This is a genomic window from Escherichia sp. KTE96 (assembly GCF_000408525.1).
Classification (GTDB): Bacteria; Pseudomonadota; Gammaproteobacteria; order Enterobacterales; family Enterobacteriaceae; genus Escherichia; species Escherichia marmotae.
Genome location: NZ_KE137149.1, coordinates 1 through 111279, shown reverse-complemented (window position 1 = coordinate 111279; position 111279 = coordinate 1). Strand labels below are relative to the sequence as shown.

The 111279-nt window shown below is 49.8% G+C and carries 127 protein-coding genes, 2 tRNA genes and 4 pseudogenes (1 of these 133 only partly in view); 56 read left to right on the top strand and 77 right to left on the bottom strand.

The genetic code is table 11. The annotated features are described in order from the left end of the window. The 3 genes from kbl to waaH all read left to right on the top strand — a co-directional run. On the top strand, positions 1-76 hold the end of the coding sequence (gene kbl / locus A1WG_RS13705; protein WP_001213851.1) for a glycine C-acetyltransferase. Its footprint begins 1121 nt before the window's first position; the window shows 76 of its 1197 coding nt (coding positions 1122-1197); its start codon lies off the left edge, out of view; its stop codon occupies positions 74-76. A gap of 9 nt (positions 77-85) precedes the next feature. Beyond that, positions 86-1111 (top strand): L-threonine 3-dehydrogenase, encoded by a 1026-nt coding sequence (gene tdh / locus A1WG_RS13710; RefSeq protein WP_001517463.1) that lies wholly within the window; start codon positions 86-88, stop codon positions 1109-1111. Positions 1112-1349: 238 nt separating this feature from the next. Then, positions 1350-2384, top strand: coding sequence for a UDP-glucuronate:LPS(HepIII) glycosyltransferase (gene waaH, locus A1WG_RS13715; RefSeq protein WP_000982071.1), 1035 nt, complete (start codon positions 1350-1352; stop codon positions 2382-2384). On the opposite strand, the gene A1WG_RS13720 is transcribed toward waaH, so the two are convergent. Genes A1WG_RS13720 through gpmM form a run of 3 tightly spaced genes read right to left on the bottom strand, consistent with a single transcriptional unit; the run spans position 2371 to position 6171 of the window. Beyond that, a complete protein-coding gene (locus tag A1WG_RS13720) occupies positions 2371-3330 on the bottom strand; it encodes a divergent polysaccharide deacetylase family protein (RefSeq protein WP_000483843.1) in 960 nt (319 codons plus the stop codon). The two genes, waaH and A1WG_RS13720, sit on opposite strands and share 14 nt — an antisense overlap. Positions 3331-3333: 3 nt before the next feature. Further along, a complete protein-coding gene (gene envC, locus A1WG_RS13725; protein WP_001517464.1) occupies positions 3334-4593 on the bottom strand; it encodes a murein hydrolase activator EnvC in 1260 nt (419 codons plus the stop codon). 33 nt (positions 4594-4626) lie between these two features. Beyond that, a complete protein-coding gene (gene gpmM, locus A1WG_RS13730) occupies positions 4627-6171 on the bottom strand; it encodes a 2,3-bisphosphoglycerate-independent phosphoglycerate mutase (RefSeq protein ID WP_001517465.1) in 1545 nt (514 codons plus the stop codon). Between the two features lie 244 nt (positions 6172-6415). Here gpmM and A1WG_RS13735 point away from each other — a divergent pair, with 244 nt between their 5' ends. The 5 genes from A1WG_RS13735 (at position 6416) to cysE (ending at position 9688) form a co-directional block, all read left to right on the top strand. Beyond that, positions 6416-6847 (top strand): rhodanese-like domain-containing protein, encoded by a 432-nt coding sequence (locus A1WG_RS13735; RefSeq protein ID WP_001517466.1) that lies wholly within the window; start codon positions 6416-6418, stop codon positions 6845-6847. A gap of 139 nt (positions 6848-6986) precedes the next feature. Then, the gene (gene grxC / locus A1WG_RS13740) at positions 6987-7238 is read left to right on the top strand and encodes a glutaredoxin 3 (RefSeq protein ID WP_000024387.1); all 252 of its coding nucleotides are present in this window, start codon (positions 6987-6989) and stop codon (positions 7236-7238) included. A gap of 62 nt (positions 7239-7300) precedes the next feature. After that, positions 7301-7768: a protein-export chaperone SecB gene (gene secB, locus A1WG_RS13745; protein WP_000003377.1), complete on the top strand. Its 468-nt coding sequence runs from the start codon at positions 7301-7303 to the stop codon at positions 7766-7768. Then, positions 7768-8787, top strand: coding sequence for an NAD(P)H-dependent glycerol-3-phosphate dehydrogenase (gene gpsA / locus A1WG_RS13750; RefSeq protein WP_001517467.1), 1020 nt, complete (start codon positions 7768-7770; stop codon positions 8785-8787). Before secB ends, gpsA begins: the two co-directional genes overlap by 1 nt. 79 nt (positions 8788-8866) lie before the next feature. After that, positions 8867-9688, top strand: a complete 822-nt coding sequence (gene cysE / locus A1WG_RS13755) for a serine O-acetyltransferase (protein ID WP_001277564.1) — start codon at positions 8867-8869, stop codon at positions 9686-9688. 55 nt (positions 9689-9743) lie between these two features. Here the strand turns inward: cysE and trmL are convergent, their stop codons facing one another. The 7 genes from trmL to A1WG_RS13790 form a co-directional block, all read right to left on the bottom strand. Beyond that, positions 9744-10217 carry a tRNA (uridine(34)/cytosine(34)/5-carboxymethylaminomethyluridine(34)-2'-O)-methyltransferase TrmL gene (gene trmL, locus A1WG_RS13760; protein WP_000932355.1) on the bottom strand — a complete coding sequence of 158 codons (474 nt, stop codon included), beginning with the start codon at positions 10215-10217 and terminating at the stop codon, positions 9744-9746. A 47-nt stretch (positions 10218-10264) separates the two neighbouring features. Next, positions 10265-11455, bottom strand: a complete 1191-nt coding sequence (lldD, locus tag A1WG_RS13765; protein WP_000586943.1) for a quinone-dependent L-lactate dehydrogenase — start codon at positions 11453-11455, stop codon at positions 10265-10267. Next, positions 11452-12228: a transcriptional regulator LldR gene (gene lldR, locus A1WG_RS13770; RefSeq protein WP_001517469.1), complete on the bottom strand. Its 777-nt coding sequence runs from the start codon at positions 12226-12228 to the stop codon at positions 11452-11454. The genes lldD and lldR overlap by 4 nt, the downstream gene beginning before the upstream one ends. Beyond that, positions 12228-13883, bottom strand: coding sequence for an L-lactate permease (gene lldP, locus A1WG_RS13775; protein WP_001055313.1), 1656 nt, complete (start codon positions 13881-13883; stop codon positions 12228-12230). The genes lldR and lldP overlap by 1 nt, the downstream gene beginning before the upstream one ends. 408 nt (positions 13884-14291) lie before the next feature. After that, positions 14292-18617, bottom strand: a complete 4326-nt coding sequence (locus A1WG_RS13780) for a YadA-like family protein (RefSeq protein WP_016242552.1) — start codon at positions 18615-18617, stop codon at positions 14292-14294. A 43-nt stretch (positions 18618-18660) separates the two neighbouring features. Further along, positions 18661-19353, bottom strand: coding sequence for a SadB/YajI family lipoprotein (locus A1WG_RS13785; protein ID WP_050558866.1), 693 nt, complete (start codon positions 19351-19353; stop codon positions 18661-18663). A gap of 534 nt (positions 19354-19887) precedes the next feature. Beyond that, complete coding sequence (locus tag A1WG_RS13790) at positions 19888-20250, bottom strand: YibL family ribosome-associated protein (protein ID WP_000665670.1); 363 nt, start codon at positions 20248-20250, stop codon at positions 19888-19890. Between the two features lie 267 nt (positions 20251-20517). On the opposite strand from A1WG_RS13790, the gene yibT reads away from it, so the two are divergent. After that, complete coding sequence (gene yibT / locus A1WG_RS13795) at positions 20518-20730, top strand: protein YibT (protein ID WP_010376448.1); 213 nt, start codon at positions 20518-20520, stop codon at positions 20728-20730. 11 nt (positions 20731-20741) lie between these two features. On the opposite strand, the gene mtlR is transcribed toward yibT, so the two are convergent. The 3 genes from mtlR to mtlA all read right to left on the bottom strand — a co-directional run bounded on the left by mtlR (position 20742) and on the right by mtlA (position 24626). Continuing rightward, a complete protein-coding gene (mtlR, locus tag A1WG_RS13800) occupies positions 20742-21329 on the bottom strand; it encodes a mannitol operon repressor MtlR (RefSeq protein WP_000228285.1) in 588 nt (195 codons plus the stop codon). Continuing rightward, positions 21329-22477, bottom strand: a complete 1149-nt coding sequence (gene mtlD, locus A1WG_RS13805; RefSeq protein WP_001517473.1) for a mannitol-1-phosphate 5-dehydrogenase — start codon at positions 22475-22477, stop codon at positions 21329-21331. Before mtlD ends, mtlR begins: the two co-directional genes overlap by 1 nt. 235 nt (positions 22478-22712) lie before the next feature. Further along, on the bottom strand, positions 22713-24626 hold the full coding sequence (mtlA, locus tag A1WG_RS13810; protein WP_001517474.1) for a PTS mannitol transporter subunit IICBA: 1914 nt from the start codon (positions 24624-24626) through the stop codon (positions 22713-22715). 535 nt (positions 24627-25161) lie between these two features. Here mtlA and A1WG_RS13815 point away from each other — a divergent pair. After that, a complete protein-coding gene (locus A1WG_RS13815) occupies positions 25162-25524 on the top strand; it encodes a DUF3302 domain-containing protein (RefSeq protein ID WP_001517475.1) in 363 nt (120 codons plus the stop codon). A gap of 2 nt (positions 25525-25526) precedes the next feature. Continuing rightward, positions 25527-26663 (top strand): HlyD family secretion protein, encoded by a 1137-nt coding sequence (locus A1WG_RS13820; protein WP_001517476.1) that lies wholly within the window; start codon positions 25527-25529, stop codon positions 26661-26663. A 153-nt stretch (positions 26664-26816) separates the two neighbouring features. Here the strand turns inward: A1WG_RS13820 and A1WG_RS24510 are convergent. Further along, a pseudogene (locus tag A1WG_RS24510) lies at positions 26817-26909 on the bottom strand (AraC family transcriptional regulator); the annotation flags it as partial. Between the two features lie 26 nt (positions 26910-26935). Here A1WG_RS24510 and A1WG_RS13825 point away from each other — a divergent pair. The 8 genes and pseudogenes from A1WG_RS13825 to A1WG_RS25085 all read left to right on the top strand — a co-directional run. Next, positions 26936-28111: an autotransporter outer membrane beta-barrel domain-containing protein gene (locus A1WG_RS13825; RefSeq protein WP_001517477.1), complete on the top strand. Its 1176-nt coding sequence runs from the start codon at positions 26936-26938 to the stop codon at positions 28109-28111. Between the two features lie 147 nt (positions 28112-28258). Further along, positions 28259-28867, top strand: a complete 609-nt coding sequence (locus tag A1WG_RS13830; protein WP_001517478.1) for a glutathione S-transferase — start codon at positions 28259-28261, stop codon at positions 28865-28867. A 97-nt stretch (positions 28868-28964) separates the two neighbouring features. Beyond that, entirely contained in the window at positions 28965-30356 is a 1392-nt protein-coding gene (gene selA, locus A1WG_RS13835; protein WP_001517479.1) for an L-seryl-tRNA(Sec) selenium transferase, read from the top strand. Next, complete coding sequence (gene selB / locus A1WG_RS13840) at positions 30353-32197, top strand: selenocysteine-specific translation elongation factor (protein ID WP_001517480.1); 1845 nt, start codon at positions 30353-30355, stop codon at positions 32195-32197. The genes selA and selB overlap by 4 nt, the downstream gene beginning before the upstream one ends. 188 nt (positions 32198-32385) lie before the next feature. Further along, a complete protein-coding gene (gene yiaY / locus A1WG_RS13845; protein WP_000741511.1) occupies positions 32386-33537 on the top strand; it encodes an L-threonine dehydrogenase in 1152 nt (383 codons plus the stop codon). A 165-nt stretch (positions 33538-33702) separates the two neighbouring features. Further along, a complete protein-coding gene (gene aldB, locus A1WG_RS13850; protein WP_001517481.1) occupies positions 33703-35241 on the top strand; it encodes an aldehyde dehydrogenase AldB in 1539 nt (512 codons plus the stop codon). 361 nt (positions 35242-35602) lie between these two features. Next, positions 35603-35800: pseudogene (locus A1WG_RS0121665) on the top strand (type II toxin-antitoxin system HicB family antitoxin); the annotation flags it as partial. Beyond that, a pseudogene (locus A1WG_RS25085) lies at positions 35781-35873 on the top strand (MipA/OmpV family protein); the annotation flags it as partial. The pseudogenes A1WG_RS0121665 and A1WG_RS25085, both read left to right, overlap by 20 nt. Positions 35874-35967: 94 nt before the next feature. On the opposite strand, the gene rhaM reads toward A1WG_RS25085, so the two are convergent. From rhaM to rhaB, 4 genes are all read right to left on the bottom strand, one after another. After that, positions 35968-36282: an L-rhamnose mutarotase gene (rhaM, locus tag A1WG_RS13855; RefSeq protein WP_000619483.1), complete on the bottom strand. Its 315-nt coding sequence runs from the start codon at positions 36280-36282 to the stop codon at positions 35968-35970. Between the two features lie 9 nt (positions 36283-36291). Further along, entirely contained in the window at positions 36292-37116 is an 825-nt protein-coding gene (rhaD, locus tag A1WG_RS13860) for a rhamnulose-1-phosphate aldolase (RefSeq protein ID WP_001517482.1), read from the bottom strand. A 163-nt stretch (positions 37117-37279) separates the two neighbouring features. Further along, the gene (gene rhaA / locus A1WG_RS13865; RefSeq protein WP_001517483.1) at positions 37280-38539 is read right to left on the bottom strand and encodes an L-rhamnose isomerase; all 1260 of its coding nucleotides are present in this window, start codon (positions 38537-38539) and stop codon (positions 37280-37282) included. Next, positions 38536-40005, bottom strand: coding sequence for a rhamnulokinase (gene rhaB / locus A1WG_RS13870; RefSeq protein ID WP_001517484.1), 1470 nt, complete (start codon positions 40003-40005; stop codon positions 38536-38538). Before rhaB ends, rhaA begins: the two co-directional genes overlap by 4 nt. 287 nt (positions 40006-40292) lie before the next feature. Between rhaB and rhaS the strand changes: the two genes are divergently transcribed. Beyond that, entirely contained in the window at positions 40293-41129 is an 837-nt protein-coding gene (gene rhaS / locus A1WG_RS13875; protein WP_001517485.1) for an HTH-type transcriptional activator RhaS, read from the top strand. A gap of 72 nt (positions 41130-41201) precedes the next feature. Further along, on the top strand, positions 41202-42050 hold the full coding sequence (gene rhaR / locus A1WG_RS13880; protein ID WP_001517486.1) for an HTH-type transcriptional activator RhaR: 849 nt from the start codon (positions 41202-41204) through the stop codon (positions 42048-42050). Here the strand turns inward: rhaR and rhaT are convergent. Further along, complete coding sequence (rhaT, locus tag A1WG_RS13885; RefSeq protein WP_001517487.1) at positions 42047-43081, bottom strand: L-rhamnose/proton symporter RhaT; 1035 nt, start codon at positions 43079-43081, stop codon at positions 42047-42049. The two genes, rhaR and rhaT, sit on opposite strands and share 4 nt — an antisense overlap. Positions 43082-43365: 284 nt before the next feature. Here rhaT and sodA point away from each other — a divergent pair, with 284 nt between their 5' ends. Both sodA and kdgT read left to right on the top strand, forming a co-directional pair. Beyond that, positions 43366-43986: a superoxide dismutase [Mn] gene (sodA, locus tag A1WG_RS13890; protein ID WP_001517488.1), complete on the top strand. Its 621-nt coding sequence runs from the start codon at positions 43366-43368 to the stop codon at positions 43984-43986. 259 nt (positions 43987-44245) lie between these two features. Next, positions 44246-45229, top strand: coding sequence for a 2-keto-3-deoxygluconate transporter (gene kdgT / locus A1WG_RS13895; RefSeq protein WP_001517489.1), 984 nt, complete (start codon positions 44246-44248; stop codon positions 45227-45229). 57 nt (positions 45230-45286) lie between these two features. Here the strand turns inward: kdgT and A1WG_RS13900 are convergent, their stop codons facing one another. After that, entirely contained in the window at positions 45287-46177 is an 891-nt protein-coding gene (locus A1WG_RS13900) for a dihydrodipicolinate synthase family protein (RefSeq protein WP_000139749.1), read from the bottom strand. Between the two features lie 152 nt (positions 46178-46329). On the opposite strand from A1WG_RS13900, the gene yiiM reads away from it, so the two are divergent. After that, a complete protein-coding gene (yiiM, locus tag A1WG_RS13905; protein ID WP_001270231.1) occupies positions 46330-47004 on the top strand; it encodes a 6-hydroxyaminopurine reductase in 675 nt (224 codons plus the stop codon). A gap of 114 nt (positions 47005-47118) precedes the next feature. Here the strand turns inward: yiiM and cpxA are convergent, their stop codons facing one another. Together cpxA and cpxR are read right to left on the bottom strand one after the other, a co-directional pair. Next, positions 47119-48492, bottom strand: coding sequence for an envelope stress sensor histidine kinase CpxA (gene cpxA, locus A1WG_RS13910; protein WP_000580416.1), 1374 nt, complete (start codon positions 48490-48492; stop codon positions 47119-47121). Further along, the gene (cpxR, locus tag A1WG_RS13915) at positions 48489-49187 is read right to left on the bottom strand and encodes an envelope stress response regulator transcription factor CpxR (protein ID WP_001033718.1); all 699 of its coding nucleotides are present in this window, start codon (positions 49185-49187) and stop codon (positions 48489-48491) included. Before cpxR ends, cpxA begins: the two co-directional genes overlap by 4 nt. 149 nt (positions 49188-49336) lie before the next feature. Between cpxR and cpxP the strand changes: the two genes are divergently transcribed. The 5 genes from cpxP to cdh all read left to right on the top strand — a co-directional run bounded on the left by cpxP (position 49337) and on the right by cdh (position 54193). Beyond that, positions 49337-49837 (top strand): cell-envelope stress modulator CpxP, encoded by a 501-nt coding sequence (gene cpxP, locus A1WG_RS13920; RefSeq protein WP_001517491.1) that lies wholly within the window; start codon positions 49337-49339, stop codon positions 49835-49837. A gap of 148 nt (positions 49838-49985) precedes the next feature. After that, positions 49986-50888, top strand: a complete 903-nt coding sequence (fieF, locus tag A1WG_RS13925; RefSeq protein WP_001076732.1) for a CDF family cation-efflux transporter FieF — start codon at positions 49986-49988, stop codon at positions 50886-50888. Positions 50889-51068: 180 nt separating this feature from the next. Next, the gene (pfkA, locus tag A1WG_RS13930; RefSeq protein ID WP_001517511.1) at positions 51069-52031 is read left to right on the top strand and encodes a 6-phosphofructokinase; all 963 of its coding nucleotides are present in this window, start codon (positions 51069-51071) and stop codon (positions 52029-52031) included. Between the two features lie 318 nt (positions 52032-52349). Next, positions 52350-53339, top strand: a complete 990-nt coding sequence (gene sbp, locus A1WG_RS13935; RefSeq protein ID WP_001517512.1) for a sulfate/thiosulfate ABC transporter substrate-binding protein Sbp — start codon at positions 52350-52352, stop codon at positions 53337-53339. 104 nt (positions 53340-53443) lie between these two features. After that, complete coding sequence (gene cdh, locus A1WG_RS13940) at positions 53444-54193, top strand: CDP-diacylglycerol diphosphatase (protein WP_001517513.1); 750 nt, start codon at positions 53444-53446, stop codon at positions 54191-54193. 42 nt (positions 54194-54235) lie between these two features. Here the strand turns inward: cdh and tpiA are convergent, their stop codons facing one another. Both tpiA and A1WG_RS13950 read right to left on the bottom strand, forming a co-directional pair. Beyond that, on the bottom strand, positions 54236-55003 hold the full coding sequence (gene tpiA, locus A1WG_RS13945; RefSeq protein WP_001216325.1) for a triose-phosphate isomerase: 768 nt from the start codon (positions 55001-55003) through the stop codon (positions 54236-54238). A 107-nt stretch (positions 55004-55110) separates the two neighbouring features. Further along, positions 55111-55710 (bottom strand): YiiQ family protein, encoded by a 600-nt coding sequence (locus tag A1WG_RS13950; RefSeq protein WP_000834907.1) that lies wholly within the window; start codon positions 55708-55710, stop codon positions 55111-55113. 100 nt (positions 55711-55810) lie between these two features. On the opposite strand from A1WG_RS13950, the gene A1WG_RS13955 reads away from it, so the two are divergent. The 3 genes from A1WG_RS13955 (at position 55811) to uspD (ending at position 57202) form a co-directional block, all read left to right on the top strand. Next, entirely contained in the window at positions 55811-56251 is a 441-nt protein-coding gene (locus A1WG_RS13955; RefSeq protein ID WP_000155271.1) for a DUF805 domain-containing protein, read from the top strand. Between the two features lie 211 nt (positions 56252-56462). Continuing rightward, complete coding sequence (locus tag A1WG_RS13960; RefSeq protein ID WP_000655993.1) at positions 56463-56762, top strand: DUF406 domain-containing protein; 300 nt, start codon at positions 56463-56465, stop codon at positions 56760-56762. Positions 56763-56773: 11 nt separating this feature from the next. Continuing rightward, a complete protein-coding gene (uspD, locus tag A1WG_RS13965; RefSeq protein WP_000323548.1) occupies positions 56774-57202 on the top strand; it encodes a universal stress protein UspD in 429 nt (142 codons plus the stop codon). 4 nt (positions 57203-57206) lie between these two features. Here uspD and fpr read toward each other — a convergent pair whose 3' ends face one another. The 4 genes from fpr to glpF all read right to left on the bottom strand — a co-directional run bounded on the left by fpr (position 57207) and on the right by glpF (position 61666). After that, positions 57207-57953, bottom strand: a complete 747-nt coding sequence (gene fpr, locus A1WG_RS13970; RefSeq protein WP_000796325.1) for a ferredoxin--NADP(+) reductase — start codon at positions 57951-57953, stop codon at positions 57207-57209. 96 nt (positions 57954-58049) lie between these two features. After that, entirely contained in the window at positions 58050-59060 is a 1011-nt protein-coding gene (gene glpX / locus A1WG_RS13975; RefSeq protein ID WP_001250656.1) for a class II fructose-bisphosphatase, read from the bottom strand. A gap of 229 nt (positions 59061-59289) precedes the next feature. Beyond that, on the bottom strand, positions 59290-60798 hold the full coding sequence (glpK, locus tag A1WG_RS13980) for a glycerol kinase GlpK (protein ID WP_001517514.1): 1509 nt from the start codon (positions 60796-60798) through the stop codon (positions 59290-59292). Between the two features lie 22 nt (positions 60799-60820). Further along, positions 60821-61666, bottom strand: coding sequence for a glycerol uptake facilitator protein GlpF (glpF, locus tag A1WG_RS13985; RefSeq protein WP_000084274.1), 846 nt, complete (start codon positions 61664-61666; stop codon positions 60821-60823). A gap of 425 nt (positions 61667-62091) precedes the next feature. Between glpF and zapB the strand changes: the two genes are divergently transcribed. Continuing rightward, the gene (gene zapB, locus A1WG_RS13990) at positions 62092-62337 is read left to right on the top strand and encodes a septal ring assembly protein ZapB (RefSeq protein ID WP_001296623.1); all 246 of its coding nucleotides are present in this window, start codon (positions 62092-62094) and stop codon (positions 62335-62337) included. 38 nt (positions 62338-62375) lie between these two features. Here the strand turns inward: zapB and A1WG_RS24155 are convergent, their stop codons facing one another. From A1WG_RS24155 to priA, 9 genes are all read right to left on the bottom strand, one after another. Then, positions 62376-63002, bottom strand: a complete 627-nt coding sequence (locus A1WG_RS24155) for a hypothetical protein (RefSeq protein ID WP_000232687.1) — start codon at positions 63000-63002, stop codon at positions 62376-62378. A 122-nt stretch (positions 63003-63124) separates the two neighbouring features. Next, positions 63125-63799: a hypothetical protein gene (locus tag A1WG_RS13995; protein ID WP_001301616.1), complete on the bottom strand. Its 675-nt coding sequence runs from the start codon at positions 63797-63799 to the stop codon at positions 63125-63127. Between the two features lie 59 nt (positions 63800-63858). Then, on the bottom strand, positions 63859-64344 hold the full coding sequence (rraA, locus tag A1WG_RS14000; RefSeq protein WP_000872908.1) for a ribonuclease E activity regulator RraA: 486 nt from the start codon (positions 64342-64344) through the stop codon (positions 63859-63861). Between the two features lie 92 nt (positions 64345-64436). Further along, positions 64437-65363 (bottom strand): 1,4-dihydroxy-2-naphthoate polyprenyltransferase, encoded by a 927-nt coding sequence (gene menA, locus A1WG_RS14005; protein ID WP_001517515.1) that lies wholly within the window; start codon positions 65361-65363, stop codon positions 64437-64439. A 66-nt stretch (positions 65364-65429) separates the two neighbouring features. Next, entirely contained in the window at positions 65430-66761 is a 1332-nt protein-coding gene (hslU, locus tag A1WG_RS14010; RefSeq protein ID WP_001293343.1) for an HslU--HslV peptidase ATPase subunit, read from the bottom strand. A 9-nt stretch (positions 66762-66770) separates the two neighbouring features. Further along, positions 66771-67301: an ATP-dependent protease subunit HslV gene (hslV, locus tag A1WG_RS14015; protein WP_000208242.1), complete on the bottom strand. Its 531-nt coding sequence runs from the start codon at positions 67299-67301 to the stop codon at positions 66771-66773. Positions 67302-67393: 92 nt separating this feature from the next. After that, positions 67394-68353 carry a cell division protein FtsN gene (gene ftsN, locus A1WG_RS14020; RefSeq protein ID WP_000068823.1) on the bottom strand — a complete coding sequence of 320 codons (960 nt, stop codon included), beginning with the start codon at positions 68351-68353 and terminating at the stop codon, positions 67394-67396. 91 nt (positions 68354-68444) lie between these two features. Next, positions 68445-69437: a DNA-binding transcriptional regulator CytR gene (gene cytR / locus A1WG_RS14025; protein ID WP_194245949.1), complete on the bottom strand. Its 993-nt coding sequence runs from the start codon at positions 69435-69437 to the stop codon at positions 68445-68447. Between the two features lie 191 nt (positions 69438-69628). Further along, positions 69629-71827, bottom strand: a complete 2199-nt coding sequence (gene priA, locus A1WG_RS14030; RefSeq protein WP_001517517.1) for a primosomal protein N' — start codon at positions 71825-71827, stop codon at positions 69629-69631. A 203-nt stretch (positions 71828-72030) separates the two neighbouring features. On the opposite strand from priA, the gene rpmE reads away from it, so the two are divergent. Next, positions 72031-72243, top strand: coding sequence for a 50S ribosomal protein L31 (gene rpmE / locus A1WG_RS14035; RefSeq protein WP_000710770.1), 213 nt, complete (start codon positions 72031-72033; stop codon positions 72241-72243). 70 nt (positions 72244-72313) lie between these two features. On the opposite strand, the gene pgtA is transcribed toward rpmE, so the two are convergent. Next, positions 72314-73582 (bottom strand): two-component system response regulator PgtA, encoded by a 1269-nt coding sequence (pgtA, locus tag A1WG_RS14040; RefSeq protein ID WP_016242551.1) that lies wholly within the window; start codon positions 73580-73582, stop codon positions 72314-72316. Between the two features lie 227 nt (positions 73583-73809). Then, positions 73810-74466 carry a DUF1796 family putative cysteine peptidase gene (locus A1WG_RS14045; protein ID WP_016242483.1) on the bottom strand — a complete coding sequence of 219 codons (657 nt, stop codon included), beginning with the start codon at positions 74464-74466 and terminating at the stop codon, positions 73810-73812. On the opposite strand from A1WG_RS14045, the gene A1WG_RS0121645 reads away from it, so the two are divergent. Next, entirely contained in the window at positions 74467-75198 is a 732-nt protein-coding gene (locus tag A1WG_RS0121645) for a GDSL-type esterase/lipase family protein (protein WP_016242484.1), read from the top strand. A 119-nt stretch (positions 75199-75317) separates the two neighbouring features. On the opposite strand, the gene A1WG_RS14050 is transcribed toward A1WG_RS0121645, so the two are convergent. The 37 genes from A1WG_RS14050 to A1WG_RS14215 form a co-directional block, all read right to left on the bottom strand. Continuing rightward, positions 75318-77717 carry a phage head-binding domain-containing protein gene (locus tag A1WG_RS14050; RefSeq protein ID WP_016242485.1) on the bottom strand — a complete coding sequence of 800 codons (2400 nt, stop codon included), beginning with the start codon at positions 77715-77717 and terminating at the stop codon, positions 75318-75320. Positions 77718-77881: 164 nt separating this feature from the next. Next, positions 77882-80275, bottom strand: coding sequence for a transglycosylase SLT domain-containing protein (locus A1WG_RS14055; protein WP_016242486.1), 2394 nt, complete (start codon positions 80273-80275; stop codon positions 77882-77884). Beyond that, positions 80276-81607, bottom strand: coding sequence for a phage DNA ejection protein (locus A1WG_RS14060; protein WP_016242487.1), 1332 nt, complete (start codon positions 81605-81607; stop codon positions 80276-80278). A gap of 9 nt (positions 81608-81616) precedes the next feature. Then, positions 81617-82312: a hypothetical protein gene (locus A1WG_RS14065; protein ID WP_016242488.1), complete on the bottom strand. Its 696-nt coding sequence runs from the start codon at positions 82310-82312 to the stop codon at positions 81617-81619. Between the two features lie 2 nt (positions 82313-82314). Beyond that, positions 82315-82770 (bottom strand): DUF2824 family protein, encoded by a 456-nt coding sequence (locus A1WG_RS14070; RefSeq protein ID WP_016242489.1) that lies wholly within the window; start codon positions 82768-82770, stop codon positions 82315-82317. Beyond that, positions 82770-83723 carry a tail needle knob protein gene (locus tag A1WG_RS14075; RefSeq protein ID WP_016242490.1) on the bottom strand — a complete coding sequence of 318 codons (954 nt, stop codon included), beginning with the start codon at positions 83721-83723 and terminating at the stop codon, positions 82770-82772. Before A1WG_RS14075 ends, A1WG_RS14070 begins: the two co-directional genes overlap by 1 nt. Then, positions 83723-85141, bottom strand: a complete 1419-nt coding sequence (locus tag A1WG_RS14080) for a packaged DNA stabilization protein gp10 (protein WP_016242491.1) — start codon at positions 85139-85141, stop codon at positions 83723-83725. The genes A1WG_RS14075 and A1WG_RS14080 overlap by 1 nt, the downstream gene beginning before the upstream one ends. A gap of 9 nt (positions 85142-85150) precedes the next feature. After that, on the bottom strand, positions 85151-85612 hold the full coding sequence (locus A1WG_RS14085) for a packaged DNA stabilization gp4 family protein (RefSeq protein WP_001140510.1): 462 nt from the start codon (positions 85610-85612) through the stop codon (positions 85151-85153). Further along, on the bottom strand, positions 85593-85781 hold the full coding sequence (locus A1WG_RS14090) for a hypothetical protein (protein ID WP_001389518.1): 189 nt from the start codon (positions 85779-85781) through the stop codon (positions 85593-85595). Before A1WG_RS14090 ends, A1WG_RS14085 begins: the two co-directional genes overlap by 20 nt. A gap of 41 nt (positions 85782-85822) precedes the next feature. Next, positions 85823-87076 (bottom strand): P22 phage major capsid protein family protein, encoded by a 1254-nt coding sequence (locus A1WG_RS14095; RefSeq protein WP_016242492.1) that lies wholly within the window; start codon positions 87074-87076, stop codon positions 85823-85825. An 18-nt stretch (positions 87077-87094) separates the two neighbouring features. Next, on the bottom strand, positions 87095-87988 hold the full coding sequence (locus tag A1WG_RS14100) for a phage scaffold protein (protein ID WP_016242493.1): 894 nt from the start codon (positions 87986-87988) through the stop codon (positions 87095-87097). Positions 87989-88078: 90 nt separating this feature from the next. Next, a complete protein-coding gene (locus A1WG_RS14105; RefSeq protein ID WP_000818366.1) occupies positions 88079-90277 on the bottom strand; it encodes a portal protein in 2199 nt (732 codons plus the stop codon). A gap of 1 nt (position 90278) precedes the next feature. After that, on the bottom strand, positions 90279-91694 hold the full coding sequence (locus tag A1WG_RS14110; RefSeq protein ID WP_000200766.1) for a PBSX family phage terminase large subunit: 1416 nt from the start codon (positions 91692-91694) through the stop codon (positions 90279-90281). Continuing rightward, entirely contained in the window at positions 91691-92116 is a 426-nt protein-coding gene (locus A1WG_RS14115) for a terminase small subunit-like protein (protein ID WP_000179910.1), read from the bottom strand. Before A1WG_RS14115 ends, A1WG_RS14110 begins: the two co-directional genes overlap by 4 nt. A 79-nt stretch (positions 92117-92195) precedes the next feature. Continuing rightward, on the bottom strand, positions 92196-92438 hold the full coding sequence (locus A1WG_RS14120) for a DUF2560 family protein (protein ID WP_016242494.1): 243 nt from the start codon (positions 92436-92438) through the stop codon (positions 92196-92198). A 164-nt stretch (positions 92439-92602) separates the two neighbouring features. After that, positions 92603-92755, bottom strand: coding sequence for a hypothetical protein (locus tag A1WG_RS14125; RefSeq protein ID WP_001139675.1), 153 nt, complete (start codon positions 92753-92755; stop codon positions 92603-92605). Beyond that, positions 92743-93210 (bottom strand): lysis protein, encoded by a 468-nt coding sequence (locus tag A1WG_RS14130; RefSeq protein ID WP_016242495.1) that lies wholly within the window; start codon positions 93208-93210, stop codon positions 92743-92745. Before A1WG_RS14130 ends, A1WG_RS14125 begins: the two co-directional genes overlap by 13 nt. After that, positions 93207-93683, bottom strand: a complete 477-nt coding sequence (locus A1WG_RS14135; protein WP_000229392.1) for a glycoside hydrolase family 24 protein — start codon at positions 93681-93683, stop codon at positions 93207-93209. Before A1WG_RS14135 ends, A1WG_RS14130 begins: the two co-directional genes overlap by 4 nt. After that, positions 93667-93990 (bottom strand): phage holin, lambda family, encoded by a 324-nt coding sequence (locus A1WG_RS14140; protein WP_000783734.1) that lies wholly within the window; start codon positions 93988-93990, stop codon positions 93667-93669. Before A1WG_RS14140 ends, A1WG_RS14135 begins: the two co-directional genes overlap by 17 nt. Before the next feature lie 242 nt (positions 93991-94232). Continuing rightward, positions 94233-94308, bottom strand: a tRNA-Thr gene (locus A1WG_RS14145). A gap of 5 nt (positions 94309-94313) precedes the next feature. Continuing rightward, positions 94314-94388 (bottom strand) — tRNA-Asn (locus A1WG_RS14150). A gap of 63 nt (positions 94389-94451) precedes the next feature. Then, complete coding sequence (locus A1WG_RS14155; protein ID WP_000512805.1) at positions 94452-94970, bottom strand: antiterminator Q family protein; 519 nt, start codon at positions 94968-94970, stop codon at positions 94452-94454. Beyond that, positions 94961-95155: a NinH protein gene (locus A1WG_RS14160; RefSeq protein WP_016063210.1), complete on the bottom strand. Its 195-nt coding sequence runs from the start codon at positions 95153-95155 to the stop codon at positions 94961-94963. Before A1WG_RS14160 ends, A1WG_RS14155 begins: the two co-directional genes overlap by 10 nt. Beyond that, positions 95152-95514, bottom strand: a complete 363-nt coding sequence (locus A1WG_RS14165; protein ID WP_001008200.1) for a RusA family crossover junction endodeoxyribonuclease — start codon at positions 95512-95514, stop codon at positions 95152-95154. Before A1WG_RS14165 ends, A1WG_RS14160 begins: the two co-directional genes overlap by 4 nt. Then, a complete protein-coding gene (locus A1WG_RS14170; protein ID WP_000002243.1) occupies positions 95511-95801 on the bottom strand; it encodes a DUF1364 domain-containing protein in 291 nt (96 codons plus the stop codon). The genes A1WG_RS14165 and A1WG_RS14170 overlap by 4 nt, the downstream gene beginning before the upstream one ends. Next, positions 95801-96070, bottom strand: coding sequence for a hypothetical protein (locus A1WG_RS14175; RefSeq protein ID WP_016242496.1), 270 nt, complete (start codon positions 96068-96070; stop codon positions 95801-95803). The genes A1WG_RS14170 and A1WG_RS14175 overlap by 1 nt, the downstream gene beginning before the upstream one ends. Then, entirely contained in the window at positions 96063-96272 is a 210-nt protein-coding gene (locus tag A1WG_RS0121640) for a protein NinF (RefSeq protein ID WP_077688242.1), read from the bottom strand. Before A1WG_RS0121640 ends, A1WG_RS14175 begins: the two co-directional genes overlap by 8 nt. Next, positions 96232-96633 carry a hypothetical protein gene (locus tag A1WG_RS14180; protein WP_016242497.1) on the bottom strand — a complete coding sequence of 134 codons (402 nt, stop codon included), beginning with the start codon at positions 96631-96633 and terminating at the stop codon, positions 96232-96234. The genes A1WG_RS0121640 and A1WG_RS14180 overlap by 41 nt, the downstream gene beginning before the upstream one ends. 2 nt (positions 96634-96635) lie before the next feature. Continuing rightward, a complete protein-coding gene (locus A1WG_RS0121635) occupies positions 96636-96812 on the bottom strand; it encodes a NinE family protein (protein WP_001254255.1) in 177 nt (58 codons plus the stop codon). Continuing rightward, the gene (locus tag A1WG_RS14185; RefSeq protein WP_000814611.1) at positions 96809-97219 is read right to left on the bottom strand and encodes a recombination protein NinB; all 411 of its coding nucleotides are present in this window, start codon (positions 97217-97219) and stop codon (positions 96809-96811) included. Before A1WG_RS14185 ends, A1WG_RS0121635 begins: the two co-directional genes overlap by 4 nt. Further along, positions 97191-97436, bottom strand: a complete 246-nt coding sequence (locus A1WG_RS14190; protein WP_001341809.1) for a phiTE_015 family protein — start codon at positions 97434-97436, stop codon at positions 97191-97193. The genes A1WG_RS14185 and A1WG_RS14190 overlap by 29 nt, the downstream gene beginning before the upstream one ends. A 128-nt stretch (positions 97437-97564) precedes the next feature. Then, entirely contained in the window at positions 97565-97771 is a 207-nt protein-coding gene (locus A1WG_RS24845; protein ID WP_000229808.1) for a hypothetical protein, read from the bottom strand. 72 nt (positions 97772-97843) lie between these two features. Further along, the gene (locus A1WG_RS14200; RefSeq protein ID WP_016242498.1) at positions 97844-99220 is read right to left on the bottom strand and encodes a replicative DNA helicase; all 1377 of its coding nucleotides are present in this window, start codon (positions 99218-99220) and stop codon (positions 97844-97846) included. Continuing rightward, entirely contained in the window at positions 99217-100038 is an 822-nt protein-coding gene (locus tag A1WG_RS14205) for a replication protein (protein ID WP_016242499.1), read from the bottom strand. The genes A1WG_RS14200 and A1WG_RS14205 overlap by 4 nt, the downstream gene beginning before the upstream one ends. Next, entirely contained in the window at positions 100025-100186 is a 162-nt protein-coding gene (locus A1WG_RS24840) for a hypothetical protein (RefSeq protein ID WP_000166961.1), read from the bottom strand. The genes A1WG_RS14205 and A1WG_RS24840 overlap by 14 nt, the downstream gene beginning before the upstream one ends. A 32-nt stretch (positions 100187-100218) precedes the next feature. Further along, positions 100219-100515: a CII family transcriptional regulator gene (locus A1WG_RS14210; RefSeq protein WP_000442612.1), complete on the bottom strand. Its 297-nt coding sequence runs from the start codon at positions 100513-100515 to the stop codon at positions 100219-100221. Positions 100516-100656: 141 nt separating this feature from the next. Then, positions 100657-100872, bottom strand: a complete 216-nt coding sequence (locus tag A1WG_RS14215) for a helix-turn-helix transcriptional regulator (protein ID WP_000067728.1) — start codon at positions 100870-100872, stop codon at positions 100657-100659. Positions 100873-100948: 76 nt separating this feature from the next. On the opposite strand from A1WG_RS14215, the gene A1WG_RS14220 reads away from it, so the two are divergent. The 3 genes from A1WG_RS14220 (at position 100949) to A1WG_RS14225 (ending at position 102627) form a co-directional block, all read left to right on the top strand. Further along, positions 100949-101644, top strand: coding sequence for a LexA family protein (locus A1WG_RS14220; RefSeq protein ID WP_016242500.1), 696 nt, complete (start codon positions 100949-100951; stop codon positions 101642-101644). A 345-nt stretch (positions 101645-101989) separates the two neighbouring features. Continuing rightward, positions 101990-102262: a transcriptional antitermination N peptide gene (locus A1WG_RS23095; protein ID WP_016242501.1), complete on the top strand. Its 273-nt coding sequence runs from the start codon at positions 101990-101992 to the stop codon at positions 102260-102262. A 2-nt stretch (positions 102263-102264) separates the two neighbouring features. After that, entirely contained in the window at positions 102265-102627 is a 363-nt protein-coding gene (locus A1WG_RS14225) for a hypothetical protein (RefSeq protein WP_016242502.1), read from the top strand. Positions 102628-102657: 30 nt separating this feature from the next. On the opposite strand, the gene A1WG_RS14230 is transcribed toward A1WG_RS14225, so the two are convergent. Continuing rightward, entirely contained in the window at positions 102658-103152 is a 495-nt protein-coding gene (locus A1WG_RS14230; protein WP_016242503.1) for a hypothetical protein, read from the bottom strand. A 209-nt stretch (positions 103153-103361) separates the two neighbouring features. On the opposite strand from A1WG_RS14230, the gene A1WG_RS14235 reads away from it, so the two are divergent. The 18 genes and pseudogenes from A1WG_RS14235 (at position 103362) to A1WG_RS14320 (ending at position 111242) form a co-directional block, all read left to right on the top strand. Continuing rightward, on the top strand, positions 103362-103562 hold the full coding sequence (locus A1WG_RS14235) for an antirestriction Ral family protein (protein ID WP_000213979.1): 201 nt from the start codon (positions 103362-103364) through the stop codon (positions 103560-103562). 182 nt (positions 103563-103744) lie between these two features. Beyond that, the gene (locus tag A1WG_RS14240; protein WP_016242504.1) at positions 103745-104113 is read left to right on the top strand and encodes a DUF2528 family protein; all 369 of its coding nucleotides are present in this window, start codon (positions 103745-103747) and stop codon (positions 104111-104113) included. Between the two features lie 75 nt (positions 104114-104188). Then, on the top strand, positions 104189-104323 hold the full coding sequence (locus A1WG_RS24500) for a hypothetical protein (protein WP_000972063.1): 135 nt from the start codon (positions 104189-104191) through the stop codon (positions 104321-104323). Next, positions 104308-104460 (top strand): host cell division inhibitory peptide Kil, encoded by a 153-nt coding sequence (gene kil / locus A1WG_RS14250; protein ID WP_001243355.1) that lies wholly within the window; start codon positions 104308-104310, stop codon positions 104458-104460. Before A1WG_RS24500 ends, kil begins: the two co-directional genes overlap by 16 nt. A gap of 256 nt (positions 104461-104716) precedes the next feature. Beyond that, on the top strand, positions 104717-105322 hold the full coding sequence (locus A1WG_RS14255) for an ERF family protein (RefSeq protein WP_016242505.1): 606 nt from the start codon (positions 104717-104719) through the stop codon (positions 105320-105322). Further along, entirely contained in the window at positions 105322-105705 is a 384-nt protein-coding gene (locus tag A1WG_RS14260) for a hypothetical protein (RefSeq protein ID WP_016242506.1), read from the top strand. Before A1WG_RS14255 ends, A1WG_RS14260 begins: the two co-directional genes overlap by 1 nt. Positions 105706-105728: 23 nt before the next feature. Next, complete coding sequence (locus A1WG_RS14265; protein WP_016242507.1) at positions 105729-106022, top strand: phage anti-RecBCD protein; 294 nt, start codon at positions 105729-105731, stop codon at positions 106020-106022. 10 nt (positions 106023-106032) lie between these two features. Beyond that, complete coding sequence (locus tag A1WG_RS14270) at positions 106033-106200, top strand: DUF2737 family protein (protein ID WP_016242508.1); 168 nt, start codon at positions 106033-106035, stop codon at positions 106198-106200. Continuing rightward, positions 106197-106547 (top strand): annotated as a pseudogene (locus A1WG_RS14275) (ead/Ea22-like family protein); the annotation flags it as partial. The gene A1WG_RS14270 and the pseudogene A1WG_RS14275, both read left to right, overlap by 4 nt. Then, complete coding sequence (locus A1WG_RS14280; protein ID WP_016242510.1) at positions 106547-107197, top strand: ead/Ea22-like family protein; 651 nt, start codon at positions 106547-106549, stop codon at positions 107195-107197. The pseudogene A1WG_RS14275 and the gene A1WG_RS14280, both read left to right, overlap by 1 nt. Before the next feature lie 159 nt (positions 107198-107356). Continuing rightward, positions 107357-107548: a hypothetical protein gene (locus tag A1WG_RS25275; RefSeq protein WP_016242512.1), complete on the top strand. Its 192-nt coding sequence runs from the start codon at positions 107357-107359 to the stop codon at positions 107546-107548. A gap of 1 nt (position 107549) precedes the next feature. Then, positions 107550-107759, top strand: coding sequence for a hypothetical protein (locus A1WG_RS14290; RefSeq protein ID WP_000951706.1), 210 nt, complete (start codon positions 107550-107552; stop codon positions 107757-107759). Beyond that, entirely contained in the window at positions 107756-108367 is a 612-nt protein-coding gene (locus A1WG_RS14295) for a DUF551 domain-containing protein (protein WP_016242513.1), read from the top strand. Before A1WG_RS14290 ends, A1WG_RS14295 begins: the two co-directional genes overlap by 4 nt. 114 nt (positions 108368-108481) lie before the next feature. After that, a complete protein-coding gene (locus A1WG_RS14300) occupies positions 108482-108763 on the top strand; it encodes a hypothetical protein (protein WP_000022062.1) in 282 nt (93 codons plus the stop codon). A gap of 87 nt (positions 108764-108850) precedes the next feature. After that, positions 108851-109150 carry a hypothetical protein gene (locus A1WG_RS14305; RefSeq protein ID WP_001447403.1) on the top strand — a complete coding sequence of 100 codons (300 nt, stop codon included), beginning with the start codon at positions 108851-108853 and terminating at the stop codon, positions 109148-109150. 76 nt (positions 109151-109226) lie between these two features. Continuing rightward, a complete protein-coding gene (locus A1WG_RS14310) occupies positions 109227-109571 on the top strand; it encodes a hypothetical protein (protein WP_001281193.1) in 345 nt (114 codons plus the stop codon). A gap of 75 nt (positions 109572-109646) precedes the next feature. Then, on the top strand, positions 109647-109892 hold the full coding sequence (locus A1WG_RS14315; RefSeq protein WP_000005726.1) for an excisionase family protein: 246 nt from the start codon (positions 109647-109649) through the stop codon (positions 109890-109892). A 45-nt stretch (positions 109893-109937) separates the two neighbouring features. After that, on the top strand, positions 109938-111242 hold the full coding sequence (locus A1WG_RS14320; RefSeq protein WP_016242514.1) for a tyrosine-type recombinase/integrase: 1305 nt from the start codon (positions 109938-109940) through the stop codon (positions 111240-111242). Positions 111243-111279: the final 37 nt, after the last annotated feature.

The window sequence follows — 111279 nt, the reverse complement described above, 5'->3', positions numbered from 1 at the left end:
GCATACTCCTGAGCAAATTACGCGTGCGGTCGAAGCGTTCACGCGTATTGGTAAACAACTGGGCGTTATCGCCTGAGGATGTGAGATGAAAGCGTTATCCAAACTGAAAGCGGAAGAGGGCATCTGGATGACCGACGTTCCTGAACCTGAACTCGGACATAACGACCTGCTGATTAAAATCCGTAAAACAGCCATCTGCGGGACTGACGTTCACATCTACAACTGGGATGAGTGGTCGCAAAAAACCATTCCGGTGCCAATGGTCGTAGGCCATGAATATGTTGGTGAAGTGGTTGGTATTGGCCAGGAAGTGAAAGGCTTCAAAATTGGCGATCGCGTTTCCGGTGAAGGCCATATTACTTGCGGTCATTGCCGTAATTGCCGTGGTGGTCGTACTCATCTGTGCCGCAACACGATCGGCGTCGGCGTTAATCGTCCGGGTTGCTTCGCTGAATATCTGGTGATCCCGGCATTCAACGCCTTCAAAATTCCCGACAATATCTCCGACGACTTAGCTGCGATTTTCGATCCGTTCGGTAATGCGGTACACACGGCGCTGTCGTTCGATCTGGTTGGCGAGGATGTGCTGGTTTCTGGTGCGGGGCCAATTGGTATTATGGCGGCGGCGGTAGCAAAACACGTCGGCGCACGCAACGTGGTGATCACCGACGTTAACGAATACCGTCTGGAGTTGGCGCGCAAAATGGGCATCACTCGCGCGGTTAACGTTGCCAAAGAAAACCTCAATGATGTAATGGCAGAACTCGGCATGACCGAAGGGTTTGATGTTGGTCTGGAGATGTCCGGTGCGCCAGCGGCGTTCCGCACCATGCTGGACACCATGAATCACGGCGGTCGTATTGCGATGCTGGGTATCCCGCCGTCTGACATGTCTATCGACTGGACAAAAGTGATCTTTAAGGGCTTGTTCATTAAAGGCATTTACGGCCGTGAGATGTTCGAAACCTGGTATAAAATGGCGACGCTGATTCAGTCTGGTCTGGATCTCTCGCCAATCATTACCCATCGTTTCTCCATCGATGATTTCCAGAAAGGCTTTGACGCCATGCGTTCTGGCCAGTCCGGGAAAGTTATCCTGAGCTGGGATTAACACAAAAAAGGGCTGGCATTCCAGCCCTTTTTCCTGAGGATAATCCGTTAAATATGTAAAATCTTGTCAGTACAATAAAGAATAAGTAATTGCGCTGTTCTCTTATATAGCTGTTCTCATTATCTCTCTAACCTGAAGTTACTCTCTCACCCGTAAAAATAATATCTCACCGGCTTAATAGTTTCTTAATGCAAAGCCTGTACAAAGGAACGGTAATTTCAGAGGTCGTCGGTAACTTATGATGAACAGCACCAATAAACTTAGTGTTATTATCCCGTTATATAATGCGGGCGATGATTTTCGCACGTGTATGGAATCTTTAATTGCGCAAACCTGGACTGCTCTGGAAATTATTATTATTAACGATGGTTCAACGGATAATTCTGTTGAAATAGCAAAGCATTACGCGGAAAACTATCCGCACGTTCGCTTGTTGCATCAGGCGAATGCTGGCGCATCGGTAGCGCGTAATCGTGGGATTGAGGCGGCGACGGGCAAATATGTCGCTTTTGTCGATGCAGATGATGAAGTCTATCCCTCTATGTACGAAACGCTGATGACAATGGCGTTAGAGGATGATCTCGACGTGGCGCAGTGCAATGCTGACTGGTGTTTTCGTGATACCGGGGAAACCTGGCAATCTATTCCCACCGATCGCCTTCGCTCAACCGGCGTGTTAACTGGCCCGGACTGGCTGCGGATGGGGCTTTCTTCCCGCCGCTGGACTCACGTTGTCTGGATGGGCGTTTATCGCCGCGATGTTATTGTAAAAAATAACATTAAATTTATTGCCGGATTACATCATCAGGATATTGTCTGGACAACAGAATTTATGTTTAACGCGCTGCGCGCGCGATATACCGAGCAACCATTATATAAATATTATCTGCATAATTCGTCAGTGAGTCGTCTGAATAGACAAGGGAATAAAAACCTTAATTATCAACGCCACTATATTAAAATCACGCGTCTGCTGGAAAAATTAAATCGCCAGTACGCCGACAAAATTACGATTTATCCGGAATTTCATCAGCAAATAACGTATGAAGCATTGCGCGTTTGCCATGCGGTACGTAAAGAGCCGGATATTATTACCCGCCAGCAGATGATTGCCGAGATATTTACTTCCGGCATGTATAAGCGCCTGATTACTAATGTGCGCAGCGTGAAGGTGGGTTATCAGGCGTTGCTGTGGTCTTTCCGCTTATGGCAATGGCGCGACAAAACACGGTCGCACCATCGCATTACGCGTAGCGCCTTTAATTTGCGCTAGCGTTAAGTTTTGCCGCTTCGGGCTGTTTGCCCCAGCCTTGCCACTGATGCTGGAAGTAAACGATCAGTGTGCTCTGGCTGATGCTTTCGCTTAATACTTCAAAGAAGCGATTAGCATAAACCGGTTCCAGCGGTTTCTTCGGTTTACACAGTTTCACACCACGGAACGGATTACGTGGCGCGTTGGGCACGGTGTTTTTCGGCGGAGTCGATGTATCGACCTGCGGTTCATTCAGCAAGCTGCTGGCTTTCACCAGCGTAATGTCTGGCGGCAGGTTATAAACCATCTGCTGCAGCACACGTACCGTTGAAGGGTGAGGATGACCAATGGCGATCGTCGAACCGTTGCGACGCGCCAGTTCAATTGCGCGATTAAACTGCACACGAATATCCGCTTCGTTTTGCGAATCGTCGAGGAATACCTTCCGTTTAATAACTTTCACGCCAGTACCTTGCGCGGCGCGCATCGCCTGGGTATTGCCGATGGTTACGCTGTCGAGGAAGTAAAGATTGTAACGTGCCAGCGCCTGCATCACTTTCTGCATACCAAACAGGTTCGAGGTCATCTTGCTGCCCATGTGGTTGTTGATCCCCACAGCATAGGGCACGTTATTGACGGCACTGCGAATGATGCGCTCAATTTCGTCGCTACTCATTTCCGGGCGCAACGTATTTTTTTCCAGCGGCTGTTTACTCAATGGTGCCATCGGCAGATGAATCAACACTTCGTGACCGCTGTTATGCGCTTTGGTCGCCATCTCTCTGGCGTGCGGCGAGTCGGGTAGCACGGCGACGGAGATAGCGGATGGCATCGCCAGCACCTGGTTTTCGTTGTGCGGGCGATAGCCAAAATCATCAATAACGATGGCAAGTTTGCCAGCAAGTACGGGGGAGGAAAGCGCCAACAGAGCGGCAAATGCAAGAACGTTACGACGAAATGGAAACAAAACTTATCTTCCCAACCACGGCTGTGGATTGACCGCCTGACCCTGGCGGCGAATTTCGAAATAGAGTGAAGGCCGACCCTGACCGCCACTGCTGCCCACTAGTGCAATTGGCTGACCCGCGCGAACCTGCGAGCCAACGCTCACCAGTGCGCTCTGATTATAGCCGTAAAGACTCATATCGCCTTTACCGTGCTCAACCACCACCACCAGACCGTAGCCTTGCAGCCAGTCAGCCAGAATTACTCGACCGTCGGCAATCGCTTTAACTTCAGTGCCTTCAGAAGCACCAATAACCATCCCTTTCCAGCGCAGCTCGCCCTGTAGCTGTTCGCCATAGCGATGCAGTGTTGGCCCACGAACAGGCCAGAATGCCTGACCACGCGGTGCACCTAAACCACCGGTACGGGACATCAGCGATTTTTCGCTTTCGGTTGGTTTGTAGGTGGTGCCTTTGCGCGTCGCTTCTTTCTGCCTGTCGCGCACTGCCTGGGCTTCGCGCGCTTCACGTTCAGCACGTGCTTTCGCTGCCGCTTCTGCACGAGCAATGCTATTGCGCAGACGAGATTCGTTGGCGCGCAGCTCGCTTAACTGTTGCTGACCTTGTTGAATGGAAGACTCCAGCCCTGCCAGTGTCTTCTTACGCTCATTCAGCGCCTGGGTCAGCTTCGCCTGTTGGGCGCGCTGTTCATATAACAGTGTTTGTTGTTCGCTCTGTTTCTCTTCCAGTTCAGCACGCTGCATGGCAACTTCTGCGCGCGTCTGCTTCAGCTCAGCGATGGTTTCTTGTCGCGCCTGGTTGAGGTAACCGAAGTAAGCCTGCAAACGCTGGCCGCGCTGGCTTTCTTCACCGCTAAGAATGAGCTGAATACCGGTATGCTCACCCTGACGAAACGCGGCATCCAGTTGCGCGGCGAGGCTGCGTTCCTGAGCGGCTTTTTGCTGCTCCAGCTTAGCAATTGACGCGTTCATCTCATCAATCTGTTTATTCAGTTGATTGAGCGTGTTTTGCGTTTCGCGCAGCTTACGGGTGGCTTCAGAGATCGCCTCTTCCTGCTTTTTCAATTGTGCGAGCAGGCTTGCGCGTTGTTGCTGTTGTTGGCGTACCGCGCGCTCTTTCGCGGCGATATCGGCCTGAATAGACTTGAGTTGGTCGCGGTCATCCGCCTGGGCGGAAAAAGTGCACAACAATACGCCAGCGCTAAGAACGCTGGCGTAAATGATGGGCCTGACTGCAAACCTGCGCGGTTTCGTGGCCCGTGTCATGGTATTAATCGCCTTTCCCCTCATGGGGAGGGATTATTCCACGATGAACAGCGGCTTACCAGTCATCTCTTGCGGGATTTCCATACCCATTAAAGAGAGCATGGTCGGCGCGATGTCAGAAAGTTTGCCACCTTCAACCGCTTTCACGTTCTTATCGCCAACGTAAATCAGCGGAACAGGCAGGTTGGTGTGCGCCGTGTGCGCCTGACCGGTAGCCGGATCGCGCATCTGTTCAGCGTTACCGTGGTCAGCGGTGATCAGCAGTTGACCGCCAACAGATTCAACGGCTTTCGCCACTTCATCCACGCAGTGATCCAGCGCTTCTACCGCTTTAACTGCCGCTTCCATCACCCCGGTGTGACCTACCATGTCGCCGTTCGGGTAGTTACAGATGATGGTGTCGTATTTGCCGCTCTTGATTGCCGCAACCAGTTTTTCGGTCAGTTCTGCGGAGCTCATTTCCGGTTGCAGGTCGTAGGTAGCGACTTTCGGTGAGTTGATCAGAATGCGATCTTCGCCTTTGAACGACTCTTCTACGCCGCCGTTAAAGAAGAAGGTGACGTGGGCATATTTTTCGGTTTCGGAAATACGCAACTGAGTTTTGTCATTTTTCGCCATCCACTCACCGAAGGTGTTAACCAGAGAGGCTGGTGGGTAAGCCACTGAGGTTTTGATGTCGGCGGCGTATTCGGTCAGCATCACGAAATCAACGTTAACCACTTTCTTACGGGCGAAACCGTCGAAATCAGCGTTAACGAACGCGCGGGTGATTTCACGGGCACGGTCAGCACGGAAGTTCATGAAAATCAGTGCGTCGCCGTCTTCCATTGCTGCATCTGGCTGGCCTTCGGCACGGATGACAGTCGCTTTCACGAATTCATCGTTTTCGTCACGAGCATAAGCGGCCTGCAAACCGGCAACGGCGGTATCAGCCTGGAATTCGCCCTGCGCCAGAGTCAGCAGGTCATAAGCTTTTTCAACGCGATCCCAACGGTTGTCGCGGTCCATCGCGTAGTAACGACCAATAATGGACGCTACGCGGCCTTTACCCAGTGCGGCAAATTTCTCTTCGAATTTTTTCAGAGAAGCTTCAGCGCTGCGCGGTGGGGTGTCGCGACCGTCGAGGAATGCGTGCAGATAGATTTTTTCTGCGCCACGTTCAGCGGCCAGTTCTACCATTGCCATGATGTGATCTTCGTGGCTGTGTACGCCGCCAGCGGAGAGCAGACCCATAATGTGTACAGCTTTGCCCGCGTTTTTCGCTTTATCTACCGCGCCAGTCAGCACCGGGTTAGCGAAGAACGCGCGATCTTTGATTTCAACGTCCAGACGAGTCAGGTCCTGGTACACGATGCGGCCGGCACCCAGGTTAACGTGACCTACTTCGGAGTTACCCATCTGACGGTCAGGCAGACCGACTTCCAGACCGGAAGCGTCGATCAGGGTATGCGGACGATTGGCCCACAGTGCATCCATTACCGGGGTTTTTGCACTAAAAATGGCGTTATCCTGCTGTTCTTCGCGATAGCCATAGCCATCCAGAATCACCAGTACCATAGGTTTTTTAGAAACCGACATTGCGACAACCTCATACTCAAGAGTCAAAATTTGCGTAATTTTACTACAGCTGAATCGATAAAATAGCCTCTGAAGATCAAATTATGACTCCGCACAGTGAAAGCCGGGGGCTGATTTGCGATTTTTTTTCGTAGCGCCCCGCAAAATTGCATTCCAGTGCACGCGCTGGCTGTATTTGCCGCAACGCGCAGGTATACTCCTTTCCTGGTTTTTTTAATCACTACGTCGGGAGTTGTTACCCCCCATGCAAGAAATTATGCAATTTGTCGGCCGCCATCCCATGCTGAGTATCGCCTGGATCGCGTTACTGGTGGCGGTCCTGGTTACTACGTTCAAAAGCCTGACCTCGAAAGTGAAGGTGATTACACGTGGTGAAGCGACGCGTCTGATCAACAAAGAAGACGCTGTGGTTGTGGATTTACGCCAACGTGATGACTTCCGTAAAGGCCATATCGCTGGCTCTATCAATTTGTTGCCGACCGAAATCAAAGCCAACAATGTTGGTGAGCTTGATAAGCACAAAGACAAACCGGTTATCGTGGTTGACGGTTCTGGCATGCAGTGCCAGGAGCCAGCAAACGCGCTGACGAAAGCTGGGTTTGCGCAAGTATTTGTGCTGAAAGAAGGCGTAGCTGGCTGGGCTGGCGAGAACTTGCCTCTGGTGCGCGGCAAATAATTTACCTGTCGTTTTTTATGCCGCTGATAGTTAGCTGCAATTATGCCCCCAGTGACTTATTGATATAAGCTTCTGGGGATATTCTATTTTGTCGCTACCCTGCAACATAAAACAACAGGTAAAAAACAGGAGCTAAATTATGGCCAATGTTGAAATTTATACCAAAGAAACCTGCCCTTATTGCCATCGTGCGAAAGCATTGCTGAGCAGCAAGGGCGTGAATTTCCAGGAACTGCCGATTGATGGCAACGCCGCTAAGCGTGAAGAGATGATCAAACGCAGTGGCCGCACCACGGTTCCGCAGATTTTTATTGACGCACAGCACATTGGCGGCTGTGACGACTTGTATGCATTGGATGCACGTGGTGGACTGGATCCTCTGCTGAAATAACGTGTGAACGTTGGCATTACATTGCGCAGTATTTAAGGACAACACTTAAGGGTTTTCTACACATGTCAGAACAAAACAACACCGAAATGACTTTCCAGATCCAGCGTATTTATACCAAGGATATTTCTTTCGAAGCGCCGAACGCGCCGCACGTTTTCCAGAAAGATTGGCAGCCAGAAGTTAAACTTGATCTGGATACGGCATCTTCCCAACTGGCAGATGACGTTTACGAAGTGGTACTGCGTGTTACCGTAACGGCATCCCTGGGCGAAGAAACCGCGTTTCTGTGCGAAGTTCAGCAGGGCGGTATTTTCTCCATCGCGGGTATCGAAGGCACCCAGATGGCACATTGCCTGGGCGCATACTGCCCGAACATTCTGTTCCCGTATGCTCGTGAATGCATCACCAGCATGGTATCCCGCGGTACATTCCCGCAACTGAACCTTGCGCCGGTTAACTTCGATGCTCTGTTCATGAACTATTTACAGCAGCAGGCTGGCGAAGGTACTGAAGAACATCAGGATGCCTGATGAACCAACGTAATGCTTCAATGACTGTGATCGGTGCCGGCTCGTACGGCACCGCTCTTGCCATCACCCTGGCAAGAAATGGCCACGAGGTTGTCCTCTGGGGCCATGACCCTGAACATATCGCGACGCTTGAACGCGACCGTTGTAACGCCGCGTTTCTCCCCGATGTGCCTTTTCCCGATACGCTCCACCTTGAAAGTGATCTCGCCACTGCGCTGGCAGCCAGCCGTAATATTCTCGTCGTCGTACCCAGCCATGTCTTTGGTGAAGTACTGCGGCAGATTAAACCGTTGATGCGTCCTGACGCGCGCCTGGTATGGGCAACCAAAGGGCTGGAAGCGGAAACCGGGCGTCTGTTACAGGACGTGGCGCGCGAAGCGTTAGGCGATCAAATTCCGCTGGCGGTTATCTCTGGCCCCACTTTCGCGAAAGAGCTGGCAGCAGGTTTACCAACGGCTATTTCGCTGGCCTCTACCGACCAGGATTTTGCTGACGATCTCCAGCAACTGCTGCACTGCGGCAAAAGTTTCCGTGTCTACAGCAACCCGGATTTCATTGGCGTGCAACTTGGCGGCGCGGTGAAAAACGTCATTGCGATTGGTGCGGGGATGTCTGACGGTATCGGTTTTGGGGCGAATGCGCGAACGGCGCTGATTACCCGTGGCCTGGCTGAAATGTCGCGTCTGGGCACGGCGTTGGGTGCCGAGCCTGCCACCTTTATGGGCATGGCAGGCCTGGGTGATCTGGTGCTTACCTGTACCGACAACCAGTCGCGTAACCGCCGCTTTGGCATGATGCTCGGTCAGGGCATGGATGTACAAAGTGCGCAGGAGAAGATTGGTCAGGTGGTGGAAGGTTACCGCAATACGAAAGAGGTTCGCGAACTGGCGCATCGCTTCGGCGTTGAAATGCCAATAACCGAGGAAATTTATCAAGTATTATATTGCGGAAAAAACGCGCGCGAGGCAGCATTGACACTATTAGGTCGTGCACGCAAGGACGAGCGCAGCAGCCACTAAACCCAGGGAACCTTTGTTACCGCTATGACCCGGCTCGCGCAGAACGGGCCGGTCATTACCTCATCGTGTGGAGTAAGCAATGTCGTGTGAAGAACTGGAAATTGTCTGGAACAATATTAAAGCTGAAGCCAGAACGCTGGCGGACTGTGAGCCAATGCTGGCCAGTTTTTACCACGCAACGCTACTCAAGCACGAAAACCTGGGGAGTGCATTGAGCTATATGCTGGCGAACAAGCTGTCATCGCCCATTATGCCTGCCATTGCTATTCGCGAAGTGGTTGAAGAAGCTTATGCCGCCGACCCGGAAATGATCGCTTCTGCGGCCTGCGATATCCAGGCGGTGCGTACTCGCGACCCGGCAGTAGATAAATACTCAACGCCATTGTTATATCTGAAAGGTTTTCATGCCTTGCAGGCGTATCGCATTGGTCACTGGTTGTGGAATCAGGGCCGCCGTGCACTGGCAATTTTCTTGCAAAACCAGGTATCTGTGACGTTCCAGGTCGATATCCATCCGGCGGCAAAAATTGGTCGCGGTATCATGCTCGACCACGCGACGGGCATCGTCGTTGGTGAAACGGCGGTAATTGAAAATGACGTGTCGATTCTGCAATCCGTGACGCTCGGTGGTACAGGTAAAACCAGCGGCGATCGTCACCCGAAAATTCGTGAAGGCGTGATGATTGGCGCTGGTGCGAAAATTCTCGGCAACATTGAAGTTGGTCGTGGCGCGAAGATTGGCGCAGGTTCCGTGGTGCTGCAACCAGTGCCGCCGCATACCACTGCCGCTGGCGTTCCGGCGCGTATCGTCGGTAAACCAGACAGCGATAAACCGTCAATGGATATGGATCAGCATTTCAACGGCATTCACCATACGTTTGAGTATGGCGATGGGATCTGATGTCCTGTGATCGTGCCGGATGCGATGCTAACGCATCTTATCCGGCCTACAGTAACTAATCTCTCAACACCGCCCCCGGATACCCCAACTGCCGCCAGGCTTCATACACCACCACCGACACCGCATTGGACAGGTTCATGCTGCGGCTGTCCGGCACCATTGGAATACGAATTTTTTGTTCAGCGGGCAGGGCGTCAAGGATGGTTGCGGGTAAGCCACGTGTTTCCGGGCCGAACATCAGATAATCGCCATCCTGATAACTTACGGCGCTATGTGCGGGCGTACCTTTAGTGGTAAGGGCAAACAGACGCTGGGGATTTTCCGCCTCAAGAAACGCGCTATAGTCATGATGACGCGTAACGGCGGTAAATTCGTGGTAGTCCAGCCCCGCGCGGCGCAGGCGCTTGTCGTCCCAGGCAAATCCCATCGGTTCGATGATATGCAGACGAAAGCCGGTATTAGCGCAAAGACGAATGATGTTGCCAGTGTTTGGCGGAATTTCTGGTTCGTAAAGTACGATGTTTAGCATACTGCCCCCTTAGTGCGGGGGCAGGATAGCAGATATTAATCTAACCCTTAAGCTGCATTCCCTTTCGCCATCGGAGCCAGTGCCGCAGGCAACTCTTTACCCAGCCCCTGAACCAGCGAGTCTTCCGTGATTTCGCTAATTGATTTCGCACCAGTCAGCGTCATCGCCACTTTCATCTCTTTCTCGATCAAATTCAGCAAGTTTGCTACGCCCGCCTGGCCCGCCGTTGCCAGCGCATACAGGAAAGCACGGCCCAGCAGTACGGTATCGGCACCGAGTGCGATCATACGCACAACGTCAAGCCCGTTACGAATGCCGCTATCCGCCAGAATCGCGATATCGCCTTTCACCGCATCTGCAATAGCAGGCAGTGCGCGGGCGGAAGAGAGCACGCCATCCAACTGACGACCGCCGTGGTTAGAAACTACAATGCCATCCGCGCCAAAACGGACTGCATCACGGGCATCTTCCGGATCGAGGATCCCTTTGATCACCATCGGGCCATCCCAGAAATCACGGATCCACTCAAGGTCTTTCCAGGAGATGGATGGATCGAAGTTATTCCCCAGCCAGCCGATGTAATCTTCCAGTCCGGTCGGTTTACCGAGATAAGCTGAGATATTACCTAAATCATGCGGACGACCGTTCAGACCCACATCCCAAGCCCATTGCGGATGAGTCACCGCCTGCAAGTAGCGGCGCATTGCAGCATTCGGACCGCTCATACCCGAGTGTGCGTCACGGTAGCGTGCGCCCGGCGTTGGCATGTCAACGGTGAAAACCAGCGTCGAACAACCCGCGGCTTTTGCCCGTTCCAGCGCGTTACGCATAAAGCCGCGATCGCGCAGCACATAAAGCTGGAACCACATTGGGCGCTTGATTGCTGGTGCAACTTCTTCAATCGGGCAAACGGAAACCGTCGAGAGAGTAAACGGAATGCCATGCGCATCTGCCGCTTTTGCTGCCTGGACTTCGCCGCGACGCGCATACATGCCGCATAAGCCCACCGGAGCCAGCGCTACTGGCATCGACAATTTCTCATTAAACAGCGTCGTTTCCAGGCTTAAGTCAGACATGTTTTTCAGAATGCGCTGGCGCAGCGCCACGTCGGACAAATCTTCTACATTGCGGCGCAGGGTGTATTCAGAATATGCGCCGCCATCCATATAGTGGAACAGGAACGGCGGCAGAATGCGTTGTGCGGCGGCGCGATAATCGCTGGCTGCGGAAATAATCATGCGTTTTTCTCCCTCGAATGCTCATGATGCTCACCGGGCAGGCGGGTAATGCGTGCGCGGCGTGCCTGATCTTCATCGAATCGTTTTATGGTGGTGTGGACAAAACTGAGATGCGCCATCATCGCTTTACGCGCACCGTCGGCATCACCAGCAAAAATGGCGTCAATGACTGCCTGATGCTGTTCAGTCAGTTGCGAAAAAACGGGCGGAACCAGATACATCCGCTGGCGACTTTGCATTACCGAGGACTGCAGGACATCAAAGAAACCGCGCATGGTCTGTAGCAGAACAATGTTATGTGAGGCTTCGGCAATCGCCAGATGAAAACGAACGTCTGCTTGTGAGGCGAGGTCCGGGTCTTCGCTGAGCGTTGCCTCAAAGCAAAGCTGAATTTTCTCTTTGTCGCCAGGCGTGGCGCGCATCGCCGCATGCCAGGCGGTGCTGGCTTCAATGGCGTAGCGGGCTTCCAGAATATCGAAGCTGTAATCCGGATCATCGGCCATCAGCGTTTTCAGTGGTTGGACGATGTTTTGCTCCGACCATGCATCATGACGCCAGCGAATAAACGTCCCGCCGCCGCGTCGGCTAAGCAGCACGCCTTCGCTTACCAGTTTTGCCAGCGCCTCGCGTAATGAATTACGCGACACGCCGAGCTGCATCGCCAGTTGACGTTCAGCGGGCAACTTCATGCCCGCCTCCAGATTTTTTTCATCAATCAGCGCCCGTACACGATCTGCTACCTCGTCTGACAGGCGTCTGGGTATAACCATCATTAAGGAATCATCCACGTTAAGACATAGGCCTGCAGCGTGGTGATCACGCCCACCATACAGGTGAAGATCAGGCTGTGTTTGACAGTAAAGCGGAACAAATCAGACTCTTTGCCAACCAGGCCTACTGCCGCACAGGCGATGGCGATAGATTGCGGAGAGATCATCTTGCCGGTGACGCCGCCGGTAGTGTTGGCTGCAACCAGCAACAGGTCAGAGACGCCAATTTGTTGTGCTGCTGTGGCTTGCAGAGCGGCAAACAGGGCGTTAGATGATGTATCCGAGCCGGTCAGGAATACACCCAGCCAACCAAGGAATGGCGAGAAGAAGGTGAATGCGTGGCCGGTGTGTGCCAGAGCCAGCGCCAGTGTTGACGACAACCCGGAATAGTTCGAAATAAAGGCGAACGCCAGCACCATACCAATGGAGTAGATGGGCAGCGCCAGCTCTTTCAGCGTGTTGCCGAAGGTGCTGATAGCGTCAGACGGTTTCATTTTCAGCCAGATAACAGAGAGCAGCGCAGCAAACAGAATGGCGGTGCCGGTGGCAGAGAACCAGTCGAACTTAAACACGGCTGCATAGGCGGTGGCTTCGCTGACCACCGGCGGCATACGAGCAACCAGTTTATCGAGGTACGGCACCGGAATGTTGATGACCCACTCATACAGCGCTCCGCCCGAAGCGAACAGGGCTTTAAACGGTGGAATACTCCACAGTGTTACGGTGGCGGTCAGGAACAGGAACGGTGTCCAGGCACGCAATACCTGACCTGCGGTGTAACCGGTGTGAGCCAGCGTCATATCAACCTGTGACGCCCCCAAATCACCGAAGCGGAAAACGCGCACCGGCTGCCAGCGTTTGAGGAACAGTGTCAGGCAGAGTAGCGATACCAGCGAAGAGATAATGTCCGGCAGTTCCGGCCCAATGAAGTTGGAACTGAGGTACTGTGCGATGGCAAACGAACCACCCGCAACCACGACCGCAGGCCAGGTTTCTTTGATACCGCGCCAGCCGTCCATAATTGCCATGATCCAGAACAGCACGATAATAGTCATAAATGGTAGCTGGCGGCCTACCATCTGGCCAATCTCAAAGCTGTCGATGCCTGTTACCTGCCCGGCAACCAGAATCGGAATACCCATTGCGCCAAATGCCACCGGTGCGGTGTTAACAATCAGGCACAGCCCGGCGGCGTACAGTGGTTTAAAGCCCAGGCCGACCAGTAAGGCTGCGGTAATCGCGACCGGTGCGCCGAAGCCTGCAGCCCCTTCGAGAAATGCGCCGAAACAGAAACCGACGATCAGCATTTGCAGGCGCTGGTCAGGGGTTATTGAAAGAATGGACGAGCGGATGATGTCAAACTGCCCGGTTTTCACCGAGATCTTATAGACGAATACCGCTGCAATAATAATCCACGCGATCGGCCACAGGCCGTAGAAGAAGCCATAAACCACGGAGGCCAGCGCGTTGGCGACCGGCATTTTATAGAACAGCAAAGCTACCGCCAGAGCGATAGTGACCGTCCAGGTGGCGGCGACGTATCCTTTCAGTTTGAGCTTAATCAGCGCAAAGAAGAAAAACAGGATGGGAAGCGATGCTATCAGGCTGGAAAGCCAGATATTCCCGGCGGGATCATAGTTTTGTTGCCAGAGATTCATTGCAGGTCTCCTGGAGGCCACGCACATCGTGTAATGAGTCTGTTGCTCATCTCCTTGTCACACGTTGTGTAAAAGTGGCACTGCCAATTTTGTTGTGTAGGGATAATGACAATGAATGGTTAACCAAATGTTATGTAATGGCAACGTTAATGTGAGTTTGAATTGATGAACTGTGAACCAGAGGCCAGATAAGGGAAGAATTGGTAGGGCCAATTTGGGGTGAGGAAGGTGTCTGGTAAAGAAAAGGGCAATCCTCATCAGAGAATTGCCCGCAGATTGTTGACCTGGTGCACCTTATTTTGCCGGATGCGGCGTGAACGCCTTATCCGGCCTACAGGAATTTGTGGAATCCCCCTGTAGGCCGGATAAGCGTAGCGCATCAGGGTTTACCCATTCGTTAATGGATAATTACCACTGAATACCGGCACCGAGTGCGGCGGAGTATTCGCCCTGGCTATTGGTACTACCTTGTAATTTGTAGACCCAACGACCGTTGGCACTCACCATCGATACACCTAAAGCAACAGCCGATTCACCGTTATAAGTACCGCCACCAATAGAAGCCATGCTGGCACCTGGCGTGTAGGCCTGAGGCAGACCAGTCATCGCCATTGCCGAAGCGATACCACCGCTCAGCTTGCTTTCAGTTTTAGACAGTTTGTGATCCATCTCAACCATGCGCTGATCGGTGTATTGCTTCGTTTCCTGCACGCTTTGCTTCAACTGTGCGTAGTTCACCGCATCGTTGTTTTCCACGCCAGCGGAAACGTTGCTAATACGTGTTGTGCCGCCATTGCCGCCCCCGAGGGTAATGCTGCTGTAGTCAACAGAACCGTCAGATTTAGTGTCGTAGCGAACGCTGCCGGCTTCAGAAGATTTCAACTGCGCAACGTTAACGGCGTCGGTAGCATTTTTACCGGCGGCTACGTTGGTGATACGACGCTGATTAGTAGAAGAACCGACAGAGATCGTATTTTCTTCGTCTGCCATAGAGCCCGTACCCAGTGCAACGCTGTTGTCAGCGGCAGCAATAGAGCCGGAACCAATCGCGACGCTATCTGTACCCTGGGCATTGGCATCTGCGCCAGTGGTGTTGGCTTTGAAATATTTGGTACTACCGGTGGTTACGATATCACCAATACCATTTTCGATATTGGTGACGCGGGTATCCAGATTTGTTACCTGAGTGTTGAGGTTGGTAATGCTCTGGGTATTTTGCTCCACACGTGCATCCGTGACTTTCAACTGCCCAACGTTGACAGCATCGGTATCAGCCGAACCCGCCGCGACGTTAGTGATCTGACGCTGACCCTGTCCACTGCCAACAGAAAACTCACCCACAGAATTTTGTGGCGCGTTCATGTTGTAAGCGGTGTAGTTGCTTTGAGCACCACGGGTAGTCTGAGAACCATTACCTATCGCAATGCTATCCGCATGATTTACGCGTGCATTACTACCGATAGCAATACCGTTGATTGCATCGGTCAGTACTAGCGTATTCAGACCTATGCCAATACCAGCGTCAGCATTAACGGCTGTTTTCGCCCCTATTGCCAGGGAGTCAGTTCCTACGGCCAGCGAATCTTCTGCTGTTGAATTGGCGTGGAAATATTTGGTTGGTGTGGTCGCTACAGCGCCAATAGCGTTCTGCAATTGACGTACGGTAACGGCGTCATGTGCTTCTGAACCATCGGCAATGTTAATGATTTGACGATATTTACCATCGTCGCCAATCGACAAGGCACCCAGCAGTTCACCATCCGTGGTGTCATAACCAATCACCACACCATTTTTCGTCACGCTGGTAGAACGAGAACTCTTCACAATGACACGGTCAGAAACGGAGTTGCTACCTATTGCAATGCCGGTATCAATAGTGCTACTGCTGTCCTGGCCAATCGCGATGCTACTGGCACCAGAAGCAACGGAGTTATAACCGACAGCGGTAGATCCAATGCCTGTGGCGCTGGCATCGTGGAAGGTTAAACCGGTGTCATTTGTACGAATATAGTTAATACCTGTGCCGTTTTTTTCTGTATAGGTATTGCTGGTATCGCCGGCAAAGTTGTTGATCATCATATTTGTGGCGTACAACTGAGAACCGTTGACTGCATCGTTGCTGTTAGCATCAACCAGACCGTCTGCCACGTTAGTAATTACACTGGCACTGCCGTTGTGGCTGGCGTTGAATGCGCCATTGTTACCTGCGGTTGCATCCCAGAGCAGGGCATCATCGAGAGTTGAGTCGATCGCGTCCAGAGCGTCGCCCACATTATCGTAATCGGCATTCGCAATTGTGTATGATGGCGCGCTGATGCTGCCATCTGTATTCACCGTAGAACCGCCTCCCAGAGCATCAGCGACAGAGTTGCTCATGGTGTAGAGTTGCGAGCCGTTTACGGCATCGCTGCTGGTTGCGTCTACCGCACCTGCCGCTACATTCGTGATTTGGCTGGCGCTGCCACTATGGCTGGCGCTAAATGCCCCGGTTTGACTGTCCCAAAGCAGGGCATCACCAAGTGAATTACCCATCGATGTATTAATCGCGTTCAGGGCATCACCAACGTTACTGTAATCGGTTCCGTCAATATTATATGTTGGTCCGGTTAACGCACCGCTGGCATCAACTGCGGCATTGCCACCCAGGTACGTCGCGACGGAACTGCTTAAGCTGTAGAGTTGAGAGCCGTTAATCGCGTCGGTACTGTTGGCATTGATGTCACCTATTGCAACGTTGGTGATTTTGTTGGTGGTGCTGGTGCCGTGTTTGGCACTGAACGCCGTACCATTCCACTGCAGGGCATCATCTTCCAGACCCGTGATTGTGGTGTTGATATCCGCGACATCATCAGTCAGGTTGGTGATGTTGGTGGTGTTGGTGGTTACATTATCGTTGGTGGTTTTCAGTTGTGAACCGTTGACGGCATCGGTGCTGGTGTCTGACAGGTCACCGGCCATGACGTTGGTGATTTTGTTGGTGGTGCTGGTGCCGTGTTTGGCACTGAACGCCGTACCATTCCACTGCAGGGAATCATCTTCCAGGCCCGTGATCGTGGTGTTGATATCCGCGACATCATTGGTCAGGTTGGTGATGTTGGTGGTGTTGGTGGCAACGTTATCGTTTGTCGTTTTCAGTTGCGAGCCGTTGACGGCATCGGTACTGGTGTCTGACAGGTCACCGGCCATGACGTTGGTGATTTTGTTGGTGGTGCTGGTGCCGTGTTTGGCGCTGAATGCCGTACCATTCCACTGCAGGGCATCATCTTCCAGGCCTGTGATTGTGGTGTTGATATCCGCGACATCATCAGTCAGGTTGGTGGTGTTGGTGGCAATGTTATCGTTTGTCGTTTTCAGTTGCGCGCCGTTGACGGCATCGGTACTGGTGTCTGACAGGCTACCGGCCATGACGTTGGTGATTTTGCTGGTGGTGTTAGTGCCATGTTTGGCGCTGAATGCCGTGCCATTCCACTGCAGTGCATCATCTTCCAGGCCTGTGATTGTGGTGTTGATATCCGCGACATCATTGGTCAGGTTGGTGATGTTGGTGGTGTTGGTGGTAACGTTATCGTTTGTCGTTTTCAGTTGCGCGCCGTTGACGGCATCGGTACTGGTGTCTGACAGGCTACCGGCCATGACGTTGGTGATTTTGTTGGTGGTGCTGGTGCCGTGTTTGGCACTGAATGCAGTGCCATCCCATAGCAGAGAATCGTCCTTCAGATCTGTCACCGCCGTATTGGTGGTGTTGATTGTCGAATTCACTGCATCAAGAGCATCACCTACATTGTTGTAGGTCCCTGAGGAAATAGTATAGGTTGGCGCATTAACGGTTCCGTCAGCAGGATTCACACTGGCATTGCCGCCTAACCGGTTTGCCACCGATTGGCTAAGCGCAAAAATCTGCGAACCATTGACGGCATCGGTACTTGTTTTGTTGATGATGCCTTTATCAACAAATACAATTTTTCGCTGGTCCGTATTGTTACCGACAGAGATAACATTGTCTGCCGCTGCGAGAGAACCCGCACCAAGCGCGATGGAATTATTTCCTGATGTTCTGGCTCCATTACCCAGAGCGACGCTGTTGTTTCCGCTCACAAAGCTGTCCTGCCCTAGCGCGACAGCCCCTGTCCCGTTCGACTGGCTGTTATAGCCCATAGCAACAGAACCGACTTTGGTCGCCTCACTTGCTTGACCTATCGCGAGTGAATACGAGCCACTGGCTTCGCTGTCCTTGCCCACCGCCGTCGCGTTTGCACCGCTCGCTTTAGACAAATTCCCCAGCGCAATGGTGAAATCTCCGCTTGCTTCAGCAGTACCTCCGATTGCTATGGCGCGACTGCCCGATGCTTTACTTAGTTGCCCTAATGCTAACGCTCTGTCTCCTGATGAGTTGCTTTTGTAACCTAGTGCGGTACTTCCCAATGCAGAATAAGCATCTTCCCCTATCGCAACAGATGATGTTCCGCTTCCCCTGGGCCCTGCGGTTGCGACTGCCCCCTTACCAATGGCTATCCAGCCATCAGTCAGTGGAGTATCACCGGCAACTTCTTCGGCACTTTTACCACCATCAAGCCCTGAGGCATATACTCCAGATGACAGCAACCCACCAACAACGAGTGCAGAAATTAACAGCTTACTGCGCCCGCTCTTCTTCCCACAGCTTTTTGCCGTTTCGCTGGCAACGCTATAACTGCCCGTCGCCGGGTTCCAGATAACTTTAAAGATTTTGTTCATTATTGATGCTCTCTATTCCTTGATATAAGCGCAGAAGCCGCATTTATTTTTTGCTTTTTCGTTGCCGAGTTTCAGCAGGTTGAATGATGCCGAACTGAAGATTGGTCATATTGATGGACAACTTCAGATACTTCAGGTTATTAGGCGAAACGCCTTTTAATGTCAGATTAATGTCTTGCCATTGACCAGGCATTAATTGAAGAGTGGAATTCATAGTGGTGTTGAAAAGTAATTGCTGCCATTTCGCCAGGGCTTTGGCATCAGTGGGTTTTTCATTACCCCATGTAGCATGGAAGCCAATGTTTGATACGGGAATGCTTAAAAGGTTAACCAGCGAAATCCGAATAACGCTGCCATTCTCTACGGCATCAATAGACAGTATGCGTCCTGCTAAACCGACTGAGCCGTTATTTAAAATGAAGTATTGTGTTTGTGTTGGGTTAAATTCAGTGAAGACAAATTCGTCCTGTTTGTTTTTGACAGCCTTTACGATGCTGGCAAGTGTTTTGGTGCTGTTTGTGATATTATTCTGTTGTTTTTCAAATAGTTCTATTTTGTGGTTATATTGTTCTTGTTGCTTCTCAAGCGCCTCTATTTTACTTTTTTGCAACTCTTGCTGTTTGGTTAAATCATCGATCAGGTTCGCTTTTTCAATATAATCACAGCCTGTTAATGTACAGAATGACAATATTGTTAACACGTTTAAAAGTGTTTTTTTTATGTTCGCAGGGTGAATTCCTTTTCATAATCCCAATATGTTGATAATTACACCACAAACATTTTTTTGATGAATGTTTGTGGTGTATGTATTCGCAATAAAAATTTATGGAAGAGTTTTGAAATAATTGGTATCGCGAACATGTCATTAAATGACGAATGATTTCATTTTGTAGCGAACGATATTAATCGCACGGATTTTAATGAGCGATATTAATCAATGTCAAATGTTCAAGATTTTAGGCTGACGGGAATAGGGAAGTTTTGTATTCATATAAATGATGTTTTGTGATGAGGTTTGCTATGCTGATGGAAAAATATAAATAATTACGCGTCATTATACGACGATTTATTACTATGATTTATATATAGTACGTTATTGCGCAACGCATTTTCAGATTTTAGCCTGCAAAAATCGCTCAAACTAGTGGGGAAACTGAAACATTTTATGTTAAGAAAGACATCTCATTTGATGAGAGGTACATGCTCCTGCATGTGCCAGCAGGAGCGAGTAAATCGTGAGAGGCTGTGATTACAGCGACCAGAAAGGAACTTAAAACGCGATCTTTGAGAACCCTGTCATCTCTTGCAGGCCCATTTCACGGCCCAGCTCGGTCATTGGGTGCACTACCACCAGCCCACGAACACTCTTCTTCAGTTTGCCCATGTCCGCTTGCTCTTTTTTAGTAATCGCACGCTGGAAAGGCATTTTCATCAGCTTTTGTGCTTCTTTGCTGAGTTTTTGGCTGTGAACGTCACGCAGACGAGCAATTTCAGCTTCCAGCGTGGCTTTCTCTTTTTCCAGTTCGGCATATTTGTCTGCGGCTTCAACTAGCGACAGGTCGGCCTGTTGGTGACGGATGGCGTCCAGGCGATCGCTAAGACGTTTAATTTCGTTTTTTTCGACTTCTTTCATGTGATGGCTTCTGATAAAGATAAATTTATAGTCCTAGTATGCGTGACGGGGTGCTTTGTTCACAACCGATGGTATTGTAATAGTTTTGCTGGGTAACCAATTTTGCGTTCAGAAAAGAATGTAATTTATTGATTAATAAAAAGTAATAAGCAAGTGAGGACAAGCGTTGTAGATTTCGCACGTTTTCCTTAATGCCATTTTTACCGGGATCTAAACTAAAATTGGCGGCCGCGCATTCCCGGCGCGGGGTAATTCGGAGATATTATGATGGGCAAAATAGGTGAAAACGTTCCGCTTTTTATCGATAAAGCCGTAGATTTCATGGCATCTAGCCAGGCGTTCCGGGAGTATCTGAATAAACTTCCCCCTCGTAACGCGATCCCGTCCGATATACCTGAGGAAAGCGTGCCGTTATATCTCCAACGCCTGGAATATTATCGTCGGCTTTATCGACCGAAGCAGGTAGAGGGGCAGCAGTAAGCGAGCATTGCTTACTTTTGAAAGGCTTTTTTTAAGCTGATTTTGGAAATCAGCTCTGTCAGTGAAAGGACCATTGTTGATCGCACAGCTTGTTGATAGCGTTGAACTTGCATCGCGTACAAACTGGAGTCTGCTGGTTCAAACTGTGGCGGCGGTGGTAGCGCCGCCACGCAATGCAGTTCGCCAAATGGCCCAAGAATTTCATCATCGGTAAACGCGTACTCGTTGCCGTCGTGGTTCAGCTCTTCCCGCAGTGCCATCAACAGTTCCGCATCTTCGTATTCATGGCGACTGATTACGCCAAGCCCATAAATCAGCTTTAAGCGCACGGACAGATCGCCCAGCGGGCCATTGCCGTCGAGTAACGGTTCTACAGCATACTTCACCGCGTAATCGTCTTTGCGGAATACCTGAAGCACCAGAAGATTCACCGCCTCGGTCAGGAGATCGACGGCGGTAATCAGAAAGCTTCGCACGGTTTTGCCAGCATTCAGACGCTCAAGCACACGGTTTTCAAAGGCCTGGGTTTGTTCCATTGTTGCCTGCATATCTGACAATCTGTTATTCGGGCGCAGGGACCCCTGCGCCTGGTCCACCATTATTGCATTGCGTTATAAGCGGTTACCGCTTCTGTGACAACCTCGCTGTTGGCATCAAGCCCGGAAATCTGTGCCAGCGCAGCCTGCGGCCCTTTGTCGGCAATCAGCGCAGCCAGTTCCTGAGCCTGTGGATCTTCTTCACTGCGGAAGTGCATGGCGGCAGCAATACCCTGAATCAGGTTTTTGTGCGGTAAACCGTACTCCAGCGTACCCAGCAGCGGTTTTACCAGACGATCTCCGGCGCTCAGTTTACGCAGCGGCTGACGGCCTACACGCTCCACATCATCTTTCAGATACGGGTTTTCAAAACGGCCGAGGATTTTCTGGATATACGCAGCATGTTTATCAGCATCAAAACCGTAGCGCTTGATTAGCACCGCGCCGCTTTCTTCCATCGCACCTTTTACCACCGCACGGATTTTCTCATCGAGAATTGCGTCACGAATGGTCTGATGACCCGCCAGTTTTCCGAGGTACGCGGTTATAGCATGGCCCGTATTCAGGGTGAAGAGTTTACGCTCAACAAATGCCATCAGGTTGTCGGTTAGCTCCATACCTGGGATGTTTGGCAGCGCGCCTTTGAATTGAGTTTTATCGACAATCCATTCGCTGAAGGTTTCTACCGTCACTTCCAGCGGATCGTTGGTTGCAGAAGCAGAAGGCGGCACGATGCGGTCAACGGCGGAATCGACAAAGCCAACGTGTTCTTCAACCCACGCTTTTGCTTCTTCCGACAGGGCATTCATTACATGGCCTTTCAACTGAGTGGTGCCGCGAACCATGTTTTCACACGCGATGATGTTCAGTGGGGATGCATTACCTTGTTCTTTGCGTTTCACCAGCCCTTTAGCAATCGCCGGAGCAATTCGTTCCAGCACGACCGGACCAACGGCGGTAGTGACTAAATCGACCTGAGCGATTAAATCCACCACGTCATCACCAATACTGCTGACGGCATCAACGCCGGAAACGGTATCGACCTGCTCGGTTTCACCGACCACATGAACCTGGTAGCTATGACGGGCATTCAGGGCATCAAGTACCACCTGATTGACATCGGCAAATGTCAGTTGAATACCCGCATCAGCCAGCAGTTTACCGATAAAGCCACGACCGATGTTACCTGCGCCAAAATGTAATGCTTTCATAGTATTAACCTTCATCAATGTTTTTACCCGAGAGGGCTGGGGTGAGGCATTTCCCTCACCCAAACCCTCTCCATGAGGAGAGGGGCCGAGATATTGCCGGATGCGGCGTAAACGCTTTATCCGGCCTACAAGAACGAGCAAATTCAATAAATTGCACTTTGTTTTATAGGCCTGATAAGCGTAGCGCATCAGGCAATTAGCCCCACCTTCTCCATGTGGAGAGGGTGGGAATGGGTTACTTACGACCAGCCAACAGTTCCAGCACTTCATCCACGCTGGTGGTGTGTGCCAGACGCTCAATGACGGACTCATCATCCAGCGCGTTGGTCAGGCTGGTGATAACCTGAATGTGCTCGTTGTTACGGGCAGCAATACCAATCACCAGACGGGCAATGTCATCTTCTTCTTCACCGAAGCGCACGCCTTCCGGGTACTGACAGAACACGACGCCAGTTTTCAGCACGCGATCTTTCGCTTCAACCGTACCGTGCGGCACGGCGATAGACTCACCCAGATAGGTCGGGGTCAGTTTTTCACGATCCAGCATTGCCTGTATGTATTCCGGCTCAACGTAACCGCCTTTCACCAGTTGTTCGCCAGCAAAGCGAATAGCTTCTTCTTTAGTTGCCGCTTTACGACCGAGGAAGATGTTCTCCGCGCCCAGTTTGAACAGGTTGGCGTTAGAATCGTCAAAGCTGTCTTTCAGGCTGTCTTTCACTTTCTCTTCGTTTTCAGTATGGCGCTGGGCAGCAACCAGACGTTCGGTCAGGCTGGTGTACAGGCCACTGTCGAGGAAGTTAGTCAGCGAAATATGCTGAGCCTGCGGAACCTGACGCATAGCGCGCTCGGTCAGATCACGGTGAGTGATGACGAGGTCCACATCTGGCGGCAGGTTATTGATCGCGCTGTTAGTGACGGAAATCTGTGACAGACCGGCATCCTGAATTTTCTTACGCAGCACACCTGCGCCCATTGCACTGGAACCCATACCAGCGTCACAGGCAACGATGATTTTACGCACGTGGCTCAGGTCGTTAGTCACATCACCAGCAGACAGCGGAGACGCGCCTTTAGCCTCAGCTTTCATGTCCTGCATACGGCGAGTTGCCGCTTCGATATCGTCTTCCTCTTTCACTTTGCTGGTTTTCAGCAGAATGGCAGAGACAACGAAGGAAACCGCCATTGCCGCACATACACCCGCGATGTTAGCGAAGTAAGCACCTTTTGGCGTCATCGCCAGTACCGCGAGGATAGAACCCGGAGATGCCGGAGAAACCAGACCACCGCCCAGAATAGTCAGCGTAAACACGCCAGTCATACCGCCGAGGATAACGGCGAGGATCAGACGCGGATTCATCAGCACATACGGGAAGTAGATTTCGTGGATACCGCCCAGGAAGTGGATGATTGCCGCACCGCCCGCAGACTGTTTAGCGCTACCACGACCAAAGAACATGTACGCCAGCAGAACGCCCATACCCGGACCCGGGTTTGCTTCAATCAGGAAGAAGATGGATTTGCCCATCTCATGGGACTGCTGAATACCCAGCGGCGAGAAGATACCGTGGTTAATGGCGTTGTTAAGGAACAGGATTTTCGCCGGTTCAACAAAGATAGACGCCAGCGGCAGCATGTCATGGACAACCATGAAGTTAACGCCCGCAGCCAGCATTTTAGACAGGGCTTCAACCAGCGGACCAATCCCCATGAATGCCAGAATCGCGAGGATCATCCCCATGATACCGGCAGAGAAGTTGTTCACCAGCATCTCAAAACCGGATTTGATCTTACCATCTACCCAGCGGTCGAAATGCTTAATGCACCAGCCGCCCAGCGGGCCTGCAATCATAGAACCGAGGAACATCGGCATATCTGCGCCGACGATAACGCCCATGGTGGTGATAGCACCGACCACGCCGCCACGTTCACCACCTACCAACTTACCACCGGTATAACCGATCAGCAGCGGCAGGAGATAAGTGATCATCGGCCCGACCAGCTTCGCCAGCGTTTCGTTCGGTAACCACCCTGTTGGAATAAATAACGCGGTGATGATACCCCACGCGATAAACGCGCCGATATTTGGCATCACCATGTTGCTGAGGAAACGACCAAAGCTTTGCACTTTGATCTTAATATCGGATGACATAAAAACACCCCTTCTTATGTTTGCTGTCGCGCAGGCTGGAAGCCCGAGGTTTTTTGTTAATGTGGCGGCAGAGGTAGCCGGACCTTGTAGATACTGCGAAATCTGGCACTGAATCGGTTAACTGTCCAGTCGACGGTCTTTTGTGTGATATCAATCACATAAATATAGGGGGTAGAGAGGTAATTGACGTGATATTCATCACAAAACACTTGTGTAAAAAAACAACAAGGCGGTGATTTTCGCTAAAAATGGCATTTAAATGTGAGGTTTGTCACGTTTTTTATTTGATAGTTTGTTGAATTTTTGTGATCTAAATCACAAGATATTTTCTTAAGTCGTTCACCCGGTGTGATCTACGGCATGTTCTGGCTCTGCCTTAAGGCCGCTATGTCACTGAGTAACTCATCACCGCTTAAAATTATTCTTCGGTGTGATGGCGAGAATCGCAAACCCGGATTATTGTCAAATAATCAGCCCGACGCCCATCTGGCTGCCAGCCCATAACAACTCTGATAAGCGTGAATCCGAGGCAGCTATGTTTCTAAACTATTTCGCGTTGGGAGTGCTGATTTTCGTCTTTCTGGTGATCTTTTATGGAATCATCGCGATACATGACATCCCCTATTTGATTGCCAAAAAACGCAACCATCCTCATGCCGACGCCATTCATACCGCAGGGTGGGTCAGCTTATTTACGCTCCACATTATCTGGCCGTTCCTGTGGATCTGGGCCACGCTTTACCAACCGGAGCGCGGCTGGGGGATGCAGTCGCATATTACACCGCAAGAGAAAACGCCTGACCCAGAAATTGCCGCGCTTTCTGATCGCATCTCCCGGCTGGAGCAGCAACTCGCTGCTGAGAAAAAACCTGACTACTCCACGTTTCCGGAGATCTAATCATGGATCTATTGATTGTCTTAACTTACGTGGCGCTGGCGTGGGCGATATTTAAAATCTTCCGTATTCCGGTGAATCAGTGGACGCTGGCGACGGCGGCGCTCGGTGGCGTGTTTCTGGTGAGTGGTTTGATTTTATTGATGAACTATAACCATCCCTACACCTTTATGGCGCAAAAGGCGGTGATTGCCATCCCCATCACGCCCCAGGTCACAGGGATTGTTACTGAAGTCACGGACAAAAATAATCAGCTTATTCAAAAGGGCGAGGTGCTTTTTAAGCTCGACCCGGTGCGTTATCAGGCGCGGGTAGACCGACTTCAGGCCGACCTGATGACGGCGACACATAATATTAAGACGCTGCAAGCGCAGCTCACTGAAGCGCAGGCTAACACCACTCAGGTTTCAGCGGAGCGCGACCGGCTGTTTAAAAATTATCAACGTTACCTGAAAGGTAGCCAGGCGGCGGTGAATCCGTTTTCGGAACGTGACATCGACGACGCGCGGCAAAATTTTCTCGCCCAGGATGCGCTGGTGAAAGGTTCCGTGGCGGAGCAGGCGCAGATCCAGAGCCAACTCGACAGCATGGTCAACGGCGAGCAGTCGCAGATTGTCAGCTTAAGGGCGCAACTTACCGAAGCGAAATATAACCTTGAGCAGACCATTATTCGTGCACCGAGCAATGGCTATGTTACTCAGGTGCTAATCCGTCCAGGCACTTACGCGGCAGCTTTGCCGCTGCGTCCGGTGATGGTCTTTATCCCTGAGCAAAAACGGCAAATTGTCGCCCAGTTCCGGCAAAACTCGCTGTTGCGTCTGAAACCCGGCGATGATGCGGAAGTGGTATTTAACGCGCTGCCGGGGCAGGTATTCCACGGCAAACTGACCAGTATCTTGCCGGTGGTGCCTGGAGGTTCGTACCAGGCGCAGGGGGTACTGCAATCATTAACGGTCGTGCCTGGAACTGACGGTGTGCTGGGAACCATCGAACTGGACCCTAACGCTGATATTGATGCTTTACCTGATGGCATCTACGCCCAGGTGGCGGTTTACTCCGACCATTTCAGCCATGTTTCGGTGATGCGTAAGGTGCTGCTGAGAATGACCAGTTGGATGCATTATCTTTATTTGGATCATTGAATGTTGGGTATTGAGTCGCATAAATGTGGTTGAGAGCTAAAAAAGTTGCAAATACAGGACATGAGTATTCGCTGTTCGGCCTGCGAAACTCGTGTCCTTTTTGTCTAGTCCACTGAGCATATAAACGCTCCCCTGATACCAGAAAGTGGACATTTAATTTTTTCTTTTTATCTTGAGAGAAAACTGTTTCGGTGTAATACCAAAGTAACTTTTGAAGTTTCGAATGAAATAAGATGTGCTTGTATATCTGTAAATAGACCCGTTTTAGTTCCATGCATTTTTTGAGAGTCCGGCTAAATATTACGGTTGTTGATAAGTTAATCGCAGAGAACAATATTCTGTATGTGAAACCGACTAAACCGCTTAACGAAATGTCTGTCGGTGATATTCCGTTGATCACGGCAGAAAATGGAACCAACAATACCCAGGCGTTTAAAACTGTGACTCAACAAATGGGTTTTCACTCAATGACCCCTGATATTGAGGTGGTAAATACTGACAGTGCCACACAGTGGCGTCTGAAAGGATTCGATGTTCAGCGTAATAATGCTGCACTCAGTGAAAGTCAGCGCTTTATGGATATCCGGTACAGAAACTTCCTATCTGAGGTGAATAACCTTAACCGACGTATGGGTGATCTACGCGATACCCAAGGAGAAGCCGGTGCCTGGGCACGGTTTATGACCACTTCTGGTTCAGGTGAGGGGGGATTCTCTGATCGCCACATGCATCTGCAAATTGGTGCCGACAAAAAACATCACTTTGATGGAGGCGATCTTTTTACAGGTATCATGATGACTGTTACTGACAGCAAAGCCAGTGGCGAAAGTTACCAGGGGAAAACCCGCTCTGTAGGCGGCGGTTTATACGCATCCACCCTGTTTGATTCAGGATTGTATATTGATGTGGTCGGAAAATATGTCCACCATCGTGACGATTACACAATGCAAACATTAGGGCTTGGTAAGGCAGACGATACTGCCCACTCCTGGTATTTAGGCGCAGAAACCGGCTGGCGCTATCAGTGGAAGCCTGATGTCTTTATTGAACCGCAGGTTGAACTGGTCTACGGCACGTTGTCAGGCAATACCTTTAACTGGCAATACAACGGCATGGATATCAGCATGAAGCGTAAAACGGCAAACCCCCTGATTGGCCGTACTGGTGTGGAATTCGGAAAAACGCTGGATGGTCACGACTGGCAGGTTACAGCGAAGGCAGGTTTAAGTTATCAGTTTGACCTGCGGAATTCTGGCACCACTACGTATCGTGATTTTGCTGGTGAGTCCACCGTGTACAACGGTAAAGATGGTCGTATGTTAGCCAACATTGGGATTGATACACGCATTAAAGACAATACCCGTATCGGCCTGACCGTTGAGAAATCAGCATTTGGTAAGTACAACGTCGATAATGCTATCAATGCGAATATCCGCTATTCATTCTGATATTTAAAAAGATCGTTTCATTTACAAGGCCCGGTATGTGTACGTATCGGGCCATCTTGTGTTTGTCATCACGCTCATATCAATAACATCTGCCCTTTTTTTTAACCCTGGGTCATACTCATATTTTGTTAACAAAAAGGAAACATAATGAAACTCATCGGTAGCTACACCAGCCCGTTTGTACGCAAACTTTCTATTCTGTTGTTAGAAAAGGGCATTACTTTCGAATTTATCAATGAACTGCCCTATAACGTAGACAACGGCGTGGCGAAATTTAACCCGTTAGGGAAAGTGCCGGTGCTGGTGACCGAAGAGGGCGAATGCTGGTTTGATTCGCCAATCATTGCCGAATATATCGAATTAATGAACGTTGCTCCGGCGATGCTGCCGCGCGATCCGCTAGAGTCGTTGCGAGTGCGTAAGATTGAGGCGTTGGCAGATGGCATTATGGATGCCGGGCTGGCTTCGGTGCGTGAGCAGGCGCGCCCGGCGGCGCAGCAGTCTGAAGATGAGCTGTTACGCCAGCGGGAGAAAATCAACCGCAGTCTGGATGTGCTGGAAGGATATCTGGTCGATGGCACGCTCAAAACCGATACGGTCAATCTGGCGACTATCGCTATTGCCTGTGCCGTCGGGTATCTCAATTTCCGCCGCGTTGCGCCGGGCTGGTGTGTGGACCGCCCACACTTAGTCAAACTGGTCGAGAATCTCTTTAGCCGCGAAAGCTTCGCTCGCACCGAACCGCCAAAGGCTTGATGCGCGATATGTCCTCCAGACACTTCTCACGTTACAATCTGCGGTTATGTTAAACGCCCTTCTCCGTGTGAGAGGGCCTTGATGAGCCTGGTTTCCTATGACAACCGAAACGCGTTCCCTCTATAGTCAGCTTCCCGCTATTGATCGCTTATTGCGTGATAGTTCCTTCCTTTCTTTACGTGATACTTATGGCCACACTCGCGTGGTGGAGTTGCTGCGTCAGATGCTTGACGAAGCGCGAGAAGTAATTCGCGACAGTCAGACGCTACCCGCGTGGTGTGAGAACTGGGCGCAAGAAGTCAATGCCCGACTGGCGAAAGAGGCGCAGAGCGTGCTGCGTCCGGTGATCAACCTGACGGGAACGGTGCTGCATACTAATCTTGGTCGGGCATTGCAGGCGGAAGCGGCGGTGGAAGCTGTTGCGCAAGTTATGCGTTCACCGGTGACGCTGGAATATGATCTGGATGACGCCGGACGTGGGCATCGCGATCGCGCGCTGGCACAGTTGTTGTGCCGCCTTACTGGTGCGGAAGATGCCTGCATCGTCAATAACAATGCGGCGGCGGTGCTGTTAATGCTGGCAGCAACTGCCAGCGGCAAAGAGGTGGTGGTTTCTCGCGGTGAACTGGTGGAGATTGGTGGCTCGTTTCGTATCCCTGACGTAATGCGTCAGGCAGGCTGTACCCTGCATGAAGTAGGAACCACCAACCGTACCCACGCTAATGATTATCGTCAGGCGGTGAATGAAAATACCGCGCTGTTGATGAAGGTGCATACCAGTAACTACAGCATTCAGGGGTTCACCAAAGCGGTAGACGAAGCGGAGTTGGTGGTGCTCGGTAGAGAGCTGGATGTTCCAGTAGTGGCTGATTTAGGCAGCGGTTCGCTGGTCGATCTTAGCCAGTACGGTTTGCCGAAAGAGCCGATGCCACAGGAGTTGATTGCCGCGGGCGTCAGCCTCGTGAGCTTCTCCGGCGACAAGCTGTTAGGCGGGCCACAGGCAGGGATTATCGTCGGTAAAAAAGAGATGATCGCCCGGCTGCAAAGTCACCCGCTGAAGCGTGCATTACGCGCAGATAAAATGACTCTCGCGGCGCTGGAAGCCACGCTGCGTCTTTATTTACACCCTGAGGCTCTGACAGAAAAATTACCGACCCTGCGTCTGCTTACCCGCAGCGCAGAGGTCATTCAAATCCAGGCGCAACGTTTACAGGCTCCCCTTGCCGCACATTACGGCGCGGAGTTTGCGGTACAAGTTATGCCATGCTTGTCGCAGATCGGCAGTGGTTCGCTGCCTGTTGATCGCCTGCCGAGCGCGGCATTAACGTTTACACCTCATGATGGACGCGGTAGCCACCTTGAGGCATTAGCCGCCCGCTGGCGTGAATTGCCGGTGCCAGTGATTGGCCGCATTTACGACGGGCGTCTGTGGCTGGATTTACGCTGCCTTGAAGATGAGCAACGGTTTTTGGAGATGTTGTTGAAATGATTATTGCGACTGCCGGACACGTTGACCACGGCAAAACGACATTATTACAGGCGATTACTGGCGTAAATGCCGACCGTCTGCCGGAAGAAAAAAAGCGCGGTATGACCATCGATCTCGGCTATGCCTACTGGCCGCAGCCGGATGGACGCGTTCCTGGATTTATTGATGTTCCCGGCCATGAAAAGTTTCTTTCCAACATGCTGGCGGGCGTTGGTGGTATCGATCATGCGCTGTTAGTGGTGGCGTGCGATGACGGCGTGATGGCACAGACCCGTGAGCATCTGGCGATTTTGCAGCTTACCGGTAACCCGATGCTGACGGTCGCGCTGACCAAAGCCGATCGCGTGGACGAAGCGCGCGTTGATGAGGTTGAACGCCAGGTAAAGGAGGTGCTGCGGAAATACGGTTTTGCTGAGGCAAAACTGTTTGTCACCGCAGCGACTGAAGGAAGGGGAATTGATGCTCTGCGTGAACATCTGCTTCAGTTGCCGGAACGTGAACACGCCAGTCAGCACAGTTTCCGCCTCGCTATCGACCGTGCTTTTACCGTAAAAGGTGCCGGGCTGGTGGTGACGGGTACGGCGTTAAGTGGGGAAGTGAATGTTGGCGATTCATTATGGTTGACGGGGGTAAATAAACCGATGCGCGTGCGTGCTCTCCATGCGCAAAATCAACCAACAGAAACCGCCCATGCCGGGCAGCGTATTGCGCTTAATATCGCCGGTGATGCGGAGAAAGAACAGATTAATCGAGGCGACTGGCTGCTGGCAGATGTGCCGCCAGATCCGTTCACGCGGGTGATTGTCGAGCTTCAAACCCATACGCCGCTGACCCAGTGGCAGCCGCTGCATATTCACCACGCCGCCAGCCACGTTACGGGGCGCGTTTCGCTGCTGGAAGATAACCTTGCTGAACTGGTGTTCGACACGCCGTTGTGGTTGGCGGATAACGATCGCTTAGTACTGCGCGATATCTCGGCCCGCAACACGCTGGCGGGTGCCCGCGTGGTGATGCTCAACCCGCCGCGCCGCGGTAAACGTAAGCCGGAATATCTGCAATGGCTGACGTCACTGGCACGGGTGCAGAATGATACCGAAGCGCTGGCTGTTCACCTGGAGCGCGGTGCGGTGAATCTCGCGGATTTTGCATGGGCGCGTCAGCTCAACGGCGAAGGGATGCGCGAATTGCTGCAACAGCCGGGCTATATTCAGGCCGGTTATAGCTTGCTGAATGCACCGGTTGCTGCTCGCTGGCAGCGTAAAATTCTCGACACATTAGCGGCTTATCATGAACAGCATCGCGACGAACCAGGGCCGGGACGCGAACGTCTGCGGCGCATGGCGTTGCCGATGGAAGATGAAGCCCTGGTACTGTTGCTGATTGAAAAGATGCGCGAAAGCGGCGAGATCCACAGCCATCACGGCTGGCTGCATCTGCCGGATCACAAAGCCGGATTTAGCGAAGAGCAGCAGGCTATCTGGCAAAAAGTGGAACCGCTGTTTGGCGACGAGCCGTGGTGGGTACGCGACCTGGCAAAAGAGACGGGAACCGACGAGCAGGCAATGCGCCTGACGCTGCGCCAGGCGGCACAGCAGGGGATAATTACGGCGATCGTCAAAGATCGTTATTATCGCAATGATCGAATTGTCGAGTTTGCCAATATGATCCGTGATCTCGATCAGGAGTGTGGCTCGACCTGCGCGGCGGATTTCCGCGATCGCTTAGGCGTTGGCCGAAAACTGGCGATTCAAATTCTGGAATATTTTGACCGGATTGGCTTTACGCGTCGCCGTGGAAATGATCATTTATTACGTGACGCATTATTATTTCCCGAAAAATAAGGAAATGATTAATTCATAATAAATATGAATTAATACAAAATTCTTATTAATATTAAGGAAGCACGTTGTATGGTGAATATAACGTGCTTTTTATTAAAAATATTTTAATAAACGGGAATGTCGATCATATTTTCGAATGAAAATACTTTGTAATCTGCCAGCCCTTTTTACTCTTCCCGGAGTGTTTTATGGCAGCTTCAACCTTTTTTATTCCTTCAGTGAATGTCATCGGTGCTGATTCATTGAATGATGCAATGAATATGATGGCAGAATATGGATTTCGCCGTACATTAATTGTTACTGACAATATGTTAACGAAATTAGGCATGGCGGGTGATGTGCAAAAAGCACTGGAAGAACGCAATATTTTTAGCGTTATTTATGATGGCACCCAGCCGAACCCAACCACGGAAAACGTCGCGGCAGGTTTGAAATTACTAAAAGAAAATAATTGTGATAGCGTGATTTCCTTAGGTGGTGGTTCTCCGCACGACTGCGCAAAAGGTATTGCGCTGGTGGCAGCCAACGGTGGTGATATTCGCGATTACGAAGGCGTTGATCGCTCTGCAAAACCGCAGTTGCCGATGATTGCCATCAATACCACTGCGGGCACTGCGTCTGAAATGACCCGTTTCTGCATCATCACCGACGAAGCGCGTCACATCAAAATGGCGATTGTGGATAAACACGTGACTCCGCTGCTTTCTGTCAATGACTCCTCGCTGATGATCGGTATGCCGAAATCACTGACTGCCGCTACCGGGATGGACGCCTTAACGCACGCCATCGAAGCGTATGTTTCTATTGCGGCAACGCCGATCACCGACGCTTGCGCATTGAAAGCAGTGACCATGATTGCCGAAAACCTGCCAGTAGCAGTAGAAGATGGCAGCAACGTTAAAGCGCGTGAAGCAATGGCCTACGCTCAGTTCCTCGCGGGTATGGCGTTCAACAATGCCTCTCTGGGGTATGTTCATGCGATGGCGCACCAGTTAGGCGGTTTCTACAACCTGCCGCACGGCGTATGCAATGCCGTTCTGCTGCCGCATGTTCAGGTGTTCAACAGCAAAGTTGCCGGTGCGCGTCTGCGTGACTGCGCGGCGGCAATGGGCGTGAACGTGACGGGTAAAAACGACGCGGAAGGTGCAGAAGCCTGCATTAACGCTATTCGTGAACTGGCGAAGAAAGTGAATATCCCTGCGGGTCTGCGTGACCTGAACGTAAAAGAGGAAGATTTTGCGGTGCTGGCGACCAATGCCCTGAAAGACGCCTGCGGTTTTACTAACCCGATTCAGGCAACTCACGAAGAAATTATGGCGATTTATCGCGCTGCGATGTAATCACCTTCCCGTAACGGCTGGCAAATTGTCAGCCATTTTTTATCAACTATCTCTGTAATCCTTGCCCGTAAATTTGTGATTGCCGTCGTAAAGCTATCACCGGCTGGCGAAGATTTCACCAACCATGTCTACCCTTGTTATACCTCACACAGCAAGGAGACTACCATGACCAACAATCCCCCTTCAGCACAGATTAAGCCCGGCGAATATGGTTTCCCACTCAAGTTAAAAACCCGCTATGACAACTTTATCGGCGGCGAATGGGTCGCGCCCGCCGACGGCGAGTACTACCAGAACCTGACGCCAGTGACCGGGCAGCTTCTGTGCGAAGTGGCGTCTTCGGGCAAACGCGATATCGATCTGGCGCTGGATGCAGCCCATAAAGCGAAAGATAAATGGGCGCATACCTCGGTGCAGGATCGTGCGGCGATTCTGTTTAAGATTGCCGATCGGATGGAGCAAAATCTGGAACTGTTGGCGACGGCAGAAACCTGGGATAACGGCAAGCCCATTCGTGAAACCAGTGCTGCCGATGTGCCGCTGGCAATTGACCATTTCCGCTATTTCGCTTCGTGTATTCGGGCGCAGGAAGGCGGGATCAGTGAAGTGGATAGCGAAACCGTGGCTTATCACTTCCACGAACCGTTAGGTGTGGTGGGGCAAATTATCCCGTGGAACTTCCCGCTGTTGATGGCGAGTTGGAAAATGGCTCCGGCGCTGGCGGCGGGCAACTGTGTGGTGCTGAAACCGGCGCGACTCACTCCACTTTCGGTGCTGTTGCTGATGGAAATCGTGGGTGATTTACTGCCGCCAGGCGTAGTCAACGTGGTCAACGGCGCAGGTGGCGAGATTGGCGAATATCTGGCGACCTCAAAACGCATTGCTAAAGTGGCATTTACCGGCTCAACGGAAGTCGGTCAGCAGATTATGCAGTACGCTACCCAGAACATTATTCCGGTGACGCTGGAGCTGGGCGGTAAATCGCCAAATATATTCTTTGCTGATGTCATGGATGAAGAAGATGCTTTCTTCGACAAGGCGCTGGAGGGCTTTGCGCTGTTCGCCTTCAACCAGGGCGAAGTCTGTACCTGTCCGAGTCGTGCTTTAGTGCAGGAGTCTATCTACGAACGCTTTATGGAACGCGCCATCCGTCGTGTTGAAAGCATTCGTAGCGGTAACCCGCTCGACAGCGTGACGCAAATGGGCGCGCAGGTTTCTCACGGACAACTGGAAACCATCCTCAATTACATTGATATCGGTAAAAAAGAGGGTGCGGATGTGCTTACCGGCGGGCGGCGTAAGCTACTGGAAGGGGAACTGAAAGACGGCTACTACCTCGAACCGACGATCCTGTTTGGTCAGAATAATATGCGCGTCTTCCAGGAAGAGATTTTTGGCCCGGTGCTGGCGGTGACGACATTTAAGACGATGGACGAGGCGCTGGAGATTGCCAACGATACGCCATATGGCCTGGGCGCAGGCGTCTGGAGTCGTAACGGCAATCTGGCCTATAAGATGGGGCGCGGCATTCAGGCTGGGCGCGTGTGGACCAACTGTTATCACGCTTACCCGGCACATGCGGCGTTTGGCGGCTACAAGCAGTCGGGTATTGGGCGTGAAACCCATAAGATGATGCTGGAGCATTATCAGCAAACTAAGTGTCTGCTGGTGAGCTACTCGGATAAACCGTTGGGGCTGTTCTGATGTGAAAAACGGGTTGCATCGGGTATTCATTGCCTGATGCGACGCTTGCGCGTCTTATCATGCCTACATGGCTCATGCAATATATTGAATTTGCATGATTTTGTAGGCCGGATAAGGCGTTCACGCCGCATCCGGCATAAGCAACGCGCACGTTATCACTATCTGCGACGCTTGCGCGTCTTATCGGTTCAAATGTTTACGTCTTGAATAGCTGAATATTTATTGAACTAAATTGCGAGTATCCTCGCATCTTTTCAACAAGTTACTGCACACCATTATTCTTCTTCCGAGCGACATTCCTGAGTCAACTTTATCCACCTGACGGCCTATATAAATCGCGCTATCGTGATTGCTACCAAAACATCTGGCTCAGCGGGTGCAGGACTTTATTGGCGGGCAATGGCTGCTGGTAGATATCAATATGAATCAGTTCGAAGGTCGGGCTGAACGAATCAATATTACAATGCCGAAAGGGTTACTGAACAAGATTGATACCTACGTGCGCAATCATCCTGATTACGCCAGCAGAAGTGCGTTTCTGGCAGAAGCTGCCGGACGAGATTACCGACAGCCCAATGATCGATCGTTATGAGAGTTTTATGTTTGTCACTGGTGTGAGCTGGCGTTTTTAATTGACCAGGGAGATGTTGGATAAATTGCGTTAGCAAAATCTATATTAATCAGTTGTAATTACGGTGTCGGAGGGGGGTCCGGCACCGCAATGGATTACGGCAGATAAAACACTTCTTGTAGCTCGCTACTGATCGGGCTGTTATTCGGATTAGCGGGCATAACGTCGGTCATATATTTCCACCAACGTTGGCAAACGTCAGTGCTGGCAACCGCATTCCAGCGTTCTTCAGATTCAATTTCCACGCTGGCAAACAGCAAATTTCGCGCTTTATCGAGATAGATAGCGTAGTTGTGCGCGCCGTGGGATTTCAATACCGCTTCCAGTTCCGGCCAGATCGGGTTATGCCGACGTTGATACTCGTCGTGGGCGTCGGGGTTTACCTGCATAACAAAGGCTTTGCGGATCATGTTTACTCCTTACAGCGCCAGCGCGCTAGCCAGTGGCGTAACGCCGAAACGTTTGCCGAGGGCTATCAACTCCTCACGGCCGATGGTCTGTTTCATGCCGCCCATCGAATACACTTTTATCAACACTTCCGCCGATTTTTCTGCGGTATCGATCAGGCCAAACGCTTCGTCCAGCGTCGGACCGCTGCCGAAGACGCCGTGGAATGGCCAGAGTACCAGTGAATGTTTTTGCATTTCTTGCGCGGTGGCCTGGCCGATTTCGTCCGTGCCTGGCACCATCCACGGCAGAATGCCGACACCATCCGGGAATACCACCAGGCACTCGGTGCTGCCTTCCCACAGTTGGCGGGTGAAAACCGCCGTGTCGTTTTCCAGCACATAGGTGAGGGCGATGAGGTTGGTGGCATGGCAGTGCATGATCACCCGATCTTTACCGTTGGTGGTTTTAATGCGTTCGCAGTGGGAGAGGAAATGAGCCGGAAGTTCGGAGGTCGGAACGGCTTCGTTGGTTAGCCCCCAGAGAATGTGGTAGCCCGCACCGTCGCTGTCGACTTTTACGATGCCTAAATTGGCAGCGGGATCGAGCTGGACGTTACGGAAGAATTTGCCGGAACCGGTGACGATAAACGGTGTATTTGCCAGTAAAGGCATTGGCTGACTGAGCGGGATATAGCGCGGTTGTGGATGGAAATTGTCGTGATAAGGCGCGATATCGGCGTCATCCAGGCGCAGCGTCAGGTTGCCGCCGTTGCGCTCGTCCCAACCTTTCAGCCAGGCATCGGTGGTGGCTTTGATCATTCCCTGGACAAACCAGGACTGGGTAATGTTTTGCATGTTCTGTGTTCCTGTAAATTCGGTGTTGTCGGATGCACGACCTGTAGGCCGGATAAGGCACTTGTGCCGCATCCGGCACTCAATGCCTGATACGTCTTATCAGGCATATAACTGTTGCTGACCTGTAGATCGGATAAGTCACTTGTGCCGCATTCAGCGGTATTTACCCGCGTTGACGCAAAATCGTGTTTTCATAAGCCCGCACGCTTTCCAGCCACTCGCTACCCACTGGCGTATCATGACGCTGGCAATACATTTCCCATACCGCCTGCCACGGCAACGATTTCTGCTCTTCCAGCAACGCCAGTCGCGCGGTGTAATCGCCTGCCGCTTCCAGCTTGCGCAGTTCGGCTGTCGGTTCTAACAACGCACGCAGCAGAGCTTTTTTCATATTGCGTGTACCAATGACCCACGCGGCAATGCGGTTGATGGAGGCATCAAAGAAGTCGAGGCCGATATGTACCCGGTCAAACAGGTCATGACGGACGATCTCGCTGGCGATCGCCTGGGTTTCATCATCCAGCAGCACGACGTGATCGCTGTCCCAGCGTACCGGGCGGCTGACGTGCAGCAGCAACTGCGGCACATACAACATGGCGGCGGAAATCTTGTCGGAAATGACTTCAGTCGGGTGGAAGTGTCCGGCATCCAGGCACAGCGCAGTCTGGCGGCTGGTGGCATAACCCATATAAAACTCATTAGAGCCAACCGTATAGCTCTCCGCGCCAATGCCAAACAATTTGCTCTCTACGGCGTCGATATGGTGCGCCGGATCCAGCTTTTCGCTGATCACTTCATCCAGTGCTGCCAGCAAACGCTGGCGCGGGGCAAGGCGGTCAATGGTGATATCTTTCATGCCATCCGGGATCCAGATGTTCATCACTGATGGCGTGCCGAGTTGTTCGCCAAAATAGGCCGAAACGCGGCGGCTGGCCTTACAATGATCAATCCAGAACTGGCGAATGCGGTCGTCGGCATGTGAGAGCGTAAAGCCATCGGCGCTTAGCGGATGCGAGAAACAGGAAGGGTTAAAATCCAGACCGAGTTGATTAGCTTTCGCCCATTCAACCCAGTTTTTGAAGTGTTCAGGTTTGATTTGGTCACGCGAGACTGGCGTGTCTGACTCCAGATAGATCGCATGTAAATTAAGCCGTTTCGGCCCCGGAATCAGCCGCATAGCCTGTTCCAAATCGGCACGCAGCTCTTCGGCATTGCGCGCTTTTCCCGGGTAGTTGCCGGTGGCCTGAATCCCTCCAGTCAGCGAACCTTCCGGGTTTTCAAAACCAGAAACATCATCGCCCTGCCAGCAGTGCATTGAAACGGGTAAGCGATCAAGTTGGCGCAGTGCCTCCTCGACATCAATCCCTACCGCCGCGAAACGCTGTTTCGCCAGTTCCCAGGCCTGTTCCAGTTGAGTGGTCATGCGCAAAGCTCCTTAGTCTGTCGTGTAGAGCGAAACTGCGCCACATAGTGGGCAATTTCACTGTCAGGATTAGGGGTAAAGGTGGTCAGATTCGCAGTGGCGCTTACCACCTGACGGAAATCATCCACATTGTTGAGTTCATCCAGCGCCATTAACTGGATGCCGATATTGCCGAGCGTTGAAGCTTCTACAGGCCCGGCGATCACCCGAGTACCGCAGGCATCGGCGCACAACTGGTTGAGTAGTGCGTTCTGGCTGCCGCCGCCGACAATATGCAGTTGCGAGAAATCTTCACCGCGTAGCTGTGCCAGTTCATGCAGCACATCGGCATACAGCACTGCCAGACTGTCGAAAATACAGCGCGCCAGTTCAGCATCACTTTCTGGGATCGGTTGCGCCGTTTCCCGACACGCAGTCTGAATTTCGCTGCACATCGCGTCAGGATTAATAAAGCGATCGTCATTGGGATTGATGATGAAGCGGCAGGCCGGAAGCGCCTGTGTCGTAGCGATAAGTGCCGGGAGATCGTTGATTTGCCGCTCCTGAAGCACCCGCTGAAGCAGCCATAAGCCCATAATATTTTTCAGCACCCGATAGCGGCCTTCCGCACCGCCTTCATTGGTGATGTTGGCTGCCAGCGCCGCATCATTGGTGAATGGCGTCTGGCTTTCGAAGCCCATCAATGACCAGGTTCCGGAGGAGAGGTAAGCGGCGCGTGATCCGTTTAACGGCGAAGCGATAACCGCGCTGGCGGTATCATGGCTGGCAACGGCGACCACAGGAATTTCATTACCCTGCGGACAAATCCAGTGACCAATGACATTGCCCGGATGCGTCGGGCGGCCAAACCAGGCTTTGTTGGCACCGCTCCACGCCAGCAGGGAGTCATCCCAGTCATCGCTATTGATATTGACCAGTTGCGTGGTGGTGGCGTTTGTGTACTCCCAGTTCATTTTGCCGGTCAGGCGATAACTAAAGTAATCCGGCATTAGCAGAGCGTGAGCAATGTGTGGAATAAGTTCGGGTTGTTGCTCTGTCAGCGCACGTAGCTGATAGATCGTATTGAAGGGCAAAAACTGAATGCCGCTACGCTGATAAATATCGCGCTTTCCATATTGCTGTTGTGCCAGCGCCATCAGACCACTGGTGCGGCTATCTCGATAAGCAACAGGCAGACCCACGCGCTGACCGTGTTGGTCGAGTAGTACATAGTCCACGCCCCAGGTATCAATACCGATGCTATCGATACGAATCCCTTCCTCACAAACCTTGTTTAGCCCAAGGCGAATGGCGCTCTCCAGGCTATCCACATCCCAGGTGACATAGCCGTTCCGGTTATGCAGTCCATTGTTAAATCGATGGATTTCACGCAGCGTCAGGCTGCGACATTCACGGGAGTAACGCGCCAGCATAACTCGCCCACTGGATGCGCCGAGATCGACGGCGACACAATTGCGAAAGGTCATAATGTGATCCTGCTGAATTTCATTACGACCAGTCTAAAAAGCGCCCGAGTTCGCTACCTTCTTGTTACTGACAGGAAAATACACCACTGGCAACCAGGGAAAGATGAACGTGATAGCGTTCACAATTTTCTGAATTGTGGTGGTGTGATGTTTGCCGCATTTCCTGAAAATTCACGCTGTATCTTGAAAAATCGACATTTTTTACGAGTTTTGCCGTCAAAAATTTAAGGTAAGAACCAAACCGCTTGATTACTATTCCGCCATGTTGATGACATCAGGAGGCCAGTATGACCGTATTACAAAGTGTGGATTTTTTTCCGTCTGGTCACGCGTCCGTGGCGATAGAACCCCGGCTTCCGCAAGCTGATTTCCCTGAGCATCACCATGATTTTCATGAGATTGTGATTGTTGAATATGGCACGGGTATCCACATTTTCAATGGGCAGCCTTATACCATCTCCGGTGGCACAATCTGCTTCGTGCGCGATCATGATCGGCATTTATACGAACATACGGACAATCTGTGTTTGACCAATGTGCTGTATCGCTCACCGGATCGATTTCAGTTTCTCGCCGGGCTGCATCAGCTTCTTCCGCAAGAGCTGGACGGGCAATATCCGTCTCACTGGCGCGTGAGCCAAAGCGTATTGCAGCAGGTGCGGCAACTGGTTTCGCAACTGGAACAGCATGAAAGGGCGAGTGATTTACCCTCGAAAGCCAGTCGCGAGATTTTGTTTATGCAATTACTGCTCTTGCTGCGTAAAAACAGTTTGCAGGAGAGTATGGAAAGTCGTGAATCACGTCTGAACTTGCTCCTGGCCTGGCTGGAGGAGCATTTTGCCGACGAGGTGAATTGGGAAACGGTGGCGGATAAGTTTTCTCTGTCACTACGCACTTTGCATCGTCAGCTAAAACAGCAAACCGGTTTGACTCCCCAGCGTTACCTTAACCGTTTACGGTTGGTGAAGGCGCGTCATCTGTTACGTCATAGCGAGGCCAGCGTGACCGAAATCGCATATCGCTGCGGATTCAGCGACAGTAACCACTTTTCGACGCTGTTTCGCCGTGAGTTTAACTGGTCACCGCGTGATATTCGCCAGGGGCGGGATGGTTTTCTGCAATAACGCGAATCTTCTCAACGTATTTCCACGCCAGATTATGAATAATCAAATGCGTTTTCTGGCTGAGGTGGCACGGTGGTTCATCAGTTAATCCTTCGCAAAAAAGATTTTTTTGCCAGCGAACAGCAGGCGGTCGCTGTTGCTGACCGTTATCCGCAGGATGTCTTTGCCGAACATACACATGATTTTTGTGAACTGGTGATCGTCTGGCGCGGTAATGGTCTGCATGTGCTCAACGATCGCCCTTATCGCATTACCCGTGGCGATCTCTTTTATATTCACGCTGATGATAAACACTCCTACGCTTCTGTTAACGATCTGGTGTTGCAGAACATTATTTATTGCCCGGAGCGACTGACGCTTAGTCTTGACTGGCAGGGGGCGATTCCGGGATTTAACGCTAGCGCAGGACAATCACACTGGCGTTTAGGTAGCGTAGGCATGGCACAGGCGCGGCAGGTTATCGGTCAGCTTGAGCACGAAAGCAGTCAGCATGCACCGTTCGCCAACGAGATGGCGGAGTTACTGTTTGGGCAGTTGGTGATGCTTTTGAAGCGTCATCGTTACACCAGTGATTCGTTGCCGCCAACATCCAGCGAAACGTTGCTGGATAAGCTGATTACCCGGCTGGCGGCCAGCCTGAAAAGTCCCTTTGCGCTGGATAAATTTTGTGATGAGGCATCGTGCAGTGAACGCGTCCTGCGTCAGCAATTTCGCCAGCAGACCGGCATGACCATCAATCAATATCTGCGGCAGGTCAGAGTGTGCCATGCGCAATATCTTCTCCAGCATAGCCGCCTGTTAATCAGTGATATCTCGACAGAATGTGGCTTTGAAGACAGCAACTACTTTTCGGTGGTGTTTACCCGGGAAACCGGGATGACGCCCAGCCAGTGGCGTCATCTCTGTTCCCAGAAAGATTAATTCGCCATGCCCATACCAACGATGTTGGCGGCGACAATAATCACCACACAGCCGAGGCTCAACACCGTTACCGGACGGCGACCCGCATTGTTCCACTCTTTCAGAACCAGACCGACGATACCGCCGCACAGAACGTAGAAACTCATATGCAGCATCCAACTGATGTAGTCATATTGCGCCGGAATGCGGGCGTGACCCCAGGCATAGAAAAAGAATTGCAGATACCACATCAAACCGCCCAGCGCCGAGAGCAATATGTTGTGAATGATCAGCGGTTTTGCCAGCGAGAAGTCGGCTTTTAGCGACAAATCTTTCACTTTTGCCAGACGAATAAAACAGAAACCGAGGTTAATAATCGCGCCGCCGCCCATGATGACAACATAGCTTGGCAGAGCGACATACAATGGATCAACACCCAACGCGGCAGCCGCTTCATGCATTGGTTTTGCGGCGTTCATCGCAAAGGACATCCCTGCAGAGAAAATGCCGCACATCACCGCCAGTACCAGCCCTTTTTTCAGGTTGAACTCTTCGGCTTTAATGCCCATTTTGCGCTCTTTCAATTGCCCGGCGCGGGTCACAATTCCCACGCCAATCAGCGCTACCAGCACGCCGAGCAACGTCATTCGCCCACCGTCGGTATTAATTAACACATCGAAATTGCCGTTGATAATTGGCGTCATCAGTGTACCGACGATCAACGTAATGCCAATGGCGATACCTATCCCCATCGACATGCCGAGATAACGCATGGTCAGGCCGTAGTTGATATTACCAATCCCCCACATTGCACCAAACAAAAATACCGGCAGCAAGGTAGAGAGGCTGAACGAGCTATAATATGCCCAGAAATCAGGTAGTAGCATGGCGCTGATAGCCCACGGCAGAATAATCCACGAGACAATTCCACCGACTGACCACATGGTTTCCCATGACCATTTTTTTACTTTTTTGAACGGAGCGTAAAAACAGGCTGCACTGGCCGCGCCGATCAAATGCCAAAAAATCCCCATCGTAATCGCGTTACTCATTTTCTTATCCTCATCATTTTTCGTCGCGTCACATCTCCGACGAGATGAGTGTAAAAATCGTGCTGTCGATTAACCTTTCGCCTGTTGCCGCCGTTGCCGATTTACTGGCAATCACGGCATTAAGTGGGTGATTTGGCTCACATCTCTGGCATTTTCCTGCAAAACCATATCCTTACGAAAAGTACGGCATTGATAATCATTTTCAATATCATTTAATTAACTATAATGAACCAACTGCTTACGCGGCATTAACAATCGGCCGCCCGACAATACTGGAGATGAATATGAGCTACACCCTGCCATCCCTGCCGTATGCTTACGATGCCCTGGAACCGCACTTCGATAAGCAGACCATGGAAATCCACCACACCAAACACCATCAGGCCTACGTCAACAACGCTAACGCGGCGCTGGAAAGCCTGCCAGAATTTGCCAACCTGCCGGTTGAAGAGCTGATCACTAAGCTGGATCAACTGCCAGCAGACAAGAAAACCGTTTTGCGCAACAACGCAGGCGGCCATGCTAACCACAGCCTGTTCTGGAAAGGCCTGAAAAAAGGCACCACCCTGCAGGGCGATCTGAAAGCGGCTATCGAACGTGATTTCGGTTCCGTTGATAACTTCAAAGCAGAATTTGAGAAAGCGGCAGCTTCCCGCTTTGGTTCCGGCTGGGCATGGCTGGTGCTGAAAGGCGATAAACTGGCGGTGGTTTCTACTGCTAACCAGGACTCCCCGCTGATGGGCGAAGCTATCTCTGGCGCTTCCGGCTTCCCTATTCTGGGTCTGGATGTGTGGGAACACGCTTACTACCTGAAATTCCAGAACCGCCGTCCGGACTACATTAAAGAGTTCTGGAACGTGGTGAACTGGGACGAAGCAGCGGCACGTTTCGCCGCGAAAAAATAATCGCATATTGCCTGCTGCAATGAGGCGTTAACGCCATTTGCCAGCATAAAAAACAAACCATCGCAGATAGCGGTGGTTTTTTTGTGATCAATTTCAAAATAAAAACAATGATCCTATAAAAATAAAACAACGTTTCAATTGGTGTGGTTTTGATCACTTTTATTGCTCTGTTGAATGTCTATCTTCGTTTCCATCAACACTGATGCACCGTGAAGGACGTATGCATCAGCCTATAAAAATATGCCGATAGGTGATGAAAATGCAGATAAAACGCACGATAGAGAAAATCCCAGGGGGGATGATGCTCATCCCGTTGTTCCTTGGCGCACTGTGTCACACCTTCTCGCCAGGGGCGGGAAAATACTTTGGCTCATTCACTAACGGGATGATTACCGGCACGGTGCCGATTCTGGCGGTGTGGTTTTTCTGCATGGGGGCGTCGATCAAATTAAGCGCGACGGGAACGGTGTTGCGTAAATCCGGCACGTTGGTGGTAACCAAAATTGCTGTTGCATGGGTGGTTGCGGCAATTGCCTCGCGCATTATTCCCGAACATGGCGTTGAAGTCGGATTCTTTGCCGGACTTTCAACGCTGGCGCTGGTGGCGGCAATGGATATGACCAACGGCGGGCTTTACGCTTCGATCATGCAACAGTATGGCACCAAAGAAGAGGCTGGAGCGTTTGTGTTGATGTCGCTGGAGTCCGGGCCGCTCATGACGATGATTATTCTGGGAACCGCCGGAATTGCCTCGTTCGAACCGCATGTTTTTGTCGGTGCGGTATTACCTTTCCTCGTAGGCTTTGCGTTAGGGAATCTTGACCCTGAGTTGCGAGAATTTTTCAGCAAAGCAGTCCAGACGCTGATCCCGTTCTTTGCCTTTGCATTGGGCAATACCATTGATTTAACCGTGATTGCTCAGACTGGTTTGCTGGGGATCTTGCTGGGTGTGGCAGTGATTGTCGTGACCGGTATTCCATTGATTATTGCTGATAAGTTGATTGGTAGTGGCGATGGTACTGCCGGAATTGCGGCTTCCAGTTCTGCCGGTGCTGCGGTGGCTACGCCGGTACTGATTGCAGAAATGATCCCGGCCTTTAAACCTATGGCTCCAGCAGCAACCTCACTGGTGGCAACGTCGGTGATTGTGACTTCGATTCTGGTGCCGATTTTGACTTCTGTCTGGTCGCGTAAAGTTAAAGCCAGAGTGGCGAAGATCGAAATATTAGGTGCGGTGAAATAATCCCCCATCCATTTAAATCAAGGGGCCGGATGGTTTGTCGTCATCCGGCTTCTTGCGTTATCTGACAAAGACCTCGTCAATTGTTCGACATTCACTTTCGCTTAACTCGCCACCCGCATTGCGTGATACTCCAGTGCAATAACCAAACTTACGCGATACCACCGTCTTGATAGTAGTGACAAAATCCTCACCAATGGCGTAGATGGACATATAAGTGCCAATCTGTTGCTGAATCTCTTGTAAAGCCGCCAGGTCGCCGCGTTTGAAGGCTTCACGGGCTTCGACAAACAGTTCCGGCATAACGTTGTTCAGGCCGGATATTATCCCCGCGCCACCGGCTAGCAGATTAGGAATGTAATACTCGTCATAGCCCGAAAGTACAGCAAAATCAGAACGAACAGACTGTGTTGCCTGAATCATGCTGCGGGTGTGTGACTGGCAATCGACAGTGTCTTTAATCCCGGCAAAGTGAGGAAATTCACTCGCCAGCGTGGCGACCAGGTCTGGGGTTAAATCACAACCGGTCCGCGCCGGGAAGTTATATGCGAACCATTTTCCCCGTAACTCGCGACCCAGATGGCGGAAATAGCTTAATAATTGCTTCGCCGTCTGGCCGTAGTAGTAAGGCGGCAGGATCATCACTGCATCATAGCCTGTGCGATACGCTTCTTGTGCCATCACCAGTACATCGTGAGTGCAGGTGGAAGAAACGTTAGCGACCATTTTTAATGTGCTCATGGTACGCGCCTCGCGGATAAGCATGAGTCTCTCTTCGAGGGTGAAAGAGGCAAATTCACCAATGCTGCCCATCAGCAATATCACATCAATGTTGGCTTCCGTTAATCGCTGCAGATGTCGCTTCAGCCCGTTAAGATCCACATTACCGTCTTTATCCATTGGCGTAATGGAAGGACACCAGACGCCAGAAAACTGTGTTTGCTCGGTCACGTTGAACACTCCTTATAATGAAATGGCGTTTCAAATTCATCTCATTGATAACATTTCTAAGGCGTCATCATGTGAACCGTGCTCTCATTTTGCGCGCCTGACGTAAAATAAATATGGTCTAATGGGGAAATTTCTCGGTGGAGAGGGAACAGATGCGATATCCAGTTGATGTATACGCAGGCAAGGTTCGGGAATATCCGGAAAGCCGTCCAAGTGCGATTGCGAAAATCCAGGTCGATGGCGAGTTGATGTTGACAGAGCTGGGGCTGGAAGGTGACGAGCAGGCAGAGAAGAAAATTCATGGCGGACCAGACAGGGCGCTGTGTCACTATCCTCGTGAACATTATCTTTATTGGGCGCGGGAATTTCCGGAACAGGCGGATTTGTTTGTTGCGCCTGCGTTTGGTGAAAACCTCTCAACCGACGGTCTGACGGAAAGCAATGTTTATATTGGCGATATTTTCCGCTGGGGCGAGGCTTTGATTCAGGTTACCCAACCGCGGTCACCGTGCTTTAAACTCAATTATCATTTTGACATCAGCGATATGGCGCAGTTGATGCAAAATGCCGGAAAAACTGGCTGGTTATATAGCGTGATTGCGCCGGGGTTGATATCTGCAGATGCGCCGCTGGAGTTGGTTTCCCGCGTCAGTGATGTCACCGTGCAGGAGGCAATAGCCATTGCGTGGCATATGCCGTTTGATGATGAGCAGTATCACCGTTTACTCTCCGCTGCCGGGCTGTCGAAAAGCTGGACGCGGACGATGCAGAAGCGCCGACTTAGCGGCAAGATTGAAGATTTTTCGCGGCGTTTGTGGGGAAAATAAAAAGCGGAGAGTAGGCCTGATAAGACGCAACCAGCGTCGCATCAGGCATCCGCTCAAATGCCGGATGCGGCGTAAACGCCTTATCCGGCTTATAAAAGCTGCCCTGCGCGGTGTTTAGCTCCGCTTATACAGCGGCAGCCAAATTACCAGCCGTAAACCGCCCAGCGGACTGTCTTCAGCTTTCACCCAACCACGGTGCTGCTGGATGGCGGTTTCGACAATCGCCAGCCCCAGACCCGTACCGCCAGATTCACGATCGCGCGCTTCATCGGTGCGATAAAACGGACGGAAAATCTGCTCGCGATCTTCCGGGCTAACGCCAGGACCATCGTCATCCACCGTAATGGTGATACCGTCTTTATCTACCGCGAAGCCCACTTCAATCTTCGTATGGGAATAACGCAGGGCATTACGGACAATGTTTTCCAGCGCACTTTCCAGGGCATTTGGGTTGCCGTACAGCGGCCACGGCCCTGGCGGGAAGTTAACGGTAAACGACTTGCCCATCTGCTCCGCTTCGAACGCTGCGTTATCCAGCACTTCGCTCCACAACTGGTTGGCTTTGATGGTCTCGCTTACCAGCGCGTTTTTCTGCTGATTACGTGACATCACCAACAGGTCGTTGATCATGCTGTCCAGACGTTGTGCTTCGGTTTCAATGCGCTCCAGTTCCTTACTTTCGCCACTACGACGGCGTAGTAACGCCGTACCCAGTTGCAGACGCGTCAGCGGCGTGCGCAGCTCGTGAGAGATATCAGAAAGCAGGCGCTGCTGGGAGGTCATCATGCGTTCCAGCGCAGTCACCATCTGGTTAAAACTGGCACCTGCGGCAAGAAATTCTTGTGGCCCCGCTTCCAGTTCCGGGTGCTGACGTAAGTTCCCCTGAGCGACTTCATCGGCAGCGTTTTTCAGCTTGCGCGCCGGTTTTGCCAGACTCCAGGCCAACCACAACAGCAACGGCGTACTGACCAACATGGTGACAATTAACAGTAATAGCGGGCGGTCAAACAGTAAGTTGATGAAATCGGATTGAGAACTGCTGGCCGGGCGAATCAGATAGAGCTGGTAATTATCTTCACCGTCGCGCACAGAGAACGGCCCGACCAGTTCCACGCGACCATACTTTTTCTTCTGCGGGTGATCGGCGTTATCCGCCTGACCAATAAAGTTGCGAATGATCTGCATTTCGCTGCGTTCAGCACCGATCACGCGGCCTTCGGTGGTTACCAGTAATAAACGCTGACCAGGTGGTGCCCATTTATCAATGGCACGGAACAGGCGACGCCACCACATTAAATCGTTGGGGGGATCGTTCGCCAGTTCCGCTTCGACATGCTGCTCAATCATCAGCCCCTGACGCTGTTCGCTATCCAGAAGCTCGGTCATCTGGCGTGAATCGAGCTTGGGTAACATCAAAACCAGCATCAACACCAGCGCCAGCGTCAGCCAGAAGATGGCGAAGATGCGCGCGGTTAAACTGCCTATCATGAAGCAGAAACCATCAGATAGCCGCGACCACGCAACGTTTTAAACCACGGATGCCCGTCTTTGCGATCCGGCAGCTTACGGCGCAGGTTGGAGATGTGCATATCGATAGCACGGTCGAAAGGCGTCAGGCGTTTGCCCAGCACTTCCTGGCTTAAATGCTCGCGAGAAACTACCTGGCCCAGATGCTGCGCCAGCAAATAGAGCAGGGTAAATTCAGTACCGGTTAACTCCAGCGTTTGTCCGTCGAAGCTGGCTTCCTGACGACCTGGATTCAGCACTAACGCATCTACTTCCAGCGTCGGTGAACCGTTGTCGCTATTTTGCTGTTGCTCGCTCCAGTGCGAACGGCGCAGGATCGCGCGAATACGTGCAACCAACTCACGATCATTAAATGGTTTCGGGAGATAGTCATCCGCGCCCAGCTCAAGGCCAAGAACGCGATCAAGTTCACTGCCGCGCGCTGTTAACATAATGACAGGCGTCTGGTGTGTCTGGCGAAGTGCCTTCAATGTATCGATACCATTTTTCTTCGGCATCATCACATCAAGCAAAAGTAAATCAATGCTGTCGTCCAGAAGATCAAGCGCCTGTTCTCCATCATGGGCAACAATCACGTCGAAACCTTCCATCTCGAGCAGTTCCTTTAACAGGGACGTTAGCTCTCGGTCATCATCAACTAACAAGATTTTATTCATTCTTTAATTACCTCCGAGGCAGAAATTACGTCATCAGACGTCGCTAATCCATGACTTTACGTTGTTTTACACCCCCTGACGCATGTTTGCAGCCTGAATCGTAAACTCTCTATCGTTGAATCGCGACAGAAAGATTTTGGGAGCAAATGATGCGCATAGTTACCGTTGCCGTCATGGCCTCAACGCTGGCAGTCAGTTCACTAAGCCACGCTGCTGAAGTCGGTTCAGGCGATAACTGGCATCCGGGCGAAGAACTTGCGCAGCGCAGTACGCAGAGCCATATGTTCGACGGCATAAGTTTAACCGAACATCAGCGTCAGCAGATGCGAGATCTTATGCAACAGGCCCGGCACGAACAGCCTCCTGTTAATGTTAGCGAAGTGGAGACAATGCATCGCCTTGTCACCGCAGAAAATTTTGATGAAAACGCTGTGCGCGCTCAGGCAGAAAAAATGGCGAAAGAGCAGATCGCTCGCCAGGTTGAGATGGCTAAAGTCCGCAACCAAATGTATCACCTGTTAACGCCGGAGCAGCAAGCGGTTTTAAACGAGAAACATCAACAGCGAATGGAGCAGTTGCGCGACGTGACGCAATGGCAAAAAAGTTCATCGTTGAAGCTATTGAGTAGTAGCAACTCACGTTCCCAGTAGTAAACCCTGTTTTCCTTGCCATAGACACCATCCCTGTCTTCCCCCACATGATGTGGGGGTTTTTTTTATCCTCAATTTGCCTGTTGCTTAATGCATTGCAGATGATTTGCTTCCGTTATACTACCGTCAGTTGATAGCGGGAGTATTTATGAATCAATCTTATGGACGGCTGGTCAGCCGGGCGGCGATTGCTGCGACGGCGATGGCTTCGCTGCTATTGCTGATTAAAATTTTTGCATGGTGGTATACCGGTTCGGTGAGTATTCTCGCCGCGCTTGTCGACTCGTTGGTGGATATTGGTGCGTCACTGACCAATTTATTGGTGGTGCGTTATTCGTTGCAACCGGCGGATGACGAACATACTTTTGGTCATGGTAAAGCGGAATCCCTGGCTGCGTTGGCGCAAAGTATGTTTATCTCTGGTTCGGCGTTGTTTTTGTTTTTAACCGGGATCCAACATCTGATTTCACCGACGCCAATGAATGATCCTGGTGTCGGTATTATCGTCACAATTGTCGCGTTAGTTTGCACCATCGTTCTTGTCTCGTTTCAGCGTTGGGTGGTTCGCCGTACACAAAGTCAGGCGGTGCGTGCAGATATGCTCCATTATCAGTCTGATGTTATGATGAACGGCGCGATTTTGCTGGCACTTGCATTATCCTGGTACGGCTGGCATAGCGCAGATGCCCTGTTTGCTTTGGGTATTGGCATCTATATTTTATATAGTGCGTTACGCATGGGGTATGAGGCGGTACAGTCATTGCTGGATCGCGCGTTACCCGATGAGGAGCGGCAGGAAATTATTGATATCGTGACTTCCTGGCCGGGAGTAAGCGGCGCTCACGATCTTCGCACGCGGCAGTCAGGGCCGACTCGCTTTATTCAGATTCATTTGGAAATGGAAGACTCTCTGCCTCTGGTTCAGGCGCATATGGTGGCTGATCAGGTAGAGCAGGCTATTTTACGGCGTTTTCCAGGCTCGGATGTCATTATTCATCAGGACCCTTGTTCCGTCGTGCCCAGGGAAGGTAAACGGTTTGAGCTATCATAATGCTTGCGAAAAGAGAGCCAGACCCGCATTTTGTGTATAAATTACCGCCATTTGGCCTGACCTGAATCAATTCAGCAGGCAGTGGTTGTTATACTATCTGCATATTCGTTTGGTGTTCGATATGCAGAATCGACTTCCGGCAACAGATTTCATTTTGCATTCCAAAGTTCAGAGGTAGTCATGATTAAGAAAATCGGTGTGTTGACAAGTGGCGGTGATGCGCCTGGCATGAACGCAGCAATCCGTGGTGTCGTACGTGCGGCGCTGTCGGAAGGTCTGGAAGTCATGGGGATTTATGACGGCTATCTTGGCCTGTATGAAGACCGTATGGTTCAGCTTGACCGTTACAGTGTGTCTGACATGATCAACCGTGGTGGTACATTCCTCGGTTCTGCGCGCTTCCCTGAATTCCGCGACGAAAACATCCGCGCGGTGGCTATCGAAAACCTGAAAAAACGTGGCATCGATGCGCTGGTTGTTATCGGCGGTGACGGTTCCTACATGGGTGCAATGCGTCTGACCGAAATGGGTTTCCCATGCATTGGTCTGCCAGGCACCATCGACAACGATATCAAAGGTACTGACTACACCATCGGTTTCTTCACTGCACTGAGCACTGTTGTAGAAGCGATCGACCGTCTGCGTGATACATCTTCTTCTCACCAGCGTATTTCAGTGGTGGAAGTAATGGGTCGTTACTGTGGCGACCTGACTCTGGCTGCAGCAATCGCCGGTGGTTGTGAATTTGTTGTTGTACCGGAAGTCGAATTCAGCCGTGAAGATCTGGTAAACGAAATCAAAGCGGGTATTGCGAAAGGTAAGAAACACGCGATTGTGGCGATCACTGAACACATGTGCGATGTCGATGAACTGGCGCATTTCATCGAGAAAGAAACCGGTCGTGAAACTCGTGCAACCGTGCTGGGCCACATCCAGCGTGGTGGTTCTCCGGTGCCTTATGACCGTATTCTGGCTTCCCGTATGGGCGCATATGCGATTGATCTGCTGCTGGCAGGCTACGGTGGTCGTTGCGTAGGTATTCAGAACGAACAACTGGTTCACCATGACATCATCGACGCTATCGAAAACATGAAGCGTCCGTTCAAAGGTGATTGGCTGGACTGCGCGAAAAAACTGTATTAATGATATCGGGAAAAGGCAGCTTTCTTTTGCCTGAAACCGATGACAAAAGCAAAAATGCCAGATGCGCTTCGTTTATCAGGCCTATATGAATTCTGCAATTTATTGAATTTGCAAATTTTTGTAGGCCGGATAAGGCGGTTACGCCGCATCCGGCATGAACAAGCGTACATTGTCAGCAATTTGAGGCGGATTCATTCCGCCTTTTTTACTCCCCCATATATACCCTCAGGTTATATCCAATCTTTTTTTATTCTTTAATGTTTGATTCACGTTCTGGCACGCTTTGCTTATCACAACACAACATAAGAGAACCGGGCGATGAACAAGTGGGGCGTAGGGTTTACATTTTTGCTGGCGGCGACCAGCGTTATGGCAAAGGATATTCAGCTTCTTAACGTTTCGTATGATCCTACGCGCGAGTTGTACGAACAATACAACAAAGCGTTCAGTGCCCACTGGAAGCAGCAAACGGGCGATAGCGTAGTGATTCGTCAGTCGCACGGCGGCTCAGGTAAACAGGCAACGTCGGTGATTAACGGCATAGATGCTGATGTAGTGACGCTGGCGCTGGCTTACGACGTGGATGCGATTGCTGAACGTGGTCGAATTGATAAAAACTGGATCAAACGTCTGCCGGATAACTCCGCGCCGTACACCTCCACCATTGTCTTCCTGGTGCGCAAGGGTAATCCGAAGCAAATCCATGACTGGAACGACCTGGTTAAGCCCGATATTTCAGTGATCACGCCTAACCCGAAAAGCTCTGGTGGCGCACGCTGGAACTACCTGGCAGCGTGGGGATACGCGCTGCATCACAATAATAACGATCAAGCGAAAGCACAGGATTTCGTGCGGTCGTTGTATAAAAACGTTGAAGTTCTGGATTCCGGCGCGCGTGGCTCTACTAATACTTTCGTCGAACGTGGTATTGGTGATGTGCTGATAGCCTGGGAAAACGAAGCACTGCTGGCAACGAATGAATTGGGGAAAGATAAATTCGAAATCGTCACGCCGAGCGAGTCTATTCTCGCGGAACCGACGGTGTCGGTTGTCGATAAAGTGGCGGAGAAAAAAGGCACCAAAGAGATCGCAGAAGCCTACCTGAAATATCTCTATACCCCAGAAGGTCAGGAGATTGCAGCCAAAAACTATTACCGTCCGCGCGATCCGGAGATAGCGAAAAAATATGAAAACGCTTTTCCGAAGCTGAAATTGTTTACCATCGATGAAGAGTTTGGCGGCTGGACGAAGGCGCAAAAAGAGCATTTTTCTAACGGTGGTACGTTCGACCAAATCAGCAAACGTTAATTTTGTTGAAGGTAACCAGGCCCGGAGGCATCTTGCGACCGGGTTTTTTATTTGTCACGATTTTGCGTTACCCTTGCATCTCTTTGAGGTACAGGGAAAAAAAGATGAAAAAAACGGTTATTTTCATTTTGGTGATGATAGTTATCGCCGTTGCTGCGGGTTTCGGCTACTGGAAATTTACCGGTGATTCGGAGGTATTACGTAAGATTGTCCTTGAGCAATGTTTGCCCAATCAGCAGCAAAACCAAAACCCTTCGCCATGTGTGGAGGTAAAACCTAATACCGGGTATGTGGTTTTAAAAGACATTAACGGCCCACTGCAATATCTGTTGATGCCAACGTATCGTATTAACGGTACTGAAAGCCCTTTGTTGACCGATCCTTCAACGCCTAACTTCTTTTGGTTGGCCTGGCAGGCGCGTGATTTTATGAGCCAAAAATACGGTCAGCAGATTCCCGATCGTGCGGTATCTCTGGCGATTAACTCCCGCACCGGGCGCACGCAAAATCATTTTCATATTCATATTTCTTGTATTCGTCCAGATGTACGCGAACAACTGGATAACAATCTGGCGAACATCAGTAGTCGTTGGTTGCCGCTGCCGGGCGGATTACAGGGGCATGAATACCTGGCGCGTCGGGTAACTGAAAGCGAATTAGTACAACGTAGTCCGTTTATGATGTTAGCGGAAGAAGTGCCTGGGGCACGGGAACATATGGGAAGTTACGGGCTGGCGATGGTACGACAGAGTGATAACTCGTTTGTATTGCTGGCGACGCAACGAAATCTCCTGACGCTGAATCGTGCTTCAGCCGAGGAAATTCAGGATCATCAGTGTGAGATTTTGCGTTAAGGCGAGTTAAGTGCCGGATGTGATATCCGGCACCTGTCAGACTTAAGCCTGTTTAGCGGCTTCTGCAGCTTTAACGATCACTGCGAAGGCGTCGGCTTTCAGAGAAGCACCGCCAACCAGTGCGCCGTCGATGTCCGGCTGAGCGAACAGTTCGGCGGCGTTAGAGGCGTTTACAGAACCACCGTACTGGATGATCACTTGTTCAGCGATGTTAGCGTCAACTTTAGCGATGTGATCACGGATGAATTTGTGAACAGCCTGAGCCTGCGCTGGAGTTGCAGATTTGCCAGTACCGATTGCCCATACGGGTTCGTAAGCGATTACTGCACCTTCGAATGCAGCAGCACCCTGAGTTTTCAGCACCGCGTCGATCTGACGTGCGCACACTTCTTCAGTTTTGCCCGCTTCGTTTTCAGCTTCGGTTTCACCGATGCACAGAACCGGAGTCAGACCCTGCTCTTTCAGCACAGCGAATTTTTTCGCGATCAGTTCGTCAGACTCTTTGTGGTAAGTACGACGTTCAGAGTGACCGATGATGATGTACTGTGCGCCGATGTCTTTCAGCATAGCGGCAGAGGTTTCACCGGTGAATGCGCCGGACAGGTTCAGATCCACGTTCTGCGCGCCCAGCATGATGTGGCTGCCTTCAGCTTCACGCTTCGCCATATCGATGTACATTTCCGGTGGTGCGATTGCAACCGCACAGCCAGCAACACCTGCCAGCTCTTTACGCAGGTTAGAAACCAGCTCGTGAACCATGTGGCGGCTGCCGTTCAGTTTCCAGTTACCCATCACTAAAGGATGTCGCATTTTAATTCTCCACGCTTATAAGCGAATAAAGGAAGATGGCCGCCCCGCAGGGCAGCAGGTCTGTGAAACAGTATAGAGATTCATCGGCACAAAGGCTTTGCTTTTTGTCATTTATTCAACCCTTCAAGCGATTCAGATAGCGCCAGCTTAATCGGTTCAACAGCGAAGGTTAGCCCTTTTTCGCCGTTGTCCGCGACAACATAGCGCAATGCGCCTTCTGTCTCGGTGTAATAACGTTTGTTTTTCCCCGCAGTAAGGAGTGATTGCAGCTTTTTTTGGCTCTGTGTTTTGGTCATCAGCGGGGTAAGCGTGCGGATCATTGCCGCCATGTATTCCTGGGCTTTTGCTTTAGCGGCTTTTTGCTCTGGTCCCTGGATTGGTAGCCAGGTAATTTGAATACTTTTGATTTTTAAAGTGCCGCGCTCCAGCGCCGTAGAGGCATACAAGTTCTCGTTAATTTTACTGGCGGCGCGAGTCAGGTTGGCTTTGTCGGGGCTGCTGTCGATGGCGCGAAATTCGTTCAGTGGCAGATTGGGATTCTGGCTGTTAAAGTCTTCTCGAAACTGGCTGATGGAGAGATCGAAAGTGGGGGCACCAGCCAGCAGGTAGGGCGCTGTCGTTGCCGTGCCAGGCGATTGTGCGTGCACCGTTGCACTAACGGATAACACAACAGATAAGAGAAAAAACAGTGAACACCCTGACTTCATCGGCAGTACCTTTTGTTATGACTGGGTTCGATTAAAACGATATCTGTCGCCCTTGTCAAAAGGGTAGAATCCTGGAAAAGACAACCATCAAGGAACTTACATGACCATACAGCAATGGTTATTCTCGTTTAAAGGGCGTATTGGACGCCGTGATTTCTGGATTTGGATTGGCCTCTGGATCGTTGGGATGCTGGTGCTTTTCTCACTGGCAGGTAAAAAATTACTCGATATCCAGACCGCCGCGTTTTGCCTTGTGTGCCTGTTATGGCCGACAGCGGCAGTGACGGTGAAACGGCTGCACGATCGCGGCCGTTCTGGCGCATGGGCATTTTTGATGATTGTAGCGTGGATGCTTCTGGCGGGTAACTGGGCGATTTTACCGGGCGTCTGGCAATGGGCGGTAGGGCGTTTTATTCCGACGTTGATTCTGGTGATGATGCTTATTGATCTTGGCGCATTTGTCGGCACGCAAAGCGCAAATAAATACGGAAAAGACACCCAGGACGTAAAGTATAAGTCCGAGAATAAATCAAGCCATTAGTCCTTAATATATCTCTTATTGCTATTTTTATCCGGGATCGTTATTTCCACGTTGCAAATGACGATGCCCGGAAAATCTTCTTCATTTCCTCATCTTAAGCAATATCAAAAAAAATGGTAATCCATAAGATCATTACTTGTTTGTTCTTCTCTTAACGGCGCATTATTCTTAAGTGGCAATCGACAGAGAGGCGAATATACAGAGGTGCCCTATGAAAGATGTCGTAGATAAATGCAGTACTAAAGGATGTGCGATTGATATCGGTACGGTTATTGATAACGATAACTGTACCAGCAAACTTTCGCGCTTTTTTGCCACCCGCGAAGAAGCAGAGTCCTTTATGACTAAACTGAAAGAGCTTGCTGCTGCCGCATCCTCTGCGGATGAAGGGGCCAGCGTGGCTTATAAGATTAAAGATCTGGAGGGGCAGGTTGAGCTTGATGCGGCCTTCACCTTCTCATGCCAGGCCGAGATGATTATTTTTGAGTTATCACTGCGTTCACTTGGTTAATGGAGTTAAACATGGCTTATAAACACATTGGCGTGGCAATTTCCGGGAATGAAGAAGATGCCTTACTGGTGAACAAAGCCCTGGATCTCGCCAGACATAACGATGCCCACCTGACGTTAATTCATATCGATGATGGCTTAAGCGAGTTGTATCCGGGTATCTACTTTCCGGCAACAGAAGATATTCTTCAACTGTTGAAAGATAAGTCGGATAACAAACTGTATAAACTGACGAAAAATATTCAGTGGCCGAAGACGAAACTGCGCATTGAGCGCGGAGAAATGCCAGAAACACTGCTGGAAATTATGCAAAAAGAGCAGTGCGACCTCCTTGTCTGTGGTCATCACCACTCGTTTATCAACCGTTTGATGCCAGCATATCGCGGAATGATCAATAAGTTGAATGCGGATCTACTCATCGTGCCGTTTATCGATAAGTAACTGCTTACCAGTAATGCTCCGCTGTCATGTGGCCCGGTCGACGACGTAAATGTTTCGTCATCTGCCGGGTCTCTTTCAGCAGTTGCTGCGTATCACGCACCATCTGCGGATTGCCACACAGCATCACATGGCTGGTCTCTTTGTTCATTGGCAGGCCAACCGCATTTTCCAGTTCACCACTTTCAATCAACGCCGGTATCCGGCCGGTAAGTGAACCCGCTACCGTTTCCCGGCTGACCACCGTCTGAATGCGCAGTTTTCCCTCGTAGCGTTTTTCCAGTTCCTGCATAAGAGGTAAATAGCTTAAGTCGGCGGCATAACGTGCGGCGTGAACCAGTACCAGATTTTTGAAGCGATCTAAATCTTTGCCCAATTGTAGAATCGATAAATAGGGGCCAATCGCCGTACCGGTCGCCAGCATCCAAAGTGTTTCGCAATCCGGCACTTCATCCAGCACAAAGAACCCTGCCGCCTCGCTAACGACCTGCACTTCGTCACCCGGTTTTAGCGCCGCCAGTCGCGGGCTTAATTTGCCATCGGGGACGGTGACCAGATAAAACTCCAGATCGGGATTGTCGGGCGAGTTCACATAGGAGTAGGCACGCTGAACGCGTTCGCCATCAATTTCAAGGCCAAGTTTGGTGAATTGCCCGGCGGTAAACGGAAGCACGGGAGCGTGAACGGTGAGACTAAACAGGGCGTCGGTCCAGTTCTGCACTTTAGTGACTTTGCCTGTTACCCAATCAGCCATGTTTCTCTCCTGTTTTGATTGACTTGCCTTATCTTCGTTCTCCGAACAAAAAAATTCCAGTCCCGAAGGACTGGAAGGCTCAATCGATCAAATCGATCAGAGAATATGCACCTGCATTTCCGGGTCTTTACGATCCAGATAATGAATCGACTGAATGCGACGAATGGTACGTGACTTACCACGGATCAGCAGCGTTTCAGTGGTGGCAATATTGCCTTTGCGGCTAATCCCTTCCAGCAGATCGCCTTTGGTGATGCCGGTGGCAGAGAAGATGACGTTATCGCTACGCGCCATATCGCCCAGACGCAGCACTTTACCGGCTTCAATACCCATTGCTTTGCAGCGTGCCAGTTCCTGTTCGCCAATGCGGCGATTTTCCAGGTTATCACCTTTGACATCATGGCGTGCCAGCAGACGGCCGTTCATATCGCCATCTAATGCACGGATCACCGCCGCAGAAACCACACCTTCTGGCGCACCGCCAATGCCGTACAGCACATCAACTTCGCTATCCGGCATACAGGTAAGAATGGAGGCGGCGACGTCGCCATCCGGAATAGCAAACACGCGCACGCCGAGTTGTTGCATTTCTGCGATAACCGCGTCGTGGCGTGGTTTCGCCAGAATCGTTACCGTCAGTTCGCTTAACGGTTTGCCGAGTGCCGTTGCAACATTGCGCAGGTTATCCGCCAGCGGCAGATTCAGGTCGATGACGCCTTTGGCACCAGGTCCGACGATCAACTTCTCCATATACATATCCGGTGCATTGAGGAAGCAGCCTTTATCGCCTACAGCCAGCACTGCCAGCGCGTTAGCCTGGCCCATCGCTGTCATTCGCGTACCTTCAATCGGATCCACAGCAATATCCACCGCATCACCGCGACCAGTACCGACTTTTTCACCAATGTAGAGCATCGGCGCTTCGTCGATTTCACCTTCACCAATGACGATGGTGCCGTCAATGTTGACCTGGTTGAGCATGATACGCATGGCATTTACTGCCGCACCGTCAGCGGTATTTTTATCGCCGCGTCCTAACCATTTGTAGCCAGCCAGCGCCGCAGATTCAGTGACGCGGGAAAATTCGATGGCAAGTTCTCGTCTCATAGCAAACTCTAAGCAGTAAGGAATGGCGCGAAGTGTAGCACAGGGGAGGGGGCGGATTATTGATGTGTGCGGGGATTGCCCCCGCACGGAGCCATAGTCTGCGACATGCCGGATGCGGCGTGAACGCCTTATCCGGCCTACACAAAATGGCATCGGCTCGTAGGCCTGATAGGACGCGTCAGCGTCGCATCAGGCAATCAGCATCAGGCAATCGGTCAGATGCCTGACATTACTCCTCGTGTTCTTCCCACGCCATCGCACGTTTAACCGCTTTTTTCCAGCCTGCGTAACGGTAATTACGCTCGGTAGTTTCGATGCCTGGACGGAACTCGCGTTCAATCACCGCTTTCTCTTGCAGTTCGTCGAGATTTTGCCAGAAGCCAACCGCCAGACCGGCGAGATACGCCGCACCTAAGGCGGTAACTTCGCGAACTTCCGGACGCTCAACGCGAGTGCCAAGAATGTCCGACTGGAACTGCATCAGGAAGTTATTCGCCACCGCGCCGCCGTCCACGCGCAGGGCGTGCAGGCGAATACCGGAGTCAGCCTGCATTGCTTCCAGCACATCGCGCGTCTGATAGGCAATGGATTCCAGTGTCGCGCGGATAATGTGATTAGCGTTCACGCCACGAGTCAAACCGAAAATCGCCCCGCGTGCATACGGATCCCAGTACGGTGCGCCCAAGCCGGTAAAGGCCGGAACGACATATACACCGTTGGTGTTTTGTACTTTGGTCGCAAAATATTCGGAATCGTCGGCGTCGCTAATCAACTTCATTTCATCACGCAGCCACTGAATGGATGCCCCCGCCATAAACACCGCACCTTCCAGCGCATAGTTCACTTCCCCGCCTGGGCCACAGGCGATGGTAGTCAGCAGGCCGTTTTCTGATTTCACCGCTTTATCGCCGGTGTTCATCAGCATAAAGCAGCCGGTGCCGTAGGTATTCTTCGCCATCCCTTCTTTCACGCACAACTGACCGAATAGCGCCGCCTGCTGATCACCCGCGATCCCAGCGATCGGAATACGAGTGCCGCCTTTGCCGCCAATGTTGGTCTGGCCGTACACTTCAGAAGAGCGACGCACTTCTGGCAGCATTTCGCGCGGGATATCCAGCGCGTCGAGCATTTTGTCGTCCCAGTCCAGAGTATGGATGTTGAATAACATGGTACGGGATGCGTTGGTGTAATCGGTCACGTGAACGCGGCCCTGAGTCATTTTCCAGATAAGCCAGGTATCAACCGTACCGAACAGCAACTCGCCACGACGTGCACGCTCGCGAGAGCCTTCCACATGGTCAAGGATCCACTTCACTTTGGTGCCGGAGAAGTATGGGTCAATGACCAGACCGGTGTTATTACGAATGTACTCTTCCATGCCATCGCGCTTGAGATGCTCGCAGATCTCGGCGGTACGACGGCACTGCCAGACGATGGCGTTATAGATCGGTTTGCCGGTTTCTTTTTCCCAGACGATAGTGGTTTCACGCTGGTTAGTAATACCAATAGCTGCAATTTGATCGGAACTGATATCGGCTTTCGCCAGCACTTCCACCAGCGTGGAGCTTTGGGTGGCCCAGATTTCCATAGGGTCGTGTTCTACCCAGCCTGGTTTTGGGTAGATTTGCTCAAATTCGCGCTGTGAGACGCTAATGATATTGGCATCGTGATCCATCACGACTGCGCGGGAGCTGGTTGTGCCCTGGTCGAGTGCAACGATATATTTTTTTTCAGTCATGTTTAATTGTCCCGTAGTCACATTACAGTGAAGCTTTTTGTTCTGAAGGAGTTGTGATCTCCTTTTCTTCCACAACACAGATATCGCAAGGCAAATGGCGGCCAATCAGTTTGCGGTAGGCAAATGCACCTACAATCGCACCGACGATAGGGCCAAAAAGCGGCACCAGGAAGTAAGGAATGTCTCTGCCACCGGTAAAGGCGACATTGCCCCAGCCCGCCAGCCAGGCAAAGGCTTTCGGACCGATGTCACGCGCTGGGTTCATGGCAAAGCCCGTCAATGGACCCATAGATGCGCCAATAACCGCAATCAGTAGACCAATCAACAACGGTGCCAACGGCCCACGTGGTACACCGTTGCCATCGTCCGTTAACGCCAGGATCAGCCCCATCAGAATAGCGGTAATCACCATCTCAACTGCGAAGGCCTGCACAAAATTGATATGAGGATTAGGATAAGTAGAGAAAGTACCCGCCAGATCAACACTTTCGATGCTGCCGCGAACAATGTGATGGGTCTGCTCGAAGTCGAGGAATAAGTTGTAGTAAAGCCCGTAAACTAATGCCGCAGCGCAGAAAGCACCGGCAACTTGTGAAACGATAAAAGGAATAACTTTGCGCTTGTCGAAACAGGCAAACAGCCACAACGCAATGGTGACAGCGGGATTAAGATGCGCGCCGGAAACCCCTGCGGTCAGGTAGATAGCCATCGCCACCCCCAGTCCCCAAATGACACTGATTTCCCACTGACCAAAAGACGCACCAGCGACTTTAAGTGCTGCAACGCAACCCACACCGAAAAAAATCAGCAACCCGGTTCCGAGGAATTCAGCAATGCACTGGCCTTTCAAGGTTGATGTTTGACTCATAATCGGATCCTGAAGAGTTAATGTTTGTTGTATGCGTGAAAGTCACGGACCTCCACGATGCTTGTAGGCATGCTGTAAACTTATCGTTAACGAGCAAAAACGAGAAATATCGAACTTAAAATGTGTGTGCTTCGTCATAAAATGAGCGTTATCGCGCCATTTATTCCATCATGTTTACACATGATGCATGTTTGTTAGATCATTAGTGCAACAAATTTATTAACATTTTCGATTGGTGTGGATTATGTCACCAGGAGAAGGATGAAAAGTGTGGCAAACCGTAATCTGCAAGGCGTGCCGCTGGACAGCGATGGCGCGGCTTCATACAATCGGAGCTAACTAAAGTGCGCTCGTATTTATTAAGGCGTCACCGATAATCGGGACGAGGATTTTTATCCATCAACGCCTTGCAATTCAGGAGAGGTATGACAATGTCATTAGAAGTGTTTGAGAAACTGGAAGCAAAAGTACAGCAGGCGATTGATACCATCACTCTGTTGCAGATGGAAATCGAAGAGCTGAAAGAAAAAAATAACTCACTGTCGCAGGAAGTTCAGAATGCCCAGCATCAGCGCGAAGAACTGGAGCGTGAGAACAACCATCTGAAAGAACAGCAGAACGGCTGGCAGGAACGTCTGCAGGCCCTGCTGGGTCGCATGGAAGAGGTTTAATCTCTTCCACGCAGAGGCGCCGCAAGGCGCCTTATTTTTTACTTCACTGTATTTTTAGCAGACAACATAATCTCCATCGCCTGTTGGCGATATTTATCTGCCGTATCTGGCTCCATTAATGCAATGATCCCCACAGCCCTGGGGGTGTCTTCAAGATAAACACTGATGGTTCTTTTCTGCTGACCATCAAAATTTATCAACACATCCTGATACTTACAGGTGAAATGTTTGGCATTACAATCATGAAACTGGAAGGTTTCTTCATTGTATTGATCCTTGAGATTGTCTCGCTGCATCTTCTTTAACTCTTCCAGCGAGTCATCGGCGCTACGTCCTGCGGGCAGGCGGAAAGCAGAAATAAAGACGCTATTATCTTCACTTCTTATATCAATGGTTTTATCAGTACTAATAGAAACCGTATTCCAGTGTCGGTTTGGGACAGTCACGGAAATAGCTGCCTTCTCAAACGTATAGTGCCACGGGGTGAACAGACGAAACGTATTGCCGACGTTGGATAAAAGCAGGACTCCCAATACCCAACAGCACCCGCGAGTAAAACTGGCGAAGTTACGCGTTTTTTTAGTGAATGTGCACAGAATACCTGACACAAGCACGGGAAGTAATAACGGCCCAAGAAGTACTGAACCGATATACTCGCCAACCATCCCAGGATCTCCAGTAAGCAAGTTACTGTGCTGAAGATGACTAAGAAAAACAGTTATTATCCATAGTATTAATAAGATAACGTATCTCATATCAATCCATTATTATTAACATGCACATCAGATCATTGACGAGCAGAAAGCATCATTTTCATTACTTCTTCTTGATATTCGTCCAAATAATCTGGGTCGATAGCTGCGACCAGTTGTATCAAATTAGTGTTATCCAGTAGAGTCATGAAAATAGCATGTCTTACTTTGCCATCACTCATTGTTTGCACTCCTTCCTGATAAGCGCAGGCAAATCCCTGAACATCACAAACATGCATTTCTGCAGTTCCGTTTTGAGTCGCGGTAAGTTCCTCGATTGAATGCACACCGAGTTCATTTTGTGAGAAGGCAACAATAGCTAAAATAGCATGGGCATCCCGGGTCACCAGGGTTGGTCCTTGTTTTACTATATTGGCAACCCACTGTTTGCTCGGAACCGTGACGGTGATACCTGGCTCCGGGAAAGTATAATCCCATATGCTGTGTCGTTCCCACACCGTATAGCTGCTATAGATAAGAAATAATCCCATTAACCAACAAGTGCCGCGAATAAAGCTGCGGCTGCTTCTTTTTTTTATCGTTATACAGATGATTGTGGCGATAATAAATGATAAGGCAAGTGGGTTAAAAAATACGTTAGCAAAATATAAAATCATTTCACCCGCGTTGCCAGATAAAAGAAATTTGTAGCGGAAATGGTTAACGGCTATAAGTAATAAATATATAAATAAAAGAATAATATTCTGCATGAATACGTCCATGTATAAAAAAGGGGAATTTAATTCCCCTTTTAACGCATGGCAGATACTTATTCAATATCCAGCGGATCTTCTGAAAGAATAATCCCGGTATTGTCGGCATAAAGATGGTCGCCGGAGAAGAAGGTAACACCGCCAAAATTGACGCGGACATCGCTTTCGCCAATGCCTTCGCCAGCGGCACCAACCGGAATTGCCGCCATCGCCTGGATGCCGATATCCAGCTCTTCCAGATCATCTACCTGGCGCACTGCACCATAAATGACCAGGCCTTCCCATTCATTTTGTACCGCCAGACGCGCCAGTTCAGCATCGACCAGTGCGCGACGAACAGAACCACCGCCATCGACGACAAGAACACGACCACGGCCATTCTGTTCGAGCAGATCGTACAGCAACCCGTTGTCCTCGAAACATTTTACCGTGATGATTTGTCCGCCAAACGACGCCCGTCCACCAAAGTTGGAGAACAGCGGTTCCACGACGTTGACATCTTCTTGATAGATGTCACAAAGCTCGGAAGTATCGTATTTCATAGGCTTAACATTCAGTTGCTGCGAGAATTTTCAGTATATCGCGCTATGTGGGTTGTTGGCAAAATCATCAATTGTTAATTGATATTTGTCAGTTATGCTGCCCACTGGCTTAGGAATATCCCCAAAACAAACAGCAGGTTAGTCAGTAATGCCCCTTTAACAGTGCGTTCCAGCATCGGACGCATCGCCATCGGGTCCATTTCACGCATCACATAACGGGTTTGTTTCACTAACAACGGTGCCGCCAGCAGGAACAGCCAACCCCACGGGCTGTGCAGCGAAAAGAGATTAAACAGTGCCAGGCACACCAGTGACCCCATCAGCAGACAGGCATGGTAACGGCGTGCGTTCACTTCACCTAAGCGTACAGCCAGCGTGTTCTTGCCATTCTCGCGGTCGCTATTGATATCACGCAGATTATTAATGTTCAGTACCGCAGTAGCCAGCAGGCCACATGCTGTAGCCGGAAGGATCAACGCCGGAATCAGGGTATGCGCCTGTAAATACCAGCTCCCCATCACGCTTAACCAACCAAAGAACACCAGTACGGAAATATCGCCAAGGCCAATATAACCATAAGGACGATTGCCCACGGTGTAGGTGATAGCGGCAATGATCGACAACCCGCCAAGAATCAGGAAACCGACAAAATCGGCCAGCGTATGGCACGCCACTGCAACCAGTGCCAGCCCGGAGAGACAGATGAGCACGACGGTAATAATGAGCGCCCGTTTCATCTCTTGCTGGGTAATGACCCCTTTTTGCATCCCGCGTAGTGGTCCGATACGGTCAGGTTTGTCGCTGCCTTTAACGGCATCACCGTAATCATTGGCGAGGTTAGAGAGGATCTGTAACAGCCCGGCGGTAATCAGTGCCAGCAGAGCGACCAGCGGATCGAAGTGACCTTGCCACCATGCCAGCGCCGTCCCGACGATAATTGCAGCAAAGGCGAGGGGGAGGGTTTTAGGTCGTAAACTTTCCAGCCACGCCTGAGTTCGGCTAATTTGTTGTTCAGTCATAATACGCGCCAATAAAAATGGGGCCTTTCAGCCCCATCAAACAATGATGAAAATGATTGAACGCGATTATAGGATAAAACGGCTCAGATCTTCATCTGCCACCAACGCATCCAGATGTTTGCTCACATAATCTGCGTCAATGATGATAGTTTGACCGCTTAAATCGCTGGCGTCGTAGGAGATCTCCTCCATCAAACGCTCCAGAACGGTATGTAAACGACGTGCACCGATGTTTTCGGTAGATTCGTTCACCTGCCATGCGGCTTCCGCGATGCGCTTAATACCGGAGTCGGTGAACTCAATGTTTACGCCTTCAGTCGCCATCAGTGCTTTGTACTGCACGGTGATAGAGGCATTCGGTTCGGTCAGAATACGCTCGAAGTCGCTGGTGGTCAGTGCCTGCAGCTCAACGCGGATCGGCAGACGACCTTGCAGTTCCGGGATCAGGTCAGACGGTTTAGCAATCTGGAACGCACCAGAAGCGATAAACAGAATGTGGTCAGTTTTGACCATCCCGTGTTTAGTGGAAACGGTGCAACCTTCTACCAGTGGTAGCAGGTCGCGCTGAACGCCTTCACGAGAAACATCCGGACCGGAAGATTCGCCGCGCTTACAGATTTTGTCGATTTCGTCGATAAACACGATCCCGTGTTGTTCAACGGCATCGATAGCGTCTTGCTTCAGCTCTTCCGGGTTCACCAGTTTCGCCGCTTCTTCTTCAATCAGCAGCTTCATGGCGTCTTTGATTTTCAGCTTACGCGCTTTTTGCTTCTGACCACCCAGGTTCTGGAACATAGACTGCAACTGGCTGGTCATCTCTTCCATTCCCGGAGGTGCCATAATTTCAACACCCATCGGTGCTGCGGCAAGATCGATCTCGATTTCTTTGTCATCGAGCTGGCCTTCACGCAGTTTTTTGCGGAATGCCTGACGTGCTGCAGACGGTTCCTGCTGCTGTTCGGTCTGTCCCCAGTTGTTTTTGGCCGGTGGGATTAGCACGTCGAGAATGCGCTCTTCTGCCAGTTCTTCAGCGCGATAACGGTTTTTCTCGATAGCCTGGACGCGTACCATTTTCACGGCGGCATCGGTCAGATCGCGAATAATAGAATCCACTTCCTTACCGACATAGCCCACTTCGGTGAATTTGGTGGCTTCAACTTTGATGAACGGCGCATTCGCCAGCTTCGCCAGACGACGGGCGATTTCAGTTTTACCGACGCCGGTCGGGCCGATCATCAGGATGTTTTTTGGGGTCACTTCATGGCGCAGCTCTTCGTTGAGCTGCATGCGACGCCAGCGGTTACGCAGTGCAATCGCCACAGAACGCTTAGCGTTATCCTGGCCGATGATGTGCTTATCCAGTTCGCTGACGATTTCGCGTGGGGTCATTTCAGACATGGGAGATCCTTACGCTTTGTAGCTTAATTCTTCGATGGTGTGGAAATGGTTGGTATAGATGCAAATGTCGCCTGCAATATCCAACGCCTTTTCAGCAATTTCACGGGCGCTAAGTTCAGTGTTTTCTAACAGCGCGCGCGCCGCCGCCTGGGCGTAAGGGCCGCCGGAACCGATAGCAATAAGATCGTTTTCTGGCTGCACAACGTCACCGTTACCGGTGATGATAAGCGATGCAGTTTCGTCCGCGACCGCCAGCAGTGCTTCAAGTTTGCGCAACATGCGATCGGTACGCCAGTCTTTTGCCAGTTCAACGGCAGCTTTAACCAGATGGCCCTGATGCATTTCCAGCTTACGTTCAAACAGTTCGAACAGCGTAAAAGCATCCGCAGTACCGCCCGCAAAGCCCGCGATGACTTTGTCGTTGTACAGACGGCGGACCTTTTTCACGTTGCCTTTCATTACGGTATTGCCCAACGTGGCCTGGCCATCACCAGCGATGACCACATGGCCGTTACGGCGTACGCTTACTATAGTTGTCACGAGCTGACCCCTTGGTTACGAATACAGAGTACAAACCCCGTACAAAAGTACGGGGCATAATGCAATTATAGATGGGGGAGATTTTGAGGGTTTCAACCCCCGGTGGCGAGCCGAATACAGTTTGTGTGACCCGCCATCTTCAAACGATTGAGGGTGTTGTCTGCGTTTTCTTTGCCTTTCACCGGGCCAATGACCACACGATTCCAGCCATTGTTGGTGGTAATTTTCGAGTCAAAACCTTCGAACGCCAGTTGAGCACGCACCGTCTCTGCCTGTTCCGCGCCTCTGAACGAACCGCACTGTACCATCCAGCGGCGTTCATCTTTTTTCTCTGCCGTCGGTTTTGGCGCGTCTGCGGCACGAGCAACGGGCGCAGCCTGCTGTGGTTTCGGCTGTGCAGCAGTATGCGCAGGCGTTTGCAGCAGATCCTGGTACGGTTGCTGAGTGGACGCAGGTTTAGACTGCCGCGGCTGAGACTGTACTGGCGCGGCTTGCGCAGTACGTGTCTGTTGCTGCCAGCTTTGTTCTGTCGCACGTGGCTGCTGGGCCAGACGTTGCTGTTCTGCTAACTGCTGCGCCTGACGCTGGCGTTGTAGCGTTTGCTGGCGCTGTTCCGGCGTCTGCTCATTCCACGGAACTTCAATTAGCTGCGTTGGCTGCTGGCGCATATCGGCCTGCATTTGCTCAAGAAGCTGGCGCTGTTCCGGTGTCAGTTGTTCCGGCGTTTTCACTTCACCACCGGCAGAAGGTTCTGTTGGCGCACGCACACCAGGCTGGCGACTTTCCAGCTCTTTTATGTAACGCCAGCGTTCTTCCGGTTTCGGAGGTAGTCCATTTCCGGTCACTTTCTGGCTTTGCAGCGTCTCGGACTCTTCTTTCTTGTGATGCGTAATGAAGTACAGACCACCGATAAAGGTCACAAGAACGGCGGCAGCAATAGCGACCATTGCGGGAGAAACCGCAGGCAGATTTCGTTGCTTTTTCCGTGAGGTGCTCTTTTTTCGCCGCGAAGGTGCCGGTTGGCTGCGGCGTACATAATCTCGTTGTGCCACTATCGTTTCGCTGTATTTATTCGTTCGTCAGCCCGCCATGTTACTTAAGCGGCGGGCCTTTGACCAGTCACGGAAGTCTTAAAGGTTTACTTTAAGTCAATGTGCGCGTCGATCCCCGGATAATAAGCTCGCAGTCCATTAAACGTGAGCCACTGCCGACCGTTTGCCCCTGCATTTGATCAAGCAATAACAGCATAGCTTCCCGACCGATTTCGTAACGCGGCTGCGCAATGGTTGTCAGCGGCGGATCACAGAATTGCGTCAGGTCGATGTTATCAAAACCGATGATGGAAAGGTCGTCAGGGATTTTCAGCCCCTGACGTTTGGCCTGTGAAAGTGCGCCGAGCGCCATCACATCGCTATGACAGAAGACGGCAGTAGGCGGCTGCGGAAGGTCGAGCAACTGTTGCATGGCTTTACTTCCGGCTTCGAAGGTGAAATCGCCTCGGGCGATATATTGCGGATCAACCATAATTCCGCAGCGACGCAGCGCCTGAACGTAGCCTTGCAGGCGATAGTGACACAGCGGCATCTCTTCTGGACCAGCAATACAGCCAATCCGTTTATGTCCCTGTTCATACAGGTAATTTACCGCATCGAATGCCGCGGTCAGGTTGTCGATATGAACCGTCGGCAGCTCCAGCTCCGGCGCAAATTCGTTCGCCATCACCATAGGCGGCAGATTACGTTGCTCCTCTATGCTGGCATCAAACGGCAGCCTTGAACCCAGCAGCAACATGCCATCAATTTGCTTGGTGATGATTAAATCGATAAAGGTTTTTTCCTGCTGATTTTGATGTGCGCAGTCGCCAATCAGCACCAGATATCCGTGACTTGCCGCCGTAATTTCGATACCGCGAATAATTTCGCTAAAGAAGGGATCACAGATATCCGGGACAATTACCAGAACTGTACGGGACTCATTACGCTTAACGTTACGTCCCATTGGCTGTGGTAAATAACCCACTTCCCGAGCGGCTTTTTCAACCCGATTACGAGTGGCCAGGGAGACTTTATCGGGATTCATCAATGCTCGGGAAACGGTCGCTGTAGAGACTTTTGCTTTCAGGGCAACGTCTTTCATGGTTGCGGCAGTTTCCTGCTTCTTCTTCGCTTTCACACTCACTCCTCGCCTGGCACGTCAGGCGTACTACATCCATGTTTACTTCATATCGGCAACATTTTTAGCAGATAGTGCGTGAAAACGGTTACAGAATTTTCATGAAAAGTGTGATGAATATTTAATTTTTCGATCCGCCTCGCATCGTGAGCGGTTTAGCCTTCAATGGGATCGACATCCAGCACCCATTTCACTTTTCGTGAATCCGGTATTGTGTTGATAAGCGCCAGAGTGCCATTAATGATGTGCTGCAAGCGCACGCGGGAAGGGTGTTGCAACAAGATCTGCCAGCGCCAGCGACCGCCTCGTTTGGGTGCCAGTGCCGGAACCGGGCCGAGAACCCACAGTTTGTCATCCGCCAGCGGACTGGAGAGGATCAGATTGCGCAACTGCTGCAGGAACAGCGGTGCGTGCTGATTATTATGATCTTCTGCGCGCACAATCACATGGCTGGTCCACGGTGGCAGTTGCATCATTCGCCGTTCGGCCAGCGCCTGTTCGGCAAAGGCGTCGTAGCCTTTATAGAGCAACGTTTGCAACAGAGGATGTTCCGGATGGTGTGTTTGCAGCACCACCTCACCCTGTTTACCTGCACGCCCCGCACGACCAGCGACCTGAGTGTAAAGCTGGGCAAAACGTTCTGCTGAGCGAAAATCGGCAGAAAATAGCGCGCCATCGACGTCCAGTAACGCCACAAGCGTGACATCCGGAAAGTGGTGACCTTTCGCCAGCATTTGCGTACCAATCAAAATCCTCGCGCCACCGCGATGCACTTCCGCCAGTTGCTGCTCCAGCGCGCCTTTACGGCTGGTGGTGTCGCGGTCGATACGTGAAATGGCTACACCAGGGAACATCGGCGCAAGCGTCTGTTCAAGCTGCTCAGTGCCCAGCCCCACCGGCATCAGGTGCGTAGAGCCGCAGGACGGACACTGGCGCGGCACCGGGCGCTGGCTATCGCAATGGTGGCAGCGCAGATGTTGCTGTGCCTGATGCAGCGTGTAGTAGTGATCGCAACGTGGGCATTCGGCAATCCAGCCGCAGTCGTGGCACAGCAGCGCAGGCGCAAAACCACGGCGATTAAGAAAGAGAATAACCTGGTTGTCGGCCTGTAAATGCTGGCGCATACGACTGATTAACGCTGGAGCCAGCCCCGCCTGCACCTTCTGACCTTTTAAATCCAGCACGTGTTGAATTGCCGGACGCGCATTACCCGCCCGACGTGTCAGGCGCAGCAGGCGATATTTTTTCTGTTGCACGTTGCATAGCGTTTCCAGTGCAGGCGTTGCCGAACCGAGAATGATCGGGATTTGCTCGCTGTGCGCGCGATATACCGCCAGGTCGCGGGCATGATAGCGCCAGCCTTCCTGCTGCTTGTAGGAACTGTCATGCTCTTCGTCGATGACAATCACGCCGAGATTTTTAAATGGCGTAAACAGTGCGGAACGCGTACCAATCACAATCGCTGCTTCGCCATTTTTCGCTTTCAGCCACGCCGAAAGGCGTTCGCTGTCGTTCAGACCAGAATGCAGAACTTCCACGGGGGCGTTAAATCGTTCACGAAAACGGGCGATAGTTTGCGGTGTCAGGCCGATTTCCGGCACCATTACCAGCGCCTGCTTGCCCTGGCTGAGAACGTTTTCCAGCACGCTTAAATAGACTTCCGTTTTACCGGAACCGGTGACGCCCGCCAGCAGCCAGGCAGAAAAAGAATCGGCCGCGCTATGAATTGCGCCAACGGCGGTGGCTTGTTCAGTATTCAGCCGCAGACGTTCGCCAGAAACGGCATAGCCCGTTCGCCAGTCGCTAAATTCTGGCGTTTCGCTTGCCAGTTCACACAAACCTTTTTTGCGCAGCGCCTGTAGTGCGGCATCATTAAATTCGAGAGTGGCGACCTGGTCGCGCCAGATTTTCCCTTGCCGCAATGCTGCCAGCGCTTGCTGCTGTTTTGGCGAACGTTTCAGGCTGTTGATATCCACCGCCTGACCCTGCTCGGTGGCAAACCAGTACCACATTGGCGTGTTCGCCGCAGGTCGCCCCTGGCGCAGTAAAATCGGCAAGGCATGAAATAACACATCGCCAATCGGATGATGATAGTAATCCGCCGCCCATAGCAGTAATCGCCAGACGGAGTGAGTAAACACCGGCTCACTGTCCAGCACTTCTCCCACCGCTTTCAGTTCGTTGAGTGGCAACTCGCTAACGTCGCTAACCGACACCACAATCCCGATGCGTTCTTGCTGTTTGCCAAACGGCACGCGCACGCGACACCCGGCTTTAACCGTCATGCCTTCAGGCAGCAGATAGTCAAAGGTACGAGGGAGCGGAACGGGCAAGGCAACGTGGGCAACGGGCATAGCATCATCCTGACTTGAAATTCGGTGGAACAGTATACACATTGCCGTAGAGGAGTGCGGATCAGTTTGCATACGCTGGTTAATTTCTGTATGATTCGGCGCCTTTGATACGAAATGATCGTATTGAAACTATACTTTAAACATCGCGTGGTGTCTGGCGTTAGGGCTGGAAGAGCGACGCGGCCTTAAACCGAGGTTTTCCCATGAAAAAAGATATTCACCCGAAATACGAAGAAATTACTGCTAGCTGCTCTTGCGGTAACGTAATGAAAATCCGCTCCACCGTTGGTCATGACCTGAACCTCGACGTGTGCAGCAAGTGCCACCCGTTCTTCACTGGCAAACAGCGTGATGTTGCTACCGGTGGCCGTGTTGATCGCTTCAACAAGCGTTTCAGCATCCCGGGCAGCAAATAAGACCGGATTTCCGAAAAAAGCGCCGCACGGCGCTTTTTTTGTGCCTGAAAACTTTCATCAGCAACATAACTCATTGAGTTTGTGTTTTTTTATCTTTCCTTTCATCGCGAAAATCCATTTTATCGATACCGTATTTTTTCATGCGCAAATATAGCTTTTTTCTGGGTATCTGAAAGTAATCTGCAACGTCGTTTATACGACCCTGGTGGAAGTTGAGAGCATCAATAATTATTTGTCTTTCATAACTTTCTACTCGTTCATCCAGCGGTGCTGGATCAGTCTCCATCATCTGCAAATTGACCGAATCGTCCAGCATTAAAACACCTACTGCAACCAGTTCTGCTGCATTCACCAATTCAATGATATTACCCGGCCAGGCACGCGCCATCAGCCGTTTATAAAACGTTTTTCCCAGCAACGGCTGTTGGCGATTTAATCGTTTACAGGTGAGTGTCAGATAATGGTGAAAAATAGGTTCAATATCCCCCGGTCGTTGGCTTAGTGGTGGGCATTCAATGTGGGTGAGTGAAAAAAGAAAATACAATGCGGGAATGATTTTCTGTGCGGCGGCCAGTTCAGCCAGAGGGCTTTGATTAACAACCATCAGACGAAACGATCGATCCTGTGGGCGTTCCTGGAGTTGAATCAAGAGACGCTGATTTTCTTGTGTTAAATGTTCAAGTTCTTTTAATAACAGCGTGCCACCTTCTGCCTCTTTCACCCATTCTTCCAACGGTTGCTGACTATTAGCGCTGAGTGTGCGTTCAATTAAAGGTCTTTCTTTGCGAGAACTAAATTGATGAAGATAATGAGCAGCTAATGTTCTCCCTGTACCCGGTTCGCCGTAAAAACAGACGGGAAGATCGGTTTCTGCCAGTGTTTCAAGTTGTTGGCGTGTCTGGCGGATCCAGCCGCTGTTACCGATTAAGTGTCGATTAAACTGAGTGTGTCGCCATTTTTTTTGTTCCAGATAAGCTTCACGCTCTGCCAGTGCTTTTTCGATAAGTGATAGAAATTGTTCCGGATTGACCGGTTTTTGCAGGAAATCCCACGCTCCCTTTTTTACCGCTTCAACGGCCATAGGAACATCGCCATGACCGGTGATCATCAGAATAGGAAGATTAGGGTCGATCAGCGTTATTTTTTCCAGCAGCGTAATGCCTGAAATATCTGGCATGCAAACGTCGCACACAACGATGCCTTCCCAGGTATTTTGCAGCAATTGTAGGGCCTCTGAAGGGTTGCTACAGGTACATACTACATAACCCTCTTGCTGTAAGAGAGCGCTGTAGGCTTGCAGAACATCATTATCGTCATCATATGACCATGTATATTTCATAAATGACACAGATCGCCCAAGAGCACACCAGATAACAGGCGGTTAGAGTTGACTGAAACATCAAGCATCGTAGTTCTCCGTAGATCTAACGGTGTGATTTGCCCCATATATGCCCCACCACTCAGCATCGAAGAGCACAAAGCCTTGCAATCCAGTGCAAAGCTTTGTGTGTTATTTTTTATGGCTATATAAATTATATACTGCCAGTGCTATCTAACATTTAAATATTATGAACTATAATAAGTCCTAATCTTTACAGATGAAAGCATAATCTTCCAAGCTTGATCGCTACCCAACCACTCATCGTTGGTTGGTTCATTATCACCAGATACTACATAAGTATCTGGCATATCAAAGTCTATATTGCAAAGGTCTTCTCCTTTGCGCTCCTTAAAAATAAGAAGATCTATTTTTGTTGTTGGGAATTTTTTATCCAAAACACTTCTCAGTTTATACACAGCATCTCGTTCTGCATTCAATCTAACGAGTAAAACACGTTCCGACTCATTGATTTTCTCTATAAATCTTTTTCTTCTCGCCTTTATTTTTTTCATCATATTAAACAAGCAGACTTCAATACCTTGTTTTTCATAGTCATCAATAAGAATATCGTGAATACTTCGAAATCCAGTCGCTGTATCTGTGATATCAATACAATTTTTAAATCTGCCATTAATTTTTATATTTTCAGGCAAGAAAAGGTGGTCGCACCCCTTATTAATTATTTTTGTAACTTGAGGTAGTTTTTGAGAGGCAAACCAATCAAATGGTCCACTAAATGTCCTCAACCCAAATCGCTTTAACCTTCCTGCTGGTTGACATTTTTTACCAAGGCTTGCTATAAAATCATACTCTCCACAAGGAAGAAAAAGGCCTTTATTCATATGATTTTCCTTACATTTTATGACGACAAAAATCATAACATTGCCTTATTAATCAGTCAAACAGTTAACAAAAGCAAACAAACAAGTAAGCACATTGTTGATAATTTGTTTATTTTTATGTTTTTGTTATCTATACCATTTTTTTCATTTGCTTCTGATACAAACAAAACGCCACCATATCGCATGAGGGAGTCGATGTTTGAGTTATTAAAGGAGCAAAGGGATATTGTTATGCTTGGCGATAGCATAACCGCGCGAGGAGAGTGGAATGAGCTTCTTCCTAGTTTATCTGTAGCAAATAGGGGCATTGGGGGAGATGAAGTTAAATTTATGAAAAGAAGGATTGATTCTATATTTTTATTAAAGCCCAAATATGTATTCATTATGGGCGGAACAAATGATTTCAGAAGAAAAAGAAGTGTTGATGATGTGGTTCGTGACTATAAGCATATAATAAAAAAACTACACAAACACAGAATTAATGTATTCATTCAGTCCACCCTTTACGTGTCAAGAGAAAGCAGGTTAAATGACAACATAAAAATATTAAAATTAAATAATGCAATAAATAACTATTGCTCTGTATCTAATTATTGTCGTTTCGTAGATCTTAACGTGCACATGGCAAAAGATAGAAAAATACTAGCTAAGTATAGCGATGATGGAGTCCATCTAAATGGTAATGGGTATTTAATGTGGGCGTCAATCATATACCCTTTAATTAAAAAATAAGAATAGTAAAAAACCATCTCATTATGAGGTGGTTTTTTATATAGAATAAAGCAATAGAGGTTTATTTTATTTGTTTATCATGGCTTAATGCACTAGCACTTTAATTGAAAAAACTATATTTATTTTAGTATCCATCCGGTATTTCCTGTTCCTGTTTTTTTTTGATACCAATCACCATTATAATCAATGTACATTGACCCCTGAGGTGCGGTCACAACACCCTCAGGTGAACCGGAGCCTCTATAAATTCCAAAGAGAGTTGTACCTCTTACTTTCTCGTATGCAAACAACAAACCATCTGAAGCCCTTCTGATACGCAACGGTTCGTGCTCTGAGTCCGATGCAAATGTAGTGGTGCCGTTTGAATCTGTTTCCCTGGAAAAACTTCCATCTGTTCTTGTTCCTTCAATGATCGAATTTGGGTAGTTTGGATCATCAGATGAATGTAACCTAATATAGGAACTATTTGATGCTGATACCCCCCTCCCCCTTAAAATCAATCCCTTAAATGATGACGTAAATAGTGCCTGGATTGAGCCATAAACAGTGTTATCACTACCGTTTTGCTGATCGTATATTCTTAGTCTTGAGCTATTATCATACATAATAGCGTCGAAGTACTCACCAAGACGTTCGCTAAATGCAACAATATTAAAAGCATTGCGCCATCTAAATGATATATTTCGCCCGCTTTCTCCGGCATCTACACCTGCATTACTTGAAGCATTGGTTATGCCAGAATTAAGGTTCTGCTCATCGTTGTTACCAGTCGCTGGTCGTATAGAGTAAATTGTCTTTTTCTCAAGAGAATAGCTACTTCCCCATCCATAATCTGTATCAGGACTCCAGTCTCCAGAATTTGCATCCTTGGTTGTTTCCACCCAATAAGAGCCATTTGATGGAGGAACACCAATTATTCCAGAAGTCTCAATAGATGATGCAGCCCATCTTCTTCCACGCCAGTTTACAATATTAGCTCCTGCCCTCCATGTTTCTATGCAGCTTATAATTATTTCTTCGCCACGAATAGTTAAACCTTCCGGCTCGAATCTGGCTGGATTCCCAAGAGTTGGATGGTTAAGCAACCCATCGCGCCCATATTGCGACCTTGCATCATCGATATCTAATTTTCTTAGTAAATTACCTGTTAAATCATATGTAAAGATATGATGCTTTCCAAAAGCATTAGTGCCTCCCTTAAGTATATGTATATATCTTCCATCAGACGCAATACCTTGTACAGAGTAAGCGCCTTCAGAAGGTGAGTCGCTCATTTCCCAAACAAACATGGGGTTTGCTAATGTTTTATCTTCAAGTTTATCAATTGATATTTTATCGTATATAAATACAGTTCGTTTAGCGGCATCACTCTTTGGTGTATTAACCATTATTAAAAGACGACCGTCAGAAGAAATGGCAATTCCTGCACGATTGTAATCTTGAAATGGGTGACCGCTACCAGTAATCCCCCATACATTATAACTTTTTACGTCAGACTGAGTTGTTCCTGCCCCTCGCCAAGTTATTTTACTAAACCCTTTGCCTGCAGACTCCCCATCTTCACCTGAATTGGTTACACTTGATGTATATAAATATACTTGACCATTCTCCACCATGGCAGAAAGATCAAATCCGTGCCCAAGGTTTAATTCTGGAGAATACGCAACATGGTTTACTACCCTTCCATCATCATAAAGATTAAACTCAACAATACGAACTCTTTCTTTATCCGACCAGGTTGGCCCAACAGGCCGTTGTGTGACAAATAGTTTTTCAATGCCATTAACACGGCAATATGCGATCCCCTGTAACGCATTTCTGGCATTAGGATAAATTTCTGTGTTTGTTTCTCCCTGAAAACCAAAAAAAGGTTCCATCATTTTTCTCTGCGCAAGTTTGTCAGTTTCAAGTAGACGAGAAACGGAAATAAGAGAGCCATTATCTGCAACAATCCTCCCAATACCTCGAGCAGAAGATACATCAACTTCGAGAGTATTTACTGCAAAATCGCCATCAGGAACAAACATTCTATAGCCTGCGTTAGAGAATGCCTCAGTAGCGTCAGTTATTCCATCACTGATAGCCCCCCAACCGCGAACATCTTTGTCATCACGCCATCGTGCAATCTGCAATTCGGGATATTTTTTAGCACCATCCGGGTCTTCTAACTGCTGCCGTAGCTGATCCGGGTCATACTTCAGCACATTAGGGAAATAGAACTGCTGAGTGCCATATGCATCATATACAGCCATAGAATGGCCTTGAACAGTTACGAATTTGGCAATCTGCCCGTTATATACCGGATATCCAGCAGCGTTAATGATGATTGGCTGCGAAACAGGAACATGAGAGCCGTCTTCGTTCTCTACATAAACCTGAATCTGGTTTTCTGGACTTACCGGGTCAGTGTCAATTTTTCCGATATAAATTTTGCCGTTGGCTACTGCTTTAAAAGAACGCGCCATAGTGAAGAGTTGCGAAGGCATACTCACTACAACATTGGCTGTAATGTCTGTCATTTAATTTTCTCCAGACGTAGCAATGCGGAACAAGATGCAACTTGCCCGGCATTGCATTAATGTAAGTTATGATTTGTTAACTATGAGATGAGTCTATGCAAAAAGATCAGTTGAATATTGCGTTCTATATATTTGGTTTTTGCACATTTCTGGTGTTTGCAAAGCTATTCTGACAACGAATCAGACTTAGCCCCCTGCGTCAGAGCGTTAATTGCCTTTTGTGCCTGCTGCATTGCTTTCTCAAAGGCTGTTGATCCGCGTGGGGTGTTTGCCATTCTGAGCATTGCATTTCTGAATGGTTCGCTCTCATAGGCGCGAGTAAGAAGTCCGTAGCTTACTGCTGCGCCAGTTGTCGCCGGGTTCATTGCCGTCCCATACCCGATAATGAACGGGATGGTTTGCTGCCCTGTGGGTGTTGTTACTGCCGCTTTTGCTGCCTGCTGAGTGGACTGAAGGTAATTTTTCAATCCTTTCAGATAAGCAGCATCCTGCCCCTTAAATGTGATGCCAGTCTGGTTTTGCAGGATGTTAAGCTGCCGAAGGAACTGGTCAGGGGATCCGCCAGATTTCTCCATCGCCTTTCCAATGATGCCATTGCGCATTTGCGCCCTGCCAACACGACCAACTGAGTTATACAGCGTCTTAATTTCCGATTTGTTCTTGCTGAATAGCATGTTGTTGACAATTTCCGGTGTCAGGTCGCCTTTCATGAGAACATTCTTCAGCCTGGTATTCTTTAGTTTCGCCGCTTCGTCAGCGTAGACGGCATTGGCCTGCTGATATTTACGGAGAGTATCGTTGCCAAGATTATGACCAATGGCACCATTGATATCGTCGGTCATCGCCTTGTAAACGCGCTGAATGGCAGCATCGGAACGGTTTGGTAACACTGGTCGCTCACCCTTCACGTCCATTCTGAACTGACTGCGCAGGTCGCTTAATTGCTTCAAATCCAGATTTACCGGACCATCAGGGCCAGCATTGCGAACAAGCTCATCATGATATGACTGAAGTTTTGAAATTGTCTCGTTATCAGCAACCTTACCAAGCTTCTTCAGATTAGATATCTCAGTATCAATCTGCTGAATTGCTCGCGCAGGCTGGATATTGACTCCCGCCATTGCATTCTGAACCTGCTCAAGACGGTTCCCTGCAGCACGACGAATTCCTGATGTTTTCGCTTTAAGGCTGTCAATAACAACAGCTGGATCATACTCACCGAATTTATCAGCAAATCTCTGCACCAACTGGCTTCTCGCTTCCTGTTGCGTTGCTCTCATTCCGCTTGTGCCAGCCAGGGGGATATTTTCTGCTGTCGTTTGCGCCATTTTTCCGACGCGGGAAGTAGGCTGTAACAGGTCTGTGGTGTGCAGAGGCACTCCTTCACGCTCTGCAAATCTGATAGCTTGCTGCGCTTCTGGCGCGATAGCACCACGAACGCCACGATAAGCAGCACCTAATCCACGTCCGGCAGCGTTAATAGCACCGCCAGCAAGTACACCAACGCCTAAATCGGTGGCGAGTGCTTCCGCATCATCTTTCGCACTATTTGCAGCAAGTGATCCAACTGCGTTTTCTGCTAGAAGGCGAGTTGCCCCCTGAGCAATTCGACCAGCAAGTGTTGGTGCCTGTGTTGCCGCTCTCTCAATGCCAGCAGGAGTGAGGTAAGGCAATGCTTCAGCAAATACCCTTCCCTCTGTCGTTTGTGGAGTCAGCGCGCCTTGCTTAAGTCCAAAGTCTTGCTCTAATCCCTGCGTTGTTACTCGTGGTGCTGGTTGATATGTACCATCGCCAATACCGAGTTTACCGCCAGCCCAAGCCGCCGCGCTTGTTACAGCATCAGTGAGTTCAGCAGGTATGTTCGCTACGTTGATTCCTGCCTGTAGTAAGCCGCGCCCGGTTTCAGCAAGTCCATTACCAAGGTCATACATTATTCCGCCTTGCTGCTGAACAGGTTTCGGTGCGACAGAACTTACGGGTTGAGGTGGCTGCTGACTGGCTGCCTGCTGCTCAATCTGAGCAAATGGATTATTTGGGTCTGACTGCACGCCTGATGCCGATACTTGTTCGGATGACTGTGCTTCCAGTTGTGCAAACGGGTTGTTAGGGTCTTGCTGAGGATGTACCTTTGCAGAGGTGGCGCGCTGTTCGACTGTTGAGTCTGTCACCGGGTCACCCGCCCATTGAGCAAAGCGATCATCAACGTAACCGCGGCCTTCAGGTCCTGGCGTATATTCGCCACGCTTTGCCTTCATAACGTTGCCGGGACCGTCGTGATAAGCCTGAAGAGCGTCACGCCAGTTACCAAACTGCTGGTACATCTTTGCCAGATAGCGCGCGCCAGCGTCAGCCTGATATTCGGGGTTTTGCATTTGCTCATCGGTATAACCCATATCACGCCATGTCCCAGGCATGACCTGAGTCAACCCTACAGCCCCGGCGGAGCTTACTGCGGCAGGGTTGTAAGAAGACTCCTTGGCACCCAGTGCAGTCATCAACCCTTCTGGCACACCGTAACGTGCGCCAGCCTGCTCTAACAAATCACGGTAATTAGCCATTTACTGCCCCAAAGATGGAAGATATCCGTAGCGATTAATGAAGTCGATTGACAGCTCGGGGTGCTGCTTCAGGTAATCTATAGAAGCCTGAGGCGCTTCCACTCGCTTGATGCCGTTTTGCTGAACGTACTTACCAACCGCCTCATTACGCTTCTGGTTGAGCGTGTTCAGAATGACGCCAGCGTTGCGACGAAAGGACTCCTCGCTCTGCGAGTTCTGCAGCGAACCAACAGCCTGGTCGAGCTTTTTGCCCTCGGCATCAGAAAGTGCGCCCATGCCTCGCATGGCCTGAACCGCTGTCAGGTATGCTTGTGATTTAAAGGTATCAAGTCGTGCCTGAGTGTCTGCAGCCTGTGAGCCTGGAACGTTGGGGATTACTCCACGTAAGCCTGTAATGCTCTTAAGTGAAGGAGAACTAACGATATCGTTCAGAGTGAACATGCTGGTTGTGAGGGTGTTGATGCCGTCTTTGTAGCCATCATTTAGCGCTTGCTGCTTCTGCTGCAACTGCTGGTTGTTGGCTGCTATGCGGCTCTGTATTTCCTGGCGCTTCAGGTCGTTAGTTTCTGCTGATAGCATCCGGTCAAGGCGCTTATTTTCGTTGTTAATGCGGTTTGTTTCTGCGTCCAGATTAATGCGCTGCTGACCTAAATTCGCCTGGATATCTTGTCCGCGCATTGTGATTGCCTGATTCCGAGCGGCGGTTTGCGAATCCAGATCCTGACCGCGCATGGTAACCTGGCGACCCTGCATTTTATCCTGTAGGTCAAAGTATTTTTCGGGCCCGAGACTGTTCATCCCTAGGTGATCGACAAATTCGCCGAACTGCCGCGGGTTCTGTTGGTACATCTGAGCGACGTCATGAGGATTAACGCCAACACGAGCTAACTCACCGGCGTTGTTTTGCAGCCATGATTGCATTGCTTCTGGAGACGATGACGCAAGGCGTGCGCCAGCCGCTAAGGTGCCGATAGAATTACGCTGATCTTCATCAATGAATCCCATGCCTTTACGAACGGATTCAATCTGGTCTGGATATTGAGTAGCCAACTGACGCAAGGCACCGCGATCACCAGACGCATAAGCATTAGCGTATGCCTGCTGAAATTCTTTCTGCCGCTGAGCCTGCTTTTCCTGCTGAAAAACACTCGCTATACCTGAAAGACCTTGCAAAGCAGTCAGCCCAACATTGTTAGCGCCTGAACGCTCAAAATCATTGTTCTGCCTGATAAGCTGAAGCGTATTGCCGATGTCATTTACGCTAGGAGCGTTTGAGTTGACGCCACCGATACCAGCCAACAATCCGCCATTTGATCCTTGCCAAGTAGCCATGATTACCCCTTAAAACAACGAGCCAAGCAGGCCAAGCCCGCCACCAATTGCCGCTCCTAATCCAGTACCAAGTCCGGGAACAATAGAGCCAAGAGCAGCGCCAGTCATAGCCCCTGAAGCTCCGCCGCTAATTGCTGTCTGAAGACCTGATGGTTTATTGGCATTAGCAGCGGCAAGAGCCGCACTTTGCTGCGAAATCTGACTCATGTTGTTGGCATATGTCTGCCCGGCGTTTGCCTGACCTTGCAGTGCGCCAAGACCAATATTTGCCAGATTCTGGTAGTTGTTCATCTGACCAGACAGCCACTGCTGACCAAGCGTTGGTGCGATTGTTGCTAACTGATTACCGGTTGCAGTGGAACCCAATCCACCTGTTGCTTCCGCTGCAGCCAGACTCTGATAGCGAGCCTGACCAGCAAGATCTTTGTACTGCTGAGAGTTGTAATACTGGTTAAGTGCCTGACCTTGCCCATGAAGAGAGGAAAGATTCTGCAATTGTGATACGTACTGCTGAGCGAGTGGCGTGAACGGAGCAAGGTTTTTCATGATCGTCTGCCACTGCTTATTCTGCAGGTCTGCGGCATACTTCTGAGCTTCTGCGGCATACTTTGCGCTTTTATCAGAACTGCCACCTTTCCCGCCTTTTTCAGGGCAATAAGGTTCCTCGCCGCGCAGTTTTCTGCCCAGCGTAAATGCATATAACATGGCTATCTCCCGTGATTCAGGAAGTCGATTAGTTCTTCGCGTGTGGCGCTGTAAAACGTCACGTCATCCACGCCTTTGAAGTATTTCTTGATGGTTCCTACACGCTTAAGGCCAATCATTGCGCAGTACATCTGCCCGTGGCGGAATTTGCGTGCAGCAAATGATGTGACGCACTGAACGGTGGTGTTGGTCAGAATGTATCGCCAGAACGCCAGCCCGATTTCCTTGCTGAAGCCGCGAATCTCTGGCAGGTACATGGCGTGGCAATCGAGGGTCAGCGGCTGAATCTCCTGATAGTAAACAATGCCGCCGAACTGCCCGTGCACGTTCACCTCAAAGTAACGGCATTCAGGCTTGTAGTCGTATCCATCACCGTTGTTGCTTCCGGCAATAATGTCAGGGTGATTTCCGACTGCTTCGATCAGGTCGATGTTTCGCGTTGGTTTGAACTGAATCATTACTGCTCCGCGATTATCTTGATGGTTGTGGCAGTAAACGACGCACCATTCGACTGAATGGTTAACGTGCTGCCATTTGTGGCAAGAAAGCCGTCTTTATCCACGCTGAAGAACGTAGCTAACAGGATGTTGTCGGTTGTTGTCACCGCATTACGACTGCTAACCAACGTGTCAGGAACAGAACCGGACAAGGTTAGCTGCATTGACCTGTTAGCGGTTCCGCTGGGCCACGTCCCGACGATCGACAGCTTGAAGAACAAGGTTTTGTTCTCGTTGAACACAACCATCTTGTTGTTAACGGTGTCGAAGAATGGTGCCAACGTTCCGGATGACGGCGTGAGCGTTTTCAGCAGGCTAACAAGGTTAGTCGGCGCTGTCGGGATGGTTACAGATACTCCTGAGTAAACAACCTCTGATTTCTTGCGCGTGGTGGCATACTCAAGCGCAGATATTCTTGTTGAGTGATCACCAACTGTGCTTTGTAGCGTCGAAATACTTCCTTCTGCCGCTGTGAGCCTGGTATCAAGTGCGTCGATATCGGTTTTATTCTGAGTTATGCGCGCATCATGGTTTGCTAACTCAGATTCATTGGCAGCAATTCGTGTCTCGTGATCAGCCAGCTCTGTTTCAGCAGCCGTAATCCTTGTTTCATGATCTGCAAGAGTGCTTTCCGCTGCTGCAATTCTATGTTCATGATTGATGAGAGTTGCTTCAGCAGCTTCAATTCTGGATTCATGGTCTGCAAGGGTGACATCCTGCTCATCATTCTTCACCTGTGCATCATAAGCCCCCTTCCCTGCTTCGTTGGCCTTGTTAGCCACGTTACCAACATCAGTGCCCTGTGCGATAACGTACAGCAGATATGACTGCGAGAAGATATTGCGCGGAAGGACTGATGTGTCGAGCCGCGTAGCCTGGATGATTACCGGCTCATTGAGATTCGAATCAGCCATTACTCAATCCTTATCTGGCAGCCAGACAGAGTGACAGGTGACTTCGTTATAACGCGCAATTTGAAGCCGACATTTTTCCTGATGCGCCCTACTCGCTTCCACAAAACACGTTTGTCATAAACGAACGGTTCATTCTGCTCAATCATCTGCTCACGACCGTAATTTATGCCGTCAGTGGTTGCAGAGATGAACAGGCTGTCGGCGTACTGCGCAACGCCAGTTGACGATTCAACCTCAAGGTCGAACACTCTGGCGTTATCCGCTTTGAACAACGGAGTAAACAGCAGATGTTCCTGTTGCTTGTCGTACTGGCTGCTGATATCGAATTGCAATTTCCCGGTCACCGATTCCAGCTTATCGCCGCACGTTATCTGATTGCCTTCGTAAATGAAGTCGATAGCGCGGTACACATCGTCATACAGGCCTGTTTTCAGCACACACCATTGCGGACCATTGGCGCTTGAAGATGCGTCGTAAACAAGAACATGACGCGGAAGATGGATAATCAGCAACTCATGCGCATCAAATCGCAGAGACTCCATCACACCATCAGCCAGTTCATCAGCAGTGTAGGAGCGGAGAATTTTCTCAATGCTCGCGCTGGCGATTGGTGATACCTGACCGGAGCCGATGATGTATACAGACGGAGCACCTGTTGCCGGATTGCTGATGAACGCATAGGAATCAGCAAACGGCGTTTTGCAGTAAGTTCCGGCAATGCCTTTCTGCACCATCAGCGATGGCTGTGCGACATACAACGCGGCACCAACTGTGGTTGCACCAGTGAGGGAAAAATATTCAATCGTCGATGAACCAAAGCAGACGATGAAGTCTCGCCATGTGCCGATGCCGATGATTCCGTCAGGCTGAGACTCGGCACGATATTGTGCACTGTAACGGTCAGGATGCGATTCGTCTTCAAGGTCAGTGATAAACCATGAATCCGTGCCGTCTTTTGACCACGCATAACGCCCACGTAAGCGTGTAATGTCGCGGACTGAACCTAACTCATACTGCGTGAATCCGCTGTCTGTAGGCCAGTTTGAGACGGTTTTAACCGTGCCATCATAGCGATACTCGATAAGTTGACCATTAACGCCTACCGCCTGTGATGTCCGGCCATGCGCCATTGATACGCGACCACTTCCGGCAACATCACCGACTGCATTTTCTCCTTTGTACAGCTTGCCACCACACACGCGATAAACAGCACTCTGCGCCATGTTGTACTCGACGCCGCGCGATACGCCGTTCACATTAGAGCGTTTGGCAATGCCCGGGAATGAGCGAAGATATCCGCTGCTGTTCAGGATTTCTTTGGGTGTAGCCAACATATTCACTGGCAGATAGTCGATATAGTCGGCGTTTCGGAAGTCTTTACCGACACCTTTCATAAGCGGAAGTTGCTGAATCGGCATTTATTCACCTCACGTACTCGGATCATCTTTCTCGATGTAAAACCGATTCCACGTAAACGCGCTTTTGTTACCACTACCGCGAGGCATGTCATTTCGCCGCTCAAGTGGTGGTATTTTGGTTAAAGCAATGCAGATTGTCTGATATGCACTGTCAGCAGCGGTAAGGAGAGCGTCTGACGGCTGAATGACGTTATCCATGCACACTTGCACAGCGAGTTTCAAAGCGACGCCATCATTTGCCCATGCAGGGATACCTGAATCATCGTCAGGTAACGGCATGATGCCGTTTTCTGTATCAGCAAACTGATACCCAAGCTCGATACCTTTCGCCTGCCATGCTGCCATCATGTCTTCGAGGTCATTAATGGCATCTTCAATTGCCTGAGGGTCAGCATCTGTCAACGTGGCATTGGAATACAGCCCGGCTTTTCGTAAAGCCTTTAGAACGAGATCACCCTTCGTTTTCGCCATCTTCTTCCGCCTTAGCAACTTTTTGCTTCGTTGCGGTTTCTTCAGGAGTTTTTACCCAGCCTTTTTTCAGATGAGATTTAACTTCTTCGTCATCAACAATGATGTAATCGACAGCAAACTGACCACAGGTGATCATGTTGCCCGGCTTATAGAGCATTGTTCGTGCCATTGTCTTCTCCCAATAAAAATGGGGCCGAAGCCCCACCAAAATTACTGCCCGGCAATAACGATGCCCGTATATTCAGGAACCAGTACAGAGCAACCGTACAGAGTGGTGAAACGAGCAGTGGTTACGCCTTTGATGTGGTCGAAGGCGTAAGACATGATCAGCGTAGCGCCCTGCTCGGTGGTTGCTGTCATTACCTGTGGACCCTGACCAGTCGGGAACGCCAGTTTGCCGTACATCAGTTCAACAGAACCATCAGCCCAGAACAGGTTAGCCGGTGCGGCATTTTTGTTGAGAATGGTGATTGCTGCGCTACTTGCCGCATTAGCATCAACGTTTGCATATGGACGGCTGGCGACATCCGCGTTGTCAGGCGGCAGAATTTTCGGGGAGATAGTTACTGTCGTTCCGCTAACTGCCAGAACGCGGAATACCTGCGGCTGCCCGGTGGTATCTTTGGTGATCTGGTGTACGGAATTCACCCCTGCGATGGTAAACGCATCGCCAACCTGCAAACCTTCAGCAGATACCGTAATGGTCCCCTGTCGGTTATCCACTGGCATATCGTTAGCATCTTTCGCTTCAACCTTGTGCGCAGGTGCTGATGCCAGCGTAATGGAAGTTGCTGTACCCTTCGGAACACGACCAGAAATATCGGTCTTGTAGCTATCGAAGGACGCAACCGTAGGGATCTGCGCTTTTTCGTATGCTGTCAGGGTTGCGCCCTGAGCATAGGCACGGTGACCAAGCTCGCCAGCAAGGTCTTTGTAGTTGAAGGGGTTCCAGAAAGAGCGACGATTGATACCCTGCGGCACACCAATCGCCGTCATGGTGGCATCAATACCTGCCGCACAGTTCCACAAATCACGGCCCTGTGAACCAGTGGTTGAGTCAGCCATTGTGATCACGTTAGTAGCACGCTGCGTGACCATGGAAATCAGGTCAGAGTCAATCTGTGCAGCAAGGCGCATACCTGCGGCGCGACCAGCTTCAGTTTTATGTTCCGGGTCACGCATTTCACGCGCATCCAGAGTGTACAGAATGTTTTTCGGCTCCTTGAACACAGAAGGAACAAGGCGCTGAACCAGTGCTGTTGGCGTTTTGCTGCTGAGGTCGAGGCCTTCCTCAATGTTCATGTGGTAATGCTGCGGACGATACAGAACATCACCTGCTCGCTGCATTGCTGTATCACCGGGACGGAATTTTTTAGCGTTACGGGAAACTACGCAGGCGGCCTCAAAGCCTTCAACGTAGTTTTCGAACATGATTTCAAGGTCTTTTGCTAATTGGTTAGCCATGCTTAATGCTCCGATAGGTTATTTTTTTGCCTTTTTAGCGGCGAAATACGGCGTCCAGTCACCAGTTTCCAGCGCCTTGGCTTTCAGTTTGTCGAGGTTATTGATTACTGCGCCGTTGCTCCCCTTAACTGTCGGGGTTGTGGCTGCCGTGGTTTTTGCTTTTGGCATGATTCTGGCCTTCGATTCGATACGTTCCAGCAGACGACCAATTGCTACGGGGTTGGTAGCTTCTGCCAGTTGCTTGCGCAGTTCAGCGTTGCGACCAAGCGCCAGAACAACGATTTCCGGCTTCTCTGACTCAAACAGGATCGCGTTTTGTGTCTCGATGGGGATTTCCTCGAGTACGGCCTGTTCTGCTTCCTGATAGCCAGGAACCTTGAGAGCCTTAACACGTTGCTGATATTTGGATAATCGCTCTTGATAAGCAGCCTGAAGCTCCTGCTCCTTCTGCTTGCGAGCCATCTCCTGTTGCTGGTACTTTCCGTTATCATCTGCCCACTTAGCCATGCGTTGCTGATAGATTTCTTCATCGAAACCGATGTCCTCATCATCCAGTTTTGGCATTCGCGGTGGTTGAGTGATTACCGGCTGCTGCTCGACGGGTTTCTGAGACTGACGCATCAGCTCTTTCAGCTCGCGGTCTTTCTCTTTAATCGTCTTGCGCAGGTGTTTTACCAGTCCATGCTCTGCGCCATCTTCGCTGGTTGGCGAATCCAGCTTTTCGTCACCAAAGTAGAATTCCTGCTCTGATTCGTCGTCATCAGTTTCAGTAGCTTCCTCTGCATCATTGCCGGAGGACTCACTGCCATCTTCTGTTTCGACTTCTTCAGCCAGTTCGACATCATCAGGAATCTGCTCTGACGCGTCGGTTTCGATTTCAACTTCTGGTGTGTTTTCTGCCATCTGGTCCATTTGTTACCCCTGTTTACTCGATGTTCAGCCCATCGGAAGGCAATAGGGTGCCAGGCCTCATAAAGACAGCCATTGCACGTTATGGGTTAATTACTGCTGTGGTTGTTGCTGAGTTGATTTTTGCAGGATGCTGCTGATGTCCATGCGCTGCGCATGGCCCTGTGCCTGACTTTTCAGGACAAGCTCTGCATCAGCACGGGCATTGTCTCCTTGCTGTTGCTGGAACTGTCCGAGCAGTTTCAGAGCCTCGCGGATATCAGATTTCTGCTGACTATCGGCAGATGCGAGGATTTTCACAACATTTGCCGCAGCAACCTGAGCATCAGTCTGTGCCTGGAATGCTTTAACCTGAATGGCTGCCTGTTCGTTCTGCGCTTTCTGCAATTCAGCCTGACCAGCAAGAAGCTGACCTTGCGCAGCAACCATAGCCGGATCTGGCTGACTGGCCTGTTGTTGTTTCGCCTGCTCAACCATCTGCTGTTCTTCTGGTGTTCTCGGCTTGATAACACCAGACAGAAGCAACTGATTGCGGTTGTATTCTTTAAGGTCGTCCATCCCTTCACCGTCCATATTGTCGAGAATCATCGACGATACAAGGTCGTGCTTCGGCGTTCCTGGTGGGATAAGTGCCAGCATGGAAAGTAACGACTTAACCGTTGCATCACGGCGAGTAGCGAACGACTGACCAACATCGACAGTCACTTCATAGTTACCCTGCGAAAGGTCGTTAAGCGCGATAACCTGCCCTGTCTGACGGTCAACCACTTCACCAGTCATCAGCGCCACGTCATCGCTGCCGTCCTCATTAACGATACGCATCGGCGTATCGCTGCCATAGACTTCACGAGCCATAGAAAGCCACACAACGCCAGCGCGACGCATGGATTTAGCCATGTTGTCCATGTAGATATAGGACTGCGTATCCATCCGGTTAAAGATGCTATCAACGGTATCGGTGGCGACGTTGCTCGGCATGTTCTCAAGCTGCGACGCACCTGTAATTTGCTGAATAGCCGTTCCGGTGTACTGCAATAGCCCGGCAAGAGCTGGAGGCATTTGTGTCGGAGGCGTATAACTGCTGACCTGAGCCTGCGCAGTAATATCTCCGTTTTTGTTTTTCAGACTGACCATCGGCAGGAACGCCGGGCGCTTTTTGTTGCGCTCCGCCCAATGAGTGGCGAGAGGACCAGGAATCATGTCAACATCAACTACAGGAATGCCATCACCGCCAGCCTGAGTAGCGTTATCTGCAATCATGGAAACCATCAGGTTCTCAAGACGCTGTGCATCCATCGCTTTTGCTGCGTGGCCTTCGATTCGCTCCTGATTATCAACAAATGAACGACGCCCATATACCGGGATGAGAGGAATATGTTCGCCCGGAATACGCTTAGGTTCTTCCAGCCATTCAGCGCCAGACAGAAGACCGCAATAAACTCTGCGTTTCTTCACCGTCCGCTCACCAATCAGTTCGAATGCACCATCAGTTAGCTCATCGACAATATCTTTGATTTGATCTTCATCATAGATTGCCGTTTCTCCGCTAACAGGGTTGCGCCATGCAGTGAGCTTCACCTTCTCTATGCGAACTTCGTAGTAGCGCCCAACATAGATGGCATCTGGCGTTGACCAGTCATATTGAGTGCCAGTGTCATCACGAGAAAGGCTTGCCGCGATGGAATCAGGGTATTCAGCCTCGAACGCTTTAGGCGTCATGGAGAACATTTCCATAGCCCACATAGCATCAGAACGGTCATATTGCTTGCTGTCCTGATCGAAGAAGACGCATGTCGCTGGGTCGTAAACAGGAAGAAGGCTGATGCGTCGCTGCTCGTTACTCGGATCCATTTCATCTTCGTAATCGGCACACATGCGGAAACAACCGAATCCGCCCGTTACAGCATCATCAAATGCGTTATCACACGCTTCGCCACCGGATGTTTCCTGATAGTCAGCGCGGAATTTGCCGTTCATCTTTTCGGCTAACGCTTCCGATGCCTTATCGTCCTTCGGCCTGAATTTAACGCTTATGCGATTCTGTCGATACTCGCCAATGATGCGATCACATTCACGGGCAATCTTATTCAGTTCAAAGCGCGGATAATGCTCAAACCTTCCTTCATCAAATGAGTAACCAGCGTTTGTGCTGCCTTCCCACTGTGCGCCGGATACCCGGACGAAACGTTGAGCCTCAATAATCTGCTCACGCATATCCTGCGTTGCTGACCAGGCATTATCAAAGTTGCACAGCACCTTGCGATGCCAGTCAGTCATCTTTTTTTCTGCCATATCAACCTACACCACAAGGAATTGAGTAACTGGAATAGTCGGGTTGCGCAGCCGACTCCGGGCAATGCATACACATCATCAGCGCATCAGCCAGGTTAGGAGATGGAATACCGAGCTTCTGCTTCATTTCGACCTTAGTCATTAGCTCCAGCTTCCCGTTGTTATTGAATTTGCGCTGAATCTGCGTCAGTTCTGCAAACAGCTTCTCCAGCATCTTCTCGCCTATCGCTTCTTTGTCGAAGCTCAGCATGTCGTCGGGGTCTGCATACTCACCGTGGACAACCGCCCGATATGTCAGATACAGCCTGTCAGCCAGCGCGTAATAGAATTGCGCTCGCTTATTGCGGAATACATCACCAATAGTGCGAACGTTGTCGCCCTGTACGACTTCATCAGCCCATGCTCCGGCCTGATACGGCGCATCTTCATCGAATGGCGATTCACTGCCCTTGAACATCGTGGCGGTGATTTTCTTGCCGGAGAACGCTTCCGTTGTCTGTCTGCGTAGGCCCGCACCGACGCCATCACCATCCCACAGGTAATGGTCAGCGCCGTCTTCAATCGCCAGCGAAGTAGCCCAGTCAGCACCCTCGTTGATGTCCATCAGCAGACCTTCGGCAATGCGCTTAACTACCGAACCGTGACGCGATGCGTAACCTTTAGCATCTGGCCCTGTATCTGACGGGTCATGCGCAGAGACAACAGCGCCTTTCGCTTTCCATCCGAGTTTCTTGTGCGCATCGGTTGCGGCTTCAAGCCATTCACGTTTGATGATTGCCATATCACTTGCGCTTACTGGCTCACCAAGCCAGATGTGACGATACAGTGTCGGATTTCTGCGTTTACACTCTTCCATCTCCAGACGGAGAACTTCAGGAAAATGCGGGTTGTCGGTGTAGTTCACCGTCAGCAGGCAAATATCATCGGGAGGATTTACAACGAATCGCTGATAGGTATCGTCGAGTATGTTCTTCGGGTTAAAGCTCACCCATATTTCGGAAAACGGCTTGCGGATGGTTGGTATCAGGATATCCCATGATTCCTTCGTTACCGCTTCCGCTTCTTCCACCCAGCAGATATCAATGCCTTCGAGCGATTTAATCTTCGTCGGGTTGTTTTTGATGCCGTAGAACATGAACTCAGCATTCGTTCCGAGATGACGAATCATGGAACGCTGAATTTCAAACTCAGCCGAATACCCTTCACGCTCGATGGTATCTTCAAGCAACCGGATTACCGAATCGCTGATACTGTTTTGCAGTTCACGAGCGCAGAGAATACGCACTGGCTGCCGACGCGCCGCTTCAACAAGCAGCCTCGCAATTGCCCATGATTTACCGCTACCTCGACCGCCTTTGGCGACTTTGTAGCGATGCGCCTCAATGAACGGTTCAAAGATAGGATTAATCGAGGTCATTTTCCGAACAGAGTGCTCATCGGTGATGTTTCAATCTGAATTGCGCCGCCGTCTTTGCCGACAAGCTCATTAGTTACCTTGTCTCCATACTTACGGGGATTCATTCTGGCCAGCGCCCATTTGCGGGTATCAACGCGAAGTCTTGCCTTTGCCACCTCGGCGGCATCAGGGATTACGTCGTCAGCAATTTCGAATATCTCTTCGAAAATAGAGTCGGCCCGAGTCTCTGTTGCCTTCGCGTACTGGTCACGAAACTCCTGATGTTCAGCCAGCCAGCGAAAAACTGATGTTTTGCTCGGCATTCCTGGGCGTTCGCAAACTTTGCGCAGACTCTCACCGGAGGAAAGCAATGCGCAAATGTCATTAGCCACCTCCGGCATATAATCAGAGGGGCGACCACCTTTCTTTTTCTCAGTCGCCATATTGATTATTTCCCTTCTGCTTGCTTATCCCATTCATCGCGGAATTTGGATGGGTTGTCGAAACCTTGAGTTGCCATGTTTACGTTCCGGTAGTGAACAGGTCTAACGCTTCCTTCGATTTACGCACCGCTTCGATAGTGCGGGTCGTGATATCCGAATTAGCGCCGCCTGATTGGAAGTGAATTTTGAATAGCTCAAGCTTCAGTTCGTCAGTGCCAATGAACTGAAATGCTTCTTCTGCGGCTGCGTTCTGGTTCATGACCAGTTTGTAAATCTCTAACTGGAATTTCTGTTCTTCAGTCATGGGAATAATCTCTGCCATTGTTGGCTCCGTTTATCCGTTAAAAGGGATATCAGTTAAGTTATCCCGTGTAGGGTATAAGCCATTATCAAAGCCACTCTGTAGGGAATGGCTTTTGTAATGGCAATAAAAAGCCCCGCGAATGCGAGGCTAAATCCTGGTATTTGTAATGACTGGCTCTTATCTCAACGCAGCCCCTTACCGCGCGCAAGATGCTCAATATCAAGCATCAGCAATGAGATGTTTAATCTGGATTCACTCCAGAAGTGATCACCATCCTGTCTACAGAGCCAGATGTGAAGGATGATGAGTAAAATTATCGCTATCATCGAAGGCATTGCGTCCTGATGTATTCCTGAAGCGTTCTCAGTGCTGTTTGGTCGCGGATAATTCCGCCCCGGATACCGAGAACGTTTCGTCCAGCAACTGGAGAGAGTTCGACGGTGGCATCATTGCCCATGCCGGAGGCGCTGGAGGTTTCGGCTGAGGATGGCACAGGGCATTTTCCTTTGACGAACACCCGACCACCATTATCAAGCTTGCGCCGAAGAGCATCATTTTCAGCTTTCGCATCAGCTAACTCCTTCGTGTATTTAGCATCGAGTGCATCAGCAGAACGCTGGCGCTGCTGCATGTCAGTAATGGTGGCGGTCGCCTGCTTCAGCTCACTGACTTTTTTATCTCGCTGTTCTTTGTAGGCGATGGCGTTATCACGGTAATGATTGACCGCCCACGACAGGCAGACGATGATGCAGATAACCAGAGCGGAGATAATCGCGGTTACTCTGCTCATACCTCAATCTCTCTGACCGTTCCACCTGCTTCTTTGAATTTTGCAATCAGGCTGTCTGCCTTATGCTCGAACTGACCATAACCAGCACCCGGCAGTGAAGCCCAGATATTGCTGCAACGGTCGATAGCCTGACGGATATCACCGCGATCAATCATCGGCAAAGCGCCACGCTCCTTAATCTGCTGCAGCGCAACAGCGTCCTGGCTTTTGGGAGAGAAGTCTTTCAGGCCAAGCTGCTTACGGTAGGCATCCCACCAACGGGAAAGAAGCTGGTAACGTCCGGCTGCTGTTGATTTGAGTTTGGGGTTTAGCGTGACAAGTTTGCGAGGGTGATCGGAGTAATCAGTGAATAGCTCTCCCCCTACAATGACGTCATAACCATGATTTCTGGTTTTCTGCCGTCCGTTATCAGTTCCCTCTGACCACGCCAGCATATCGAGGAACGCCTTACGTTGATTATTGATTTCCACCATCTTCTACTCCGGCTTTTTTAGCAGCGAAGCGTTTGATAAGCGAACCAATCGAGTCAGTACCGATGTAGCCGATGAACACGCTCGTTATATAAGCGAGATTGCTACTTAGTCCGGCGAAGTCGAGAAGGTCACGAATGAACCAGGCGATAATGGCGCACATCGTTGCGTCGATTACTGTTTTTGTAAACGCACCGCCATTATATCTGCCGCGAAGGTACGCCATTGCAAACGCAAGGATTGCCCCGATGCCTTGTTCCTTTGCCGCGAGAATGGCGGCTAACAGGTCATGTTTTTCTGGCATCTTCATGTCTTACCCCCAATAAGGGGATTTGCTCTATTTAATTAGGAATAAGATCGATTACTGATAGAACAAATCCAGGCTACTGTGTTTAGTAATCAGATTTGTTCGTGACCGATATGCACGGGCAAAACGGCATGAGGTTGCGCTAACAACCTCATGCCACCCGCTTTCACGAAGGTCATGTGTAGAAGGCCGCAGCATAACTATCACTGATGAATTCAGGATAGCCAGTGGCTACGGCTCAGTTATGGTGCTGGTTAACGGACTTGAACCGCTACCCATTCGCTTACAAGGCGACTGCTCTACCATTGGAGCTAAACCAGCATGTTTGGCGGGACAGCGTGGACTCGAACCACGATAAGAAGATTAACAGCCTTCCGTAATGACCTTTATACGACTGACCCAAATAAAAAAAGCCACCGTTGCAACTTAAGAGTCACTAACGGCAGCTTACCTTCTAATTATGGCTAAATGGATAATTGCATGTCAAGGCTTTTAACAGCAACATGCTTAACTTTCTCAACACGTTTACGCATTTTGAAAGCATTTTGCATTGGCTGGTACAAAACAAATAACGACGCTTTCAGGATGTCGTCAATTTCGTTTCTACAGGTTGCCAGTGAAGGTTTTCTCCATCCCTCGCCACCACGTCCACACATCTTGCGTGGCTTTGCAGTCGCGTGATAGTAGGATGCAATTGCTCGCTTAGATGAACCATGAGCGTAGTAGCTAAGGAGGATGCCAAAGGCTTTCTTGTCAATGCACATGACGGAATCGACGACCTGAGAAATCAACATTCCATCATCATCATTGCACATTGGCCTTGTCATAACTCTTCCCGGCTCTACGCTCTCCATGAACTTCGCTATTACGCTGCTCATGCGCTTTTCCAGACGACCTGAATAAACCCATGCGCCCCACAGTTCAAGCCAGCCATTCAGCCACTCGTGCTGCTCTTTGGTGAGGTTTAGTTCTCTTATGCCCATCGTCTTCCCCTCTTGCCCTGTTTGACCATCAGGACGCCGTTAACTATTACGTGACGCTCGCCTTTACTGTCTCGGTTGTACTTGAGCACTGTTCCTCTTGCGCAGGAAAGCATCCTTGCCACTTCGGTCTGATTGCCTCGTGTCTGGATAAGAAGCTCTGGTATCGTTTGAATTGTGGCGTTCATACGTTCTCCAGCTCGGTGATTTTTATTCCAAGCCTTCCGCCTGGTACTTTCACGCCACGAATTACGCGAATGTCATCGAATTGCTCGTCGTCTTCCGCAAATCCGGCGTGGATAAGGGAGTCGAGTAAACCTTTCAGGATGTTGTCGAGGTCGCGGCGGCGGGAGTCTGGAACGTCTGCGATGACTTTGATGCGGAGTCGTGATTTGGTGAAAATGTCTAACTTAAGTTGGCGGATGATTTGCTGAACGTCTTTTCGGTATTTCTGGCCTTTATCGCTGATGTAGTATTGGCTTCCCCGTCTTCGCCAGTAGGTGTTCACCGACGGCGGGTATGGAAGCACAAACTGATATTCGTTCATGGCTTAATCTTCCCCTCCTTCAGCAGTATCGCCTGCGTCCTGATCACGCCTTCCAGGTGGTAAAGTCTGGCGTCTTTGTTGTCGAGATTATGGGTGCGTCGGTCGATTTCATCGTGACACGCGCTACAAGCCCATGCACCGATCAGGTCGTCAGGTTTCATTCCCGTTCCGCAAATTCCAGCCATCCGGTAATGTGCCAGAACTGTAGTTTCAGGATTGCCATTGCATACGCCGTAAATACGTACCTGGCATTCTCTGCCGCGTGCTTCTTTGCGTAGGTTAGCCATTATGGTTCACTCCAGTAATTCTCAATTGCAGCAGCCATTCTCTGCATCCACTCAGCCAGCTTTAACGCGGCTTCTCTTTCAGAACCACATTTAGGGAAATCCTTCATTTCCATGCTGGCCTTATATGTTCTGAATGCCAGGTCTCCGGTAATAATCAACTCCTGATCAAGCACCGAGCGTTTATTCCGGTGTTGAACGTAATAGACAGATTCAGTCCGCATTTCTTCTCTGTCTTTTTTGAAGGAAATAAGCTCAGAGAAATCACTCATCGTCTTCTTCCTCGTACATTGAGCTATTCGGATCGCTCATCAGTTCTGCGCAGCAATCGGAGCACACGTGAACTTCCAGCACATGCAGCTTTTGACCGCAATTAGCGCACGTTAAAGCTCGCTCGACGCTTTTTTTCTGGTATTGAAGGGATTGGGATGGGCTAAGCATGGCTTTCACCATTAAAAAGTCGCTTGTAAGCATCAATGTATCGTTTTGCTTCACCGAGCTTTCGTCTTAATTCCATGTTTTCTGATTCAAGCTTTTCCATGTCTTGCTGGTATCGATCGCGGTGTTCTTTCCATGCTTTTCGATACGCCTTCATGTATGTCGTTTTGGCCTTTCTCTTTGCCTGACGAACAGCGTGATGGTTTTCTACAAACCACTCAGGGTCGTTAAATGCTGCTCTGGCGCATGTAGACAAATAATTTGCTGCCTCCCTGTTTAGCCAACAAATACTGATACATGGCAACTTGATAAGCACCATTTTTCGTTGAGACTCTTTCTCGCCAAACATGTGCCATTTTTTGATGCTAAGGCCAAATCCTGGTTGAATTAAAAGCATTGTCATTTCCTCGCACGATGTCTTAGCCACCGGATATCCCACAGGTGAGCCGTGTAGTTGAAGGTTTTTACGTCAGATTCTTTTGGGATTGGCTTGCGTTTATTTCTGGAGCGTTTCGTTGGAAGGTATTTGCAGTTTTCACAGATTATGTCGGTGATACTTCGTCGCTGTCGTCTCATTCGTACCTCCTGTCGGTAAATCTGACGCCCTGACCAATAGCCCATGCTGTCGTGTACTCAATCAGACTTGCCATACGCTTCACACTCATCTGCGCGCTACTTTCGCGAATGTTGACGTATTCGCCTTCAAGGCCGGGCAAAACATCAGCTTCCTGCTTTGTTGCCACTGCATGACCGCTAATCAACAAAACCTTCCATTGTTCTGGTTTTAACCACTTATCGCACCATTGAACCTGACGTGCGATATCCGCCAGCATCGCGTGAAATTTTGCGTTCTGGTCAAGGTTGCGCTTGTAGTCAGTAATGCGGATGGTGACTGGCTTGTCTTTATCGAGTGGTGTTGCGAGGATGGCGTTGATTGCGGCTTGCTGTTGTTGCTTAGTTCGGAGGAATATTGTTTGCTTCATCGAAATTCTTCTCTTTAATTCCAGCGGCTCTGATAGCTTTCATTACTGCAATTACCGTTTTGTCACGCCCATCCTCATAACCCATCGCATAAGCACCTTCTTCACCATCTTTCCAAAAGTCGTCATTCGATTCTGGCCAGTCGATATCCAGTTCAATAGCTGCTCGCGATGCCTGCCATAAAGTCCACCACTCATTTAAGGAGTGACGAATATCCATGCTTGAAAATGCGAAGTACCTATCACCATTTCTTGCCTCGGTTATCATCTCGAATGGTAATCTCAATTTTTTGGCAACGTATTCCTCAAACTGCTTTCTTGATTCGTCCATCGGTACTTACCCTCAGTTCAACTCACAAAACGCCACGCCACTTTTGCTACGACAACAGGCATAACACCGATAATCACCCACAGGAAAATGCTACCGAAAAGCACACCAACCAGGTCTTTACCTTCGCCTACCAGCCGGACAAAACTGCTGGCAACCACAATGAACGTCGCCACCATCCACATAGCACCGAGAATCCTCAATGCAGAAAAAATCAACTCAACCACGATTTACTCTCCCCAAAATAAAAAGGCCTGCGATTACCAGCAGGCCTGTTACAAGCTCAGTGATGTAGATGGTCATACGTCAGCCCCTTGTGCATATCGTCTGCCACGCGAAGCAGGTGCATTTGATGCTGTGCAAATCTGTCTGGCTTCATCCTGGTCACATGCAACAAAGTGTCCGTTGCAGAACCGCTGGTAAACCGTACCAAGCGAGCCAAAACGGTTTTTCGTCACAATGATTTCAGCAAATGGCGCGGCGCTACTGTTCTCGTCATATACCGCTTCCCGATAGAGCATGATGATTGAGTCTGCGTCCTGCTCAATGCTTCCTGAATCACGCAAATCTGCGTTTGTCGGGCGTTTGTTTGGTCGCTTCTCAACATCGCGCGAAAGCTGACTTAGGGAGATAACAGGCGTTTTCAAGTCTTTCGCCATCGCCTTCAGGCTTCCTGAGATGTGAGCAATTGCGAGGTCGTTGCGGTCTGCTTTCGGCTTCTCAATCAGGCCAAGATAATCCGCCATGATGAGTGAGAGGTTTGGATTTTCCTGTTTGTGCCGTTCTGCGATTGAGCGTATTTCTTCGACCGATAACCGCGAGGCATCGACTACCCATACATCCAAATCTGCAAGCTGACTCATGCCGTTAGCAACACGTGCCCAGCCCTCGTCATCCATTGATGCAGGATTTCGCAGTACGCTAACCGACATCCTCCCGGCGTTGGCAATGCTTCGCTCTGCAATCTGCAATGCGCTCATTTCCATTGAGAAAATCAATACTCCGCGCCGGACGTCAGAACCAGGAATAACGCGGCTTGCAACGCCTTCGGCAATCTTCAGCGCCAGTTCGGTTTTCCCCATACCAGGACGAGCAGCGATTATCACCAGGTCTTCCGCGTTCATCCCTCCGGTGATGGCATCAAGTTCTTCGATTCCGGTCTTCAGGGTATCTGACTCTTCTCCGTTCCTCAGACGCCTGTCAAGCGTGTCAGTGTAGTCAGTAATGATTTCCCCTAACCGTACAGGTTTAACCTCGTCACGGGGCTTTCTGATGGCTGAAAGACGCTTTACAAGTTCATCCATCGCCTGACTCGATGCGTCGATGGTTCCGCTCTGAATTGGTTCACGCATTTCATCCATGATTTCCAGCACCAGACGGCGGTGATAGTTATCCGCGACCATTCCGGCATATCCCTTCAGGTTTGCGGCACTCGGGCAGTTTTTGCTGGTCATCAGGATTGACGTGAAATGCTCCTCTCCGCACGCCTCGGCAACCATCAGCGCATCGATTAGGTTTCTGTTTCTCGCCTGCTTGCGGATAACCTCGAAGGCTTTCCGGTAGAGCGGAATTGAAAACGCTTCCGGCTCCAGCGTTGCCAGAACGTCGCTGGCGGTTGGTGTTAATCCACCAATCAGCAGGCCACCGATAACGCTCGCTTCGATATCCTGTCTCATGTAATCCCCCTGTCTGCAAACTTCCCTTCCCGAACTCCCGTTAACGAGTCTTCCCTCAGCAGGTAATCAAAATCAGCCGTCCAGCCCGTGTCGTTGTCTCCGAAGTAAAACGGCTTGGCCTGATGCACAAACGCCCTGACATACGCTCTGAAACCGTCCACGTTTGGCGTTTTCAGTTGCGGGATGATTTTCTTCAGGCGGCGTTTGCGTTTCTCGTTGACCGCAACAGCGTGTGGCAGTCTGTCACCGACTTCGGTGTTGTAGGCGTTCAGGAAGGATTCGTAGTCGATTCGTTCTGCCTTGCGACGTTCAGGTTTAACCTGCCCATCGCCACCCCCGTTAGGGGGTAAGGGGGTATTTGTATTTATTGTCTTTTGTATATTGTCTTTTGTGTTTAGCTGACTTGGCTTATACCCATTAGCCGACTTGGCTAATGTTTTATTAGCTGTTTTAGCTAATGTTAAGCTGTCCTGGCTAATCCACTGAGAAACCACCTTGTTCACTCCGATTTTCACGCCATCAGCAATGAGGAATTTACGCTCGATAAGCTGGCGCTTGGCAGCGCAAACATGAGTGTGATGAATACCTGTCATGGCTGCTATCTGCGTGTTTGTGAGTCGATCCATCGGCTTATTGAATCCGTATGTCTTGCGCATGATAGCGAGCATCACCTTCAACTGCCGGACGGTTAAATCAGCCATCAGCAGACTGTCGGTAATCTCGTTAGCAACGCGCATGAAACCATCTTCGGTATCTGCCACGCGATGCTCCACGACCTCAAGTTGAGGCCTGTAATCAGCTAACTTAACGACGCCCATGTTTCACTCCTGCTTTGGCTAGTCTGTAAACACCAACAAGGCGCTCTGCGAACGCCCTGTTATTTGCTGCGGCTACCACTAATCCCTCAGGTGAATCAGGGTGTCGAATCTCTTCTTTTTCCTGGTATTTCTTACGACGTTTTGTCATAATTACTCCTGTGGATTGATCCAGTAATTCCCTCAGAATTGCATATCAATTTGCTTAAAATCCTCGGTGGCGGCCGGGGATTTTTTCTTTGTGATTTCATCAAGCGCATACTTAAAAGCCCTGCTAATCGGACTGATGTCTGATGCCATTCCGAAAGCACACAACACCGAAGCAATAAATCTCCAGTCCGTTCTGCTTATCTTCGATTCATGACAGCCAATCATCTTTGCCAGACCGCGCTGGGTAAGCGTTGACAGGTTGATGAGTAAATCAGTTTCAGCGCGATCAACGTCACGCTGTGATAGTTTGCTGTAACTTGTTCTTTCCATTTCTTAAGATTTCCAATAGTGAATAGTTAGTTGAAAGGTATGCGTGGAAACGCATATGGCCTTAGTTGGTCAGATATATTGGGACTCGCTTTTCAGCGACGTAGGACGAATGTCCGTTGTTACAAAGAGCGGATCCGCTTATTAAGCAGCTTTGTGTTCCGGCGGGAACACGTCATCAAGACTGACTTTTGCGCCTAACTTGTTTAGGCACTCAACAAGAGCACGGCATGTTTTAAGGTCTGGGAAGCGACGACCAGATTCCCAATGTCCGATAGCTCCCTGTGTGCATCCAACTGCCTTAGCAAGTGTTGTTTGAGAGATATTCAGTGACTCTCGATATTTTCGTAGGTTGCTCATATGCCCTCCATAGTAATCACAATGCAATAATACGATATGTACTTTTAGAATGCAAACAAAAAAATACATCTTGTGCATGGATGATTTTAGTACAGAGCGTAATAATAAGGGTATGAAAATGAAATGGTATGAACTGGCTAGATCCAGAATGAAAGAGCTCGGCATAACTCAAGAGAAGTTAGCTGAAGAGCTTGGTATGACGCAGGGTGGAATTGGTCACTGGTTGCGCGGATCTCGTCATCCATCTCTTGACGAGATTGGTGTGGTGTTTAAATACCTTGGTATTGATAACGTCTCATTCAACCACGACGGTACATTTTCACCTGTTGGCGAATACTCATCTGCCCCCGTTAAAAAACAATATGAGTACCCTGTTTTTTCTCATGTTCAGGCCGGGATGTTCTCGCCTGAGCTTAGAACCTTTACCAAAGGTGATGCGGAGAGATGGGTCAGCACAACCAAAAAAGCCAGTGATTGTGCGTTTTGGCTTGAAGTTGAAGGTAATTCCATGACCGCGCCAACAGGATCCAAGCCAAGCTTTCCTGACGGGATGTTAATTCTCGTTGACCCTGAGCAGGCTGTTGAGCCAGGTGATTTCTGCATAGCCAGACTTGGTGGTGACGAGTTTACCTTCAAGAAACTGATCAGGGATAGCGGTCAGGTGTTCCTACAACCACTAAACCCGCAATATCCAATGATTCCATGCAATGATAGCTGTTCCGTAGTAGGGAAAGTTATCGCCAGCCAGTGGCCTGAAGAGACATTTAGTTAACAGCCTCACCACTCTAAAACACACAACAATAACCCGACCTTAGCGTCGGGTTTTCTTTTTCCAAAATATAAATCAATAAAATACAAAGTGTTATAAAAAACTAAACCATATTTAGAACATTTTGTATTGACTCAGTAAAGTACACATCGTACTATTTAGCCATCAGCAGGAAGCTGGAAGCCAAACGGAACAGACTGGCAGGCTCTTTAAACAACGTCGAACACTCGACTACGTGGCTGAAAAGCCAGATCACCCAACCACATAAGCTGTGGGATGCAATGCCGAAGCAACTCTCTCAGGAGTAGCTTCGGGATTGCATCGCCAGAGTTTATTCGGGAGGAATCCATGTCCAGAAAAACAGAATTTAAAGGAACCGCAGCTTCTCGCCGTAGAGATCGTCGCGCAAATCTGCAAAGTCAGGAGGCGATCAGCTCCGACAAGCTACACAGGCCAACCCCTTCACGAGTGGTCTTGCAATGCAAGCGCAAACCAGCAATGAGAGCAGAAGTGATAACTCTGACAACGTTGACCAGAAAATATGAAGGTTCAACTTGTCTTCCGAACGTAGCTATTTACGCGGCAGGCTACCGGAAATCAAAACAACTGACGGCGAGGTAATTATGGGTCAGGAAGAAAAATATGAGCTTAAAAAGCTCATTGAAGAAGACGCCATAGAAGAAATTGCAGCATTAACAACAGCTATAAAGAATATTAGGTATGCGCTAAATACGCTTATCTCCTCATGCGACAAAAATAGCAGGGAATTTTTGATACTTGGCGCAGCTCTAGGAATAGTTGATGCGGCAACGCTTCACCTAATTACTCATGACGATATTCTTATTGAGCCGTATGAAACATTACTGCTTGTCAGGCAAAAAATGGCTGATGCCGCAGCAAATGGAGACCTTCAACTTTACATCGACTTAAGGAAAGTATTAAGGCGAATGGTCAGAACTGAAGGAGATATCCCCCTGACAAAGTAAGGGGGTGAAGAGGCTATTTCAGGAATAAAATTAATAATTTGTCAGCGGCGGTACATATACAGGCTTAGGGTCTGGCGCTCTATACATCCGGTATTCATTCTTACAGCGAGGACATGAATGCACAAAGAACCCATTAGATTTTATAGTAACCGTGCTTGGTTGAAGTATCGATATTTTATGTTCGCCGAAGCAATGTGCACAAAGGTTATGCTGCTGAATAGAAGGATCGGAATGACTCTTAGGTCTATACACGGCAGAACCACCTTCAGTTGTATGAAGTTCATAATTCTCAGCTTGCACAACAAACATCTTGATTTTTCTATTTTCATCTCGAAGCTTCATTGCGATCTCCTTCTCGGCCTGATAAAGGCCAGAGAGCTCCGCATTAAGCATCTGTAAATCAGTTATTCTTTGGTGTAGATCTCCAATAGCTTTAGCGATAACCGCATCGTCTCTGGTTTCTTTTATTGTCTTCAGCAGATCATAAGCCTGTTTCGCGGCAGTTATACCAGATAACACATCCATATAAATTACTCTCTTACTGTAGGGGTGAGAGGATTTTACTATTTTTCTCGCTGTAGGGGTACACGAGAACCACCGAGCCTGATGTGGTTAAAAGACAGGCACAATCTTTACTACCGCAATCCACTATTTAAGGTGATATATGGAAGAAGAATTTGAAGAGTTCGAAGAGCATCCTCAGGATGTGATGGAACAATACCAGGACTATCCGTATGACTACGACTATTGATACAAATCAATGGTGTGGACAATTCAAACGATGCAATGGATGCAAGCTGCAATCGGAATGCATGGTTAAGCCTGAAGAAATGTTTCCTGTAATGGAAGATGGGAAATATGTCGATAAATGGGCAATACGAACGACGGCAATGATTGCCAGAGAACTTGGTAAACAGAACAACAAAGCTGCCTGATAGTGGCCTTTATTTTTGGCATAAATAACAGAATAAACACTGCACTGTGTATTCATTCCAACGAGTGAATACACGGAGCAATGTCGCTCGTAACTAAACAGGAGCCGACTTGTTCTGATTATTGGAAATCTTCTTTGCCATCCAATGTGAGGGCGATTTTTTATCTATGAGGATATGAATAGATGTCAAACATCAAAAAATACATCATTGATTACGACTGGAAAGCATCAATAGAAATTGAAATCGACCATGACGTAATGACAGAGGAAAAACTTCACCAGATTAATAATTTCTGGTCAGACTCTGAATACCGACTCAATAAACACGGCTCTGTATTAAATGCTGTATTAATCATGCTGGCGCAACATGCTCTGCTTGTAGCAATTTCAAGCGACTTAAATGCATATGGTGTTGTGTGTGAGTTCGACTGGAATGATGGAAATGGTCAGGAAGGATGGCCTCCAATGGATGGTAGCGAAGGAATAAGAATTACCGATATCGATACATCAGGAATATTTGATTCAGATGATATGACTATCAAGGCCGCCTGAGTGCGGCTTTACCGCATACCAATAACGCTTCACTCGAGGCGTTTTCGTTATGCAATCAAATATAAGGAGTTACCCATGATGCACTTTCAGCTCGCGGGTAGCGGCGTCATGTCCGCTTTCTACCCGCACGAATCTGAATTATCACGCCGAGTTAAACAATTAATCAGAGCAGCAAAGAAACAACTGGAGGCGTTATGCGCAATGAAATAGCCATCAATCACCAGATGCTTCGTGCTGCACAGAACAAAGCAGTAATAGCCCGATTTATTGGTGATTCAAAAATGTGGCTTGAAGCAAATAAAGCGATGAAATCAGCTATCAACCTTCCGTGGTATCGCAGGAAATGAGTTTTACAGATAACTGGTCAGACGAAGAATTCATTCGTCAGATGAAAGAATTAATCGGTAACGAAGGAGATATTCATGTCACTTGCAACCACAGTGAAGGAGAGCAAGTTACAGAGACGCATGTACACGCAGAAAGCTCTCTGGTATCGCCATAATGGTGACCGCGAAGGAATGCGGGTATGCCTTAATTTGTCCCGAGTCGAAGTATTAAATCAGCGTTATTTCCTTGGGCCGTGTCCATTCTGAGAACAATCATATGAGCAAAGAATTTTACGCAAGACTGGCAGCTATTCAGGAGAATCTGAACGCGCCAAAGAATCAGTACAACTCATTCGGCAAATATAAATACAGAAGCTGCGAAGATATTCTTGAAGGCGTTAAGCCGTTACTGAATGGTCTGTTTTTATCAATCAGCGATGAAGTTGTGTTGATTGGTGATCGGTATTACGTGAAAGCCACGGCAACTATTACCGATGGCGAAAACAGTCATACGTCAACCGCTCTTGCACGAGAGGAAGAAAGCAAGAAAGGAATGGATTCTGCACAAGTTACGGGAGCTACAAGCTCTTATGCACGCAAGTATTGCCTCAATGGTTTGTTCGGCATTGATGATGCGAAAGATGCAGATACAGACGAGCATAAACATCAGCAGAACGCAGTAGCAAAGCAATCAAAACCATCACCTACACCTGAACAGGTTCTAAAAGCATTCACTGACGCAGCAATGCAGAAAAACACCGTAGAAGAGCTTAAACAGGCGTTCGCCAAAGCGTGGAAGATGCTCGAAGGCACACCTGAGCAGCACAAAGCGCAGGACGTTTACAACATCAGACGAGACGAATTAGAAGGAGCTGCTGCTTAATGGCACATTCGATTACTGTAAGACTAAACAAGCCCGCAAGAGAGTTTCAGGCCGGGGAAAATATCGGATTCAACATCCGTGCTGGCGTTCAGTATTACGATCGCCAGACAAAAAAGAAAGAATGGACAAACTACAGCGCCGTTGTATTTGCCAAGCCGGGAGCGCAAGCGGATTACTACCGTAGCGTTCTGGTTGAAGGTGGCATTGTAGAAATTACCGGAGAAAACATCAGGGTTGATGTTTATCAGGGGCAAAATGGTCAATCAATCACTCTTGAATTACTGAATTCAAAGATTGGATTTGCAACTTCAGGAAACAGCCAACAGCAACAAAGCAGTAACCAGCAGAACACTCCTGTATACGACGATTCCATCCCATTCTGATTTAGAAAAATAAGGATTCCATTATGCCAGCGCCTCTGTATGGTGCGGATGACGCGCGCCGCTGTTCCGGCAATTCCGTATCGGAGGTGCTGGATAAATTCAGAAAAAACTACGACCTGATAATGTCGCTACCGCAGGAAACGAAAGAGGAAAAGGAATTTCGCCACTGTATATGGCTTGCAGAGAAAGAAGAACGCGAGCGAATTTACCAGACATCAATCCGACCATTCCGCAAAGCCACATATACCCACTTCCCTGAAATTGACCAGCGCCTGCGTAATTACCGCTCACGCTATGGCGCTATCAGTAATGACTGAGGAATTTACCATGAGAGGACTTGCATACAATCCCGGCATTCTTCCGGCAGAAATGATTATTCGCCAACGCGTAAAGCCAATGCCATCGAGAGAGGAATTGCTTAAGCGAAAGAGTTTCGGTTCTGTTAATGACAACAAATATCTGAATGCGATGTGGCGCAAAGGAGGCAGCCAGTGAGCAAGATTGACTATCAGGCACTGCGTGAAAAGGCAGAGAAAGCAACGTGTGGTGTGTGGTCGCTCGAATATGGAGAGGGACGATTTGATGGTGATGATGCACTAATTCATCGCGAGGTTGCTGGATATATTCCTATTTGCAGAATTGAAGGAGCGCATCCAGAAAGCCGTTTCTATGAAGATTTCCAAATGGAACAGCAGGCCAATGCTGAATTCATCGCCGCAGCCAATCCAGCTACCGTGCTGGCGCTGCTGGATGAAAACGAAAGACTGTGTCGCGAGCTGATAGCTCGTAATGGTGAGATTGAAGGGCTTCGGAAGTGGGCAGAAGAACGGGAGATGCAACCATGATGACTTTTACCAGCGAACAATTAGCTACCTTACGTAAGATAGCGCAACAGGCAACACAGGGCGAATGGCGTGCATTCATCTCGCCGGACACTGGTACATATGCGGTGCATACGCCGGGGGATGAACGTTGCGGAGACATTATCAAATGGCCTGGCTTTGACGACCAGAAAAATGCAGAGAACAACGCAGAATTTATCGCAGCTTTCAACCCTAAATTAGTGCTGGCGCTTCTGGATGAACGGGAAAGAAACCAGCAATACATCAAACGCCGCGACCAGGAGAACGAGGAAATTGCGCTAACGGTAGGGAGGCTGCGCGTTGAGCTGGAAGCCGCAGAGAAGCGCATAGCAGAACTGGAAGCACGGGAAATAAAACCAGCCAAAGGCGAAGTTCTTGTCGTTGTATCTGGTTTTACTGGTTGCGGAAAAAGCGCCATTGCCGGGGAAATAGAAATCGCGATGAAGGCTATTGGTGTACCGGTTCAGTGGACTAATGGCGATGCGGAAAAGCGCATGACAGGAGCTGACTGGCTGACAGCGATTGAGATGTACAAACCAACTGTGCGCATCGTGGAAGTTAATGTGCCACGCGCCCCTGGCATTCGCATCAAAGGAGACGCAGGAGAACAAAACGATGAAAAACCGTAAAGCAAAATTACTTCTTTTATCGCGTTCGACGGGGTACGAGAAGCTACCAATCAGCAATCACAAACGGGCGGTGATCGGCATGTTTGGTAGGGTGGTATTCGCATTTAACTATAAACCCACCGCGTCGCGGAACAGACGAGAGAAGGGGGGCGCAGTGCGATGAAAAACCGTAAAGCTAAGATGCTTATCTCCCGTGTATACAGACTTTGCTATCCCAGCCAGTGGTTGAGAGTTAGCAATCGTCGTGTGGTGTTGTTTTCATTTTCTGGAATTGCCAGAGAGGGAGTCCGAGATAAGGGCAGCGCGGCGCAAAACCGCTGGGAAAACCACTTGCGCACTAAAGGAGCCTAATATGGCTATTGCCGCAAGTTACACCATGCATCTCTATTGTGATTGCCTCCAGTGTACAGATGGCAAATATAAGTCGCCAGACTTCGGTGAGTATATAGGTACGTCATGGGCTGGCTGTGCAAAAGAGGCGCGCAAGGATGGCTGGCGAATAAGCAAAGACAAAACGCGTGCTTTTGCGCCCGGGCATAAAGTTTTGAGGATTAACAAATGACCACTATTACCAGAGAACAGGCACAGAAAATTATTGAAGCAGCCGATGAGGTTATTAGTGCGCTGGCCGGAACTAATGAGGATGTTAACCCTGATAGCGATAACATGCTACGTCTGTGGGATGACCTGAATGACCGTCACGCGCCCCCTGAAGTTGTGCGTGAGCTGGCACGGATTGCGCTGGCATCGCTGGAAGCCGAACCTGTAAACCAAACTTACAAGTTGCCAGTTAATACACCTTGCCAAGATGCGCCAGCCCATATCTGGCTGCAAACAGCTGGAGTATGGCCAGAAGATGGCGAGTTAAGCGAATTAACGTGGTGCAGCCACAATCAGCACCATGATGACACACTATATGTTCGAGCTGACCTTGTGAATGGCAACTATCCGGTAACTCCGGATGGTTGGATAAGCTGTAGTGAGCGAATGCCGGATGATGGTCAGCACGTAATTATTTTATGTGATGGCGCATTCGTTCTTTATGCGCAATATCGAAACGGTGAGTTTTTTGATGTTGTCCGCAATGGTGAGGAGTTCTTCGAAACGCAGAGCCGCAATGTAACCCACTGGATGCCGCTACCAGAACCGCCTCGATTAAAGGAGCTATAATAGTGAACTATTATATCTATTTGTATTAAAAGAGTTTTTATAAAATAAATCTTCCAAAGCATGTAAAAACACTGTTAATCTTAACGTGTGTGAAACGTGAAGAGAGGTGTTGAAATGAGCATTCATGATTTGTGTGAAGATCAAGAGCAATGGGCTATGCAGACCCTTATGGGATCAGGAGTTCTTGCAAGGTGCAGAATCCATAACGATGTAATTTTAGACAGCGGAAATGATGCTTCTTCTGCTTATAAATTAGGAACTTACCTATATCAAAAAGATAATAGCTGCAACTTATTCAATACTCTTACTGAAGCCCGCGACGCAATAAAGGATGCATATGAATCGTATTGTGGGATTGATGATTGCCCACAATGCTCAAAATACATTGACGATTAATAATATGAACAAGTAACTATCCTCGCATTCGCGGGGATTTCTTTTATCTGAACTCGCTACGGCGGGTTTTGTTTTATGGAGATGATTATGGTCTGTTCAACATTCAACCCTCTAACGTTACAGAAATACCAGCCAGACCCTGAAGATTTATGCTCACTGTGTGGCGGAAATCATGGTAAAGCCGCCATGATCGAATGTAAGGACAAAATCCACATTTGCCTTAATTGCGTTGATGTCCTCGTTGATATCAAAAATGAGAGAGAAGATAAAAAGCGTAGCGAGGCTGTTCGCGCCTTAGATTCATGGATGCGAGATGGGTATAGTGCCGCGCAAATTTATGACTTAGCAATATCAAAAGGTGAAATACCAGGAGTGCGCATCGAATAAGGCGTAACCAATATTCGAATTGAAGAACTGAAAGAACACCAAGCCGCCTGATGGCGGTTTTTATTGGAGACAAGAAATGTCAGATTTGGCTATGAAGGTTTTGAAATGGCAATCAACTGGCGATGTCGGTATCAGTAGCGCAACTCTTGCCTCAATCGCATGTGGCCTGAAAAAGAATATCTATGGTCATCACTTCGGCGCTCCCCATGACGCAGCAGACTTTCGGCGATGCGTTGCACTTGTTGAGCAGATTCCAGAAATCAGGGATTCATTCGACAAGGTTGCAAAGCGCGTTCCGGCATTCAAAGGAATCCTCAACGAATGGGATTCACTCGTTGCTCTGTTGAAGTCTGAAATGAAGACGTACGGGAACAAAGCACCAGAGACTTACAGAAGAATTAGCGAACTACGCAAGGACTAACCATGGAATCACACAGCCTCAACCCCAATGAGGCATGTTAACCCCCCCCCTTTCATTCCAGCACCGGAGAAAACAATGAGCGAAGTTAACTTAATTGTGCCCAACGACTGGGTGACAGAGCAAAAACTGATCGAAATTACAGGTTTACGCCCAGGAACCATAGAGAGAGCACGTAAACAATCCTGGCTTGTTGGTCGTGAATATCTCCATGTTGCACCGGACGGTATTCCAAAAGAAAACAGCGAATGCATGTATAACCGCAAGGCTATCGACCAGTGGGTTGAGAGTATGTCAAAAAAACAGCCTGGTGCGCGTCGATGAAGAACCGTTTATGCTTAATGCGCTCTTGGGCGTCAGGAGGGAACAATGGCTAAGACAGCATACCCAACAGGCGTTGAGAACCATGGCGGATCACTCCGCATATGGTTCATGTATAAAGGCACACGAGTGCGGGAAAGTCTCGGTGTGCCGGATACACCAAAAAACAGGAAAATAGCTGGCGAGCTACGAGCATCTGTTTGTTTTTCCATTAAGACGGGTAATTTCGACTATGCCGCTCAGTTTCCGGACTCTCCCAACCTGAGAAAATTTGGTGCGGAAAGTAAGGAAATTACCGTCGCAGACCTGGCTGAGAAATGGCTGGATCTGAAAAAGCTGGAAATCAGTACCAATGCGATGGGGCGTTACAGCTCCATTGTAAGAAATATGGTTCCCCGAATCGGAGGCAACAGACTTGCATCTGCTGTGACTCAGGAAGAGCTACTGTTCATACGAAAGGATTTGCTGACCGGATATCACGTTCTGAAACGCGGGCAAAAAACACCCATTAAGGGACGTTCCGTGCCAACTGTTAATAACTACATGAACACCATGGCGGGGATGTTTCAGTTCGCAGCCGACAGCGGATACATCAAAGAAAATCCGTTCGCAGCCATTTCGCAACTGAAGAGATCACGAACGGAACCTGATCCGTTAACCCGTGATGAATTTGTCAGGTTGATTAACGCATTTAAGCATCAGCAATTAAAAAATATGTGGTCACTGGCTGTTTATACGGGAGTTCGCCACGGAGAGTTGGTTTCTCTGGCATGGGAAGATATAGACCTGAAGGCTGGGACAATGACGATCAGAAGAAACCACACATTAACGAAAGAGTTCACTCTTCCAAAAACCGAAGCGGGAACAAACCGTGTTATCAACCTTATTCAACCTGCAATAGACGTGCTTAAGAATCAGGCTGAAATGACACGGCTTGGTAAGCAGTATCAGGTTGAAGTGAAACTTCGTGAGTATGGTCGAACTGAAATGCATCCGTGCACTTTTGTTTTCAATCCGCAAATCGTTACGCGTAATGGCCTTGCCGGGCACCATTATGCAGTTGGGTCGATTAATCAGTCATGGGAAACTGCAATGCGACGCGCCGGGATTCGCTACCGCAAAGCATATCAGTCCAGGCACACTTATGCATGTTGGTCTTTGACCGCTGGAGCTAACCCTAACTTCATCGCGAAGCAAATGGGACACTCTGATGCTCAGATGGTTTATCGCGTTTACGGATCGTGGATGGCAGAAAACAATCAGGATCAGGTATCCATTTTAAACCAGAAATTGAGTGAGTTTGCCCCATCCATGCCCCACGCTGTGGAATCGGATGTAATTAAACAAGTATAGTCAACAGGTTACAAAACCTACACCTGCATGGACATCA

Bases quoted from the DNA above. Each gene is read 5' to 3' on its own strand.
- A1WG_RS13820 (WP_001517476.1), top strand. From the start codon at position 25,527: ATGGATCTATTGATTGTCTTAACTTACGTGGCGCTGGCGTGGGCGATA.
- A1WG_RS14090 (WP_001389518.1), bottom strand. From the start codon at position 85,781: ATGGCACGAACAATGCTCTATAAGCCGGGCAACATGATCACCTGTGGT.
- A1WG_RS14050 (WP_016242485.1), bottom strand. From the start codon at position 77,717: ATGACAGACATTACAGCCAATGTTGTAGTGAGTATGCCTTCGCAACTC.
- A1WG_RS24155 (WP_000232687.1), bottom strand. From the start codon at position 63,002: ATGGTTGGCGAGTATATCGGTTCAGTACTTCTTGGGCCGTTATTACTT.
- A1WG_RS0121640 (WP_077688242.1), bottom strand. From the start codon at position 96,272: ATGCTTACAAGCGACTTTTTAATGGTGAAAGCCATGCTTAGCCCATCC.
- A1WG_RS14095 (WP_016242492.1), bottom strand. From the start codon at position 87,076: ATGGCTAACCAATTAGCAAAAGACCTTGAAATCATGTTCGAAAACTAC.
- A1WG_RS14290 (WP_000951706.1), top strand. From the start codon at position 107,550: ATGGCTATTGCCGCAAGTTACACCATGCATCTCTATTGTGATTGCCTC.
- pgtA (WP_016242551.1), bottom strand. From the start codon at position 73,582: ATGAAATATACATGGTCATATGATGACGATAATGATGTTCTGCAAGCC.
- envC (WP_001517464.1), bottom strand. From the start codon at position 4,593: ATGACACGGGCCACGAAACCGCGCAGGTTTGCAGTCAGGCCCATCATT.
- A1WG_RS14045 (WP_016242483.1), bottom strand. From the start codon at position 74,466: ATGAATAAAGGCCTTTTTCTTCCTTGTGGAGAGTATGATTTTATAGCA.
- tpiA (WP_001216325.1), bottom strand. From the start codon at position 55,003: ATGCGACATCCTTTAGTGATGGGTAACTGGAAACTGAACGGCAGCCGC.
- yiiM (WP_001270231.1), top strand. From the start codon at position 46,330: ATGCGATATCCAGTTGATGTATACGCAGGCAAGGTTCGGGAATATCCG.
- A1WG_RS23095 (WP_016242501.1), top strand. From the start codon at position 101,990: ATGTCCAGAAAAACAGAATTTAAAGGAACCGCAGCTTCTCGCCGTAGA.
- A1WG_RS13960 (WP_000655993.1), top strand. From the start codon at position 56,463: ATGAAAGATGTCGTAGATAAATGCAGTACTAAAGGATGTGCGATTGAT.
- A1WG_RS14225 (WP_016242502.1), top strand. From the start codon at position 102,265: ATGGGTCAGGAAGAAAAATATGAGCTTAAAAAGCTCATTGAAGAAGAC.
- uspD (WP_000323548.1), top strand. From the start codon at position 56,774: ATGGCTTATAAACACATTGGCGTGGCAATTTCCGGGAATGAAGAAGAT.
- A1WG_RS13955 (WP_000155271.1), top strand. From the start codon at position 55,811: ATGACCATACAGCAATGGTTATTCTCGTTTAAAGGGCGTATTGGACGC.
- aldB (WP_001517481.1), top strand. From the start codon at position 33,703: ATGACCAACAATCCCCCTTCAGCACAGATTAAGCCCGGCGAATATGGT.
- cpxP (WP_001517491.1), top strand. From the start codon at position 49,337: ATGCGCATAGTTACCGTTGCCGTCATGGCCTCAACGCTGGCAGTCAGT.
- hslU (WP_001293343.1), bottom strand. From the start codon at position 66,761: ATGTCTGAAATGACCCCACGCGAAATCGTCAGCGAACTGGATAAGCAC.
- A1WG_RS14265 (WP_016242507.1), top strand. From the start codon at position 105,729: ATGCCAGCGCCTCTGTATGGTGCGGATGACGCGCGCCGCTGTTCCGGC.
- A1WG_RS14320 (WP_016242514.1), top strand. From the start codon at position 109,938: ATGGCTAAGACAGCATACCCAACAGGCGTTGAGAACCATGGCGGATCA.
- A1WG_RS14190 (WP_001341809.1), bottom strand. From the start codon at position 97,436: ATGGATATTCGTCACTCCTTAAATGAGTGGTGGACTTTATGGCAGGCA.
- glpK (WP_001517514.1), bottom strand. From the start codon at position 60,798: ATGACTGAAAAAAAATATATCGTTGCACTCGACCAGGGCACAACCAGC.
- sbp (WP_001517512.1), top strand. From the start codon at position 52,350: ATGAACAAGTGGGGCGTAGGGTTTACATTTTTGCTGGCGGCGACCAGC.
- A1WG_RS13790 (WP_000665670.1), bottom strand. From the start codon at position 20,250: ATGAAAGAAGTCGAAAAAAACGAAATTAAACGTCTTAGCGATCGCCTG.
- A1WG_RS14300 (WP_000022062.1), top strand. From the start codon at position 108,482: ATGAGCATTCATGATTTGTGTGAAGATCAAGAGCAATGGGCTATGCAG.
- mtlA (WP_001517474.1), bottom strand. From the start codon at position 24,626: ATGTCATCCGATATTAAGATCAAAGTGCAAAGCTTTGGTCGTTTCCTC.
- rpmE (WP_000710770.1), top strand. From the start codon at position 72,031: ATGAAAAAAGATATTCACCCGAAATACGAAGAAATTACTGCTAGCTGC.
- A1WG_RS14185 (WP_000814611.1), bottom strand. From the start codon at position 97,219: ATGAAGCAAACAATATTCCTCCGAACTAAGCAACAACAGCAAGCCGCA.
- A1WG_RS14230 (WP_016242503.1), bottom strand. From the start codon at position 103,152: ATGGATGTGTTATCTGGTATAACTGCCGCGAAACAGGCTTATGATCTG.
- A1WG_RS14135 (WP_000229392.1), bottom strand. From the start codon at position 93,683: ATGGTGGAAATCAATAATCAACGTAAGGCGTTCCTCGATATGCTGGCG.
- A1WG_RS14240 (WP_016242504.1), top strand. From the start codon at position 103,745: ATGTCAAACATCAAAAAATACATCATTGATTACGACTGGAAAGCATCA.
- A1WG_RS14130 (WP_016242495.1), bottom strand. From the start codon at position 93,210: ATGAGCAGAGTAACCGCGATTATCTCCGCTCTGGTTATCTGCATCATC.
- A1WG_RS25275 (WP_016242512.1), top strand. From the start codon at position 107,357: ATGAAAAACCGTAAAGCTAAGATGCTTATCTCCCGTGTATACAGACTT.
- cpxR (WP_001033718.1), bottom strand. From the start codon at position 49,187: ATGAATAAAATCTTGTTAGTTGATGATGACCGAGAGCTAACGTCCCTG.
- A1WG_RS14070 (WP_016242489.1), bottom strand. From the start codon at position 82,770: ATGATTCAGTTCAAACCAACGCGAAACATCGACCTGATCGAAGCAGTC.
- pfkA (WP_001517511.1), top strand. From the start codon at position 51,069: ATGATTAAGAAAATCGGTGTGTTGACAAGTGGCGGTGATGCGCCTGGC.
- A1WG_RS14175 (WP_016242496.1), bottom strand. From the start codon at position 96,070: ATGAGTGATTTCTCTGAGCTTATTTCCTTCAAAAAAGACAGAGAAGAA.
- mtlD (WP_001517473.1), bottom strand. From the start codon at position 22,477: ATGAAAGCATTACATTTTGGCGCAGGTAACATCGGTCGTGGCTTTATC.
- A1WG_RS14165 (WP_001008200.1), bottom strand. From the start codon at position 95,514: ATGAACGAATATCAGTTTGTGCTTCCATACCCGCCGTCGGTGAACACC.
- A1WG_RS0121645 (WP_016242484.1), top strand. From the start codon at position 74,467: ATGATTTTCCTTACATTTTATGACGACAAAAATCATAACATTGCCTTA.
- A1WG_RS14255 (WP_016242505.1), top strand. From the start codon at position 104,717: ATGAGCAAAGAATTTTACGCAAGACTGGCAGCTATTCAGGAGAATCTG.
- menA (WP_001517515.1), bottom strand. From the start codon at position 65,363: ATGACTGAACAACAAATTAGCCGAACTCAGGCGTGGCTGGAAAGTTTA.
- kdgT (WP_001517489.1), top strand. From the start codon at position 44,246: ATGCAGATAAAACGCACGATAGAGAAAATCCCAGGGGGGATGATGCTC.
- A1WG_RS14110 (WP_000200766.1), bottom strand. From the start codon at position 91,694: ATGACCTCGATTAATCCTATCTTTGAACCGTTCATTGAGGCGCATCGC.
- A1WG_RS14115 (WP_000179910.1), bottom strand. From the start codon at position 92,116: ATGGCGACTGAGAAAAAGAAAGGTGGTCGCCCCTCTGATTATATGCCG.
- glpF (WP_000084274.1), bottom strand. From the start codon at position 61,666: ATGAGTCAAACATCAACCTTGAAAGGCCAGTGCATTGCTGAATTCCTC.
- A1WG_RS14125 (WP_001139675.1), bottom strand. From the start codon at position 92,755: ATGCCTTCGATGATAGCGATAATTTTACTCATCATCCTTCACATCTGG.
- A1WG_RS14140 (WP_000783734.1), bottom strand. From the start codon at position 93,990: ATGAAGATGCCAGAAAAACATGACCTGTTAGCCGCCATTCTCGCGGCA.
- rhaD (WP_001517482.1), bottom strand. From the start codon at position 37,116: ATGCAAAACATTACCCAGTCCTGGTTTGTCCAGGGAATGATCAAAGCC.
- A1WG_RS14215 (WP_000067728.1), bottom strand. From the start codon at position 100,872: ATGAGCAACCTACGAAAATATCGAGAGTCACTGAATATCTCTCAAACA.
- A1WG_RS14205 (WP_016242499.1), bottom strand. From the start codon at position 100,038: ATGGGCGTCGTTAAGTTAGCTGATTACAGGCCTCAACTTGAGGTCGTG.
- rhaM (WP_000619483.1), bottom strand. From the start codon at position 36,282: ATGATCCGCAAAGCCTTTGTTATGCAGGTAAACCCCGACGCCCACGAC.
- A1WG_RS14160 (WP_016063210.1), bottom strand. From the start codon at position 95,155: ATGAACGCCACAATTCAAACGATACCAGAGCTTCTTATCCAGACACGA.
- rhaA (WP_001517483.1), bottom strand. From the start codon at position 38,539: ATGACCACTCAACTGGAACAGGCCTGGGAACTGGCGAAACAGCGTTTC.
- A1WG_RS14120 (WP_016242494.1), bottom strand. From the start codon at position 92,438: ATGGCAGAGATTATTCCCATGACTGAAGAACAGAAATTCCAGTTAGAG.
- trmL (WP_000932355.1), bottom strand. From the start codon at position 10,217: ATGCTAAACATCGTACTTTACGAACCAGAAATTCCGCCAAACACTGGC.
- A1WG_RS14155 (WP_000512805.1), bottom strand. From the start codon at position 94,970: ATGGGCATAAGAGAACTAAACCTCACCAAAGAGCAGCACGAGTGGCTG.
- lldR (WP_001517469.1), bottom strand. From the start codon at position 12,228: ATGATGGTTATACCCAGACGCCTGTCAGACGAGGTAGCAGATCGTGTA.
- selB (WP_001517480.1), top strand. From the start codon at position 30,353: ATGATTATTGCGACTGCCGGACACGTTGACCACGGCAAAACGACATTA.
- A1WG_RS14170 (WP_000002243.1), bottom strand. From the start codon at position 95,801: ATGGCTAACCTACGCAAAGAAGCACGCGGCAGAGAATGCCAGGTACGT.
- glpX (WP_001250656.1), bottom strand. From the start codon at position 59,060: ATGAGACGAGAACTTGCCATCGAATTTTCCCGCGTCACTGAATCTGCG.
- cpxA (WP_000580416.1), bottom strand. From the start codon at position 48,492: ATGATAGGCAGTTTAACCGCGCGCATCTTCGCCATCTTCTGGCTGACG.
- A1WG_RS14100 (WP_016242493.1), bottom strand. From the start codon at position 87,988: ATGGACCAGATGGCAGAAAACACACCAGAAGTTGAAATCGAAACCGAC.
- A1WG_RS14075 (WP_016242490.1), bottom strand. From the start codon at position 83,723: ATGGCTGATTCGAATCTCAATGAGCCGGTAATCATCCAGGCTACGCGG.
- A1WG_RS14315 (WP_000005726.1), top strand. From the start codon at position 109,647: ATGAGCGAAGTTAACTTAATTGTGCCCAACGACTGGGTGACAGAGCAA.
- A1WG_RS14105 (WP_000818366.1), bottom strand. From the start codon at position 90,277: ATGGCAGAAAAAAAGATGACTGACTGGCATCGCAAGGTGCTGTGCAAC.
- priA (WP_001517517.1), bottom strand. From the start codon at position 71,827: ATGCCCGTTGCCCACGTTGCCTTGCCCGTTCCGCTCCCTCGTACCTTT.
- A1WG_RS14310 (WP_001281193.1), top strand. From the start codon at position 109,227: ATGTCAGATTTGGCTATGAAGGTTTTGAAATGGCAATCAACTGGCGAT.
- yiaY (WP_000741511.1), top strand. From the start codon at position 32,386: ATGGCAGCTTCAACCTTTTTTATTCCTTCAGTGAATGTCATCGGTGCT.
- rhaT (WP_001517487.1), bottom strand. From the start codon at position 43,081: ATGAGTAACGCGATTACGATGGGGATTTTTTGGCATTTGATCGGCGCG.
- A1WG_RS14200 (WP_016242498.1), bottom strand. From the start codon at position 99,220: ATGAGACAGGATATCGAAGCGAGCGTTATCGGTGGCCTGCTGATTGGT.
- A1WG_RS14295 (WP_016242513.1), top strand. From the start codon at position 107,756: ATGACCACTATTACCAGAGAACAGGCACAGAAAATTATTGAAGCAGCC.
- yibT (WP_010376448.1), top strand. From the start codon at position 20,518: ATGGGCAAAATAGGTGAAAACGTTCCGCTTTTTATCGATAAAGCCGTA.
- A1WG_RS24500 (WP_000972063.1), top strand. From the start codon at position 104,189: ATGATGCACTTTCAGCTCGCGGGTAGCGGCGTCATGTCCGCTTTCTAC.
- A1WG_RS14055 (WP_016242486.1), bottom strand. From the start codon at position 80,275: ATGGCTAATTACCGTGATTTGTTAGAGCAGGCTGGCGCACGTTACGGT.
- zapB (WP_001296623.1), top strand. From the start codon at position 62,092: ATGACAATGTCATTAGAAGTGTTTGAGAAACTGGAAGCAAAAGTACAG.
- mtlR (WP_000228285.1), bottom strand. From the start codon at position 21,329: ATGGTGGACCAGGCGCAGGGGTCCCTGCGCCCGAATAACAGATTGTCA.
- A1WG_RS14065 (WP_016242488.1), bottom strand. From the start codon at position 82,312: ATGTTATATGCATTTACGCTGGGCAGAAAACTGCGCGGCGAGGAACCT.
- secB (WP_000003377.1), top strand. From the start codon at position 7,301: ATGTCAGAACAAAACAACACCGAAATGACTTTCCAGATCCAGCGTATT.
- A1WG_RS14060 (WP_016242487.1), bottom strand. From the start codon at position 81,607: ATGGCTACTTGGCAAGGATCAAATGGCGGATTGTTGGCTGGTATCGGT.
- A1WG_RS14080 (WP_016242491.1), bottom strand. From the start codon at position 85,141: ATGCCGATTCAGCAACTTCCGCTTATGAAAGGTGTCGGTAAAGACTTC.
- A1WG_RS14220 (WP_016242500.1), top strand. From the start codon at position 100,949: ATGGATGATTTTAGTACAGAGCGTAATAATAAGGGTATGAAAATGAAA.
- rhaS (WP_001517485.1), top strand. From the start codon at position 40,293: ATGACCGTATTACAAAGTGTGGATTTTTTTCCGTCTGGTCACGCGTCC.
- A1WG_RS14210 (WP_000442612.1), bottom strand. From the start codon at position 100,515: ATGGAAAGAACAAGTTACAGCAAACTATCACAGCGTGACGTTGATCGC.
- A1WG_RS13995 (WP_001301616.1), bottom strand. From the start codon at position 63,799: ATGCAGAATATTATTCTTTTATTTATATATTTATTACTTATAGCCGTT.
- A1WG_RS14180 (WP_016242497.1), bottom strand. From the start codon at position 96,633: ATGCTTTTAATTCAACCAGGATTTGGCCTTAGCATCAAAAAATGGCAC.
- rhaB (WP_001517484.1), bottom strand. From the start codon at position 40,005: ATGACCTTTCGCAATTGTGTCGCCGTCGATCTCGGCGCATCCAGTGGG.
- A1WG_RS13950 (WP_000834907.1), bottom strand. From the start codon at position 55,710: ATGAAGTCAGGGTGTTCACTGTTTTTTCTCTTATCTGTTGTGTTATCC.
- A1WG_RS13815 (WP_001517475.1), top strand. From the start codon at position 25,162: ATGTTTCTAAACTATTTCGCGTTGGGAGTGCTGATTTTCGTCTTTCTG.
- tdh (WP_001517463.1), top strand. From the start codon at position 86: ATGAAAGCGTTATCCAAACTGAAAGCGGAAGAGGGCATCTGGATGACC.
- fieF (WP_001076732.1), top strand. From the start codon at position 49,986: ATGAATCAATCTTATGGACGGCTGGTCAGCCGGGCGGCGATTGCTGCG.
- grxC (WP_000024387.1), top strand. From the start codon at position 6,987: ATGGCCAATGTTGAAATTTATACCAAAGAAACCTGCCCTTATTGCCAT.
- A1WG_RS13825 (WP_001517477.1), top strand. From the start codon at position 26,936: ATGCATTTTTTGAGAGTCCGGCTAAATATTACGGTTGTTGATAAGTTA.
- A1WG_RS14260 (WP_016242506.1), top strand. From the start codon at position 105,322: ATGGCACATTCGATTACTGTAAGACTAAACAAGCCCGCAAGAGAGTTT.
- selA (WP_001517479.1), top strand. From the start codon at position 28,965: ATGACAACCGAAACGCGTTCCCTCTATAGTCAGCTTCCCGCTATTGAT.
- A1WG_RS14280 (WP_016242510.1), top strand. From the start codon at position 106,547: ATGATGACTTTTACCAGCGAACAATTAGCTACCTTACGTAAGATAGCG.
- waaH (WP_000982071.1), top strand. From the start codon at position 1,350: ATGATGAACAGCACCAATAAACTTAGTGTTATTATCCCGTTATATAAT.
- A1WG_RS13735 (WP_001517466.1), top strand. From the start codon at position 6,416: ATGCAAGAAATTATGCAATTTGTCGGCCGCCATCCCATGCTGAGTATC.
- A1WG_RS14085 (WP_001140510.1), bottom strand. From the start codon at position 85,612: ATGGCGAAAACGAAGGGTGATCTCGTTCTAAAGGCTTTACGAAAAGCC.
- cysE (WP_001277564.1), top strand. From the start codon at position 8,867: ATGTCGTGTGAAGAACTGGAAATTGTCTGGAACAATATTAAAGCTGAA.
- lldD (WP_000586943.1), bottom strand. From the start codon at position 11,455: ATGATTATTTCCGCAGCCAGCGATTATCGCGCCGCCGCACAACGCATT.
- kil (WP_001243355.1), top strand. From the start codon at position 104,308: ATGCGCAATGAAATAGCCATCAATCACCAGATGCTTCGTGCTGCACAG.
- A1WG_RS14270 (WP_016242508.1), top strand. From the start codon at position 106,033: ATGAGAGGACTTGCATACAATCCCGGCATTCTTCCGGCAGAAATGATT.
- gpmM (WP_001517465.1), bottom strand. From the start codon at position 6,171: ATGTCGGTTTCTAAAAAACCTATGGTACTGGTGATTCTGGATGGCTAT.
- A1WG_RS13830 (WP_001517478.1), top strand. From the start codon at position 28,259: ATGAAACTCATCGGTAGCTACACCAGCCCGTTTGTACGCAAACTTTCT.
- A1WG_RS14235 (WP_000213979.1), top strand. From the start codon at position 103,362: ATGACTACGACTATTGATACAAATCAATGGTGTGGACAATTCAAACGA.
- A1WG_RS0121635 (WP_001254255.1), bottom strand. From the start codon at position 96,812: ATGAGACGACAGCGACGAAGTATCACCGACATAATCTGTGAAAACTGC.
- fpr (WP_000796325.1), bottom strand. From the start codon at position 57,953: ATGGCTGATTGGGTAACAGGCAAAGTCACTAAAGTGCAGAACTGGACC.
- A1WG_RS24840 (WP_000166961.1), bottom strand. From the start codon at position 100,186: ATGACAAAACGTCGTAAGAAATACCAGGAAAAAGAAGAGATTCGACAC.
- cytR (WP_194245949.1), bottom strand. From the start codon at position 69,437: ATGAAAGACGTTGCCCTGAAAGCAAAAGTCTCTACAGCGACCGTTTCC.
- A1WG_RS13780 (WP_016242552.1), bottom strand. From the start codon at position 18,617: ATGAACAAAATCTTTAAAGTTATCTGGAACCCGGCGACGGGCAGTTAT.
- rraA (WP_000872908.1), bottom strand. From the start codon at position 64,344: ATGAAATACGATACTTCCGAGCTTTGTGACATCTATCAAGAAGATGTC.
- gpsA (WP_001517467.1), top strand. From the start codon at position 7,768: ATGAACCAACGTAATGCTTCAATGACTGTGATCGGTGCCGGCTCGTAC.
- cdh (WP_001517513.1), top strand. From the start codon at position 53,444: ATGAAAAAAACGGTTATTTTCATTTTGGTGATGATAGTTATCGCCGTT.
- A1WG_RS14305 (WP_001447403.1), top strand. From the start codon at position 108,851: ATGGTCTGTTCAACATTCAACCCTCTAACGTTACAGAAATACCAGCCA.
- sodA (WP_001517488.1), top strand. From the start codon at position 43,366: ATGAGCTACACCCTGCCATCCCTGCCGTATGCTTACGATGCCCTGGAA.
- lldP (WP_001055313.1), bottom strand. From the start codon at position 13,883: ATGAATCTCTGGCAACAAAACTATGATCCCGCCGGGAATATCTGGCTT.